The sequence below is a fragment of the Enterobacter cloacae complex sp. 2022EL-00788 genome, assembly GCF_026627565.1.
GTDB classification, from domain to species: domain Bacteria; phylum Pseudomonadota; class Gammaproteobacteria; order Enterobacterales; family Enterobacteriaceae; genus Enterobacter; species Enterobacter pasteurii.
On record NZ_JAPNMC010000012.1, the window covers coordinates 56,622 to 142,698 of the forward strand.

General features: G+C 57.1%; 82 protein-coding genes and 1 pseudogene (1 of these 83 running past the window's edge). 46 read left to right on the plus strand and 37 right to left on the minus strand.

Features of this window, described 5'->3' with window-relative positions; genetic code table 11:
• Window positions 1–735, minus strand: the 5' portion of a protein-coding gene (gene ulaG, locus OWK27_RS18170) for an L-ascorbate 6-phosphate lactonase (RefSeq protein WP_267590922.1). Its footprint begins 330 nt before the window's first position; the window shows 735 of its 1,065 coding nt (coding positions 1–735); it begins with the start codon at window positions 733–735; the stop codon falls past the left edge of the window.
• A gap of 360 nt (window positions 736–1,095) precedes the next feature.
• Here ulaG and ulaA point away from each other — a divergent pair, with 360 nt between their 5' ends.
• The 6 genes from ulaA to OWK27_RS18200 are packed head-to-tail and all read left to right on the plus strand — an operon-like array spanning window position 1,096 to window position 5,504.
• Window positions 1,096–2,496 carry a PTS ascorbate transporter subunit IIC gene (gene ulaA / locus OWK27_RS18175; protein ID WP_148421881.1) on the plus strand — a complete coding sequence of 467 codons (1,401 nt, stop codon included), beginning with the start codon at window positions 1,096–1,098 and terminating at the stop codon, window positions 2,494–2,496.
• Window positions 2,497–2,508: 12 nt separating this feature from the next.
• Window positions 2,509–2,814 carry a PTS ascorbate transporter subunit IIB gene (gene ulaB, locus OWK27_RS18180; protein WP_003856022.1) on the plus strand — a complete coding sequence of 102 codons (306 nt, stop codon included), beginning with the start codon at window positions 2,509–2,511 and terminating at the stop codon, window positions 2,812–2,814.
• Between the two features lie 9 nt (window positions 2,815–2,823).
• A complete protein-coding gene (gene ulaC, locus OWK27_RS18185; RefSeq protein WP_003856024.1) occupies window positions 2,824–3,291 on the plus strand; it encodes a PTS ascorbate transporter subunit IIA in 468 nt (155 codons plus the stop codon).
• Window positions 3,292–3,304: 13 nt separating this feature from the next.
• Complete coding sequence (ulaD, locus tag OWK27_RS18190; protein ID WP_267590923.1) at window positions 3,305–3,955, plus strand: 3-keto-L-gulonate-6-phosphate decarboxylase UlaD; 651 nt, start codon at window positions 3,305–3,307, stop codon at window positions 3,953–3,955.
• Between the two features lie 9 nt (window positions 3,956–3,964).
• Window positions 3,965–4,825, plus strand: coding sequence for an L-ribulose-5-phosphate 3-epimerase (locus OWK27_RS18195; RefSeq protein ID WP_267590924.1), 861 nt, complete (start codon window positions 3,965–3,967; stop codon window positions 4,823–4,825).
• The gene (locus OWK27_RS18200; protein WP_267590925.1) at window positions 4,818–5,504 is read left to right on the plus strand and encodes an L-ribulose-5-phosphate 4-epimerase; all 687 of its coding nucleotides are present in this window, start codon (window positions 4,818–4,820) and stop codon (window positions 5,502–5,504) included. Before OWK27_RS18195 ends, OWK27_RS18200 begins: the two co-directional genes overlap by 8 nt.
• A 132-nt stretch (window positions 5,505–5,636) precedes the next feature.
• Here the strand turns inward: OWK27_RS18200 and yjfY are convergent, their stop codons facing one another.
• The gene (yjfY, locus tag OWK27_RS18205) at window positions 5,637–5,912 is read right to left on the minus strand and encodes a DUF1471 family protein YjfY (RefSeq protein ID WP_148421885.1); all 276 of its coding nucleotides are present in this window, start codon (window positions 5,910–5,912) and stop codon (window positions 5,637–5,639) included.
• Window positions 5,913–6,256: 344 nt separating this feature from the next.
• On the opposite strand from yjfY, the gene rpsF reads away from it, so the two are divergent.
• From rpsF to OWK27_RS18230, 5 genes are all read left to right on the plus strand, one after another.
• Window positions 6,257–6,652: a 30S ribosomal protein S6 gene (gene rpsF, locus OWK27_RS18210; RefSeq protein ID WP_003856034.1), complete on the plus strand. Its 396-nt coding sequence runs from the start codon at window positions 6,257–6,259 to the stop codon at window positions 6,650–6,652.
• A gap of 6 nt (window positions 6,653–6,658) precedes the next feature.
• The gene (priB, locus tag OWK27_RS18215) at window positions 6,659–6,973 is read left to right on the plus strand and encodes a primosomal replication protein N (RefSeq protein WP_003856035.1); all 315 of its coding nucleotides are present in this window, start codon (window positions 6,659–6,661) and stop codon (window positions 6,971–6,973) included.
• 4 nt (window positions 6,974–6,977) lie between these two features.
• Window positions 6,978–7,205 (plus strand): 30S ribosomal protein S18, encoded by a 228-nt coding sequence (gene rpsR, locus OWK27_RS18220; protein WP_000135199.1) that lies wholly within the window; start codon window positions 6,978–6,980, stop codon window positions 7,203–7,205.
• A gap of 41 nt (window positions 7,206–7,246) precedes the next feature.
• Window positions 7,247–7,696, plus strand: a complete 450-nt coding sequence (gene rplI / locus OWK27_RS18225; protein ID WP_006810372.1) for a 50S ribosomal protein L9 — start codon at window positions 7,247–7,249, stop codon at window positions 7,694–7,696.
• 152 nt (window positions 7,697–7,848) lie between these two features.
• On the plus strand, window positions 7,849–8,778 hold the full coding sequence (locus OWK27_RS18230) for a DMT family transporter (protein WP_267590926.1): 930 nt from the start codon (window positions 7,849–7,851) through the stop codon (window positions 8,776–8,778).
• A gap of 43 nt (window positions 8,779–8,821) precedes the next feature.
• Here the strand turns inward: OWK27_RS18230 and OWK27_RS18235 are convergent, their stop codons facing one another.
• Complete coding sequence (locus OWK27_RS18235) at window positions 8,822–9,460, minus strand: OapA family protein (protein ID WP_267590927.1); 639 nt, start codon at window positions 9,458–9,460, stop codon at window positions 8,822–8,824.
• 231 nt (window positions 9,461–9,691) lie between these two features.
• On the opposite strand from OWK27_RS18235, the gene fklB reads away from it, so the two are divergent.
• On the plus strand, window positions 9,692–10,312 hold the full coding sequence (gene fklB, locus OWK27_RS18240; RefSeq protein ID WP_008502892.1) for an FKBP-type peptidyl-prolyl cis-trans isomerase: 621 nt from the start codon (window positions 9,692–9,694) through the stop codon (window positions 10,310–10,312).
• A gap of 314 nt (window positions 10,313–10,626) precedes the next feature.
• Entirely contained in the window at window positions 10,627–12,036 is a 1,410-nt protein-coding gene (gene cycA, locus OWK27_RS18245; protein ID WP_148421891.1) for a D-serine/D-alanine/glycine transporter, read from the plus strand.
• A gap of 84 nt (window positions 12,037–12,120) precedes the next feature.
• On the opposite strand, the gene ytfE is transcribed toward cycA, so the two are convergent.
• The gene (gene ytfE / locus OWK27_RS18250) at window positions 12,121–12,783 is read right to left on the minus strand and encodes an iron-sulfur cluster repair protein YtfE (RefSeq protein WP_176608889.1); all 663 of its coding nucleotides are present in this window, start codon (window positions 12,781–12,783) and stop codon (window positions 12,121–12,123) included.
• Between the two features lie 243 nt (window positions 12,784–13,026).
• Between ytfE and OWK27_RS18255 the strand changes: the two genes are divergently transcribed.
• Window positions 13,027–14,676 (plus strand): methyl-accepting chemotaxis protein, encoded by a 1,650-nt coding sequence (locus OWK27_RS18255; protein WP_267590928.1) that lies wholly within the window; start codon window positions 13,027–13,029, stop codon window positions 14,674–14,676.
• Between the two features lie 38 nt (window positions 14,677–14,714).
• Here OWK27_RS18255 and OWK27_RS18260 read toward each other — a convergent pair whose 3' ends face one another.
• The 3 genes from OWK27_RS18260 to OWK27_RS18270 form a co-directional block, all read right to left on the minus strand.
• Complete coding sequence (locus tag OWK27_RS18260) at window positions 14,715–15,680, minus strand: DMT family transporter (RefSeq protein ID WP_193354897.1); 966 nt, start codon at window positions 15,678–15,680, stop codon at window positions 14,715–14,717.
• Between the two features lie 75 nt (window positions 15,681–15,755).
• Entirely contained in the window at window positions 15,756–16,580 is an 825-nt protein-coding gene (locus OWK27_RS18265; protein WP_267590929.1) for an AraC family transcriptional regulator, read from the minus strand.
• 81 nt (window positions 16,581–16,661) lie between these two features.
• Window positions 16,662–17,510 (minus strand): SDR family oxidoreductase, encoded by an 849-nt coding sequence (locus OWK27_RS18270; protein WP_267590930.1) that lies wholly within the window; start codon window positions 17,508–17,510, stop codon window positions 16,662–16,664.
• 90 nt (window positions 17,511–17,600) lie between these two features.
• On the opposite strand from OWK27_RS18270, the gene OWK27_RS18275 reads away from it, so the two are divergent.
• Window positions 17,601–17,981, plus strand: coding sequence for a winged helix-turn-helix transcriptional regulator (locus OWK27_RS18275; protein WP_242173866.1), 381 nt, complete (start codon window positions 17,601–17,603; stop codon window positions 17,979–17,981).
• A 75-nt stretch (window positions 17,982–18,056) separates the two neighbouring features.
• On the opposite strand, the gene OWK27_RS18280 is transcribed toward OWK27_RS18275, so the two are convergent.
• A complete protein-coding gene (locus tag OWK27_RS18280) occupies window positions 18,057–20,000 on the minus strand; it encodes a bifunctional 2',3'-cyclic-nucleotide 2'-phosphodiesterase/3'-nucleotidase (RefSeq protein WP_267590931.1) in 1,944 nt (647 codons plus the stop codon).
• 190 nt (window positions 20,001–20,190) lie between these two features.
• Here OWK27_RS18280 and cysQ point away from each other — a divergent pair, with 190 nt between their 5' ends.
• Window positions 20,191–20,931, plus strand: a complete 741-nt coding sequence (cysQ, locus tag OWK27_RS18285; protein ID WP_242173863.1) for a 3'(2'),5'-bisphosphate nucleotidase CysQ — start codon at window positions 20,191–20,193, stop codon at window positions 20,929–20,931.
• Here the strand turns inward: cysQ and OWK27_RS18290 are convergent.
• A complete protein-coding gene (locus tag OWK27_RS18290; RefSeq protein ID WP_176608883.1) occupies window positions 20,925–21,482 on the minus strand; it encodes a YtfJ family protein in 558 nt (185 codons plus the stop codon). The two genes, cysQ and OWK27_RS18290, sit on opposite strands and share 7 nt — an antisense overlap.
• Before the next feature lie 323 nt (window positions 21,483–21,805).
• On the opposite strand from OWK27_RS18290, the gene OWK27_RS18295 reads away from it, so the two are divergent.
• From OWK27_RS18295 to OWK27_RS18310, 4 genes are all read left to right on the plus strand, one after another.
• The gene (locus OWK27_RS18295) at window positions 21,806–22,012 is read left to right on the plus strand and encodes a DUF1107 domain-containing protein (protein ID WP_003856054.1); all 207 of its coding nucleotides are present in this window, start codon (window positions 21,806–21,808) and stop codon (window positions 22,010–22,012) included.
• A 262-nt stretch (window positions 22,013–22,274) separates the two neighbouring features.
• Window positions 22,275–22,760, plus strand: coding sequence for an Hcp family type VI secretion system effector (locus tag OWK27_RS18300; RefSeq protein WP_038418543.1), 486 nt, complete (start codon window positions 22,275–22,277; stop codon window positions 22,758–22,760).
• Between the two features lies 1 nt (window position 22,761).
• Entirely contained in the window at window positions 22,762–23,178 is a 417-nt protein-coding gene (locus tag OWK27_RS18305; RefSeq protein WP_148421908.1) for a polymorphic toxin type 44 domain-containing protein, read from the plus strand.
• Window positions 23,156–23,563, plus strand: a complete 408-nt coding sequence (locus OWK27_RS18310) for a hypothetical protein (protein WP_148421910.1) — start codon at window positions 23,156–23,158, stop codon at window positions 23,561–23,563. The genes OWK27_RS18305 and OWK27_RS18310 overlap by 23 nt, the downstream gene beginning before the upstream one ends.
• Window positions 23,564–23,639: 76 nt before the next feature.
• On the opposite strand, the gene OWK27_RS18315 is transcribed toward OWK27_RS18310, so the two are convergent.
• The 6 genes from OWK27_RS18315 to OWK27_RS18340 all read right to left on the minus strand — a co-directional run bounded on the left by OWK27_RS18315 (window position 23,640) and on the right by OWK27_RS18340 (window position 31,236).
• Window positions 23,640–24,977 (minus strand): hemolysin family protein, encoded by a 1,338-nt coding sequence (locus OWK27_RS18315; protein WP_148421912.1) that lies wholly within the window; start codon window positions 24,975–24,977, stop codon window positions 23,640–23,642.
• 194 nt (window positions 24,978–25,171) lie between these two features.
• Entirely contained in the window at window positions 25,172–26,719 is a 1,548-nt protein-coding gene (locus OWK27_RS18320) for an MFS transporter (protein ID WP_242173858.1), read from the minus strand.
• Window positions 26,720–26,758: 39 nt separating this feature from the next.
• On the minus strand, window positions 26,759–27,811 hold the full coding sequence (locus OWK27_RS18325) for a Gfo/Idh/MocA family protein (RefSeq protein WP_267590932.1): 1,053 nt from the start codon (window positions 27,809–27,811) through the stop codon (window positions 26,759–26,761).
• Window positions 27,812–27,820: 9 nt separating this feature from the next.
• On the minus strand, window positions 27,821–28,888 hold the full coding sequence (locus tag OWK27_RS18330; protein WP_267590933.1) for a Gfo/Idh/MocA family protein: 1,068 nt from the start codon (window positions 28,886–28,888) through the stop codon (window positions 27,821–27,823).
• Window positions 28,889–28,890: 2 nt separating this feature from the next.
• Window positions 28,891–30,069 carry a Gfo/Idh/MocA family protein gene (locus OWK27_RS18335; protein ID WP_148421919.1) on the minus strand — a complete coding sequence of 393 codons (1,179 nt, stop codon included), beginning with the start codon at window positions 30,067–30,069 and terminating at the stop codon, window positions 28,891–28,893.
• Window positions 30,070–30,084: 15 nt separating this feature from the next.
• Window positions 30,085–31,236 (minus strand): Gfo/Idh/MocA family protein, encoded by a 1,152-nt coding sequence (locus tag OWK27_RS18340; protein WP_267590934.1) that lies wholly within the window; start codon window positions 31,234–31,236, stop codon window positions 30,085–30,087.
• 192 nt (window positions 31,237–31,428) lie between these two features.
• On the opposite strand from OWK27_RS18340, the gene OWK27_RS18345 reads away from it, so the two are divergent.
• Window positions 31,429–32,487, plus strand: a complete 1,059-nt coding sequence (locus tag OWK27_RS18345; RefSeq protein ID WP_148421923.1) for a LacI family DNA-binding transcriptional regulator — start codon at window positions 31,429–31,431, stop codon at window positions 32,485–32,487.
• Here OWK27_RS18345 and msrA read toward each other — a convergent pair whose 3' ends face one another.
• On the minus strand, window positions 32,488–33,129 hold the full coding sequence (msrA, locus tag OWK27_RS18350; RefSeq protein WP_148421924.1) for a peptide-methionine (S)-S-oxide reductase MsrA: 642 nt from the start codon (window positions 33,127–33,129) through the stop codon (window positions 32,488–32,490).
• A gap of 224 nt (window positions 33,130–33,353) precedes the next feature.
• On the opposite strand from msrA, the gene tamA reads away from it, so the two are divergent.
• The 3 genes from tamA to OWK27_RS18365 are packed head-to-tail and all read left to right on the plus strand — an operon-like array spanning window position 33,354 to window position 39,207.
• Window positions 33,354–35,087, plus strand: a complete 1,734-nt coding sequence (tamA, locus tag OWK27_RS18355) for an autotransporter assembly complex protein TamA (RefSeq protein WP_267590935.1) — start codon at window positions 33,354–33,356, stop codon at window positions 35,085–35,087.
• On the plus strand, window positions 35,084–38,860 hold the full coding sequence (gene tamB, locus OWK27_RS18360; RefSeq protein ID WP_267590936.1) for an autotransporter assembly complex protein TamB: 3,777 nt from the start codon (window positions 35,084–35,086) through the stop codon (window positions 38,858–38,860). Before tamA ends, tamB begins: the two co-directional genes overlap by 4 nt.
• A 2-nt stretch (window positions 38,861–38,862) precedes the next feature.
• Window positions 38,863–39,207 carry a gamma-glutamylcyclotransferase family protein gene (locus OWK27_RS18365; RefSeq protein WP_148421929.1) on the plus strand — a complete coding sequence of 115 codons (345 nt, stop codon included), beginning with the start codon at window positions 38,863–38,865 and terminating at the stop codon, window positions 39,205–39,207.
• A 319-nt stretch (window positions 39,208–39,526) separates the two neighbouring features.
• On the opposite strand, the gene OWK27_RS18370 is transcribed toward OWK27_RS18365, so the two are convergent.
• The 3 genes from OWK27_RS18370 to ppa all read right to left on the minus strand — a co-directional run bounded on the left by OWK27_RS18370 (window position 39,527) and on the right by ppa (window position 41,610).
• Window positions 39,527–39,997, minus strand: a complete 471-nt coding sequence (locus OWK27_RS18370; protein WP_267590937.1) for a hypothetical protein — start codon at window positions 39,995–39,997, stop codon at window positions 39,527–39,529.
• On the minus strand, window positions 39,994–40,578 hold the full coding sequence (locus OWK27_RS18375; protein ID WP_176608876.1) for a hypothetical protein: 585 nt from the start codon (window positions 40,576–40,578) through the stop codon (window positions 39,994–39,996). Before OWK27_RS18375 ends, OWK27_RS18370 begins: the two co-directional genes overlap by 4 nt.
• A 501-nt stretch (window positions 40,579–41,079) precedes the next feature.
• Entirely contained in the window at window positions 41,080–41,610 is a 531-nt protein-coding gene (ppa, locus tag OWK27_RS18380) for an inorganic diphosphatase (protein WP_006810347.1), read from the minus strand.
• A 309-nt stretch (window positions 41,611–41,919) separates the two neighbouring features.
• On the opposite strand from ppa, the gene ytfQ reads away from it, so the two are divergent.
• From ytfQ to OWK27_RS18405, 5 genes are all read left to right on the plus strand, one after another.
• Window positions 41,920–42,876 carry a galactofuranose ABC transporter substrate-binding protein YtfQ gene (gene ytfQ / locus OWK27_RS18385; protein WP_148421931.1) on the plus strand — a complete coding sequence of 319 codons (957 nt, stop codon included), beginning with the start codon at window positions 41,920–41,922 and terminating at the stop codon, window positions 42,874–42,876.
• A 134-nt stretch (window positions 42,877–43,010) separates the two neighbouring features.
• A complete protein-coding gene (ytfR, locus tag OWK27_RS18390; RefSeq protein ID WP_148421933.1) occupies window positions 43,011–44,513 on the plus strand; it encodes a galactofuranose ABC transporter, ATP-binding protein YtfR in 1,503 nt (500 codons plus the stop codon).
• Between the two features lie 10 nt (window positions 44,514–44,523).
• Window positions 44,524–45,549: a galactofuranose ABC transporter, ATP-binding protein YtfT gene (ytfT, locus tag OWK27_RS18395; protein WP_176678660.1), complete on the plus strand. Its 1,026-nt coding sequence runs from the start codon at window positions 44,524–44,526 to the stop codon at window positions 45,547–45,549.
• Window positions 45,536–46,537 (plus strand): galactofuranose ABC transporter, permease protein YjfF, encoded by a 1,002-nt coding sequence (gene yjfF / locus OWK27_RS18400; protein ID WP_176608872.1) that lies wholly within the window; start codon window positions 45,536–45,538, stop codon window positions 46,535–46,537. Before ytfT ends, yjfF begins: the two co-directional genes overlap by 14 nt.
• 84 nt (window positions 46,538–46,621) lie before the next feature.
• Complete coding sequence (locus OWK27_RS18405; protein ID WP_267590938.1) at window positions 46,622–48,190, plus strand: methyl-accepting chemotaxis protein; 1,569 nt, start codon at window positions 46,622–46,624, stop codon at window positions 48,188–48,190.
• Window positions 48,191–48,228: 38 nt separating this feature from the next.
• Here OWK27_RS18405 and fbp read toward each other — a convergent pair whose 3' ends face one another.
• Window positions 48,229–49,227 (minus strand): class 1 fructose-bisphosphatase, encoded by a 999-nt coding sequence (gene fbp, locus OWK27_RS18410; protein ID WP_148421940.1) that lies wholly within the window; start codon window positions 49,225–49,227, stop codon window positions 48,229–48,231.
• Between the two features lie 179 nt (window positions 49,228–49,406).
• On the opposite strand from fbp, the gene mpl reads away from it, so the two are divergent.
• Window positions 49,407–50,783 carry a UDP-N-acetylmuramate:L-alanyl-gamma-D-glutamyl-meso-diaminopimelate ligase gene (mpl, locus tag OWK27_RS18415; RefSeq protein ID WP_267590939.1) on the plus strand — a complete coding sequence of 459 codons (1,377 nt, stop codon included), beginning with the start codon at window positions 49,407–49,409 and terminating at the stop codon, window positions 50,781–50,783.
• 89 nt (window positions 50,784–50,872) lie between these two features.
• Here mpl and yjgA read toward each other — a convergent pair whose 3' ends face one another.
• Window positions 50,873–51,424, minus strand: a complete 552-nt coding sequence (yjgA, locus tag OWK27_RS18420; protein WP_148421944.1) for a ribosome biogenesis factor YjgA — start codon at window positions 51,422–51,424, stop codon at window positions 50,873–50,875.
• Window positions 51,425–51,519: 95 nt separating this feature from the next.
• Between yjgA and pmbA the strand changes: the two genes are divergently transcribed.
• The gene (gene pmbA, locus OWK27_RS18425; RefSeq protein WP_193354862.1) at window positions 51,520–52,872 is read left to right on the plus strand and encodes a metalloprotease PmbA; all 1,353 of its coding nucleotides are present in this window, start codon (window positions 51,520–51,522) and stop codon (window positions 52,870–52,872) included.
• A 38-nt stretch (window positions 52,873–52,910) separates the two neighbouring features.
• A complete protein-coding gene (gene cybC / locus OWK27_RS18430) occupies window positions 52,911–53,297 on the plus strand; it encodes a cytochrome b562 (RefSeq protein WP_148421948.1) in 387 nt (128 codons plus the stop codon).
• Between the two features lie 69 nt (window positions 53,298–53,366).
• On the opposite strand, the gene OWK27_RS18435 is transcribed toward cybC, so the two are convergent.
• Window positions 53,367–53,522 carry a Hok/Gef family protein gene (locus OWK27_RS18435; RefSeq protein ID WP_010427375.1) on the minus strand — a complete coding sequence of 52 codons (156 nt, stop codon included), beginning with the start codon at window positions 53,520–53,522 and terminating at the stop codon, window positions 53,367–53,369.
• A gap of 417 nt (window positions 53,523–53,939) precedes the next feature.
• On the opposite strand from OWK27_RS18435, the gene OWK27_RS18440 reads away from it, so the two are divergent.
• The 10 genes from OWK27_RS18440 (at window position 53,940) to OWK27_RS18485 (ending at window position 62,613) form a co-directional block, all read left to right on the plus strand.
• On the plus strand, window positions 53,940–54,278 hold the full coding sequence (locus OWK27_RS18440) for a glycine dehydrogenase (RefSeq protein ID WP_086527803.1): 339 nt from the start codon (window positions 53,940–53,942) through the stop codon (window positions 54,276–54,278).
• A 10-nt stretch (window positions 54,279–54,288) separates the two neighbouring features.
• Window positions 54,289–54,651, plus strand: a complete 363-nt coding sequence (locus tag OWK27_RS18445; RefSeq protein ID WP_006810339.1) for an SFCGS family glycine-rich protein — start codon at window positions 54,289–54,291, stop codon at window positions 54,649–54,651.
• A 2-nt stretch (window positions 54,652–54,653) separates the two neighbouring features.
• On the plus strand, window positions 54,654–54,953 hold the full coding sequence (locus OWK27_RS18450; RefSeq protein WP_267590940.1) for a DUF4312 family protein: 300 nt from the start codon (window positions 54,654–54,656) through the stop codon (window positions 54,951–54,953).
• A 22-nt stretch (window positions 54,954–54,975) separates the two neighbouring features.
• Window positions 54,976–55,752, plus strand: coding sequence for a DUF4311 domain-containing protein (locus OWK27_RS18455; protein WP_006810337.1), 777 nt, complete (start codon window positions 54,976–54,978; stop codon window positions 55,750–55,752).
• A gap of 12 nt (window positions 55,753–55,764) precedes the next feature.
• Window positions 55,765–56,406 carry a DUF4310 family protein gene (locus OWK27_RS18460; RefSeq protein ID WP_003856081.1) on the plus strand — a complete coding sequence of 214 codons (642 nt, stop codon included), beginning with the start codon at window positions 55,765–55,767 and terminating at the stop codon, window positions 56,404–56,406.
• Between the two features lie 42 nt (window positions 56,407–56,448).
• Window positions 56,449–57,582 (plus strand): amidohydrolase/deacetylase family metallohydrolase, encoded by a 1,134-nt coding sequence (locus OWK27_RS18465; protein WP_267590941.1) that lies wholly within the window; start codon window positions 56,449–56,451, stop codon window positions 57,580–57,582.
• The gene (locus tag OWK27_RS18470; RefSeq protein WP_267590942.1) at window positions 57,566–58,684 is read left to right on the plus strand and encodes a DgaE family pyridoxal phosphate-dependent ammonia lyase; all 1,119 of its coding nucleotides are present in this window, start codon (window positions 57,566–57,568) and stop codon (window positions 58,682–58,684) included. Before OWK27_RS18465 ends, OWK27_RS18470 begins: the two co-directional genes overlap by 17 nt.
• A complete protein-coding gene (dagF, locus tag OWK27_RS18475; protein ID WP_267590943.1) occupies window positions 58,681–59,421 on the plus strand; it encodes a 2-dehydro-3-deoxy-phosphogluconate aldolase in 741 nt (246 codons plus the stop codon). The genes OWK27_RS18470 and dagF overlap by 4 nt, the downstream gene beginning before the upstream one ends.
• A 125-nt stretch (window positions 59,422–59,546) precedes the next feature.
• Entirely contained in the window at window positions 59,547–60,683 is a 1,137-nt protein-coding gene (locus OWK27_RS18480) for a lactonase family protein (protein WP_176608864.1), read from the plus strand.
• Between the two features lie 19 nt (window positions 60,684–60,702).
• The gene (locus tag OWK27_RS18485; protein WP_267590944.1) at window positions 60,703–62,613 is read left to right on the plus strand and encodes a BglG family transcription antiterminator; all 1,911 of its coding nucleotides are present in this window, start codon (window positions 60,703–60,705) and stop codon (window positions 62,611–62,613) included.
• Window positions 62,614–62,645: 32 nt separating this feature from the next.
• On the opposite strand, the gene nrdG is transcribed toward OWK27_RS18485, so the two are convergent.
• The 5 genes from nrdG to treR all read right to left on the minus strand — a co-directional run bounded on the left by nrdG (window position 62,646) and on the right by treR (window position 69,935).
• Window positions 62,646–63,110, minus strand: a complete 465-nt coding sequence (gene nrdG / locus OWK27_RS18490; protein WP_176608862.1) for an anaerobic ribonucleoside-triphosphate reductase-activating protein — start codon at window positions 63,108–63,110, stop codon at window positions 62,646–62,648.
• 126 nt (window positions 63,111–63,236) lie between these two features.
• Window positions 63,237–65,375 (minus strand): anaerobic ribonucleoside-triphosphate reductase, encoded by a 2,139-nt coding sequence (gene nrdD / locus OWK27_RS18495; protein ID WP_267590945.1) that lies wholly within the window; start codon window positions 65,373–65,375, stop codon window positions 63,237–63,239.
• Window positions 65,376–65,748: 373 nt separating this feature from the next.
• Complete coding sequence (gene treC / locus OWK27_RS18500) at window positions 65,749–67,392, minus strand: alpha,alpha-phosphotrehalase (protein WP_267590946.1); 1,644 nt, start codon at window positions 67,390–67,392, stop codon at window positions 65,749–65,751.
• Between the two features lie 49 nt (window positions 67,393–67,441).
• Window positions 67,442–68,860 (minus strand): PTS trehalose transporter subunit IIBC, encoded by a 1,419-nt coding sequence (gene treB / locus OWK27_RS18505; protein ID WP_176611142.1) that lies wholly within the window; start codon window positions 68,858–68,860, stop codon window positions 67,442–67,444.
• A gap of 127 nt (window positions 68,861–68,987) precedes the next feature.
• Window positions 68,988–69,935 (minus strand): trehalose operon repressor TreR, encoded by a 948-nt coding sequence (treR, locus tag OWK27_RS18510; protein WP_267590947.1) that lies wholly within the window; start codon window positions 69,933–69,935, stop codon window positions 68,988–68,990.
• 387 nt (window positions 69,936–70,322) lie between these two features.
• Here treR and mgtA point away from each other — a divergent pair, with 387 nt between their 5' ends.
• Window positions 70,323–73,031: a magnesium-translocating P-type ATPase gene (gene mgtA / locus OWK27_RS18515; protein WP_242173827.1), complete on the plus strand. Its 2,709-nt coding sequence runs from the start codon at window positions 70,323–70,325 to the stop codon at window positions 73,029–73,031.
• Between the two features lie 210 nt (window positions 73,032–73,241).
• A complete protein-coding gene (locus OWK27_RS18520; RefSeq protein WP_267590948.1) occupies window positions 73,242–75,626 on the plus strand; it encodes a beta-N-acetylhexosaminidase in 2,385 nt (794 codons plus the stop codon).
• Between the two features lie 136 nt (window positions 75,627–75,762).
• On the opposite strand, the gene gbpA is transcribed toward OWK27_RS18520, so the two are convergent.
• The 5 genes from gbpA to OWK27_RS18545 all read right to left on the minus strand — a co-directional run bounded on the left by gbpA (window position 75,763) and on the right by OWK27_RS18545 (window position 79,358).
• Complete coding sequence (gene gbpA, locus OWK27_RS18525) at window positions 75,763–77,214, minus strand: N-acetylglucosamine-binding protein GbpA (protein WP_267590949.1); 1,452 nt, start codon at window positions 77,212–77,214, stop codon at window positions 75,763–75,765.
• 138 nt (window positions 77,215–77,352) lie between these two features.
• Complete coding sequence (gene ridA / locus OWK27_RS18530) at window positions 77,353–77,739, minus strand: 2-iminobutanoate/2-iminopropanoate deaminase (protein WP_003863373.1); 387 nt, start codon at window positions 77,737–77,739, stop codon at window positions 77,353–77,355.
• 73 nt (window positions 77,740–77,812) lie between these two features.
• Window positions 77,813–78,274 (minus strand): aspartate carbamoyltransferase regulatory subunit, encoded by a 462-nt coding sequence (gene pyrI / locus OWK27_RS18535; RefSeq protein ID WP_014830457.1) that lies wholly within the window; start codon window positions 78,272–78,274, stop codon window positions 77,813–77,815.
• A 12-nt stretch (window positions 78,275–78,286) separates the two neighbouring features.
• Window positions 78,287–79,219 (minus strand): aspartate carbamoyltransferase, encoded by a 933-nt coding sequence (gene pyrB, locus OWK27_RS18540; RefSeq protein WP_148422660.1) that lies wholly within the window; start codon window positions 79,217–79,219, stop codon window positions 78,287–78,289.
• Between the two features lie 34 nt (window positions 79,220–79,253).
• Window positions 79,254–79,358, minus strand: a complete 105-nt coding sequence (locus tag OWK27_RS18545) for a pyrBI operon leader peptide (RefSeq protein WP_176608854.1) — start codon at window positions 79,356–79,358, stop codon at window positions 79,254–79,256.
• Here OWK27_RS18545 and OWK27_RS18550 point away from each other — a divergent pair.
• Window positions 79,338–79,455, plus strand: a pseudogene (locus tag OWK27_RS18550) (hypothetical protein). The gene OWK27_RS18545 and the pseudogene OWK27_RS18550 overlap by 21 nt on opposite strands.
• A 3-nt stretch (window positions 79,456–79,458) precedes the next feature.
• On the opposite strand, the gene OWK27_RS18555 reads toward OWK27_RS18550, so the two are convergent.
• The 5 genes from OWK27_RS18555 to arcA form a co-directional block, all read right to left on the minus strand.
• The gene (locus OWK27_RS18555; protein WP_042322591.1) at window positions 79,459–79,938 is read right to left on the minus strand and encodes an arginine repressor; all 480 of its coding nucleotides are present in this window, start codon (window positions 79,936–79,938) and stop codon (window positions 79,459–79,461) included.
• Window positions 79,939–80,018: 80 nt separating this feature from the next.
• On the minus strand, window positions 80,019–81,422 hold the full coding sequence (locus OWK27_RS18560) for a YfcC family protein (RefSeq protein WP_176608853.1): 1,404 nt from the start codon (window positions 81,420–81,422) through the stop codon (window positions 80,019–80,021).
• Window positions 81,423–81,469: 47 nt separating this feature from the next.
• Window positions 81,470–82,474 (minus strand): ornithine carbamoyltransferase, encoded by a 1,005-nt coding sequence (argF, locus tag OWK27_RS18565; protein WP_176608852.1) that lies wholly within the window; start codon window positions 82,472–82,474, stop codon window positions 81,470–81,472.
• A 146-nt stretch (window positions 82,475–82,620) separates the two neighbouring features.
• The gene (gene arcC, locus OWK27_RS18570; protein ID WP_267590950.1) at window positions 82,621–83,532 is read right to left on the minus strand and encodes a carbamate kinase; all 912 of its coding nucleotides are present in this window, start codon (window positions 83,530–83,532) and stop codon (window positions 82,621–82,623) included.
• Between the two features lie 10 nt (window positions 83,533–83,542).
• On the minus strand, window positions 83,543–84,763 hold the full coding sequence (arcA, locus tag OWK27_RS18575) for an arginine deiminase (RefSeq protein WP_176608850.1): 1,221 nt from the start codon (window positions 84,761–84,763) through the stop codon (window positions 83,543–83,545).
• Window positions 84,764–85,438: 675 nt separating this feature from the next.
• Here arcA and OWK27_RS18580 point away from each other — a divergent pair.
• The gene (locus tag OWK27_RS18580) at window positions 85,439–85,891 is read left to right on the plus strand and encodes a YhcH/YjgK/YiaL family protein (RefSeq protein ID WP_176608849.1); all 453 of its coding nucleotides are present in this window, start codon (window positions 85,439–85,441) and stop codon (window positions 85,889–85,891) included.
• The last annotated feature ends 186 nt before the right edge of the window (window positions 85,892–86,077 follow it).

Here is an 86,077-nt window from a genome sequence, read left to right on the forward strand (position 1 = left end):
CGCCACGTCAATCTGATGCTCGTTACCGTGCTTCGCGTAATAGTTGGAGTAATGAGAGTCGCCGCTGTGATACAGGGAACCGCCGGGGGTTTTGAACAGGTAGTTCACCGCACGCTCGTCCATGCCGTCTGGCAGTACGCCTGCGGCTTTCTGGTCGGCGGGCAGGGTAATCAGCGCAGTGCGGTCGAAGGCATCCAGCGCATGAATTTCAACGTCTTTGATTTTGACCACGTCGCCAGGTTTCATCGCGATGCAGCGCTCTTTTGGCACTCCCCAGCCAATCCATAAATCCACGCACGTCTGCGGCCCGATAAACGGCACGTCGTCAGCGCAGTTTTGCATTACCGCTGCCGCCACGTTCACATCAATGTGATCGTTATGATCGTGGGTAGAAAGAACGGCATCGATCTGGCGAATGGCAAAAGGATCAAGAACAAACGGCGTGGTACGCAGGTTCGGCTGAAGTTTTTCCACGCCGGCCATGCGCTGCATCTGGTGGCCTTTTTTCATCAGCGGATTGCCGTGGCTCTGTTTACCGGTGCCGCACCAGAAATCGACGCAAATATTGGCGCCGCCTTCAGATTTCAGCCAGATACCGGTGCAGCCCAGCCACCACATTGCAAACGTGCCGGGAGCAACCTGTTCCTGCTCAATCTCTTCGTTCAGCCAGCTACCCCACTCCGGAAAGGTGCTCAGAATCCATGACTCACGGGTGATGGTTTTCACTTTACTCATCGGTTTAGCTCCTGCTTTTAATCAAAAGTAATCATATGGTGACGCGTTATGATTAATGCTGGCACTGTTTGAATCGGTTTGCAATGACTATCTTGCGGAATACTCCCCTCGCTGCATCACAGAAAAAACGTCTTAGCATTGTTAAGATAACCTCTAAGTGTCATTAATGTGCTGAATTTTAAGAATTAATTAATATTTTTCAATCGGTAGTGAAAATCATTACTGATACCAGGGAAATAAATTGCGTGATACGTCACAAATAATCAAATGCAATCTTGTGGTGATTATTTGTGATTAATAGAGTGAAGGCACCAACCACGCAGGGATTGCCCCGCGTGTTCTCATTTTCTGGAGAGAGTTATGGAGATCCTCTACAACGTCTTTACCGTTTTCTTTAATCAGGTAATGACCAACGCCCCGCTGTTGCTGGGTATCGTGACGTGCCTGGGGTACATCCTGCTGCGCAAAAGCGTCAGCGTGATTATCAAAGGCACCATCAAAACCATCATTGGTTTTATGCTGCTGCAGGCGGGGTCTGGCATTCTGACCAGCACCTTTAAGCCGGTGGTTGCCAAAATGTCGGAGGTGTACGGCATTAACGGCGCCATCTCTGATACCTACGCGTCCATGATGGCCACTATCGATCGCATGGGGGATGCGTACAGCTGGGTTGGATATGCGGTACTGCTGGCGCTGGCGCTGAACATCATTTATGTGCTCCTGCGGCGCATCACCGGTATTCGCACCATCATGCTCACCGGGCACATCATGTTCCAGCAGGCGGGGCTGATTGCGGTTTCGCTCTATATCTTTGGTTACCCAATGTGGACCACGGTTATCTGCACCGCTGTGCTGGTCTCACTTTACTGGGGCATTACCTCCAACATGATGTACAAGCCAACGCAGGAGGTCACTGACGGCTGCGGCTTCTCCATCGGTCACCAGCAGCAGTTCGCTTCATGGATAGCTTACAAAGTTGCGCCGTATCTGGGCAAAAAAGAGGAGAGCGTTGAAGACCTCAAGCTGCCGGGCTGGCTGAACATCTTCCACGACAACATCGTCTCAACGGCGATTGTAATGACTATCTTCTTCGGGGCCATTCTCCTCTCCTTCGGCATTGACGTGGTGCAGGCGATGGCGGGTAAAACCCACTGGACGGTCTATATCCTGCAAACCGGTTTCTCTTTTGCCGTGGCCATTTTCATCATCACTCAGGGCGTGCGTATGTTCGTCGCCGAGCTGTCTGAAGCGTTCAACGGTATCTCTCAGCGCCTGATCCCTGGCGCGGTGCTGGCGATTGACTGTGCGGCTATCTATAGCTTTGCGCCAAACGCCGTCGTGTGGGGGTTCATGTGGGGCACCATTGGCCAGCTGATTGCAGTTGGCATCCTGGTGGGCTGCGGCTCCTCCATCCTGATTATTCCAGGCTTTATCCCGATGTTCTTCTCCAACGCCACTATCGGCGTGTTTGCTAACCACTTCGGCGGCTGGCGCGCTGCGCTCAAGATCTGCCTGGTCATGGGCATGGTTGAAATCTTTGGTTGCGTGTGGGCGGTCAAGCTCACCGGTATGAGCGCCTGGATGGGCATGGCGGACTGGTCAATTCTGGCACCGCCAATGATGCAGGGCTTTGCCTCCGTCGGGCTGGCCTTTATGACCGTCATCATCCTGATTGCACTGACTTATATGTTCTTCGCTGGCCGTTCGCTGCGGGCTGAAGAAGATGCGGAAAAACAAACAGCAGAAGTTTCTGCTCACTAAGGAGTTTCGATTATGACCGTACGTATCCTGGCTGTGTGTGGCAATGGGCAAGGAAGCTCCATGATCATGAAAATGAAAGTGGACCAGTTTTTAACCCAGTCAAACATTGACCACACGGTGAACAGCTGCGCAGTGGGTGAATACAAAAGTGAACTGAACGGCGCGGACATCATTATCGCTTCAACTCACATCGCCGGTGAGATCAGCGTGTCGGGCAACAAATATGTGGTAGGCGTGCGCAACATGCTGTCGCCTGCGGATTTCGGGCCAAAACTGCTGGAAGTGATCAAAGAACACTTCCCACAAGACGTGAAGTGAGGGCGACACATGAAGCTACGTGATTCGCTGGCAGAGAATAACTCCATTCTTCTACAGGCCGAAGCCAGCACCTGGCAGGAAGCGGTGAAGCTGAGCGTGGATCTGCTGGTCAAGGCGGACGTTGTCGAGCCGCGTTATTACCAGGCCATTCTGGATGGCGTGGCGCAGCACGGCCCGTACTTTGTGATTGCCCCGGGCCTCGCAATGCCGCATGGCCGTCCGGAAGAGGGCGTCAAGAAAACAGGCTTTGCGCTGGTGACGCTGAAAACCCCGCTGGTGTTCAACCACGAAGATAACGACCCGGTCGACATCCTGATCACCATGGCGGCCGTTGATGCCAATACCCACCAGGAGGTGGGCATCATGCAGATCGTTAACCTGTTTGATGATGAAGCTAATTTTGACCGTTTACGCGCCTGCCGTACCGCGCAGGATGTGCTGGATTTAATTGATAACGCCACTGCGGCGGCAGTTTAAGAGGGAATTGAAAATGTCATTACCAATGTTGCAGGTCGCGCTGGATAACCAGACTCTGTCTCACGCCTACGAAACCACCCGCCTGATTGCGGAAGAGGTGGATATTATCGAAGTGGGTACCATTCTGTGCGTGGGCGAGGGCGTTCGCGCGGTTCGCGACCTGAAAGCGCTCTATCCGCACAAAATCGTGCTGGCGGATGCCAAAATCGCCGATGCGGGCAAAATTCTCTCACGCATGTGTTTTGAAGCCAACGCCGACTGGGTCACCGTCATCTGCTGCGCGGATATCAACACGGCCAAAGGCGCGCTGGACGTGGCAAAAGAGTTCAACGGCGACGTGCAGATTGAACTGACCGGTTTCTGGACCTGGGAGCAGGCGCAGGAGTGGCGCGAGGCGGGCATCCAGCAGGTGGTTTATCACCGCAGCCGTGATGCGCAGGCCGCCGGCGTGGCGTGGGGCGAAGCCGATATCAGCGCGATCAAACGCCTGGCCGATATGGGCTTCAAGGTGACCGTAACCGGTGGCCTGGCGCTGGAAGAGCTGCCGCTGTTCAAGGGTATTCCAATTCACGTCTTTATTGCCGGTCGTAGCATTCGCGACGCGGCGTCTCCGGTGGAAGCGGCGCGCCAGTTCAAACGCTCGATCGCTCAGCTTTGGGGCTAAGGAGCGGGTATGTTGTCAAAACAGGTCCCGCTTGGCATCTATGAAAAGGCACTCCCGGCGGGGGAGTGCTGGCTGGAGCGGCTACAGCTGGCGAAGCGGCTGGGCTTTGATTTTGTCGAAATGTCCGTGGATGAGACGGACGAGCGCCTTTCGCGCCTGGACTGGAGCCGCGAACAGCGTCTGGCGCTGGTGAGCGCCATTGCCGAGACCGGCGTGCGCGTGCCGTCCATGTGCCTGAGCGCTCATCGCCGCTTTCCTCTCGGTAGCGAAGATGATGCCGCGCGCGCGCAGGGGCTGGAGATCATGCGGAAAGCTATCCGCTTTGCGCAGGATGTCGGCATCCGCGTGATCCAGCTGGCGGGTTACGATGTTTACTATCAGGAGGCCAACGACGAAACGCGGCGTCGTTTTCGTGACGGCCTGAAAGAGAGCGTCGACATGGCAAGCCGCGCGCAGGTGACGCTGGCAATGGAGATCATGGACTACCCGTTGATGAACTCCATCAGCAAGGCGCTGGGCTACGCGCATTATCTGAATAACCCGTGGTTCCAGCTCTATCCGGATATCGGCAACCTGTCGGCATGGGATAACGACGTGCAGATGGAGCTACAGGCGGGCGTCGGGCATATCGTGGCGGTGCACGTCAAGGACACCCGTCCTGGCGTGTTTAAAAATGTGCCGTTCGGCACCGGGGTAGTGGATTTCGAACGTTGCTTTGAGACGCTCAAACATACAGGTTATTGCGGGCCTTACCTGATTGAGATGTGGAGCGAAACCTCGGACGATCCGGCGGCGGAAGTGGCGAAAGCCCGGGACTGGGTGCGCGAGCGCATGGCGCGGGCAGGCTTACTGGAGGCGGAACATGCATAAGCTGAAGCAGCAGGTCTTTGAGGCTAATCTGGATCTTCCGCGCTATGGCCTGGTGACGTTTACCTGGGGCAACGTGAGCGCCATCGATCGCGAGCAGGGGCTGGTGGTGATTAAGCCGAGCGGCGTGGCATATGACGCCATGAAAGCAGACGATATGGTGGTGGTCGACCTAGAAGGAAACGTGGTTGAGGGCAAATGGCGTCCTTCTTCGGATACGGCTACCCATCTGGCGCTCTACCAGCGTTATCCGTCGCTGGGCGGTGTCGTGCACACGCATTCTACGCACGCCACTGCCTGGGCGCAGGCTGGCCTGGCCATCCCGGCGCTGGGCACGACGCACGCGGACTACTTCTTCGGAGACATTCCGTGTACGAGAGCACTAACGCAGGCTGAGGTAGAAGGCGAGTACGAGCTCAACACCGGCAGGGTGATTATCGAAACGCTGGGTGAGACGGAACCGCTGCATACGCCGGGTATTGTGGTGTACCAGCACGGTCCGTTCTCCTGGGGTAAGGATGCGCACGACGCCGTGCATAACGCGGTGGTAATGGAAGAGGTGGCAAGAATGGCGTGGATTGCCCGCGGCATTAACCCACAGCTTCAGGGCATTGATGATTATCTGATGAACAAGCATTTCATGCGTAAGCACGGCCCGAATGCCTATTACGGGCAGAAGTAAATATGCGCTCTGGGATACCGAAACAGCTGTAACCGGTGGTATTCCGGAGCCATTCATAAAAAAGCCCCCGTGCAGGGGGCTGGTTGGTTGTTGCTCTGTCTCGTTGGCTTTCCTGGTGCTGGCGATAAAGCGTTATTGGTAAATATCTGCACTGGCGTGCATATTACCGTTGCTGCCGGGCTCACGCGTCAGCATGACGTGATAGTATTTTGCGCCCCGGGCGTCGGTTTCTTCATTAAGCGCCCGATCTGCTTCACTTTCGGTGGCGAAGTTATGATTGATGTAAATTACGCCTAAGCTCTGCACATCATCCATGTTTCTGGCCTGCTGGCTGTCTATCCTGATGGCTGCCATCGCGTTTGCACTGAGCAAAAGCGCAGCCATAATGGCGATTGCGATGTTTTTCATGATTTGCGCTCCACGACTGCATGCTGCGGTAATACGGTTGCTGCTCTCCTTCCCGGTTTATATGGTCTTTGCTTAAAGTGTAATCGCTTCTCTGTCAGCGATGGGTGACCATTTCTGATGGTGTTGTTCAAAAAAGCAGCGCTTCAGATATGAGCGATTTTAAATCACCCACTTAGACCCGCTTCGCGCTTTGTGCGAATTATTTGTGCAATCAGCTTGAGTTTCCCGGGGGGCGCAAGTATTATGACGCGTCAATTTTTCAGCCGACCTTTAACACGTTCCTTGCCTCCCCGGGCCTCGGCTGACCCAGACAGGAGGCTGAATAATCCGTAAGGAGCAATTCGATGCGTCATTACGAAATCGTTTTTATGGTCCACCCTGACCAGAGCGAACAGGTTCCGGGCATGATCGAGCGTTACTCTGCTGCCATCACTGGTGCAGAAGGCACGATCCACCGTCTGGAAGACTGGGGCCGCCGTCAGCTGGCTTACCCGATCAACAAACTGCACAAAGCTCACTACGTTCTGATGAACGTTGAAGCTCCGCAGGAAGTGATCGATGAGCTGGAAACTACCTTCCGCTTCAACGATGCCGTTATCCGCAGCATGGTTATGCGTACTAAGCACGCAGTTACCGAAGCATCTCCGATGGTTAAAGCGAAAGACGAGCGTCGTGAACGTCGCGATGATTTCGCAAACGAAACCGCAGATGATTCTGATGCTGGGGATTCTGAAGAGTAATTTCTGATGACCAACCGTCTGGTGTTGTCCGGTACCGTGTGCAGGACCCCCCTTCGAAAGGTCAGTCCATCAGGAATTCCGCATTGCCAGTTCGTGCTTGAGCATCGTTCTGTGCAAGAGGAAGCCGGGTTTCACCGGCAGGCGTGGTGCCAAATGCCCGTAATTATTAGCGGACACGAAAACCAGGCCATTACTCACAGTTTAACGGTCGGTAGCGCAGTAATCGTTCAGGGGTTCATTTCTTGCCACAAGGCAAAGAACGGTCTGAGCAAAATGGTTCTGCATGCCGAGCAGATTGATTTGATAGATTCTGGAGACTAGCCATATGGCACGTTATTTCCGTCGTCGCAAGTTCTGCCGTTTCACCGCGGAAGGCGTTCAAGAGATCGACTATAAAGATATCGCAACGCTGAAAAACTACATCACCGAAAGCGGTAAGATTGTCCCAAGCCGTATCACCGGTACTCGTGCAAAATATCAGCGTCAGCTGGCTCGCGCTATCAAACGCGCTCGCTACCTGTCTCTGCTGCCGTACACTGATCGTCATCAGTAATCGGGCACGGTCCATTAATACGACTTTAAGAGGATAAGGTAATGCAAGTTATTCTGCTTGATAAAGTAGCAAACCTGGGCAGCCTGGGTGATCAGGTAAACGTTAAAGCGGGTTACGCTCGTAACTTCCTGGTACCACAGGGTAAAGCTGTTCCAGCTACTAAGAAAAACGTAGAGTTTTTCGAAGCACGTCGTGCTGAACTGGAAGCCAAACTGGCTGACGTTCTGGCGGCTGCTAACGCTCGCGCTGAAGCAATCAACGCACTGGGCACCGTTACTATCGCGTCTAAAGCTGGCGACGAAGGTAAACTGTTCGGTTCCATCGGTACCCGCGATATCGCTGATGCAGTAACTGCAGCAGGCGTTAAAGTGGCTAAGAGCGAAGTTCGCATGCCGAACGGCGTTCTGCGTACCACTGGTGAGCACGAAGTTGACTTCCAGGTTCACAGCGAAGTGTTCGCTAAACTGGTTGTTAACGTTGTAGCTGAGTAATTTTTTACTCTGCTCACGTCGAAGCGCCGGCCCTGTGCCGGCGTTTTGCTTTTTAGCGTGACCCTGCATCATCTTTTGCTCTTGTAAGGTCGCTATTCCTGACGCATTCTCTGATAATAAATTGAAACGCAATTTTATTTATGAGATTAGTCATGGACACCGCTCTACCCACGCCCGTCTTTGCCCGTCGAAATGTGGCCTATGCCTGCGCCACGCTCTGCTGTCTGCTTTGGGGTAGCTCGTACCCGGCCATAAAAAGTGGCTACGAACTCTTTCAGATCGCGACCGATGATATCCCGTCCAAGGTGGTGTTTGCCGGATACCGTTTTCTGTTTGCCGGTGCGCTACTGCTGCTGTTTGCCCTGGCCCAGCGAAAACCGATTGGCAGGCTCACCCCCACGCAGTTTGGCCAGCTAACGATCCTCGGGCTGACCCAGACCACCGTTCAGTACACCTTCTTTTATATTGGCCTGGCCTACACGACGGGCGTGAATGGCTCCATCATGAACGCCACCGGCACCTTCTTCAGCGTGCTGCTGGCGCACTTTATCTATCACAACGACAAGCTCAGCTATAACAAAACGCTGGGCTGCATTCTCGGGTTTGCCGGGGTGATGCTGGTGAACTTCCGCAGCGGGTTAAGTGATTTCCAGTTTGTCTGGCAAGGTGACGGTTTCGTGGTGCTGGCGGCCTTTATTCTCTCTGCCGCCACGCTTTACGGAAAGCGGATCTCCCAGACCGTTGACCCGACGGTAATGACCGGGTGGCAGCTGGGGATAGGCGGGGCGGCACTGGTTGCGGGTGGCTATGCTACGGGCGGGACGCTGGAGGTGCACAGCATGAAGGCCGCCGCCGTGCTGGGCTATCTGACGCTGCTTTCATCGGTGGCGTTCGCCCTGTGGAGCGCGCTGCTTAAGGTGAACCGCGTAAGCATGATTGCCCCGTTCAACTTTGTCATCCCCGTGGCAGGGACGGTGCTCTCCGCCATTTTTCTCGGCGAAAACATTCTGGACATCAAATACGCGATTGCGCTGGTGCTGGTCTGTTCGGGGATATGGTGGGTAAATAAGCGGAACGCCTGAGAATTATCGCCGGGTAACGGCTTTGCCTTACCCGGCATGCAAACTACCGTGCTCTGATAAAGCTGCCGTCCGGCTGGCGGGTAAACAGCACCTGCTGACCGTTCCCGGTATCAATCGTCAGCCCGGTCACCACGCCGCTGGCATTCTGGCGGATCTGCACCATCTGACCATTTTGCAGGTTGCTGAGCGGCTTGCCTGCCCCTTCGACTTGCGCCATGGCATACACGTCCGTCGCGGGCAGATTGTGGTCGCGGAACAGTTGGGCAAGGGTTTTCCCCGACTCGACGCGATACGAGCGCCACTGCTGCTCGATGCCGGTAGGCTGTTGAGCCTGCGGTTCAGAAGGGGCGGCGGCCTGCTCCTGATCGTCCTGAACGGGCTCAGGCGCAACTGGCGCAACCTGGCCCGGATCGTTAGATGGCGTAACCAGCTGCGTCTGCATCGGCTGTGAATCGGGCTGCGGCCGGCTTTGCGACTGAATATCCAGCTCGGCATTCCGGCTAACCGGCGCGGTATCACCGCTGTCACCGCCGGAAGGAAGCAGGAAGCCGATGACGATCAGCAGCGCGCCAATGATAATGCCCCTGCGGTGCAAAGGCGGCAGCGGGTCCATGATGCGAAAGTTATCCGGCGCATGCCAGATTTTCGCCAGGGTAGGTTTCAGTTCAAATCGCCCGGGCATGGCTCTCCTCCTGCTCCGCGTCTTTTTATCCTGTCCTGAGAAGTGTAGTTTGCTAACTGCCTGATGGGCGTAACAAAGCCAGCTTTCGTGACATATATTCGGGAAAATCCTGACGGCTACTATTGTTTCCGTTTCGCCGCAGTTTGTCACCTTTACTTAAGACAAAGTTTTACCCATAAGGGCATGGCTGATATGCTGCCCGCTACTTTAAATGTGATGGAAGGAAAACCCATGACCACCCCGACTTTTGACACTATCGAAGCGCAGGCAAGCTACGGCATCGGCTTGCAGGTAGGACAGCAGCTGAGCGAATCCGGCCTGGAAGGTCTGTTACCGGAAGCGCTGGTGGCGGGTATCGCTGATGCGCTGGAAGGCAAGCAGCCTGCCGTGCCGGTAGACGTTGTGCACCGTGCGCTGCGTGAAATCCACGAACGTGCTGACGCCGTACGTCGCGCGCGTTTCGAAGAGATGGCGGCAGAAGGCGTGAAATATCTGGAAGAGAACCGCGAGCGTGAAGGCGTGAACAGCACCGAGTCTGGCCTGCAGTTCCGCGTGATCAACCAGGGTGACGGCGCAATCCCGGCTCGTACCGACCACGTTCGCGTCCACTACACCGGTAAGCTGATTGACGGTACCGTATTCGACAGCTCCGTAGCGCGCGGCGAACCGGCTGAGTTCCCGGTTAACGGCGTTATCGCTGGCTGGATCGAAGCATTAACCCTGATGCCAGTAGGCTCCAAATGGGAACTGACTATCCCTCATAACCTGGCTTACGGCGAGCGCGGCGCTGGCGCGTCCATTCCGCCGTTCAGCACCCTGGTGTTTGAAGTCGAGCTGCTGGAAATCCTGTAATCGGCTTTTCTTATTTTCCTCTCTCAGCACGGGGAGAGGAAAATAGCGATAAAACCTATAGTTACGACGGAATCAACATTTTATGTTGCAAACGAAACTGTTGCGTGTATTTTTGTGAGCTGTTTCGCGCTGTATGAGTGATATGACACTCACTTTCAACATATTATTAACATAATATTCAATTCATAGTATTCATCCCGCCGATTCTTACCTACTATCGATAAGCCCTTACAAAGGGACCGTCATTTATTTGGCGTATTTAAAGGCCAACAGAGCCTTAACAACACAGACAGGCATAAACAGGAAAATATAACATGGTAGATCAGGTCAAAGTCGCCGCCGCAGAAGAGGCGACATCTGAACAGTCGCTACGGCGTAATCTCACAAACCGTCACATTCAGCTTATTGCCATTGGGGGCGCCATTGGCACCGGGCTGTTTATGGGCTCGGGCAAAACCATCAGTCTTGCCGGGCCGTCGATCATCTTCGTTTATATGATCATCGGCTTTATGCTCTTTTTCGTGATGCGCGCAATGGGCGAACTGCTGCTCTCGAATCTCGAATACAAATCCTTCAGCGACTTCGCGTCGGATCTGCTCGGCCCGTGGGCGGGCTATTTTACCGGCTGGACCTACTGGTTCTGCTGGGTCGTTACCGGTATGGCGGACGTCGTTGCCATTACGGCTTACGCACAGTTCTGGTTCCCCGGCCTGTCGGACTGGGTGGCCTCGCTGGCGGTGATTGTCCTGCTGCTGAGCCTCAACCTCGCCACCGTTAAAATGTTCGGTGAGATGGAGTTCTGGTTCGCGATGATCAAAATCGTCGCCATCATCGCGCTGATTGTCGTCGGGCTGGTGATGGTGCTGACGCACTTCCAGTCGCCAACCGGCGTTCAGGCGTCGTTTGCCCATCTGTGGAATGACGGCGGCTGGTTCCCGAAAGGCATTAGCGGCTTCTTTGCCGGGTTCCAGATTGCGGTATTCGCGTTTGTCGGCATTGAGCTGGTCGGTACCACGGCGGCGGAAACCAAAGATCCGGAGAAATCCCTGCCGCGCGCGATCAACTCCATTCCGCTGCGTATCATCATGTTCTACGTGTTCGCGCTGATTATCATCATGTCCGTGACGCCGTGGAGTTCGGTAGTGCCAACGAAGAGCCCGTTCGTCGAGCTGTTCGTACTGGTCGGCCTGCCGGCGGCGGCGAGCCTGATTAACTTTGTGGTGCTGACCTCCGCGGCTTCATCGGCGAACAGCGGCGTGTTCTCCACCAGCCGCATGCTGTTCGGCCTGGCGCAGGAAGGCGTTGCCCCGAGCGCGTTCGCCAAACTCTCTAAACGCGCGGTACCGGCGAAAGGACTGACCTTCTCCTGCATTTGCCTGCTGGGCGGCGTGGTGATGCTCTACGTCAACCCGAGCGTGATTGGCGCATTCACCATGATTACCACGGTCTCTGCGATCCTGTTCATGTTCGTCTGGACCATCATCCTGTGCTCGTACCTGGTGTACCGCAAACAGCGTCCACACCTGCATGAGAAGTCGATCTACAAGATGCCGCTGGGCAAGCTGATGTGCTGGGTATGCATGGCGTTCTTCGTCTTCGTGCTGGTGCTGCTGACGCTGGAAGAAGATACCCGTCAGGCGCTGATCGTCACCCCGCTGTGGTTTATCGCGCTGGGGCTGGGCTGGCTGTTTATCGGTAAGAAACGTATGGCGGGCGTAAGGTAAAAGCAAAACGGCAACGTCGGTTGCCGTTTTTAGTTTTTGCTCCCTCTCTCCGTGGGAGGGGGCATCAGGCCGCAGCGGCCTTTTTTATTCCCCGGCCAGTGCGCGCGGGAACAGAACGTTATTCTCAAGACTGATGTGTTCCATCAGATCGTCGATCGTCTCGTTAATGCCGTTGTACAGGGCTTTCCAGGTGGTGCACGCTTCTGGCGGCGGGGTGACGTTATTGGTGGTGTGTTTGATCACTTCCAGCAGCTCGCCGGCGTCATCATGCTCGCTTTCCATCACGCTTATAGGCCCCATCGCCTGGCTACCCATTCCCTGTTTAATCATCGGGAAGAGGATCTGCTCTTCTTTCATCATGTGGCTGGAAAGTTCTTCGTGCAGCATGGTCAGGTATTTTGCCAGACCGCGCGGTACGGAGGGTTTGTCGGCGTGAACGCGCTCGACTTTGGTCGCCTGCAAAATTAGCTCCGGCAGCTGTTCGCGGTGACGATCGTGGTAACGCACGATGATATGGTCGATGATTTCAGCAAGCGGCGCGGTGCGCCAGTCTTTATCGACAGGCTGTTCGGCCAGCAGCGCCAGCTCCGCTTCGATAGCCTCCACGTCCAGCTCTTTACGCGACGCTGCACGCGCCAGCGTTTGCTTACCGCCGCAGCAGTAATCCATGTCGTATTTGCGGAACAGCGCAGAAGCGCGAGGGATGGAGAGCGCCAGCTCGCCCAGGGGTTGATCGCGGAAGGCCATAGTCGTTACCTCATCATCAATAATATAAGATGCATTTTAAATACATCTTTAAGCCGATACTATAACCCTTTAGTGGCAAGGGTAAAAATGAGAGGGCGCTCACAAAAAAAGAGCGCTTTTAAGCTGCTGATTGAATGCAGAAAAGGGCTTTAGAAAGTTTTTAAAGGTGGAGAAACAGTAAACAACCCGCCGCGCGTGCCGATAGATACACGTCAGACAAACCTGCATATAAAAAGGCAACGCATGTTTAAACGTATAAAAGTGATTACTCTTCTGATTTCGGTGCTGCTTGTGCTCGGCATTATGCAACTGATCTCCGCCGGCATTTTCATTAACGCGCTCAATAACGATAAAGAGAACTTCACCGTTTCTCAGATTTCCAGCCAGAACGTGGCGGAGTTTACCGATGCATGGATTAGCCTGAACCAGGCGCGCGTCACCCTGAACCGCGGCATGCTGCGCCTGCAAAGCAGCATGGCTTCCCAAATTAACGGCGGCCAGCTGAACGAGCTGGTGAATACCACGAAAAACCTGCTGGCCGACGCGCAGGCCCACTACGATACGTACTACGCGCTGCCGGAAACCCCGGGGCTGGATGAGCGCCTGGCCGACAGGCTGGAAGAACAGTACCGCATTTACTCCGCCACGCTGACGCAAATGAACGTCCTGCTGGGCCAGGGTAATCTGGAAGATATGTTCAAGCAAAATGCGGAGCAGAAACAGACCGCGATGCAGAAGGTCTATCACGAGTGGCGTGAGGCGCAGGCCGCGCTTACCGCGAAAGGCATCAAGGACAATGAAAGCGACTACAGGCGCATTCTGTGGATCCTTTCTGCGGTGATGCTGCTGGTGATCGCGGTGATTATTTCCAGCTGGGTTGCGATGCGCCGCGTGCTGCTGCTGCCGCTGGAAGAGGTGATTAACCACATCCGCGCCATTGCAGCAGGGGATTTAACCCAGCCGGTTCAGGCTGAGGGGAAAAACGAAATGGCGATCCTGGCGCGTAACGTCCAGGAGATGCAAACCGCGCTGGCCAACACGGTGGGCGTGGTGCGTGAAGGCGCAGACACCATCTACACCGGCGCGGGTGAAATTTCTGCCGGCAGTAACGATCTCTCTTCCCGTACCGAGCAGCAGGCCGCGTCGCTGGAAGAAACCGCCGCCAGCATGGAGCAGCTGACCGCTACCGTGAAGCAAAACGCCGATAACGCGCGTCAGGCTTCCCGCCTGGCGCTGGATGCCTCTTCCACCGCGAAGAAGGGTGGAAACGTGGTGGAAGGCGTGGTGCGCACAATGGATGAAATCGCCACCAGCTCCAGCAAAATAGCGCAGATCACCAACGTGATCGACGGCATTGCCTTCCAGACCAATATTCTGGCGCTGAACGCGGCGGTAGAAGCTGCGCGCGCGGGCGAGCAGGGCCGCGGCTTTGCGGTGGTTGCGGGCGAAGTGCGTACTCTGGCCCAGCGCAGCGCTCAGGCGGCGAAAGAGATCAAAGCGCTGATCGACGATTCTGGCGAGCGCGTGAACGCAGGCTCTCAGCTGGTGAATGAGGCGGGCGCGACGATGGCGGAAATCGTCAGTGCGGTTACGCGCGTAACGGACATTATGGGCGAGATTGCCTCTGCGTCCGACGAGCAGAGCCGCGGTATCGACCAGGTAGGTCAGGCCGTGGCGGAGATGGATCGCGTCACCCAGCAGAATGCCTCGCTGGTGGAGGAGTCTGCGGCAGCGGCGGCAGCGCTGGAAGACCAGGCGGCGCGCCTGAACGAAGCGGTGGCGGTATTTAAAATTACCCGCAGCCAGGCGGTGAAGGCAGCCCCGGTGAAAAGCGTTGCAGCCAGGGCGCAGCCCGTAGCGTCGGCGTCTGAAGCGAACTGGGAAACGTTTTAACCCGGTGCCGGGTAGGCGTTCGCGCCACCCGGCAAAAATCACGTCTCCGAAGCCGGAACGACCCTCGGTTTTTCCGGCTTCGCTCTCACCGCAATCACCACCCCAAGAACCAGCAGCGCGATCCCGCAGGCCGTTAACAGCGGCGGCACGCTCTGGCGCATCAGGAAGGTATAGAGCAGCCCGGCCAGGGTTTCGAAGACAATCAGCGGCCCCAAGATCACCGTCGGCAGCTTCTGGCTGGCCACGTTCCAGCACAGCGCGCCCACCCATGAACACAGCACGGCAATGGCGACCATCAGCCCGACGAACACCCACGGGCGCGGCCCAAAGGGCAGGGTAAACGCCGGCTGCTGGCTGCCCAGCCAGATACACGCGCCGACATAGCCCACTAACGAGACGGGGAGCGTCACCAGCGCCTGCGCCGTGGCCCACATCATCGGGTGTTTGTCCGGGTTCTCCCGCAGCCAGCGCGCGTTGCGCAGGGCATACCAGGCCCAGCACGCCACCGAGATGAACGCTAACAGGATACCCGAACCGTAGCGCCACAAGCTGAAATCCTCCAGACCGTGGCGCAGCTCGGCGATATTAACGCACACCAGCCCCACAGCGGTGCAGGCCAGCGCCGGCGCCATTTTTGACCACGCCAGCCTGCCGTCACGCTGGCTGTAAAGCAGGTTCGCGAAAACCGGGATCACGACCGGCAGCGTACCGATAATCATGGTGGAAACCGGCGCGCCGGTGCGCTGAATGGCGCTCGCCAGACAGACGTAGTAGATAAGATTACCCGTCATGGTCAGCGCCAGCGCGGTGATCCAGTCCTGACGACCAAGCTGACGCAAACGCGCGCGTCCCAGCCACGCCAGCGGCACGGCAATCAGCCCCAGCGCCAGATAGCGTCCGGTAGACTGCAATATCGCCGGATACTCCGGCACAATCAGCGGGCCTACGAAAATCAGCCCCCACATTAAACCCGCAAGCAGGGCATACAACACGCCGCTAATCATCTTCTCATCCACAGTGATTCATTTTGTAACCAGTGTAGGAGGCGGACGCGCGCGCGTATTGTATGAGATTGCGCATCAGCGCCTGGCAACCTGCTTCTGGTAGCGCACGGGCGTAATGCCGTAGCGGCGTGAAAAGGCGCGGGTCAGGTGCGACTGATCGGTCAGCCCCGTTGCGGCGGCCACTTCGGCGGCAGGCATGCCGTGCGTAAGGAACGCTTTGGCGCGCCACAGGCGAATGGCCATCAGCATCTGATGCGGGGTGACGTGAAAATGGGCTTTGAACTGACGCTGAAAATGGTACGGGCTGAGCGAGACGACGTTGGCCAGCTCGTCCAGGGTGAGCGAGCGCATATAGTTATCGTGCAGATAGTCGCGAACGCGTTCGAAGCGGTGCGCGCCTTCGTTAACGACCGGCGCATGGTGGGCCAGCGGCTGAAATGTCTGAATTAAATCCAGCAATAATCCCTTCTGTGCCAGCGGATCGTCCGTATGCCACAGGCCGTAAATCAGCTGGCCGATTTGCTGCGAGCGCAGCGGGTCATGGCGGGTTACGTCGCTAAACCACCAGTGGCACAGGCCGGTGACCTCCTCCAGCAGATCGGGTTCGAGATAAACCATCCGATAGCGCCAGCCGCCCTCGGTTGCTGACTCTCCGGTGTGGATCTCGTCCGGGTTCATGGTGACAACGGATTTTTCAGCGGCGAGATGCTGGGTCCCGCGATAGCGAAAGCGCTCGGCACCGGTTTCGATGGTGCCGATGCCGAAGGCTTCATGGGTATGAGGCTCGAAGGCGTAGTCAGAGATATGGGCATGATAAAGCTCAAGACCGGGCAGCTGCGCCAGATGGCGAAAGCGCGCGCTGTCTCTCTCATCAGTAAACTGTTCCGGTACGCCTTGCACGGTGAGCCTCCTTGTGGGTCATCGCTTTATTATCAGAAATGACCCAGGGGGATGCCACAAAAAATAACCGATTCTTAACAATTACAGAATGGCTTTGATGCTTTCCGCCAGCGGCGTCGTCGGACGGCCAATCAGCCTGCTCAGGGTACGGCTGTCGTCAAACAGGCCGCCTCTGGACGCGCCCGTGTCGGAGTCCGCCAGCATATCCGCCAGCCCGGCAGGCAGCCCTGCGCCCTTCAGCGCGGCGGCGAAATCCGCTTCGCTCAGGTTCTGATAAGCCACCGGCTTGCCGCTCTGCTTGCTCAGTTCCGCCGCCAGCTCGCTCAGCGTCCAGCCGTGGTCGCCCGCCAGCTCGTAGACCTTGCCTGCATGGCCCTCTTCAGAAATGACTTTCGCCGCTGCCGCCGCGTAATCCGCACGGGTCGCGGAGGCTATTTTGCCGTCACCCGCCGCGCCAATAAACACGCCGTGCTCGAGGGCTGGCGGCGCGCTCGCCAGATAGTTTTCGGTATACCAGCCGTTGCGCAGCAGGGCATAAGGCACGCCGGAGGCCGCCAGCGCATTTTCGGTTTCAACGTGCTCTGCGTGCAGGCCCAGCGGGGAGTTATCCGCGTGCAGCAGGCTGGTGTAGGCGATGAACTTCACGCCTGCCGCTTTGGCAGCGTTAATCACGTTCTGATGCTGTACGGCGCGCTGGCCCACTTCGCTGGAGGAGATGAGCAGCAGTTTATCCACGCCGTTCAGCGCGGTGGTGAAGGCGGCTTCATCGGTGTAGTCCGCCTGACGCACGTCGAGCCCCTGCTGACTCAACGCGTCGGCTTTCGCCGGGTTACGCACGATAGCCACAATCTGGCTGGCCGGAACGGTTTTCAGAAGCTGTTCAATAACGAGTTTGCCAAGCTGGCCGGTAGCGCCGGTAATTGCGATCATGATGAATCTCCTTCGTGTTTGTCTGGTGTTGTGGCACACTAGCACCATAACTAACTTTTAGTAAGTACGCACAAAAAGGTAAGTATTAAAATGACGATACCAACGCTCACCGAGCAAATGCGTGACGGGAATCTTTTTGCCGAACAGTGCCCCTCCCGGGAGGTGCTCAAACACGTAACCAGCCGCTGGGGCGTGCTGATCCTGGTGGCATTACGCGAGGGCACGCACCGCTTCAGCGACTTGCGCCGCAAGATGGGCGGCGTCAGCGAGAAGATGCTGGCCCAGTCGCTTCAGGCGCTGGAGCAGGACGGATTTGTCGATCGCGTCTCGTATCCGGTCGTGCCGCCGCATGTGGAGTATAGCCTGACGCCGCTGGGCGTTGAGGTAAGCGAGAAAGTGGCCGCGCTGGCGGACTGGATTGAGGTGAATACGCCGCAGGTGCTGGCGAACCGGGACGAGCGCGCGGCCTGATGCCCTCAGCCTGACCCTCTCCCGCGGGAGAGGGAACAAACGTTAAAAACGGCAACGTGCGTTGCCGTTTTGCTTTTACCTGCTCAAATCGACCTGATAAATCGCAAAGCCAACGTCATCCGTCGCGACCTTTTTCATCGGATACTGGGCTTTATCCTGAATAAACGCGGCTGCCTTATCGGACGGTGAGGTCTCAAAGCGAATATCCAGCGTTGTGTCGCTGTGGATGGGCGCCAGACGCCAGTTGTTATCCACCGCCGGATGAATTTCACCCGCTTTTTTAGACTCTGCGCCGATCCACGCCGCCAGCACCGAGCGGTTCTCATCCGGGGACGCAAAGGCGATATGGCTGTCGCCCGTTCCGGCGAACTTACCGCCATAGGCGCGATAGTTATTGGTCACCACCAGGAAGGTCGCATTCGGGTCAATGGCCTTACCGTTGAAGGTCAGGTTTTTGATGCGCTCCGCCTGCGGGTTTATCGTCTGGCACTCGCCGTCATATCTGGCGGGCTGGGTTACATCAATCTGATACTCCACGCCGTCGATCACGTCGAAGTTGTAGGTGCGGAAGCCGTCCCAGTTAATCAGCGACTGCGGCTTGCTGCTGTGCGGGTCGATCTGGTTAAACTGCCCGGCGGAGCACTCCAGCCACTCCTTCACCTCTTTCCCCGTGGCCTTCACCACGACGAGGGTGTTGGGATAAAGATAGAGGTCGGCGGCGTTGCGGAAGGTCAGCTGGCCTTTTTCCACCTCAACGTAGCTGGCCGGATCGTTCTTGCGGCCGCCCACCTTGAACGGCGCGGCGGCAGACAGCACCGGCAGTTTTGCCAGGTCCGGGTCGCCCTGAATAAAGTGTTCGGCGTAGGCTTTCTGCGCCATGTTTACCACCTGCACGGTCGGGTCATCCTGCACCAGCGCCAGGAAGCTGTACATGTTGTCGGCTGATTTACCGATAGGCTTGCTGACAAATTCACGCGTGGCGTCGTGATCGTGCTTCAGCACGTCAACCAGCGGTTTATCTTCTGCGGCCAGGGATTTTTTCGCGGCGACGTCATAAATCGGACGCGCTTGCGCTTTCGACTGCGTGACTTTCCAGCTTCCGCCGTCGTTATTCAGCACCAGATCCACCACGCCAAGATGATCGCCCCACATGCCCGGCATCACGGACGGTACGCCGTTGAGCGTGCCTTTTTCGATGTCTGCGCCTTTGATTCCGGAGAAATCTTTGCCCGGGAAGACCGCGTGGGCGTGGCCGAACAGGATCGCATCGACGCCCGGCACCTGGCTGAGGTAGTAAACGGAGTTTTCGGCCATCGCCTGATACGGATCGGCGGAGAGGCCCGAGTGGGCGACAACCACCACCAGGTCTGCGCCTTTCGCGCGCATCTCCGGCACGTACTTACGCGCGGTTTCGGTAATATCGTTTACGGTCACTTTACCGTCGAGGTTGGCTTTATCCCACGTCATGATCTGCGGTGGTACAAAGCCGATATAGCCGATTTTCAGCGTCTGTTTTTTACCGTCCCGATCGACGGCGTCGGTCTCTTTAATCAGATAAGGGGTAAACAGCGGCTTCTGGGTTTTAACGTCGATGATATTGGCGTTAACGTACGGGAATTTAGCCCCTGCCAGCGCGTCGTGCAGGTATTTTAGCCCGTAATTAAATTCGTGATTGCCCAGGTTGCCGACGGCATAGTCCAGCGTATTCATCGCCTTATAGACCGGGTGGATCTCACCTTTCTTCAGCCCCTTCGCCGCCATGTAATCGCCGAGCGGGCTGCCCTGAATCAAATCGCCGTTGTCCACCAGCACGCTGTTTTTTACCTCACCGCGAGCGGCGTTAATCAGGCTTGCCGTGCGCACCAGGCCGAATTTTTCGGTTGGCGTATCTTTGTAGTAATCGAAGTCCATCATGTTGCCGTGCAGATCGGTGGTTTCCAGAATGCGGAGATCCACCGTCGCTGCCTGAACGCCTGCCGCAATCAGCGTTGCCAGGAGCGTTGCGCTAAACTTAATCATCTGAGGAGTCCTTTTTTCGATCCAAGCCACAAAAGAATATGTATGTATATTTTATTGCTTACAGAAGTGTGAATGCTGCCAGAAAAAAGGCCCCTGAAACCAGAATTGCTTCACAGATAGCGGAATTGTTCACATTACGATATAACTAAAACAATAAGTTATGCCCACTGCGTTAACGAAGAGGTGGAGAATGTTAGATAAGATTTGTCAGCTCGCACGGGATGCGGGTGATGCCATCATGCAGGTGTACGACGGTGCGCAGCCGATGGACGTTGTCAGCAAGGCGGACGACTCTCCGGTTACGGCGGCGGATATCGCAGCGCATGCGGTGATCCTGAAAGGCTTACAGGCGCTGACGCCGGACATCCCGGTCCTTTCCGAAGAAGCGCCCCAGAGCTGGGACGAACGTCAGCACTGGCAGCGTTACTGGCTGGTGGATCCGCTCGACGGCACCAAAGAGTTCATCAAGCGTAACGGTGAATTTACCGTGAATATCGCCCTGATTGAAAACGGGAAAGCGGTGCTCGGCGTGGTTTACGCACCGGTGATGAAGGTGATGTACAGCGCGGCGGAAGGCAGGGCCTGGAAGGAAGAGTGCGGGGTACGTAAGCAGATTCAGGTGCGCGACGCGCGTCCACCGCTGGTGGTGATCAGCCGCTCGCACAGCGACAGCGAGCTGGAGGAGTACCTGCAGCAGCTGGGTGAACATCAGACCACGTCGATTGGCTCGTCGCTGAAGTTCTGCCTGGTGGCGGAAGGGCAGGCGCAGCTGTACCCCCGTTTTGGGCCAACGAACGTCTGGGATACCGCAGCGGGCCATGCCGTTGCCGCTGCGGCCGGTGCGCATGTGCATGACTGGCAGGGCAAGCCGCTGGATTACACCCCGCGCGAGTCATTCCTGAACCCGGGCTTCCGGGTATCACTTTACTGAGCCAGCAGCTTGTGCAGCAGGGCAACCACCTGCTGCACCTCATCCTGGGTCAGCGCGCCGTCTTTGACCCACGCTACGCGGCCCTCTTTATCCAGCACGATAACCGCTGAACTCTCTTCTTCCAGCTGCCAGGCCTTACGCGTCACGCCGTTGCTGTCGACAATAAACTGCGACCACGGATAGAGCTTCTTATTGCTCTCCAGGCTTGAACGCACAAACATCCCGGAGCCGGGAATGGCATCGTCGGTGTTCACGATGGTGGTGGTCTGATAGCGGTCGTGAGGGAATTTTGCTGACTTGATCGCCTCCACGAGTGTCGCGTTTTTCTCTTTTGCGGATGTACGACCGGCAATATGTTGTACAACTCTCACTTTGCCCGCGAGCTGCGCGCTATTCCAGGCTTTATAGCTAAACTTATCATTGTCGAGAATCAATTCTCCCCGGTCAGCAATGCCGACGGGCGGAACGCGTTGTCCTTTTTCAATGTTATGTGCGGATGCCATCAGAGGCAGCAACAGGCAAGCTGCTGCCAGGATGTTACGTAGGGTCATGGTGTTTCCTTATTGTGAGCAGGTGATCCGACCACTTGGTCATGCGCTTTAATCATAAGTGCGATCAATGGGCTTTTCCCGCAATCCCGATGCCAGTTTGCGGGCGAACGCACATATCCATGCAAAAACGACGGCATATACTGCTCTGCATCACGGTTTGCAAAGATTATTCTGAATAATTGTAATCAAACGGTAAATAAACTTATGCACACTGGGTAAGTACGAGGTTCTGGTCTATAGTCATTGGGCATCAAAATTTGCGCTCAGGACAGTCGGGCCGATTGTGGCACCGCAAGAGCGTATGATTCGCAGGAGATACAAGAATGAAAATTTTCCAACGCTACAACCCGCTTCAGGTGGCGAAGTACGTGAAGATCCTGTTCCGTGGACGGTTGTACATCAAGGATGTTGGCGCTTTTGAGTTCGATAAGGGGAAAATCCTTATCCCGAAAGTGAAGGACAAACAGCACCTGTCTGTGATGTCCGAAGTCAACCGCCAGGTTATGCGTCTGCAGACTGAGATGGCTTAACCAGCGTGCTATGCAGTAGTTAAAAAGACGGCTCCCGATGGGAGCCGTTGATGTTTGTGGGGGAAGTATAACTCTGACTCTGTTGTATCGGTAAATTTCTGGTTGCCACTTTCCAGAGGAAGTATGAGTTTGTGTAGTTATTCTTAAACTCTCTTTCAGTGCTCTCTTTTTGATATAAAACAATAAAAAATTGATTCTCTATTGGCCTTATTGAATTACGCATAAAGAATGCTCATCTCATTAACGAAAAGGAGTTTTAAGGATGGCTATTCCTGCTTATTTATGGCTGAAGGATGATGGTGGTGCGTTAATAAAAGGTGCTGTTGACGTACAAGATAGAGAGTCAAGTATAGAGATAAATGGGTTTTCACATAATGTATCTATTCCAACAGATCCATTGACAGGAAAAATTACCGGAACAAGGAAGCACTCAAGTATCCTCTTTATGAAAGAATTTGATTGTTCATCTCCCTATCTGTTCAAGGCGGTTTGTACCGGTCAAACGTTAATAAGCGCAGAGTTTAAATGGTATCGTATTAACGATGCGGGCCAGGAAGTTGAGTATAACAACATGTTTCTTGAAAACGTAAAAATTGTCGGAGTTTCTCCTGTCATGCATGATACGAAAGATGCTTCGAAAGAGAAACATAATCACCTTGAATGTGTTGAGATGCGATATGAAAAAATAACATGGAAACACTGTGATGGGAATTTGCTCTTTTCCGATAGCTGGAACGAAAGGGCATAACATGAGACGTCCAGCGATCGCTGTTAAGCCTCAACCTCCTTATGATATTTCTTCATTTTCTCCACCTGGCGTTTCATTATCAAACAACATGATGATTGCGCGGTTCCATCATGGCCCGTCAGCGCTGACCTACTTATGGTTTTATAAGCAAGTAAAAGGGCATGGCCCTTGGGATTATAAAAACATATTAGGCAGGCAATACGAAAATTTTGGAAATTTTCATTTCGGAGCGGTAGGCATTGCCGCCGGAATTGAACCCGAGATATTATTGCGGGCAGCAGGACTTGCTCAAATTCTTGCAGGGACCAACGACCCTGGTTTTAAAAATTATCATGGGCCGGATTCACATGGGGATGATCCAACCGATCAGACATGGATTAGAGCAGGAATAGACTATGCTCAACGCTCTGGTTTTTAAAAAGAAGTGGCTATATATAATCGTCATGATTATTTTGTTAGGGTGTGGCATATGGCGTGTAGTTGATGAATTTCTTTACCTTGAACAAGATATTATACGCCGAGAGAAAGTTGGTGAGTTGTCAACTTTAATTATTACTGAAAGTAGTGCTGGAGCAACCACTCCATATGTATACCAATATTATCTATACTCTGCGAAAAAATCGGATGCGGATTTTTTAAATGATCTAAGAAATGGCTATGAACCTTTCCTGGTGACTACCGCCTCAGATGTGTATGTAAAAATTGTAGATAATTCTATCCATCTTAAGGTTAGTGGTGATATCTTTAAATTTAATAACGTTGCAGGCTATAGTTTTATATATATGGATTCATCACCGTTCTGAAATTTTTTATCAATGTCAGATACGTACTGCATATGAGTGAAAAAAGAAAGGGCAGTTAATCACTGCCCTTTTATTATTATGCCGACACCTTCTCTTCCGCGTCCGGCAGTTTCGGCACCAGCACGGTCGGTTTGCTGTCAATACGCGTCACCAGCAACTGGTCGATGCGGTAGTTATCGATATCCACCACTTCAAACTTGTAGCCTGAGAACTTCACCGAGTCGGTACGTTTCGGGATTTTACGCAGCATAAACATCATAAAGCCGCCGATGGTCTCGTAGTTTCCGGACTGCGGGAACTCGTCGATATCCAGCACGCGCATCACGTCTTCAATCGGCGTACCGCCGTCGATCAGCCATGAGTTCTCGTCACGCTGCACAATTTGCTCTTCCAGCCCCTGGCCGACCAGGTCGCCCATCAGCGTCGTCATGACGTCGTTGAGGGTAATAATACCTACCACCAGCGCGTACTCATTCATGATCACCGCAAAGTCTTCCCCGGCGGTTTTGAAACTTTCCAGCGCTTCGGAGAGCGTCAGGGTATCCGGCACAATCAGGGTGTTGCGGATCTGCACGCCGCTGTTCAGCGCCAGGCTCTGGTTCGCCAGCACGCGGTTCAGCAGATCTTTGGAGTCAACATAGCCGATGATATGGTCAATATCTTCGTTACAGACCAGGAACTTGGAGTGCGGATGCTGCGCCACCTTGGTCTTCAGGCTCTGCTCATCTTCATGAAGATCGAACCAGATGATGTTTTCACGGCCGGTCATGGAAGAGGGAACGGTACGGGATTCCAGTTCGAACACGTTCTCAATGAGTTCGTGTTCCTGCTTGCGCAGCACGCCGGCCAGCGCGCCGGCTTCCACCACCGCATAAATATCGTCGGAGGTGATGTCGTCCTTACGCACCATCGGCAGCTTGAAGATGCGGAAAATGACGTTCGCCAGGCCGTTAAAGAACCACACCAGCGGGCGGAAGACGTACAGACAGAAGCGCATCGGGTTGATGATACGCAAAGCCACGGCTTCTGGCGCAATCATACCGATGCGTTTCGGGGTCAGGTCCGCGAACAAAATGAACAAACCGGTGACCAGCGAGAAGGAGAGGATGAAGCTCAGCTGCTCGGCCAGCTCTGCTGACATGTAGTTAACGAAGAGGCTATAAAACGCCGGGGAGAATGCTGCATCGCCCACGATACCGCCAAGAATGGCGACCGCGTTCAGGCCAATCTGCACCACGGTAAAGAACATGCCGGGATTTTCCTGCATTTTCAGAATGCGTGATGCGTTGATGTTGCCCTCGTCGGCAAGCAGCTTCAGTTTGATTTTACGGGAGGCTGCCAGCGAGATCTCAGATATCGAGAAAAATGCGCTGACGGCAATGAGACAAAGTATTACTAAAATACTGTTTAACATAGTTTATCCGGCGTAACGCCAGATCCTCAGAAGGGGAGTTGATACCATTCGTGTGAAGACACATTGAACTCAGCTCGTAGCGTTGAGCCGATTATTTCAGCGGTAGTATAGCGTAAAGAGATGTAAATCTGCCAGAGGTCACGTTTTCGACAAAAAAAGCCGGACCGGCACAGGGCCGATCCGGCGCAAGGGCGTTATTTTACGGGGGTTAAGCTAACATCTCCCACCGCCTGGCGGGTAGCTTCGCCGCCCCAGACCTGATCGTACTCGTAGCCCGTAAGCTGCTTTATGACCACGCGGGTGTTGGCGTCACAGTCGCGGTAATCGCCGCCAAGCTTCCGACGGGCGATCTCCTTGAGCAGCACCTTGTGCGTTTCACGGGTCAGCTTGAATTTATAGGTAGTGAAAAAGCTCACGGCCAGCAGCGCTGCGGTGGCAAAAATCATCAGGCCGATTATCGCCCCGAGGGCGCTTTCAGGCTGCGCGCCGCTGCCTTTCACAAAGCCGGACTCCTGCAACACCAGGCCGATAATCATGATGGCAATCGCGACGGTGCTTTTGCGCGTCAGCACCATCACGCCGGCAAAAATGCCTTCCCGGCGCTGCTGCGTGACGATTTCGTCGATATCCGGAATAAAGCTGTAAATATTCCACGGGATATAATAAAGGCCGGATCGGGCGGCACCCAGCAGGATAAAGACGGCGGAGAACAGCAGCGTCGGTACCTGTGTTTCAGTGAGATAGACCGTAAACAGGAACGCCAGCACCAGAAAGATGCAGCCATACGAGAGGCGCAGCGCGGCGGAAGGGGTTATGTTGAGCCTGTTCAATAGCAGCATAAATCCGTACGTGCCTGGCACGGAGGCAAACGCCGCAATACTCAGCCAGCCGGACACCGCTGCCGCGTCCTGACTCAGGCAATAGACTACGTAATAGGTAAATACTGAACCAAATACGTCCATCGCGGTAAAGGAAAAAATATATATCAGAATATGCAGGCGGAACGCGCGAATACGGAATGACGAAAAGAGATCCAGAACCAGATATTTCAGGTGATTACCTATCCCGCTGCTGCGCCGGGTATCCACCTTAAAGTCCGACTCCTGATGCACGTCTTTTGCTTCCCAGGTGGTGTACCAGGTAATAAATACCGCAATACAAAAGACGCAGGAAAATATCAGGCCGGTCAGCGTATAGGTAAATGAATTATCCTTGCCGGTAAAATGCATAATTACGCCGGGGACCGACACCGCAAGAAAACCGCCCAGCTGGGAGCAGATCATACGTACGCCGGACAGGCGGCTGCGCTCTTCATAGCGGTTGGTCATTTCAGCGGCGAGGGTCTCCCATGGCACCAGCACCATCGCCGACAGCAGCTCGATAGAAAGGTAGGTGCCCAGGTAATACCAGTATCCCATATCCGTCAGCCACAGCAGGGCATACAGAAACATGAGCGGGGAGCTGAGTAATAAGAAGAAGCGGCGACGGCCAAATTTACGCCCAAGCCAGGTATCGCCGAAATTATCGGTGATATAACCCATTATCGGGCTTAATAACGCATCAATGACGCGGGCTATGGCAAATATAGAGCCCGCTTCTACGACGGATAATCCGCAGTAGGTGGTATAAAAAAATAGCAGCCAGGTGCCGATAATGGCGAAAGCGCCTCCGCCAAAGAGGTCGGTTATGCCGTAGCCAAGCGCCACGCCATAACCCACTCTGCGTTCAGTTGGTTTAACCATAATAATATCCAGTGTAGGGTAGATGTAGAGGTTGTTTTTTTATTTCACTGCTGGACTACACGTGACGTTCTGATTATTAATATCAATCCATTGCCTTAGCTGAGACGATCGATAAAAAGCCTCCACGAGCCTGAGTGATATTCCGGCGGTACGGATATCGATAAAATCCGTATTCTCCGGGTGACGAATGGCGTGATAAAAACGGCGAATGGCCTGCTGGTGTCCTAATCCCCAGTAACTTTTCGCCGTGCCGTCGGGAGAAGCATCGCTTTCAAGACGAAACCGCTCGTCGGGCGTTATGCGCCAGAGGGTGTTGTCGTTAAGCAACAGCGAGCCGCGTTCGCAGCGGATCTCCAGCCAGAGGGGGGAGTCCGCGGTGTGACAGTTGCTGGCATAAAACAGGCCGCGGGCCCCGTTGGCGAAGTGCAGCGTGGCCATCGCGCTGTCTTCCCCTTCCGTGACGTCGGCCAGTTCACCGCTATCGACCACCCCCTTCAGCCGCGTCACGCCACCGCCGAACCACTGCATCAGGTCGAGAGTATGGATAGCCTGGTTGATCAGCAGGCTTCCGCCTTCCGTTGCCAGCTTTCCACGCCACGGGCTTTCCGTGTAGTACGCGCCAGAGCGGGACCAGGTGAGTACGGCCTTGATACTTAACATCCTGCCCAGCCCGCCCTCCGCCAGCTCCTTGCGAATGCGCAGGCTGGTAGGGTTGAGCCGGTTCTGGTAGCAAACGCCGAGCCTGCCGGGCGCCTGCGCGGCGGAGGCGGCAATGTCCGCAAGCTCGCTGCTGTTCATGCCCACCGGTTTTTCACAAAAAACATGCTTCCCGGCGGCCAGCGCCGCCAGAATCATATTTTTATGTTCGAAGTGGGGCGTGCAGATATGCACCACATCGATGCCGTCATCCAGCAGCATTTCCCGGTAATCCTGATAAAAGCGGCACCGATAGTTCATCGCCAGCGTCAGTCCTTTGACGCTGTCAGTGTCTGCCAGCGCGCGCAGGGCCACGTTGGGGAGTTGCCTCAGGGCATTCACGTGGCAGCCGTGAATGGCCCCGGCGCCGATAATCGCCGCGTTGAGGTTTGTCATCTCGCCCCCTTACCCGGCCGCATTGGCGAGCATTTGCGCCTTCACGCACAGCTCGGCCGCCTTGAACGCGTGTGCCTGAGTCATGGCATTTTCGGTGCGGTGCAGGCAGTCGAGGATCAGGGCGCCAAAGTACGGGAACCCGACCTGCCCGGCGACCGGATAGCGGAACTCGCCCTCTTTATTGACGAGGTAGACCACATCCTGCTCGCCGCGGGTAAGATCGACATACTTGCGGATCTCGATATAGCCGTCGGTACCGAGCAGCGTCAGGCGACCATCGCCCCAGGTAGAGAGCCCATCAGGGGTGAACCAGTCGCAGCGGAAATAGCCGCTGGTGCCGTTTGCCCCTTTAATCATGGCGTCGCCAAAATCTTCGAAGGCCGGATGCTGCGGGTGGTTAACGTTGCGCACCTGGCTGGCCACCACGCGGGCATCGCTGTTGCCGGTAAAAAACAGGAACTGCTCGATCTGGTGGCTGCCGATATCGCACAGGATGCCGCCAAAGTAGCGACGATCGTAAAACCACGCCGGTCGGCCCGTGCCTTCCCGGTGCGGCCCCGTGCCAAGGGTTTGCACCACGCGACCAATCGCCCCCTGCTGCACCAGCTGCCCGGCAAAGACCGCGCTTTCCACGTGCAGGCGCTCGCTGTAGTAGACCGCGTATTTTCTCCCGGTTTTCTCCACCATCGCTTTGGCATCGGCCAGCTGTTCCAGCGTGGTGAGCGGCGCTTTGTCCGTGAAGTAGTCTTTGCCCGCCGCCATTGCCTTCAGCCCCAGCGCGCAGCGTTCGGAGGGGATGGCGGCACCCGCGACCAGACGCACCTCGTCGTCGTTGAGTATCACCTCCAGCGACTCCGCGACTTTCGCCTGCGGGTACTGCTGGATAAATTTATCCACGTTGGCCGGGTCGGGATCGTACACCCACTTCAGCGTGGCGCCTGCTTCAATCAGGCCGTTACACATGCCGTAGATATGCCCGTGGTCGAGCGCGGCGGCGGCAAACACAAATTCACCCGCCTGCACCACCGGCTGCGGTTTACCGACCGGCGCGTAGTTCATTCCGTCATTCTTGTTCATGGTTACAGTCCTCGATCCAGATCTTTACCCAGAGGGATAGCGCCCACTTCGCTGAAGCTGGTGACGCTTGCGGATTTTTCATAAAAACGGGGGGCGAGAGCATTAATGCCGCCGGTCAGGTAGAACGGGTCATCGCTGCGGATGGGTAAGGCGACGATACTGCGGGTGATGGCCGACTTGTAAATCGCGGTTATCAGCTCCAGCGAGCGCTTACCCTGCACGCCGTCCACCAGCGGGGCCGTGCCGCGCTCAATGCTCTGGAGCAGGTCGTTAATCTGCCCGGCGTGGAGCGTCCATGCGAGCCTGGGTGTCTCCTGAAACACGGCGTTTAGCCGCGCTTCGCGTTCAGCGTCGCTGGTCTCCTGCGGGAACCCGTTGTCGGCGCTTACGCTGGCAAAAGCCTGCCACGGCGCGGAGATGCGCGCCTTATCGCCCTGAATAATGATTTTCTGATCTTCGCCGTGGTGCACCACCGAAGCCGTAAGCTGCGTGAGCGCGCCGCTGGGGTATTTAAATATCGCGGCGCTAAGATCTTCCACCTCGGCGTTATCGTGGGCCACGTTGCTCATCATCGCCACCACCTCAGACGGAAAACCGAGCATCCACTGAATGGCGTCAATGTGGTGCACCGCGTGGTTAAGCGTGCAGCCGCCCCCCTCTTTTTCCCACGTGCCGCGCCACCACAGGTCGTAGTAGCAGTGCCCGCGCCACCAGAACGAATCTACCTGCGCATGGCAGATCTTCCCGGCGAGGCCGGAATCCACCGCCGCTTTTAAGCGCCAGAAGGCATCGGTGAAGCGGTTCTGGGCAATAACCGAGAGCATTTTTCCGCTGGCCTGCTGTGCGGCGATCATCGCGTCGCACTCCTCCAGCGAGGCGGCCATCGGTTTTTCACACAGCACATGGCAGCCCGCACGCAGCGCATCAATGCTGATTTCCGCATGAACATAGGGCGGGGTGCAGACGTCAACGATGTCCAGCGCGACCGTTTCTTCCAGCATCTGCTGATGGCTGGCGTACACGCGGGCCTCCGTCAGGCCGTAGCGCGCTTTTTTCTCCTCCGCTTTCTCCGGGTAGATATCAACCAGCGCGACAATCCGGCAGCGCTGTCCAAACTGCAAATAACCCTGAATATGGTTATGGGCAATGTTGCCCGTTCCCACAATGGCGACATTTAGCATCGATTTTCTCCGGCGTTACCAGGTGCCCGAGGCGTCCAGCGTGATGCTGGTGGCCCCTTTATCTACAGAGGTGCTGATGCGCTGCTGAAGCAGGCGCAGATACTGTTTTTCATTCAGCGGCAGCTCAACCCAGTCGTCGGTCCAGGTCGAGAGGTGCATGGCGTTTGAGAGCGTTAAGCCGCGAATGCCGTCCAGACCCGGCGCAATTAGCGGTTCGCCGCGCAGCACGGCGGCGCAGAAGTTGGCGGTGATAACGTGATGCTCGCTGTATTCAGGGGCTACGGGGAGGGTGACTTCCCAGCATTCCGGCTCGCCAAAGCCATTCTGCCAGCGGGCGTTAAACGCGGTTTCCGATTCGCGCAGCCGCCAGTAGCGCAGTTTCCCTTCCTCAACGACGACTTTGCCGCGATCGCCCACGATCTCCAGGCGGTTGGTACCCGGCGTTTCCGCGACGGTGGTGATGAACACGCCGGTCGCGCCGTTGGCGTACTCCGCATAGGCGGTGACCTCGTCTTCCACTTCGATATCGCGATGCTTGCCGAACTGGCAAAACGCGCGCAGACGAACCGGCATGCCCACCAGCCACTGCCACAGATCGAGCTGATGCGGATCCTGATTGAGCAGCACGCCGCCGCCTTCGCCTTTCCAGGTGGCGCGCCAGCCGCCGGAGTTGTAATAACTTTGCGAGCGATACCAGTTGGTGATGATCCAGTTGGAGCGGCGGATCTCACCCAGCTCGCCGTTGTCGATCAGATCTTTCACTTTCTGATACAGCGGGTTGGGCCGCTGGTTATACATGATGCCGAACACCACGTCGCACTCGCGGGCGCAGGCGTTCATCTCCTGCACCTGCGCGGTATAAACGCCTGCCGGCTTCTCGCACAGGGTATGAACGCCGTGACGCATCGCCAGCATCGACAGGCGCGGATGGTCGTAATGCGGCGTAGCGACAATGACCGCATCGATAAGCCCGCTCTGGAGCATCTCCTGCGCGTCACTGAACAGCGGAAGGGTGCCAACCAGCTGACGAATGGCGGGATGCTTATCCACCGCGTTATCGCACACCGCGGTCAGGCAGGCGTCGTTGACGGTACCGGCCAGTAAATAGCGCGCGTGAACCGTACCGATATTACCTATACCAATAATGCCAAAACGTACCTTCTCCATGTCTCACCTTAATTTCAGCCAAAAAGCGTGATGACCGAAAAATAGGAAAGGCGAGCCGCAGCGACAATGTGTTTTTGTGAGAATACTCGCAAGGTCAATAAGTAAACTCTAACCGTTTTGAAATTTAGTTTTAAAATCAATGCGCTGTTTCTGCAAATATTTGCAAAAACTGATTGAGAGCGAGGTCACACTATGCCGGGCAGGTTAAAAATGGAGGAGATCGCCTCCCTGACGGGGTATTCCGTGAGCACGGTTTCCAGAGTGTTAAGCGGCAAGTCTTACACCAGCGACAGGGCCCGGGAGGCGATTGTCCGCACCGCACGGGAGCTTGGCGTGCTGGAATCGATGGCGAGCGGGCGGCTCTTAATTAACGGCATCGCGGTATTTGCTCCCGAAAGAACCTTTCAGGGGCGCGGGGATATTTTTTATCTGGAAGTGACCAAAGGTATTGCCGAAGCCAGCGCGCCGCACAATGTCTGGATCAGCTATTGCGGATTAGAGGAACAGCATGCGGATGTGAAATTATTTATGGAAAAAGCCAGCCATAAAAATATTAACGCGATCATTATCATTGGTACGGATGATTCCACCATATTTAAGCTGGCCAGTACGCTGAATAAACCCTGCGTATTAATTAATTCCGTCGACCGGGATCGGGTGCTGGATTCCGTTTCCCCCGATCACCGCGCGATTGGCTTTACTACCATGCAGTATCTCTTCGAGCAGGGGCACCGGCGGGTGCTGACCATCACCTGCTTGCGGCGGGACACGCTCTATGCGCGGCTGGACGGCATAAAAGAGGCGTACCGGCATTTTCACGTGGCCTTTGAGCCGCAGCGGGACCTGCTGGTCACGGAGTGGTTTACGGCGGAGGAGGCTGAACGCGAGCTTGACGCATGGCTGTCAGGCCACGACAGAGCGCAGTGGCCCGAGGTGATTTTTCCCAACAGCACCAGCATGACGGAGGGCGTGCTCAGGGCACTCCGGCGCCACGGGCTGCGCGTGCCGGAAGATATCTCCATCATCACCACCGATTTTGCATGGAACTTAGCCAACCGGCTGGAAAAGCCGATTACGGGGATTGCGGTGCCCTGCCGGGAGCTGGGGATAGAGGCGGTGCATTTGGTGCAGACGCGGCTCAACCGGCCGCAGGCGCCGGTCTTTAACCTGCTGTTGCAGGGGAAAGTGCTGGATTACGGTTCGGTGAGCAACGCCACGCGCCACGCGGCTCGCGTGGCGCTGGATCGGTAGTCAGGCCTGCTGCGGCGGCAGGCAAACGCCGATGCCGCCAATGCCGCAGTAGCCGTACGGATTTTTATGCAGATACTGCTGGTGGTCGTCCTCGGCATAGTAGAACGGTTTTGCGGTGGCGATTTCGGTCGTCACCTGGCGTTTATCACCCGCTGCCTGCATCGCTTCCTGGAAGCGCGTCAGGCTGGCACGGGCGGCGGCCTCCTGCTCGGGGGTGAGCGGATAGATGGCCGAGCGGTACTGGGTGCCGTGATCGTTACCCTGACGCATGCCCTGCGCCGGGTCATGGTTTTCCCAGAACACCTGGAGCAGCTGTTCATAGCTGATGACGCCCGGGTCATACACCACGCGGACCGCTTCGGCATGGCCGGTCTCACCGGAACAGACTTCGCGATAGGTTGGGTTAGGCGTATACCCTCCGGTATAGCCCGCCGCGGTGCTGTACACGCCCGGCAGCTGCCAGAAGAGGCGTTCCACGCCCCAGAAGCAGCCCATGGCGAACAGGGCGATCTCCATTCCATCAGGAACGTTTGTCATTGAATGGTTGTTTACGGCGTGTAATGTTGCCACGGGCATAGGGGTGTTGCGTCCCGGTAACGCATCGGCCTGTGATACCAGATGCTTTTTATCGAATAAACTCACGGTGGGGCCTCCCGGGTGGCGTTGTTTCGGTTAAGGTTGTCACGACGCGTTTAATTGAACACAATAAATGCGATGAATGAGTCTAGATTTAATCATAAGAAATATTTGGGTGTTACACCCTTTTTCAACCCGTTATTTGGGTTTTTGGCCACCAGGCCGTATTTTGCCGCGGAGCGGCACTGCATTTGCTTCCAGGGTGGAAACAGGGATATTCAGGAGAAAACGTGACAAAGATCCGCCAGTTATGTTTGGTCAGTTTAATGCTGACAAGCGGGATTGCCAGCGCGGCGAATGTCCGTTTGCAGGTTGAGGGGCTATCCGGGGCGCTGGAAAAAAACGTGCGTGCGCAGCTTTCCACCATCCAGAGCGACGAAGTGACGCCGGACCGGCGTTTTCGCGCGCGCGTGGATGACGCCATCCGTGAGGGCCTAAAGGCGCTGGGGTATTACGAGCCCACCATCGATTTCGATTTACGCCCGCCGCCGGCCAAAGGGCGGCAGGTGCTGATTGCCCGCGTTTCGCCGGGCGAACCCGTTTTAATTGGCGGCACAAACGTGGTGCTGCGCGGCGGTGCGCGTACGGATCGGGATTATCTCGACCTGCTCAGCACCCGCCCGAAGGTGGGCACCGTCCTGAATCACGGTGATTACGACCGCTTTAAAAAGTCGCTCACCAGCGTCTCGCTGCGCAAAGGCTACTTCGACAGCCAGTTCAATAAAAGCCAGCTGGGCGTCGCGCTGGAGCGGCGTCAGGCGTTCTGGGATATCGATTACGACAGCGGCGAGCGCTATCGGTTTGGCGACGTAACCTTCGAAGGCTCGCAGATCCGCGAAGAGTACCTGCAAAACCTGGTGCCGTTCAAAAAGGGCGACTACTACCAGTCCAGCGATCTGGGCGAGCTTAACCGCCGTTTGTCCGCCACCGGCTGGTTTAACTCGGTGGTGGTGGCGCCGGAGTTTGAGAAGTCCCGTAAAACGAAGGTTTTACCGCTGCATGGCGTGGTCTCTCCGCGCACCGAGAACACCATTGAGACCGGTGTCGGCTACTCCACGGATGTCGGCCCACGGGTGAAAGCCCAGTGGCGAAAGCCGTGGATGAACTCCTACGGCCACAGCCTGACCACCAGCGTCAGCCTCTCGGCACCCGAGCAGCAGCTGGACTTCAGCTATAAAATGCCGCTGCTGAAAAACCCGCTTGAGCAGTATTACCTGGTTCAGGGCGGCTTTAAGCGCACCGATTTGAACGATACCGAGCAGGACTCGACGACGCTTGCGGTATCCCGCTTCTGGGATCTCTCCAGCGGCTGGCAGCGCGCCATCAACCTGCGCTGGAGCCTCGACCACTTTACCCAGGCAAACGTCACCAACACCACCATGCTGCTTTATCCGGGGGTGATGATCAGCCGTACCCGCTCGCGCGGCGGCCTGATGCCAACCTGGGGCGATTCGCAGCGCTACTCCATCGATTATTCCAATACGGCCTGGGGATCGGACGTGGACTTCTCGGTGGTACAGGCGCAGAACGTCTGGATCCGCACCCTGTACGACAAACACCGCTTCGTGGTTCGCGGCAACCTCGGCTGGATTGAAACCGGCGACTTTGAGCGCGTTCCGCCGGATCTGCGCTTCTTCGCCGGGGGCGACCGCAGCATTCGCGGGTATAAGTACAAATCGATCTCGCCTGAAAACGAAAAAGGGCAGCTGACCGGGGCATCTAAGCTGGCGACCGGCTCGCTGGAGTACCAGTACAACGTCAGCGGCAAATGGTGGGGCGCCATGTTTGTCGACGGTGGTGAAGCGGTGAACGACATCCGCCGCAGCGATTTCAAAACCGGCGCGGGCGTGGGCGTGCGCTGGCAGTCACCGGTCGGGCCGATCAAGCTCGATTTCGCCGTTCCGGTGGGTGACAAAGACGAACACGGTTTACAGTTTTACATCGGTCTGGGGCCTGAATTATGAGTTTATGGAAGAAAATAAGCCTCGGAGTGCTGATTTTTATCGTATTGCTGCTTGGTGCGGTGGCGTTTCTGGTGGGCACCACCACCGGCCTGCACCTGCTGTTTAACGCCGCGAACCGCTGGGTGCCGGGGCTTGAAATCGGTCAGGTGACGGGCGGCTGGCGCGATCTGCGGCTGAAAAATATCCGTTACGAACAGCCCGGCGTGGCGGTAAACGCCGGTGAGTTTCATCTGGCGGTGAAGCTGGGCTGCCTGCGGGATAGTCAATTGTGCGTAAACGATCTGTCGTTAAAAGACGTTAACGTGGCGATAGATTCCGAGAAAATGCCAAAGTCTGCGCCGGTCGAGGAAGAGGATAGCGGCCCGCTTAATCTCTCCACGCCGTACCCGATCGCGCTCAGTCGGGTGGCGCTGGACAACGTGAATATCAAAATCGACGATACGACGGTGTCCGTGATGGACTTCACCTCCGGCCTGCGCTGGCAGGAGAAAAACCTCACCCTGACGCCAACCTCCCTTCAGGGGCTGCTGATTGCCCTGCCGAAGGTCGCTGACGTGGCGCAGGAAGAGATCGTTGAGCCGAAGATCCAGAACCCGCAGCCGGAAGAAAAACCGCTGGGTGAAACCCTGAAAGCGCTCTTCTCGAAACCGGTTCTGCCGGAGATGACCGACGTGCATCTGCCGCTGAATCTCAATATCGAATCGTTCAGGGGCGAGCAGCTGCGTCTTACCGGGGATACCGATCTGACGGTCTATAACATGCTGCTTAAGGTCAGCAGCATCGACGGCAACATGAAGCTCGACGCGCTGGATATCGACACTAACCAGGGCTCGGTGAACGCCTCAGGCAACGCGCTGCTGCGCGACAGCTGGCCGGTGGATATCACGCTTAACAGCGCCCTGAACATCGATCCGCTGAAGGGCGAGAAGGTGAAGGTGAAGGTTGGCGGTGCGCTGCGCGACAAGCTGGAGTTCGGCGTAAATCTCTCCGGCCCGGTGGATATGGTGCTGCGTGGGCAAACCCGGCTGGCGGAGGCCGGTTTACCGCTCAATCTTGAGCTCGTCAGCAAGCAGCTTTACTGGCCGTTCACCGGCGAAAAACAGTTCCAGGCCGACGATCTGAAGCTGAAGCTAAGCGGCAAAATGACCGACTACACGCTGTCGTTCCGTACGGCAGTGAAAGGGCAGGGGGTACCTCCCGCCGATATCACCCTTGATGCGAAGGGCAACGAGCTGCAGGTTAACCTCGACAAGCTGACCGTAGCGGCGCTGGAAGGGAAAACCGAGCTGACCGCGCTGCTCGACTGGCAGCAGGCGATCAGCTGGCGCGGCGAGCTGAAGCTGACCGGCATCAACACCGCCAAAGAGGTGCCGGACTGGCCGTCAAAACTGGATGGTCTGATCAAAACCCGCGGCAGCCTGTACGGCGGCACCTGGCAGATGGACGTGCCGGAGATCAGGCTCACCGGCAACGTGAAGCAGAACAAGGTCAAGGTCGAAGGTTCGGTTAAGGGCAACAGCTATCTCCAGTGGGTGATCCCGGGCCTGCACGTGGCGCTCGGCCGCAACACGGCGGACATTAAGGGCGAGCTGGGGGTGAAAGACCTGAATCTGGATGCCACCATCGACGCGCCGAATCTTGATAACGCCCTGCCTGGGCTGGGCGGCACGGCGAAGGGGTTAGTGAAGGTTCGCGGTACGGTGGAAGCGCCGCAGCTGCTGGCAGACATCACCGCCAATAACCTGCGCTGGCAGGAGCTCTCCATCGCCCGCGTGCGGGTCGACGGCGACGTGAAGTCCACCGATCAGATTGGCGGAAACCTGGACCTGCGCGTGGAGCGTATCTCCCAGCCTGACGTGAACATCAGCCTGGTGACGCTGGCGGCCAAAGGTAACGAAAAGCAGCACGATCTCCAGCTGCGCGTGCAGGGCGAGCCGGTCTCCGGCCAGCTCCACCTGGCAGGCAGTTTTGACCGTAAAGCGACGCGCTGGAAAGGCGTGCTGGATAACACCCGCTTCAGCACGCCGGTAGGGCCGCTGGTGCTGTCACGCTCTGTCGCGCTGGACTATCGCAATGCGGAGCAAAAGATCAGCATTGGGCCACACTGCTGGACCAACCCGAATGCCGAGCTGTGCGTGCCGCAGACCATTGATGCGGGGGCGGAAGGGCGCGCGCAGATCAACCTCAACCGTTTCGACCTGGCAATGCTGAAACCGTTTATGCCGGAAACCACTCAGGCCAGCGGCGTCTTTAGCGGTAAAGCGGACGTGGCGTGGGACACCACCAAAGAGGGGCTGCCGCAGGGTAGCGTTACGCTCTCCGGGCGTAACGTGAAGGTGACGCAGGAGGTCAATGACGCGCCGCTGCCCGTGGCGTTCGACACCCTGAACCTGAATGCCGACCTGCGTAACAACCGTGCAGAGCTGGGATGGCTAATCCGCCTGACCAACAACGGCCAGCTTGACGGACAGGTGCAAATCACCGATCCGCAGGGCCGACGCAATCTTGGCGGCAGCGTCAATATTCGCAACTTCAACCTGGCGATGGTGAACCCGATTTTCTCGCGCGGGGAAAAGGCGGCGGGGATGCTCAGCGCCAACCTGCGCCTGACGGGGGATGCGCAAAGCCCGCAACTGTTCGGCCAGATGCGGTTAAACGGTGTGGATATCGACGGTAACTTTATGCCGTTCGATATGCAGCCAAGCCAGCTTGCGATGAACTTTAACGGCCAGAGCTCAACCCTCAGCGGTTCAGTGCTGACGCAGCAGGGGCAAATTAACCTGAGCGGTGATGCAGACTGGAGCCAGCTCGACAACTGGCGCGCCCGTATTGCGGCCAAGGGCAGCAGGGTTCGCATCACGGTACCGCCGATGGTGCGGCTGGACGTGTCGCCAGACGTGGTCTTTGAGGCGACGCCAAGTCTCTTCACGCTGGATGGCCGCGTTGACGTGCCGTGGGCGCGCATCGTCGTGCACGAGGTGCCGGAAAGCGCGGTCGGCGTCTCCAGTGATGAAGTGATGCTCGATGAAAATCTGAAACCTCTTGAACAGAAGAGCGCCGGCATACCGATCAATAGTAATCTTATCGTGCACGTGGGGAATAACGTGCGTCTGGACGCGTTTGGGCTGAAGGCGAGGCTCACGGGCGATCTGAAAGTGGCGCAGGATCAGCAGGGGCTTGGCCTGAACGGGCAAATCAATATTCCTGAAGGGCGCTTCCATGCCTACGGCCAGGATTTGATAGTGCGTAAAGGCGAGCTGCTGTTCTCCGGTCCGCCGGATCAGCCGGTCCTTAACATTGAGGCGATTCGTAACCCGGACGCCACCGAAGATGACGTGATTGCGGGCGTGCGCGTTACCGGCTCCGCCGACGAACCTAAGGCTGAAATCTTCTCAGACCCGGCCATGTCGCAACAGGAAGCGCTCTCGTACCTGCTGCGCGGTCAGGGTCTGGATAGCCAGCAGGGCGATGGCGCGGCAATGACGTCAATGTTAGTCGGTCTGGGGGTTGCACAAAGTGGTCAGGTTGTGGGTAAAATCGGCGAGACGTTTGGCGTAAGCAATCTGGCGCTGGACACTCAGGGCGTGGGTGACTCTTCGCAGGTAGTGGTCAGCGGCTATGTACTGCCGGGTCTGCAGGTAAAATATGGCGTGGGGATCTTTGACTCGCTGGCTACACTCACGTTACGTTATCGCCTGATGCCTAAGCTATATCTGGAAGCAGTGTCCGGCGTAGACCAGGCACTTGATCTGCTCTATCAGTTTGAGTTTTAGCAATGCGAATATTTGTTTACGGCAGTTTACGAACCAAGCAAGGCAACAGCCACTGGATGACCAACGCCCAGTTGCTGGGAAATTACACAATCGAAAACTACCAGTTGTACAGTCTGGGCCACTATCCAGGCGCGGTTCCGGGGAACGGAACGGTACAGGGTGAAGTTTATCGTATTGATAATGCTACGCTGGCCGAACTTGATGCCTTGCGCACCAGGGGCGGTGAATACGCTCGCCAGCTGATCCAGACGCCTTACGGCAGTGCATGGATGTACGTGTACCAACGTTCGGTTGACGGGTTAAGGCTGATTGAAAGCGGTAACTGGTTAGACAGAGACCAGTACTGAAAAACGACAACGCCACCGTAAGGTGGCGTTGTTTTTTATTCATTCAGCTCTGTTCTGTATCCCTGCCCTGCGCCGGGTTAAAAACAGAGGAACGAACAGCATGATGTACGGGGCAATAAGCCATAACAAACACAGCGAGCGTGAACGGCCATAGTAGTTTATGCACCGCGTATTGCTTGAAATGACGGGCAGAAAGAACAGTAAAAACAGCAGAATCGCATAATCGCTTCGATAAGGGATCCATAAGTAACACATAAACCAGGCAAGCTGGAACGCCATGATGCAGAGATACTGCCCTTTGCTGTCTTTGCCGTAGCAGTCAAACGCCTTTATGTAGCCCATCTTTATGCTTCGAAGAAAGAAACTTAGCATGTATTACGCTCACGATCGCGACGGTCAGGAGAGTGCTCGTCAGCAACGCCCCTAAAAAATAGCCGTAGGTAATGTCAGTAGCACCCGGGCCTAATGTATGCAATTTACTATATCCTCTATCTACTGCAACGAAAAGGGTATATAGCCCAATGTTAATACAGAACTGAAGCAGACAAGAAACTACGATATTTTTAGGGATTCTTTTTAAAAGAGTGAGTAACCCGTAAATGATACATGCTGACAAAGCGAAATACAGGCCGTTAAATAAACTGGATACTAATGAGGGGGTGATTTCTTTAAATAGTAAATCATTGCTCCCATAATACCATGCCAGATAATCAATATACGTGCTTCTGCCGAAGATAAAAGCGGTAATAATAAGGATGATTAAACTTACAATATGACTTTTATTACTCATAGTCTTGCTCCTTTTGAGAGCAGTTCTTTCATTGTTTTACTGGCTTCTAGCTGATCTTTGATTATGGCAAGATCACGCGTATTATGATTATATTTTGCAATAGCGGTTGGCGTACCTTTTCCACCATTATCCATAAAAAAGACAATATCCTTACGACCATAAAGTAGAACGTGTGGTATGGGATCACGGCCATAACTCACCGCCTGTGGCAGGGAGTGGATAGACTCTGTTGTGAGGAAACGAGGAATATTTTCAAGCTCAATATTGCCTAACGGTGTTGTGGCAACAAGGGAGCCGATAAAATCGGTGGTATACACTAGCGTTTCTGTATCTTTAGTCGTGACTTTTGAACCCGTAAGGTATTTTATCTGTTGCCAAAGGGTTATATCTTTAGGTGTAACCTTAACGCCATCCATGAACATGTCTTGCTTACGTTTTAGCTGAATGACAGTACGGTGTACCTGTGTTAAAGAGGGGCTGATTTCCCCAAAAGAAGGCATAAGGCCATCACGGGAATACAGCCGTTCAATGATAAAATAAATCCCAGTAGGGCGGGCAACATCAATGTTAATGGATGACATAGTGAACCTGTGGAAGAGAAAGCTTTATGTATTATTAAAACAGTATGTTACTCATGACACATTCATTCAACTATTTCCCACCATTTATGATAGGGCTCTCTACAGTTTTACTATTTACACTCCCAAAATTAAGAATATTCTTAGCGAGCCTGTCCTGCCTCTGATACCACAGTCGATACTTACGCTGTGCTCTTTGGAGAAGTTACGTGGGAAGTATCACAAAAAATGTGAAATGCATTTTTGTAATATTTTTAACGACGAGCATGCTTCGTAATTTTTTCTCGTATATCTTTCTGCTGGTATGTGGCTGTTTTAAGAGCGTAACTTCATTCGCATCGTATGAATTATATTTTCTATGACTCTGGAGGTGTCGATGCGTATTACCAGGCAAAGCAGTGCCGGTATGGCTTTCCTGATGTTGTGATGAACGCGCTTCACCTTAAGCCAGGCGCCAGCCATAAAAAAGCCCCGACGCGCGGGGCTTAGCATCAGCGGTAAGAATTACTTCTTAGCAGCGCGTTCGAAAGACGCGATGATTTCTGCTTTCGCAGCTTCTGCGTTATCCCAACCTTCAACTTTAACCCATTTGCCTTTTTCGAGGTCTTTGTAGTGCTCGAAGAAGTGGGCGATCTGCGCTTTCAGCAGCTCTGGCAGGTCGTTCACATCTTTAATGTGATCGTACTCTTTGCTCAGCTTGGTGTGCGGTACGGCAACCAGCTTCGCATCTTCACCCGCTTCGTCGGTCATTTTCAGCACGCCAACCGGGCGGCAGCGAATGACGGAGCCTGGCTGCAGTGGGTACGGCGTTGGGACCAGCACGTCAACCGGGTCACCGTCCAGAGACAGGGTGTGGTTGATGTAGCCGTAGTTGCATGGATAGAACATGGCGGTAGACATGAAACGGTCAACGAACAGCGCACCGGTGTCTTTGTCGATTTCGTATTTGATTGGATCTGCGTTGGCCGGAATTTCGATAACCACGTAGATGTCTTCTGGCAGTTCTTTACCCGCTGGGACGTTGAGTAAGCTCATGTCGGTGTCCTTTAAAATGGATGGTAAACAAGTGGCAAGTATTATAGCCAACTGGCGCTGAAAGTCTCCGCCTGTTTTCGTCTTCTCTCCCTCCTCCCGTCACTTTTCGGACCGTTTCCATGACAGGATAATCCATAAACTCAGCCGCATTTTAAATGTTGAAATGAAAGCGATTACAAACTTGTGATTAACGTTTTATTCACTTTTCTGAAGTGTGATGTAACGCAATCCGTAACATATTCGATTGGCTATAGTTCAACCGCGGAACATCTTTTAACCAACAATAACCTACCCTACGAGGACGTTCATATGTGGAAGCGCTTACTTCTTGTTACAGCAGTTTCGGCAGCCATGTCGTCTATGGCGATGGCCGCACCGTTAACCGTTGGATTTTCGCAGGTCGGATCTGAATCCGGCTGGCGCGCCGCTGAAACTAACGTGGCGAAAAGTGAAGCTGAAAAACGCGGTATTACGCTCAAAATCGCCGATGGTCAGCAAAAGCAAGAGAACCAGATTAAAGCGGTACGCTCCTTTATCGCCCAGGGCGTGGATGCGATCTTTATCGCCCCGGTTGTCGCCACGGGCTGGGAGCCGGTTCTGAAGGAAGCCAAAGATGCTGAAATTCCAGTCTTCCTGCTTGACCGTTCCATCGACGTAAAAGACAAATCTCTCTATATGACCACCGTCACCGCCGATAACGTTCTCGAAGGCAAGCTGATTGGTGAATGGCTGGTGAAGCAGGTGGATGGCAAGCCGTGTAACGTGGTTGAGCTGCAGGGCACCGTCGGCGCGAGCGTGGCTATCGACCGTAAGAAAGGCTTTGCGGAGGCTATTGCCAGTGCGCCAAATATTAAGATCGTCCGCTCTCAGTCCGGCGACTTTACCCGCAGCAAGGGCAAAGAGGTTATGGAGAGCTTCATCAAAGCTGAAAATAACGGCAAAAACATCTGCATGGTTTACGCCCACAACGACGACATGGCCATCGGCGCTATCCAGGCCATCAAAGAAGCGGGCCTGAAGCCGGGCAAAGATATTCTCACCGGCTCTATCGACGGCGTGCCGGACATCTATAAAGCGATGATTGACGGTGAAGCGAACGCCAGCGTCGAGCTGACGCCAAACATGGCGGGCCCGGCATTCGATGCGCTGGAGAAATTCAAGAAAGACGGCACGATGCCTGAAAAAGTGACGGTCACCAAATCCACGCTCTACCTGCCGGATACGGCGAAAGAAGAGTTAGAGAAGAAGAAAAATATGGGCTACTAAGCTCTGACCCCCCCTCACCCCAGCCCTCTCCCCGGAGGGGAGAGGGGGAAAGGCAGGGCGGAGCTGAATATTAACAGTTGGCACGATCAATCCCCTCTCCCCTCCGGGGAGAGGGTCAGGGTGAGGGGGAAACCATGACCACTGAACAACACCAGGAAATCCTCCGCACAGAGGGCCTGAGTAAATTCTTCCCGGGCGTTAAGGCGCTGGATAACGTTGATTTTAGCCTGCGGCGCGGGGAGATCATGGCGTTGCTCGGCGAAAACGGCGCGGGGAAATCGACGCTGATCAAAGCCCTGACCGGGGTGTATCACGCCGATCGCGGCACCATCTGGCTGGAAGGCAACGCCATTTCGCCAAAAAATACTGCCCACGCGCAGCAGCTGGGGATCGGAACGGTCTACCAGGAAGTGAACCTGCTGCCGAACATGTCGGTGGCGGATAACCTGTTTATTGGCCGCGAGCCCAGGCGCTTTGGGCTGCTGCGCCGCAAGGAGATGGAAGCCCGCGCGGCGAAGCTGATGGAATCTTACGGCTTCTCCCTCGACGTGCGCGAGCCGCTGAACCGCTTTTCCGTGGCGATGCAGCAGATCGTCGCGATCTGCCGCGCCATCGATCTCTCGGCGAAAGTGCTGATCCTTGATGAACCCACCGCCAGCCTCGATACCCAGGAAGTGGAGATGCTTTTTACCCTGATGCGCCAGCTGCGCAATCAGGGCGTGAGCCTGATTTTCGTTACCCATTTTCTCGATCAGGTCTACGAGGTAAGCGATCGCATTACGGTGCTGCGCAACGGCAGCTTTGTTGGCTGCCGCGAAACCCGCGAGCTGCCGCAGATTGAGCTGGTTAAAATGATGCTGGGCCGGGAGCTGGAGGCCAACGCGCTCCAGCGTGCGGGCCGGACGCTGCTGAGCGAAAAACCGGTCGCCGCGTTTCACGACTACGGCAAAAAAGGCACTATCGCACCGTTTAACCTGGAGGTGCGCCCCGGTGAAATTGTGGGGCTGGCGGGGCTGTTAGGCTCTGGCCGCACCGAAACTGCCGAGGTGATCTTCGGGATCAAACCCGCCGACAGCGGAACGGCGCTGATCAAAGGCAAACCGCAAACGCTGCGTTCGCCGCATAAGGCGTCGTGTCTGGGAGTGGGCTTCTGCCCGGAAGACAGGAAAACGGACGGCATTATTGCGGCGGCCTCGGTGCGTGAAAATATTATTCTGGCCCTGCAGGCCCAGCGCGGCTGGCTGCGGCCGATCCCGCGTAAAGAGCAGAACGCCATTGCCGAGCGCTTTATCCGACAGCTCGGCATTCGTACCCCGAGCGCTGAGCAGCCCATCGAGTTTTTGTCGGGCGGCAACCAGCAGAAGGTGCTGCTTTCTCGCTGGCTGCTGACCAAACCGCAGTTCCTGATCCTCGACGAGCCAACGCGCGGCATCGACGTGGGCGCGCACGCCGAAATCATCCGGCTTATCGAAACGCTGTGCGCCGACGGCCTGGCGCTGCTGGTCATCTCGTCGGAGCTGGAGGAGCTGGTTGGCTATGCCGATCGCGTCATCATCATGCGCGATCGCAGGCAGGTGGCGGAGATCCCGCTGGATGAACTGTCCGTTCCGGCGATCATGAATGCCATCGCGGCGTAAGGAGTCACATGTGATGTCCCGTTCTCTTTCGCAAACCGGCGAAGCGAAGCGCCGCTTCAGCTGGCCGACCGGCACGCCGCAAATCGCGGCGCTGCTGCTGGTGCTGCTGGTGGATAGCCTGGTGGCTCCGCACTTCTTTCAGATCGTCGTGCAGGATGGCCGCCTGTTTGGCAGCCCTGTCGACATCTTAAACCGTGCCGCGCCCGTGGCGCTGCTGGCGATTGGGATGACGCTGGTGATTGCCACCGGCGGCATTGACCTCTCCGTTGGCGCCGTAATGGCGATAGCGGGCGCTACCGCCGCCTCGATGACCGTCGCCGGGCACAGCCTGCCGGTAGTCCTGCTCGCCGCGCTGGGCTCTGGAGTACTGGCCGGGCTGTGGAACGGCATTCTGGTCGCGGTTCTCAAGATCCAGCCGTTTGTCGCGACGTTGATTTTGATGGTGGCCGGACGCGGCGTGGCGCAGCTTATCACCTCCGGGCAGATCGTCACCTTTAACTCTCCGGGCCTGGCGTGGATCGGCAGCGGTAATTTTCTGTTCTTCCCGACGCCGGTGATTGTCGCCCTGGTAACGCTGGTGGTGTTCTGGCTTTTCACACGCAAAACGGCGCTTGGCATGTTCATCGAAGCGGTCGGGATTAACATCCGGGCCGCGAAAAACGCCGGGGTAAATACACGGCTGATGGTGATGCTGACCTACGTGCTGAGCGGCGTCTGTGCCGCAATTGCCGGGGTGATTGTGGCGGCAGATATTCGCGGGGCGGATGCCAACAACGCCGGACTCTGGCTGGAGCTGGACGCGATCCTCGCGGTGGTTATCGGCGGCGGGTCGCTGATGGGCGGGCGTTTCAACCTCCTGCTCTCGGTGGTGGGGGCGCTGATTATTCAGGGCATGAACACCGGGATTTTGCTCTCCGGGTTCCAGCCGGAGCTTAATCAGGTCGTCAAGGCGGTCGTGGTGCTTATTGTACTTATCGTGCAGTCGCCGCGCTTTATCACTCTCATTAAGGGGATCCGCGGTCATGATAAAACGTAATTTACCGTTAACGATCACGCTGGGCGTGTTCGTGCTGGGCTACCTTTACTGCCTGACCCAGTTTCCGGGCTTTGCCTCAACGCGGGTGATTTGCAACATTCTGACCGATAACGCGTTTCTTGGGATTATTGCCGTCGGCATGACGTTTGTGATCCTCTCCGGTGGGATCGATCTCTCCGTCGGGTCAGTGATCGCCTTTACCGGCGTGTTTCTTGCCAAAGCGATTGGTTACTGGGGGATCTCGCCGCTGCTGGCCTTCCCGCTGGTGCTGGCTATGGGCTGCGCGTTCGGCGCCTTTATGGGGCTTTTAATCGACGCGCTGAAAATCCCGGCGTTTATCATCACCCTCGCCGGGATGTTCTTCCTGCGCGGCGTAAGCTATCTGGTGTCGGAGGAGTCGATTCCGATTAACCATCCTATCTACGACACGCTCTCCAGCCTGGCGTGGAAAATCCCCGGCGGCGGTCGACTGAGCGCCATGGGGCTGCTGATGCTGGGTGTCGTGGCAATCGGCATCTTGCTTGCCCGCCGTACCCGGTTTGGTAATCAGGTTTACGCCATCGGCGGCAGCGCTACGTCAGCGAACCTGATGGGGGTGTCGACGCGCAGCACCACCATCCGCATCTACATGCTCTCGACCGGGCTGGCGACGCTGGCGGGTATCGTGTTCTCGATCTATACCCAGGCGGGCTATGCGCTGGCGGGGGTGGGCGTCGAGCTGGACGCGATTGCCTCGGTGGTGATTGGCGGTACGCTGCTCAGCGGCGGGGTGGGAACGGTGCTCGGCACGCTGTTTGGCGTCGCGATCCAGGGGCTGATCCAGACCTACATTAACTTCGACGGCACGCTCAGCTCCTGGTGGACTAAAATCGCCATCGGCATCCTGCTGTTTATTTTTATCGCGCTCCAGCGCGGCCTGACGGTGCTCTGGGAGAACCGCCAGAGCTCGCCTGTTACCCGTGTGAACACATCAGTAACAGAGCGATAACATGCTGAAAGTCTAAACAAATTCCGGTAGCGGCCGATACTCTTTCTTTATGCCCAGAAATATCTCGCTACCGGAAATAACATCATGCTTAAAACGCTATCGATTCGTACCGGCTTGCTCTCTTTACTGGCCGTTATGACCTTTCTGCTGCTGGCTGTCAGCGGCATCGGCATTTATGCCCTCACGCAAAGCTCTTCATCGCTCCAGCGCATCAACCACCTTCAGGGGGAACAGATGGTGCAGCTGAACGCTGGCTACACCCTGATCCTGCGCGCGCGCAACGAAGCGGGGCAGGCCGTCCGCATGATGGAGATCGGCATGCTGGACGATGCTGCAAAAGCGGTCAAAACCATTAATCAGGAAGTGGCGCAGGCGCGGAAAACGCTGAAGGGCACGATCGACGGTGGCGTAGCGGATGAACGGGGGCAAACGCTGCTGGATAACGTGGCCGCGAGCCTGGCGGCCTATAACCAGCAGGGTATTGACCCGATGCTGAAAGCCCTGAACGAGCAAAGCGCGGACAGCTATTACGATCTGCTGGAAAATAAGCTGATCCCGGTGGCGAAGCGGTTTGATAACGACATGCAGGCGTTCCAGGCGTGGAGCGAGGCGCGTGGCAAAGCGGAAGTGAGCGCCGTGCAGGCGAGCAAAACGCGGGTGCTTATCCTGATCGTTGTCGCGGCGCTGCTGACGGCAGGCATTATCGTGCTGGCCTGGCTGGCGCTGCGCCACATGCTGCTCAGGCCGCTTTCTGCCTCGATTGCCCAGCTGGAGCACGTGGCGGCCGGAGATTTAACCCACGCGCTGAACGCCCCGGCGAGCCAGGAGTTTAATCGCCTTAACGCGGCGATCGAAGCGATGCGCCGGTCGCTGATGGACTCCGTGCTGCGGGTGCGCGACGCCAGCTCGCAGATTGATACCGGCAGCCGCGAGCTGACGGCGGGAAACCGGGATCTTGCCGTACGCACGGAATCCACCGCCACCTCGCTGGAGCAGACCGCCGCCAGCATGGAAGAGATCACCGCCACGGTGAAACTCAACGCCGACAACGCCGGGCAGGCGCACCAGCTGGCGAAGTCGGTGTCCGATACCGCCGATCGCGGCAGTGAAATGGTGTGCTACGTGATTGAGAAGATGCGCGATATCTCCGGCAGCTCGGCGCGCATCGCCGACATCCTGAGCGTGATTGACGGCATCGCGTTCCAGACCAACATTCTGGCGCTGAACGCCTCCGTTGAAGCGGCGCGCGCGGGCGAGCAGGGGCGCGGTTTCGCGGTCGTGGCGGGCGAAGTGCGTAACCTCGCCAGCCGCAGTGCCGACGCCGCAAAAGAGATCCGCTCGCTTATCAGCGATTCGCAGATCCACGTGAACGAAGGCAGCGAGCTGGCGCAGCAGGCCGGCGAGACGATGGACGAGATCGCCACCGAAGTGCTGCGAATGACAAAGCTGATGCGTGAAATTGCGACCGCGTCTCAGGAGCAGAGCCGGGGTATTGAGCAGGTGAATATTGCCGTCAATCAGATGGATGAAACCGCCCAGCAGAACGCGGCGCTGGTGCAGCAATCTACCGCCGCCACGCGCTCGCTGGAAGCGCAGTCGCGCGAGCTGATGGAAGCCATGGCCTCTTTCAGGCTCACGGCGCAAACGGCATAACGAAAAAGGGGAGCCTTCCCGGCTCCCCTTTTGGCGTATTACGCGTCCGGGTATTCGCGGATCATGCGTTCTACGTCATCAACCATATGGTCATTGCCGACGAAGAACGAACGGCGCTGGTGCAGGCTTTCCGGCACGATATCCAGAATACGCTCTTTACCGTCGCTCGCCTTGCCGCCTGCCTGTTCGGCCAGGAACGCCATCGGGTTGCATTCATACAGCAGACGCAGCTTCCCGTCCGGGTGGCTTGCGGTGCTTGGGTAAAGGTAAATGCCGCCCTTCAGCAGGTTACGGTGAAAATCCGCCACCAGCGAGCCGATATAGCGGGAGGTGTACGGGCGCTGGGTAGCCTTATCTTCTTCCTGGCAGAATTTGATGTACTTCTTCACGCCGTTCGGGAATCTGATGTAGTTGCCTTCGTTGATGGAGTAGGTGTTGCCCTTCTCCGGGAAGCGCATACGCTCCTGGCTCAGACAGAAGACGCCCAGCGACGGATCGTAGGTAAAGGCGTGAACGCCGCATCCGGTGGTGTACACCAGCATGGTGGACGAGCCATATACCACGTAACCGGCCGCGACCTGATTGCTGCCCGGTTGCAGGAAGTCTTCTTCCGTCACCGGCGTGCCAACAGGCGTGACGCGGCGGTAGATAGAGAAAATGGTACCGACAGAAACGTTAACGTCGATGTTGGAGGAGCCGTCCAGGGGATCCATCAGAACAACGTATTTCGCGTGTTCACACCCTTCGAAAACGACGATCTCATCTTCTTCTTCAGAGGCGATACCCGCAACGATGTCGCGCGCGCGCAGTGCTGCTTTTAGTTTTTCATTGGCGAACAGGTCGAGTTTCTGCTGAACCTCACCCTGAACGTTCTCGGCACCGCTGGCACCCAGGATATCGACCAGACCGGCCTTGTTGATATCACGGTGGATGATCTTAGCGCCCAGCTTTATTGCCGACAGCAAAGCAGTGAGCTCACCCGTAGCATGAGAGAACTCGTGCTGCTTTTCGACAATAAATTCACCTAACGTTTTCATAACACTTTCCCTGCATCTTATGTTGAGTAAAGCGGTTGATGTCCAACAATCTTAACAAACATTCAAATATTAGCGCAGAGGTGAATCGCGCCAGCAAAATACGGATTTACCTGAAATGCGTTTCACAGCCGCTGACATGCGGGTAAAATGTGCGCCACATTGAAGAAGGATAGTGACGTATGCGCATTCATATATTGGGGATTTGTGGCACTTTCATGGGCGGACTGGCAATGCTGGCGCGCTCGCTGGGCCATGAAGTGACGGGTTCGGACGCCAATGTGTATCCGCCGATGAGCACGCTGCTGGAGAAGCAGGGTATCTCTCTGATTCAGGGATATGACGCCAGCCAGCTGGAGCCGCAGCCGGATCTGGTGATCGTGGGTAACGCCATGACCCGTGGAAATCCATGCGTTGAGGCGGTGCTGGAACGCAATATTCCGTACATGTCTGGCCCGCAGTGGCTGCATGATTTCGTCCTGCGCGACCGCTGGGTTATCGCCGTTGCCGGTACGCACGGCAAAACCACTACCGCCGGAATGGCGACCTGGATCCTCGAAGCCTGCGGCTACAAGCCGGGCTTTGTGATCGGCGGCGTGCCGGGGAATTTCGACGTCTCCGCGCGTCTGGGTGGCAGCCCGTTCTTTGTAATTGAAGCGGACGAATACGACTGCGCATTCTTCGACAAGCGTTCCAAATTTGTGCATTACTGCCCGCGCACGCTGATCCTCAACAACCTTGAGTTCGATCACGCTGACATCTTTGACGACCTGAAGGCGATCCAGAAACAGTTCCACCATCTGGTGCGCATTGTTCCGGGCCAGGGGCGCATCATCCTGCCGGAGAACGACATCAACCTGAAGCAGACCATGGCGATGGGATGCTGGAGCGAGCAGGAGCTGGTGGGCGAGCAGGGCCACTGGCAGGCGAAAAAGCTCAACGCGGATGCATCCGAGTGGGAAGTGCTGCTCGACGGTGAGAAAGTGGGTGAGGTGAAGTGGAGCCTGGTGGGCGAGCACAACATGCACAACGGCCTGATGGCGATCGCTGCGGCGCGTCATGTGGGCGTACTGCCTGCGGATGCCGCCAATGCGCTGGGGACGTTTATCAACGCCCGCCGCCGTCTGGAGCTGCGCGGCGAAGCGAATGGCGTCACGGTGTATGACGATTTTGCGCACCACCCAACCGCTATTCTGGCGACGCTTGCGGCGTTACGCGGCAAGGTTGGCGGCACCGCGCGCATTCTGGCGGTGCTGGAACCGCGTTCAAACACCATGAAAATGGGTATCTGCAAGGACGATCTCGCGCCGTCCCTGGGGCGTGCCGACGAAGTCTTCCTGCTGCAGCCGCAGCATATTCCGTGGCAGGTGGCTGAAGTGGCCGACGCCTGCATTCAGCCTGCACACTGGAGTGCGGACGTGGATGTATTAGCGGATATGGTGGTGAAAGCGGCACAGCCTGGCGATCACATTCTGGTGATGAGCAACGGCGGGTTTGGTGGTATTCATCAGAAACTGCTGGACGGTCTGGCGAAGAAAGCGGAAGCGGTAGCAGAGTAAGCCCCTCACCCCAGCCCTCTCCCCAAAGGGGAGAGGCTGTTCAATTCCCTTCTCCCCTTTGGGGAGAGGGTCAGGGTGAGGGAAACAGATTATTCGCCGTTCTCGGACAGCTCGCGCAGATACTGGAAAATCAGACGCGCAGACTTCGGCGGCTTATTCCCTTCTTTCTCTTTCTTCGCGTTACGGATAAGCGAACGCAGCTGCTGGCGGTCGGCATCCGGCCACAGGTTCAGCACTTCAGGTACGGCGTCATCGCCCTGTTCAATCAGACGATCGCGGATCTGCTCCAGCTTATGGAACAGCGCAACCTGCTGGTTGTGGCGGTTTTTCAGCTTGTCCAGCGCCTGACGGATCGGCTCTACGTCGCGCTGACGCAGCAGTTTACCGATAAGCTGAAGCTGGCGGCGACGCCCTTCTTTCTTGATTTTCTGTGCCAGTTCAATGGCATCGCGCAGATCCTGGTCGAGCGGGATCTTATCCAGCGCGTTTTTACCCAGATCGACCATCTCTGCGCCAAGCTGTTTTAACTCTTCGGCGTCACGTTTAATTTCACTTTTACTGACCCAGATGATCTCATCATCTTCGTCTTCGATGTCATCACCGGGAACGTCGTCGAGCCAGTCTTCGGGCTGCTTAGTCATGTCAGGCTCCTTAAAAAAAGAGGCTAATGTTACCAGTTAAGACGCGCACTGAAAAACGGTTCTCTGTTAGACTTCACTTAACTCTCTCTTACAGTATGGCATTTGCGATGAAAGTAACCTCACAAGTTGAAGCGCAGCGTAAGATCCTGGAAGAAGCCGTCTCCACCGCGCTGACGCTCGCTTCAGGTAAATCAGATGGCGCCGAAGTGGCGGTCAGCAAAACCACCGGCATTAGCGTGAGCACCCGCTATGGCGAAGTGGAGAATGTAGAATTCAACAGCGATGGCGCGCTGGGGATCACCGTTTATCACCAGAATCGCAAAGGCAGCGCCTCGTCTACCGATCTCAGCCCGGATGCCATCGCCCGTACGGTGCAGGCGGCGCTGGATATCGCCCGTTACACCTCCCCGGATCCTTACGCTGGCGTGGCCGATAAAGAGCTGCTGGCGTTTGATGCGCCGGATCTCGATCTGTTCCACCCGGCGGAAGTGACCCCGGATGAAGCCATCGAGCTGGCCGCGCGCGCCGAACAGGCGTCTTTGCAGGCGGATAAACGCATCACCAATACCGAAGGCGGCAGCTTCAACAGCCACTACGGCATCAAAGTCTTCGGCAACTCACATGGCATGCTGCAGGGCTACTGCTCTACCCGTCACTCGCTTTCCAGCTGCGTGATCGCCGAAGAGAACGGCGACATGGAGCGTGATTACGCCTATACCATCGGCCGCGCGCTGGGGGATTTGCAGTCTCCGGAGTGGGTGGGTAAAGAGTGTGCCGAACGCACGCTGTCACGCCTGTCGCCGCGTAAGCTTTCCACCATGAAGGCCCCGGTGATCTTTGCCAACGAAGTGGCGACCGGCCTGTTTGGCCATCTGGTGGGCGCTATCGCGGGCGGCTCGGTGTACCGTAAATCGACCTTCCTGCTCGACTCGCTGGGCAAGCAGATCCTGCCGGAATGGCTGACCATCGAAGAGCATCCGCACCTGCTGAAAGGGCTGGCCTCCACGCCGTTCGACAGCGAAGGCGTTCGCACCGAACGTCGCGACATTGTTAAGGACGGTATTCTGACCCAGTGGCTGCTGACCAACTACTCCGCGCGCAAGCTGGGGCTGAAAAGCACCGGTCACGCGGGCGGCATCCACAACTGGCGCATTGCCGGCCAGGGCCTGAGCTTTGAGCAGATGCTGAAAGAGATGGGCACCGGCCTGGTGGTGACCGAGCTGATGGGGCAGGGCGTAAGCGGCATCACCGGCGACTACTCGCGCGGCGCGGCGGGCTTCTGGGTGGAAAACGGCGAAATTCAGTATCCGGTGAGCGAAATCACCATCGCGGGTAACCTGAAGGACATGTGGCGCAACATCGTTACGGTCGGTAACGATATTGAAACACGCAGCAATATACAGTGTGGTTCAGTTCTTCTGCCCGAAATGAAAATTGCGGGTCAATAAAGATAGCGTTTTGTTAATAATAAAAAAGGAAGTGAGCAATGCGTAAACACCTGTTAGCGATCGTCGCGGCTTCAACGCTGGTTCTTGGCTCGTCCGCGTTTGCTGCCGATCTCGAAGACAATATGGATATTCTCAGCGAAAACCTGAAGGTTGTGCAGAAAACGGACAATGCGGCGGACATGAAAGACGCCCTGACCAAAATGCGCGAAGCGGCGCTGGACGCGCAAAAGGCGACGCCGCCGAAGCTGGAAAGCAAAGCGGCGGACAGCGCCGAGATGAAAGACTACCGTCACGGTTTTGACGTGCTGGTCGGCCAGATCGACGGTGCGCTGAAGCTGGCTAACGAAGGCAAGGTGAAGGAAGCCCAGGCGGCAGCGGAGCAGTTTGCCACCACGCGCAATACCTATCACAAAAAATATCGTTAATTGGGTGCCTGAGCTGTACGTCCTTTCCCGTATGCGGGGGCGCAGTTAGCGCCCCCGCATCTTTGCTCCCTACTTGCCGGAGCGACACTCCATCCGCGCTGTCACTTCAAGCGAGCCGTTTCGAAAACGGATCTCGCACAGTGTTTTCCTCGTCACCAGCGTTAAGATGATTATTGTCAAAGAAATAATCATCAAAACCCCGATACTTGGGTTTCTGCGTTTCATGGATGCCTCCTTGCTTCAAAGCGGGCGAGGTAGCGAACTCCACGGTCGTGACGTGTCGTTTCGAGCCCCCGCCCTGATTTTTTATCAGGCGGGGCTTTCCACTTTCCGTCCCATGCCTGAGACGGTCAGTCTCAAGCACCCGCCGCCACTCTAGCGGATCCCCATAAGAAAACCTTATCCACGTCACATTTCTACGAGTCGGCTCGTAATCTTTTCCACTTCGCTGACCTGTCCATTGCCGCGTAATAGCGTGATATTCATCACGCAAATACAGCGTTTTATCCAGATTCACCGCATTTATGTGGCACAGATCACTGCCGCTGCTCGCCTTTCCACTTTGAAGTGGAAAACAACTCGCTACAAACCCTTCCCTCCCAACGTTAGTTTTATTCCAGAGCCATTAACGGGGTAAGACGAGTGATTAACGGAGCGGTAATGAACGACGTTGGGGAACAGGCGGTGCAGACTGAACAGCTCGCGAACACCATGCTACAGCAGGTTTATGCCCTGCTGGCCCGGCACAACATCATCCCCAATGCAGTACAGGAGCAGATGCTGACCTCCCACGTTCGCGCAATGGCGCACCGGTCCGTGACCGGCGAGCCGTTGCCGGAGGTTGAAGCAGAGCTGTTCGACGAAATTTCACCCGATTCAATGCGGCTCGCCCGTGAAGTGGTGGCGCAGTTTGGCAACCTTCCTGATGAAGAGGCCTGGCTGCTCTCCGTTCACTTCGAAGTCGCGAAAGACAACCTTTAAGGAGCAACACATGGAACAGATTACAGTCGTGATTGGCGATCGCCTGGGCAAAGGTCAGAAAGTGGCTGCCGGCGTGGAGAAAGCCGGTGGGCGCGCGGTTGTCGTACCGGGCATGGCCGCGGACATGAAGCTGGGTGACGTAATGAAGGCGGAAAACGCCACCTTCGGTATTTCGTTCTGCGGCAGCGGCGGCGCGGGCGCCATCACCGCCCAGACCAAATACGGCTACAAGGCCAAGTACGGCATGCGTTCCGTGGATGAGGGCGTGACCGCCATCAACGAAGGCTGCAACGTGCTGGGCTTTGGCTTTATGGATAAAGAAGAGCTGGGCGAGCGTCTGGTGCAGGCGTGGCAGAAGAAATACGGCGCATAAGCATGAAAGAACAGTTCACAACCACGGTGAGGGTGAAGGGGAAGGGCGACGCCAAAGCGCGCGCCTTTGCCGACGCGCTCAACCACGTTCAGGCCGCGGTGATGAAAGCCTCACCGCATATCTTACTGCGTATTGAGCCACAGGATGTGCAGGTCGTTCAGGCGCAAGAAGCGGTGCGAAAAGAAGCCTTTCTGTTCTTCTTTTTGCGCCGGGAAAGACGCACCTACAGCGTGGAGCTGGATGTGACCGTCAACGTGACCGCCATCAATCTAGACCAGTTGGACTTCGTCACGCAACGCTGATTATTCATAAAAGGGCAGACTGATGTTCTTAATTATATTAATAAAATCGCTCATCATTGGCGGCCTGGTTGGCGTCGGTGTTGGAGCCGGGGCTGCACGCATGTTTCATGCGCCTACCACTCAGGGTATGGGCGCGTTTCGTACGTTGGGGGAGCTGAACTCCTGCGAAGGGGATCCGGCGTCCCACTTCTCCTTTGGGTTAGGCTTCTTCTTTAACGCCTGGGCCTCTTCCGTGGCCGCTGGCGCCTTCACACAGGACGTTGACCACCGCATCATCCCAAACTGGGGTGCTGCCGCACTGATGATCAAAAACCGTAACGTCGGCGAAACGCTGCACGATCCCCGCAAAATGGCGATTGCCTGCGGCATCATCGGCATGATTGTCGTGACCTTCCTTAACCTTACCGCCTCCTCCGTTCCGGCCGCGCTTCAGGTCACCGCCGTGAAGGTGCTGGTGCCGGCGGCGAACCTGCTGGTGAACACTGTAATGCCGGTGATCTTCTGGCTGGCGGCCATCGACGCGGGTAAAAAATCGGGCTTCTGGGCCACCATCTTCGGCGGCGCGGCGCAGCTGATTATGGGTAACGCCGTACCGGGCCTGGTGCTGGGGATCCTGATCGGTAAAGGCGTGGAAGAGAGCGGCTGGAACCACGTCACTAAGGTGATGATGGCGGCCATCGTTCTGCTGTTCGTGCTGAGCGGCTTCTTCCGCGGCTTCGACATGAAGATGATCGAATCCTTCCATCTGACGGTGCCGAACTGGCTCGACATGATCCACAACTCGCTCAGCGGTAAATAACAGGAGCCTCCAATGGAACAGAATAAAGGTTTTTGGTATGCCGACTGGTCGTTCCCGATCTTCGTTGGCCTGCTCTCCTCCGGCGTGTTTGCCGGGACGCACATGTACTACCTCTACGGCATCGGCGCGTTTAACGAAGTGGCCTTCGTGGCGATGCTGAAGGCGGGGATTGATACCGGCGTGTACGGCGCGGTGGCCGCGTTCGGCGCGAGCTTCCTGTTCGCCCGTATTATCGAAGGCTCGCTGGTGGGGATCCTCGACATCGGCGGGGCGATCCAGACCGGCGTGGGGCTCGGCGTGCCGGCGCTGCTGCTGGGCGCGGGGATCATGTTCCCGGTGACCAACTTCATTGCCTCGCTGATTACCGGCCTGGTGATTGGCCTGGCGATTGGCTACGTCATCATCCTGGCGCGTAAGTTCACCATCAACCAGAGTAACTCTACCTACGGTGCAGACGTGATGATGGGCGCGGGCAACGCTTCCGGCCGCTTCCTCGGTCCGCTGATTATCCTCAGCGCCATGACGGCCTCCATTCCTATCGGCGTCGGCTCCCTGGTGGGTGCGCTGCTGTTCTACATCTGGCAGAAGCCGATCACCGGTGGCGCCATCCTCGGCGCAATGATTTTGGGCTGGCTGTTCCCGGTCGCCCTTTAATACCCGCGGGCGCTCCGGCGCCCGATTTATCAGGAGAACCTTATGTTTGATTTACTCCTGCGCCGTGCGCGCCTTGCCGACGATACCCTGACCGATATCGCCATTCAGGACGGGAAGATCGCCGCGACAGGCGAAATTGACGCTCCCGCCCGCAAAACGGTTGAGCTTAACGGTAACGTGTTCGTCAGCGCGGGCTGGATTGACTCCCACGTTCACTGCTACCCGAACTCCCCCATTTACCACGACGAGCCGGACAGCGTCGGCATTGCCACCGGCGTCACCACCGTGGTGGACGCGGGCAGTACCGGTGCCGACGACGTGGACGATTTCTATGACATCACCCGCAAAGCCTCAACCGAGGTGTTTGCCCTGCTGAATATCTCCCGCGTGGGGCTGATTGCCCAGAACGAGCTGGCCAATATGGCGAATATTGATGCCGATGCCGTGAAGCAGGCGGTGAAGCGCCACCCTGATTTTATCGTCGGCCTGAAGGCGCGCATGAGTAGCAGCGTGGTGGGGGAAAACGGTATTACCCCGCTGGAGCGCGCAAAGGCCATTCAGAAAGAGAACGGCGACCTGCCGCTAATGGTGCACATCGGCAACAATCCGCCGAACCTCGACGAAATTGCCGAGCTGTTAAGCTCCGGCGACATCATTACCCACTGCTACAACGGCAAGCCAAACCGCATTCTGACGCCCTCCGGCGAGCTGCGCGCCTCCATTACCTCCGCCCTGAAACGCGGTGTGCGGCTGGACGTAGGCCACGGTACGGCGAGCTTCAGCTTTGAAGTGGCGAAACGCGCCATCGCGATGGGCATTCTGCCGCACACCATCAGCTCGGATATCTACTGCCGCAACCGCATCAACGGCCCGGTCGGCTCGCTTTCGAGCGTGATGTCAAAATTCCTCGCCGTCGGCATGTCGTTGCCGCAGGTGATTGACTGCGTCACCGCGAACGCCGCCGACGGCCTGCGCCTGACGCGCAAAGGGCGTATCGAGCCCGGCCTCGACGCCGACCTGACGCTGTTCACCGTTAAGCGCCAGCCGACGGTGCTGACGGATGCTGAAAACGACAGCCTGCAGGCTGAACACATTCTGGTGCCGCTTGCCGCGATCCGCGCGGGCAAGGGCTACATGACCGAACAAGGGAGCACGGAACATGCCTTCGATTTATGAGAAGTACCACTTAAAGCAGGTTATTAACACCTCTGGCCGCATGACGGTGCTGGGCGTCTCCACGCCGCGCCCGGAGGTGGTGCAGGCGGCGATGGACGGCATGAATCACTACTTCGAGATGAAGGATCTGGTTAACAAAACCGGGGAATACATCGCGAAGCTGCTGGACGTGGAGGGCGCGACGGTGGTCTCCTGCGCGTCGGCGGGCATTGCCCAGTCCGTGGCGGCAGTGCTGGTGAAGGACAGCGACTGGCTGCTGGAAAACCTGCACGTCACCCCGATTGAAAACAACGAGATCGTGCTGCCGAAAGGCCACAACGTGAACTTCGGCGCGCCGGTGGGCACCATGGTGGCGCTGGGCGGCGGCAGGCTGGTGGAGGCGGGCTACGCCAACGAATGCTCTGCCGATCAGCTGGCGGCGGCGATCACCCCGCGCACCGCGGCGATCCTCTACATCAAATCGCACCACTGCGTGCAGAAAAGCATGCTCAGCGTTGAGCAGGCGGCGGTCGTGGCGCGTAAGCACGACCTGCCCCTGATCGTCGATGCCGCAGCGGAAGAAGATCTGCACGCGTACTACCGCTCCGGCGCTTCTCTTGTTATCTACAGCGGCGCGAAGGCGATTGAAGGGCCAACCAGCGGGCTGGTGATCGGCAAAACTCAATATGTTGAATGGGTGAAGCGTCAGACGGCGGGCATTGGCCGCGCCATGAAGGTGGGTAAAGAGGGCATCCTTGGCCTGACCTGCGCCATCGAACACTACCTGACGGCAACCAAAGAGAGCGGGGCGGAGATGGTGGCAAAAATGACGCCGTTTATCGACGCGCTCAACACCCTGAACGGCGTCACGGCGCGCGTGGTCTGGGACAGCGCCGGTCGCGACATTGCGCGCACCGAGATTAAGTTTGATGAAACGACCACCGGCGTCGGCACCGGCGAGCTTGTCGCGCAGCTGAAGCAGGGTGAATACGCCATTTACTTCCGTGGCTACAAGGCCAACGAAGGGATCATCGAAGCGGACGTGCGCAGCGTGAGCGCTGACCAGCTGAACATCGTGTACCGCCGCATTAGCGAAGTATTAGGACAGGAGAAAAAAGCATGAAACTGACCCCCAATTTTTACCGTGACCGCGTCTGCCTGAACGTGCTGGCAGGCTCGAAAGCCAACGCCAGCGCCATTTACGAGGCGGCGGAAGGCCATGTGCTGGTGGGCGTGCTCTCCAAAAACTATCCTGACGTGGCGAGCGCGGTCGCTGATATGCGTGAGTACGCGGCGCTGATTGATAATGCGCTCTCCGTAGGGCTGGGCGCGGGCGATCCGAACCAGTCGGCGATGGTGAGCGAAATCTCCCGCCAGGTTCAGCCGCAGCACGTCAACCAGGTTTTCACCGGCGTGGCCACCAGCCGCGCGCTGCTGGGGCAGAATGAGTCCGTGGTCAACGGACTGGTCTCACCGACCGGCACCGTCGGGATGGTAAAAATCTCTACCGGCCCGCTGAGCAGCGCGGCACCGGACGGCATTGTGCCGGTTGAAACGGCGATTGCCCTGCTGAAGGATTTCGGCGGCAGCTCGATCAAATACTTCCCGATGGGCGGCCTCAAGTGTCGCGACGAGTATAAAGCGGTGGCGGAAGCCTGCGCCCGGCACGACTTCTGGCTGGAGCCGACCGGGGGAATCGATCTGGATAACTTCGAGGAGATCCTGCAGATCGCGCTGGACGCGGGCGTGAGCAAAATCATTCCGCATATCTACAGCTCGATTATCGACAAAGACAGCGGCGATACGCGTCCGGAAGACGTGCGTACGCTGCTTGCGATGACGAAGAAGCTGGTAAAGTAAAACAAAACCTTACCCCTCACCCCAGCCCTCTCCCCAAAGGGGAGAGGGTGTAATCGTCCCCTCTCCCCTTTGGGGAGAGGGTTAGGGTGAGGGGAAACACGCCGCACAACCCCAAAGGAGCCACCATGCACACCCAAAACCTGCTTGTCGCTTCACTCTCGTTACTTGCCACTGCCGCTATCGCCCAGCCGCAGTACGCCTGGGTCGGCACCTATAACCCCAACGGCGAGGGGCTGTACCGCTTTACCGTCGACCCGAACACCGGCGCGCTCGGCGATAAAACGCTGGTGAGCAGGCTCCCGAACGCGGCGCAGCTGACCGTCTCTCACGACGGCAAAACGCTGTATCTGGCAAGCGAGGTGGAGCAGGGCGTGGTGCAGGCGCTGCGCGTGGGCGATAACGGCGAGCTGAGCGAGCTGAATCAGGTCTCCTCCGGCGGTGCGGGGCCGGTGTACCTGTCGCTAACGCCGAACGGCCAGCACCTGCTGGTGGCGAATTACGTCAGCGGATCGATCGCGGTGCTGCCCGTCAACGCAGACGGCAGCCTGGGTGAGGCCACGGACACGCATCAGGATCGGGGCGAACCGGGGGCTGCGAAGCCGGAAGCTGCCGTTGAGGGCAGCTTTGCCATCAGCGATCATAACGGCCCACATGCGCACATGATCGCCGCCGATCCGAGCGGGAAGTATGTGTTTTCTACCGATCTGGGGCTGGATCGCATCTACCAGTACCGCTTTGACGATCGAAGCGGCAAGCTGACGCCGAACGATCCGCCGTTTATCAGCGCCTCATCAAAAGGTGCCGGGCCGCGCCACTTTGTCTTTACGCCGAAGGGAGACGCCCTGTGGCTGATTAACGAAGAAGCCTCTACGCTCACCCATTATGCGCTGGACAGCAGCGGCAGGCTCAAAGAAGGTAAAACGGTTTCAGCCCTGCCGGACGGTTACAGGGGCACCAGCTTTGCCGCCGGGCTGGCGTTAAGCGCCGATGGTAAACAGCTGTATGTCGCTAACCGTTTGCATAACAGCATCGGGCACTTTACCGTAACGGCGGAGGGGACGCTGACGCACCAGGACGATGTCTGGACGCGCGGTGACTATCCACGAACCCTGACGCTCGATAAGCAGGGGCGCTGGCTGTACGTCATGAACCAGCGCAGCGACAACATTACCCGCTTCCGCGTGGCGCAGGACGGCAGGCTGAGCGTTGAGCCAGACTACACCCCGGTCGGCAGCCCATCCCAGATGGTTATTTCACCCTGAGCAGTAAGAGGACGACGACGTGCGATTTCCGAACCAACGTTTAGCGCAACTTTTCGATCTGTTGCAAAACGAGACGCTGCCGCAGGACGAGCTGGCGCAGCGGCTGTCGGTCTCCACGCGAACCGTCCGGGCGGATATCACCGCCCTGAACGCGCTGCTGGCGAGCCACGGCGCGCAGTTCATTCTGAGCCGCGGTAACGGCTATCAGCTTAAAATTGATGATGCTGAACGTTACCAGCAGCTACAGGCATCGCACCCGCGCGAGCTGCGCATTCCGCGAACCGGGCCGGAGCGCGTGCACTATCTGGTGGTGCGTTTTCTGACCTCGGCGTTTTCCCTTAAGCTGGAGGACCTGGCGGACGAGTGGTTTGTCAGCCGCGCCACGTTGCAGAGCGACATGGTGGAGGTACGCGAGTGGTTCCACCGTTACAACCTGACGCTGGAAACCCGCCCGCGCCACGGCATGAAGCTGTTTGGCCGCGAGATGGCGATCCGCGCCTGCCTGACCGACCTCCTGTGGGAGCTGGCGCAGCAGGACAGCCTGAACCCGCTGGTTACCGAGGTAGCGCTCAACGCGGGCGTGGCGGAAAAGATGGTGCCCGTACTTCACGACGCGCTGACCCGCCATCACATTCGCCTGACCGACGAGGGCGAGCTGTTCCTGCGCCTGTACTGCGCGGTGTCGGTGCGGCGCATCAGCGAAGGTTACCCGCTGCCGGAATTTCAGGCGGAAGACGTGGAGGACAACGTGCGCGAGGCGGCGAAAGCTATCGCGGCGTCCATCCAGCAGCTGGCGGACAAAGCGCTTTCACCTTCGGAAGAGAGCTGGCTGTGCGTGCACATTGCGGCGCGGCAGATCCAGGAGATCGCCCCAAGCGCGATTAACGCCGACGACGATGAGGCACTGGTCAACTACATCCTGCGCTACATCAATACCCACTATAACTACAACCTGCTCAGCGACGAACAGCTGCACGCGGATCTGCTCACGCACATCAAAACCATGATCACCCGCGTGCGGTATCAAATCATGATCCCCAATCCGCTGCTGGATAACATCAAGCAGCACTATCCGATGGCGTGGGACATGACCCTCGCGGCCGTGTCGAGCTGGGGGAAATATACCCCGTACGCGATCAGCGAAAACGAGATTGGCTTCCTGGTGCTGCACATCGGCGTCGGGCTGGAGCGTCACTACAACATCGGCTACCAGCGCCAGCCGCGGGTGCTGCTGGTGTGCGACGCCGGAAACGCGATGGTGCGGATGATCGAGGCGGTGCTCCAGCGTAAATACCCGCAGATTGAGATCGCGCGTACGCTCACCCTGCGCGAGTACGAGCAGGCGGATACCGTCGTCGAGGACTTTGTTATTTCCACCGCCCGCGTGAGCGAGAAATCCAAACCGGTGGTGACGATCGCGCCGTTCCCGACCGACTATCAGCTGGAGCAGATCGGCAAGCTGGTGCTGGTGGACAGAACCCGCCCGTGGATGCTGGAGAAATACTTCGACGCGGCCCATTTCCGCATTATCGACAAGCCCGTCGACCAACAAACCCTGTTCCGCGAACTGTGCGAGCAGCTCGAACGCGAGGGCTTTGTCGGGGCGGAGTTTCTGGATTCGGTCATCGAGCGTGAGGCCATCGTCAGCACCATGCTTGGCGACGGCATCGCGCTGCCGCACTCCCTCGGCCTGCTGGCGCAAAAAACGGTGGTCTACACGGTGCTGGCGCCGCAGGGCATTCAGTGGGGAGATGAAACAGCCCATGTGATTTTCCTGCTTGCGATTAGCAGGAGTGAATACGAAGAGGCGATGGCCATTTACGACATCTTCGTCACCTTCCTGCGTGAACGCGCGATGGCGCGCCTGTGCCAGTGCCAGGATTTTGCGACGTTTAAGGCTGAGGCCGTGGAGAGTTTGAGCCGGTTTTGAGAAAAAAGCGGATAGAGGCTATCCGCTATTAATTAACGCAGATGATGCACAACCTGATTACTGCTGCCTCGCCAGATAAGCATGGGATCTTTTAAATCCTGCACGAACTTGCCGTCGACCAGCACGTTAATCAGATCCACCACTTCCCTCTGAGCAGCATTCAGTTCATCCAGCTTATAGCCCGTCCAGACCCAGATATCTTTTCCCGCGCATTCGCGGCGAATGCGTTTCACCAGCTTCAGAATATCCGGCACGTTTTGCGGATGCAGCGGGTCGCCGCCGGAGAGCGAAATCCCCTGACGTTTGATGCGCGTGTCGTTCAGGTCGCTGATGATGCGGTCTTCCATTTCAGCGGTGAACGGCATGCCGGAATTTAAGCGCCAGGTGCTTTTGTTGTAGCAGCCGGGGCACTCGTGAATGCAGCCCGATACAAAGAGCGTGCAGCGGGTGCCGGGGCCGTTGACGATGTCGACGGGGTAGTACTGGTGATAGTTCATAGCGTTAGCCTGATGTGATGCCTTTAACCCTCACCCTAACCCTCTCCCCAAAGGGGAGAGGGGACGATTACACCCTCTCCCCTTTGGGGAGAGGGCTGGGGTGAGGGGGAGAACCCGGCAAAAAACTTACCCGATCTGCCCATTCCCTAAATGCTTCACGCGGCGCTTCACCTCTTCCTGCTTGCCGGCGTTAAAAGGACGCGCGTCCGGGCTGCCGAGATAGCCGCACACGCGGCGGGTGACGGAGACGCGGGCCGCATCGTGGTTACCGCATTTCGGGCAGGTGAAGCCTTTGCTGGTGCACTCAAACTCGCCGGTAAAGCCGCACTCGTAGCACTCGTCGATTGGCGTGTTGGTCCCGTAGTACGGCACGTGCTGGTAGCTGTAATCCCACACGTCTTCCAGCGCCTTCAGGTTGTGCTGAATGTTCGGGTACTCGCCGTAGCAGATGAAGCCGCCGCTGGCGATCGGCGGGTAGGCCGCTTCGAAGTCGATCTTGTCGTACGGGTTCACCTTCTTCTCAACGTCGAGGTGGAAGCTGTTGGTGTAGTACCCTTTGTCGGTCACCCCTTCCACAATCCCGAACTCGGCGGTATCCAGACGGCAGAAGCGATCGCACAGGTTTTCGCTCGGCGTACTGTACAGGCTAAAACCGTAGCCGGTTTCGTCTTTCCACTGGTCCACCGCATCGCGCAGGCGCTGCACAATGGCGATGCCTTTCTCGCGCAGGGTATCGCTGTCGTAAATGTGCCTGTCGCCAAACAGCGCGTTAATGGTTTCGTGAATACCGATATAGCCCAGCGAGATCGACGCGCGGCCGTTTTTGAAGATCTCAGCAACGTCATCGTCCGCCTTCAGGCGCACGCCGCAGGCCCCTTCCATATAAAGGATTGGCGCGACGCGGGCTTTCACCCCTTCGAGACGCGCAATGCGGGTCATCAGCGCCTTACGCGCCAGCTGTAAACGCTCGTCCAGCAGCGTCCAGAAGGCCTCTTCATTACCTTTCGCCTCCAGCGCGATGCGCGGCAGGTTAAGGCTGATTACGCCCAGGTTGTTGCGCCCGTCGTGGATCTGCTCGCCGTTCTCATCTTCGTACACGCCGAGGAAGCTGCGGCAGCCCATTGGCGTTTTGAACGAGCCGGTGACCTTCACCACCTGGTCGTAGTTCAGAATGTCCGGGTACATGCGCTTGCTCGCGCACTCCAGCGCCAGCTGTTTAATGTCGTAGTTCGGATCGCCAAACTTGTGGTTCAGCCCGTCGCGGATGGCGAAGACCAGTTTCGGGAACACCGCCGTTTTGCGGTTTTTACCCAGGCCTGAAATACGGTTGCGCAGGATGGACTGCTGAATGAGGCGCGACTCCCAACTGGTGCCGAGACCAAAGCCAAAGGTCACAAACGGCGTCTGGCCGTTGGCGGTGTGCAGCGTGTTCACTTCGTATTCCAGCGACTGGAAGGCGTCGTAGCACTCTTTCTCCGTACGGGAGCGGGCGTAACCGTCGGCGTCCGGGATCTGCCACTCTTCCGCCGTTTTACGGTGCTTGTTAAAGCTTTCGGTCACGAACGGGGCCAGCACTTCATCGATGCGGTTGATGGTGGTGCCGCCGTAAATGTGGCTCGCGACCTGGGCGATGATCTGCGCCGTGACCGCCGTCGCGGTGGAGATGGATTTTGGCGGTTCAATCTCGGCGTTACCCATTTTAAAGCCGTGGGTCAGCATGCCCTTCAGGTCGATCAGCATGCAGTTGAACATCGGGAAGAACGGCGAGTAGTCGAGATCGTGGTAGTGGATTTCACCGCGCTCGTGCGCCGATACCACGTCGCGCGGCAGCAGATGCTGGCGCGCATAGTGCTTGGCGACGATACCGGCCAGCAGGTCGCGCTGGGTCGGGATTACTTTACTGTCTTTATTCGCGTTTTCATTGAGCAGCGAGGAGTTGGTCTGCTCCACCAGGCCGCGGATCTCCTGGTTCAGGCGACCGCGCTTCTCGCGCTGGACGTCACGGTCGTGACGGTACTCAATGTAGGCGCGCGCCAGCTGCTTGTAGGGGCCAGACATCAGCTGGTTTTCTACCGCAGTCTGGATCTCGTTGATATCCACCTGGCTGCGTTCATGCATCTGGCTGCTAACGACTTCTGCGACGGTGGCGCAGTAATCTGCGTCATCGACTCCCGCTGCTTTAGCTGCACGCAGAATGGCTTCTTTGATGCGCTCTGATTTAAACGGCACTTTACAGCCATCACGTTTCATCACATGCGGTGTCATGATCACTCCATTTTAAAAACAGGTTATCCACAGAGGTGGGGAAGTATTCACCGGGCTTATTGCTCGGCAGGCCAAAGACTTCCCGCGTTCCCGGTTCGTGTTATCCACAATTCCGGCCAGCGTAAGCGCCGTCTTGTTGTTGGAATTGTAGACGATAGATACAATATGTTGGGTCGGGATGCATTTTAAGTGCTACATATAGTGATTTGCATCAAACATGTTTGCGATTTTTTTGATTCAGAACAAAGTAAAAAGACGAGAGTACAAACGGCGGGCGCTGGAGCGATTGTAAATGCGCAGAGGCAAAATCTTGCTTAATTATTCAACAAAAACAGCAGAATAAGCCGGGCGCGACGGGCGCCCGGCGGGGAAGTTAATCCTGTAACCACCACACGGCTTCAAACGGACGGAGCGAAGACGTATGGGGGGCAGGGTAGTTACTCATCACGATCCGCGCCTCGCCGCCCGGAGCGTCTGCGTGCCATTCCTGAGATGCGCCGCTCAGGTTTGCCACCACTATCAGCGTTTGTCCCTGCCACCGGCGGCGGTAGCACCACAGGGAAGGGTGTGTCGGGAGCAAATCTTCATAGTCTCCCCACGTCAGCACCGGCAGGGTTTTGCGCAGCCTGATGAGCGACTGATAGGTGTAAAACACCGAGTCCGGGTCGTCCAGCGCGGCCCGGGCGTTCACCGTCTCGTAATTATCGCAAACGCCAATCCACGGCTCGCCCCCGGTAAAGCCCGCGTTGTGCGAGGCGTCCCACTGCATCGGCGTGCGGCCGTTGTCGCGGGATTTGCACGCCAGAATCGCCAGCAATTCCTCCGCATCGCGGCCGTTTGCGCGCAGTTCGGCAAACATGTTCAGGCTTTCCACGTCGCGGTAGTCGGTGATGCGGCTAAAGTGCGGGTTGGTCATGCCCAGCTCTTCGCCCTGATAGATATAGGGCGTGCCCTGCATGCCGTGCAGCACCATGCCGAGCATTTTCGCCGCCGCCACGCGGTGTTCCCCTTCGTCGCCAAAGCGCGACACGATGCGCGGCTGATCGTGGTTACACCAGAACAGCGCGTTCCACGCCTTGTTGTGCATCCCCTGCTGCCAGTGGTTAAAGAGGGTCTTCAGCGCCACGAAGTCCGGCTTCGCCTTCGTCCATTTTTCGCCGCCGGGGTAATCCACCTTCAGGTGGTGGAAGTTGAAGGTCATCGACAGCTCGCGCCCGTCCAGAGATGCATACTGCTGGCAGTTTTCCAGCGAGGTGGAGGACATCTCGCCTACCGTCATCAGGTTACGCGGGGTAAAGACGTCGCGGCTCATCTCCTGAAGAAATTCATGGATGCGCGGCCCGTCGGTGTAGAAGCGACGACCATCGCCGAAGGGATCGTCCGGGAAGGACCAATCTTTCGAAATCAGGTTAATCACGTCGAGACGTAAACCGTCCACGCCGCGATCGGCCCAGAACTCGCACACCTTTTTCAGCTCGGCGCGCACCTCCGGGTTTTCCCAGTTGAGGTCCGCCTGCTCCGGCGCGAACAGGTGCAGGTAATACTGCTCGCTTTCGGCGTGCCAGCGCCAGGCGTTGCCGCCAAACTTGGAGCGCCAGTTATTGGGAAGCTCGTCCGGCGTGCCGTCGCGCCAGATATAGAACTGGCGGTACGGGCTCGCTTTGTTCAGCGATTCGCGGAACCAGGCGTGCTGCGTCGACGTATGGTTAAACACCATATCCAGCACGATGCGGATGCCGCGCGCGTGCGCCTGGGCGACCAGCTCGTCAAAGTCGTCCAGCGTGCCGTAGGTCGGGTCGATGGCGATGTAGTTCGCCACGTCGTAGCCGTTATCCACCTGCGGCGAGATATAAAACGGCGTCAGCCAGATGGCGTCAATGCCGAGGGTTTTCAGGTAGTCCAGGCGCTGCGTCACGCCGCGCAGATCGCCCGTGCCGCTGCCGGTGGTGTCCTGGAAGCTCTTTGGGTAAATCTGATAGATGACGCCGTTTTGCCACCAGTGAGGAAGGGTATTCATAGTACGTTCCTGCAAATGCGAAGGGGCGCAACTGCGCCCCGAAGAGTAATTATACAATCTGCAACGTGCCCTGACGGAACTTACGCTGGTAGACCACGGTAGTCAGCGCCATTGGGACGATAATCGCCACCGCCATTGCCAGCGCAAACACCTGCCAGAACGCGGGCTGAATGGAGAGGATTCCCGGCAGGCCGCCCACGCCAATCCCGTTCGCCATCACGCTGTTCAGGCCGCACAGCAAACCCGCCAGGCCAGAGCCGATCATCGCGCAGAGCATCGGGAAGCGATATTTCAGGTTGATACCGTACATCGCCGGTTCGGTAACGCCGAGGTAAGCGGAGATAGCTGCCGGAACGGAGATCTCACGCTCGTTGTGCTTACGGCTGACGATGATGATGCCGGTAACCGCGGAGGCCTGCGCAATGTTAGACAGGGCGATAATCGGCCAGACCGGCGTGCCGCCCAGGCTCTGGATCATCTGCATATCGATCGCCAGCGTCGTCTGGTGCACGCCGGTGATCACCAGCGGGGCATACAGGAAGCCAAACAGCGCGGCCCCAACCGGCGCGAAGCTGCCGGTCATCAGGTGACGCACCGCGAAGGCCACGCCGTCGCCAATCATGCGGCCAAACGGACCGATAAAGGCGTGCGCCAGAAATACCGCCAGGATCAGCGAGCAGACCGGCACTACCACCAGATAAAGGTAATCCGGCACGATGCGCTTCAGGCGCGTCTCAATAAAGCCCAGCGCCAGCCCGGCCAGCAGCGCCGGGATCACCTGCGCCTGATAGCCCACTTTGGCGATGGTAAACAGGCCGAAGTTCCATACCTCAGGCACCTGCTGACCAAGTAAGTAAGCGTTCATTAACTGCGGAGAGACCAGCGTGACGCCGAGCACGATGCCAAGAATCGGCGTTCCGCCCATCTTGCGCACCGCTGACCAGCAGATCCCGACGGGCAGGTAGAAGAAGATCGCTTCGCCAATCAGCCACAGGAAGTCATAGATGCTTTGCAGCGCCGGGTACATCTGCGCCAGGGTTTTGCCGTCGCTCATCGGCACATCGCCGATGACGTTGCGGAAGCCTAAAATTAAGCCCCCGCTGATCAGCGCCGGCAGCAGCGGGAAGAAGATCTCCGCGAAGTGGGAGATAAGCTGCTCGTGCCACTTCATATTCTGGCGCGCGGCCTTCTTCGCCTGCTCTTTGTCGGCGGAAGCGTGCCCGGTCGTCGCCAGCAGAGCCTGATAGTAATCGCCCACTTCGGTACCAATCACCACCTGGAACTGCCCGGCGTTGGTGAAGCAGCCTTTGACCATTGAAAGCTCTTCAATGGCTTTTGGGTTAGCTTTAGCCGGATCGTTCAGTACGAAGCGCAGGCGGGTAATGCAGTGGCTGACGGTGGCAATGTTTTCACGGCCGCCTACCAGGACGATCAACCGATCGATATCGGCTTGTTTGACTTTACTCATCATGAAACCTCATGACAGATGGTGAAGGGATGAATGACCTGAACGCAAGCCTACTCCCTGAGCGCGACGGCGAAAATGGGAACGTTCCCGAAATCGGGCGAAGATCACAATAATCTATTCAAGAAGGTTATGAGAGACGGGCAGGAATAACGATCTGGCGCGGCTCAGCGCGCCCGTTGATCTGCTCTATCAGCTGCGCGGCCGCCTGCTTGCCTGACTCGGCGTAGCCCGGGTCGACGCTGATAATCTCCGGGTGTAAGAACTTCATCAGCGGCGTGTTTCCCACGCTCGCTAACTGCAGTTCCCCGATGCGCTGCTCCTGCAAATATTTGCTCGCACCCAGCGCCAGTGTATCCGTGGCGCACACCAGGGCCGTGGTCTGCGGGGTCAGCACGCTGGCGACCTGCTCATATCCCTGCTTCATGCCCAGCCCGGGCAGCGCGGCCACGGCGGGCAGGTTGTGTTTTTTACAGAACGCCAGGTACGCCTCATGACGACGCTTGCCGGTCGTGACGTCGGCATGCGGCACGCCGAGATAGCTGATATAGCGATGGCCCTGCTCATACAGGCGCTGCATCAAAATCACAATCGCCCCTTCGTCATCGTAACAGACAGAAGCAAACCCGCTGGCGTCGCGCGCCAGCAGCACCAGTGAAGGCTGCCAGGGCTTGAGGACATCCTCTTTAAGGCCGGTAAAGCCGAACAGCACCACGCCATCAATGTTGCGTCGCTGAAGCATACCGAGATGCTCCTCCACCATCTGCGGCGAGAATTTACTCTCCATCATGATCGGATCATAACCCTGCTCGTAAAAGGCGGGCAGCATGGTCTGCACGGCAAGGTTTTCGGAGAGAGAATCCAGACGCGAGACAATAATGGCGACCACTTTATCGCTCTGCCCGCGCATGGCGCGCGCGGAGCGGGAAGGGGAGAAACCGTGCTGATTCATTACCGCCTCGACGCGCTCGCGCGTACGCTCGCTGACGCCGCTTTCGTTGTTCAGCACGCGTGAGACGGTCGATTTCCCCACGCCGCTTAAACGCGCGATGTCTTTAATCGTAAGGCGGTTCTGCATGCTGTATTCCCTGTAACAACGATAAAATAGTCAGTTGAGCCTAATGCTATCCTGCGAATTCGCCATGGGCAAAGTCTGGTTTACGTTTGGTTTATTTGCAGGGCGTTATAATACCGCCCGATTAAACACGAACGGTATGGTTAAATCGCTATACTGCGTGCCGACACCCTACTTTTTACTTACCGGAGGCGACATGGATCCCGATCCCACACCTCTCCTGACCAGGAGAAAACCTTCTTTCCGGTAAGCCAGCCTTGTGCTGTCTCACCGGCGTGAGGCAGCAACGTTCATACGTTCCTGCTTGAAAATTTAAGTGCCTGACAGGTACGGCTTTGCCACGCCTGCGGGAAAGACTGCGTCCGCCATTGCGGATGCGGGGGAATGACTATGCTGAAAAATATCACCCGGCAGCTGTTTGCACAGCTGAGCCGCCATCTGCCACATCGCCTGATTGCGCGCGATCCGCTGCCAAACGGCAAAAATATCGCGGGGGCGACAATTCCCGCCTCCCTGACCGAGCGCTGCCTTAACGTGGCGGCGATGGATGAAAACGAAGTCTGGCGCGCCTTTGGCGGTCACCCGGAAGGGCTGAACGCGTCCGAAGTTGAAAAAATTCGCGCCGTGCACGGCGACAACCAGATCCCGGCGCAAAAACCCTCTCCGTGGTGGGTGCACCTGTGGCTCTGCTACCGCAACCCGTTCAACCTGCTGCTGACGGTGCTGGGCATCATCTCTTACGCTACCGAAGATCTGTTCGCCGCCGGCGTAATTGCCCTGATGGTGGGTATCTCCACGCTGCTGAACTTTATACAGGAAGCGCGCTCCACCAAAGCCGCGGACGCCCTGAAGGCGATGGTCAGCAACACCGCGACGGTCTCGCGCGTGATTAACGAACTCGGCGAAAACGCTTGGGTTGAACTGCCCATTGACCAGCTGGTGCCGGGCGATCTGGTGAAGCTGGCGGCCGGGGACATGATCCCGGCGGATTTGCGCATCATCCAGGCGCGCGATCTGTTCGTGGCGCAGGCTTCGCTCACCGGGGAATCTCTGCCCGTTGAGAAGGTGGCGCGCTCCCGCGATCCGCAGCAGATGAACCCGCTCGAGTGCGACACCCTGTGCTTTATGGGCACCACGGTGGTCAGCGGCACCGCGCAGGCGATTGTCACCGCCACCGGCGGCAATACCTGGTTTGGACAGCTTGCCGGACGCGTCAGCGAGCAGGAGAGCGAGCCGAACGCGTTTCAGAAGGGCATTGGCCGCGTCAGCATGCTGCTGATCCGCTTTATGATGGTCATGACGCCGATCGTGCTGCTGATCAACGGCTACACCAAAGGCGACTGGTGGGAAGCGGCGCTGTTTGCGCTCTCCGTGGCCGTCGGCCTGACGCCGGAAATGCTGCCAATGATTGTTACCTCCACGCTGGCGCGCGGGGCGGTAAAACTCTCTAAACAGAAGGTGATCGTCAAACACCTCGACGCCATTCAGAACTTTGGCGCGATGGACATTCTCTGTACCGATAAAACCGGCACGCTGACCCAGGACAAAATCGTGCTGGAGAACCATACCGACATCGCCGGAAAGACCAGCGAGCGCGTGCTGTACAGCGCGTGGCTGAACAGCCACTACCAGACCGGGCTGAAAAACCTGCTCGACGTGGCGGTGCTGGAAGGCGTGGATGAAGAGTCGGCCCGCATGCTCTCCGGCCGCTGGCAGAAAGTCGACGAGATCCCGTTCGACTTTGAGCGCCGCCGCATGTCGGTGGTGGTAAGCGAACAGCCGGACGTGCATCAGCTGATCTGCAAAGGGGCGTTGCAGGAGATCCTGAACGTTTCAACGCAGGTGCGCCATAACGGGGAGATCGTGCCGCTGGACGAGACCATGCTGCGCCGCATCAAACGCGTCACCGATAACCTGAACCGTCAGGGGCTGCGCGTGGTGGCGGTGGCGAGCAAGTTTCTGCCCGCGCGGGAAGGTGACTATCAGCGTATCGACGAATCCGATTTAATTCTCGAAGGTTACATCGCATTCCTCGATCCGCCGAAAGAGACCACCGCCCCCGCGCTGAAGGCGCTGAAGGCGAGCGGTATCACCGTGAAAATCCTCACCGGCGACAGCGAGCTGGTGGCCGCCAAAGTGTGTCACGAGGTGGGGCTGGACGCGGGCGACGTGGTGGTGGGAAGCGATATTGAATCGCTCTCAGACGACCAGCTGGCGCAGCTTGCCCTGCGCACCACGCTGTTTGCCCGCCTGACGCCGATGCACAAAGAGCGCATCGTCACCCTGCTGCGTCGGGAAGGGCACGTGGTGGGCTTTATGGGCGACGGCATCAACGACGCGCCCGCCCTGCGTGCGGCGGATATCGGCATCTCCGTGGACGGCGCGGTGGACATCGCCCGTGAAGCGGCAGACATCATCCTGCTGGAAAAGAGCCTGATGGTGCTGGAGGAAGGCGTGATCGAAGGGCGTCGGACCTTCGCCAACATGCTCAAGTACATCAAGATGACCGCCAGCTCCAACTTCGGTAACGTCTTCAGCGTGCTGGTGGCGAGCGCGTTTCTGCCGTTCCTGCCGATGCTGCCGCTGCACCTGCTGATCCAGAACCTGATGTACGACGTGTCCCAGGTGGCGATCCCGTTTGATAACGTCGATGACGAGCAGATCCAGAAGCCGCAGCGCTGGAATCCCGCCGATCTGGGGCGCTTTATGCTGTTCTTTGGCCCGATCAGCTCGATCTTTGACATCCTGACCTTCTGCCTGATGTGGTTTGTGTTCCACGCCAACACCCCGGAACACCAGACCCTGTTCCAGTCCGGCTGGTTCGTAGTGGGGCTGCTGTCGCAGACGCTGATTGTGCATATGATCCGCACCCGCCGCATTCCGTTCATCCAGAGCCGTGCCGCCTGGCCGCTGATTATCATGACCGGGGTTGTGATGGCGCTTGGGATCGCGCTGCCGTTCTCACCGCTTGCGAGCTATCTGCAGCTCCAGGCGCTGCCGCTGAGCTACTTCCCGTGGCTGGTGGCGATCCTCGCGGGCTATATGGTGCTGACGCAGCTGGTGAAAGGATTCTATGCGCGCCGGTACGGGTGGCAGTAAAAACTTACCCTCACCCTGACCCTCTCCCTGGAAGGGAGAGGGGATGATTACACCCTCGCCCCTTTGGGGAGAGGGCCGGGGTGAGGGGACTGGCTTTTCTCCCAAATTCAACAACCTGTGATCTCCGTCGGCGCATTCGCTTGACGACAAATTGAGCGCATGTTAACAGAATGTTTTGCCTGTATTTGGCCCGTCAGATAAGGAACATTCATGTTACGGTACGCTCTCTTAACCGCCGGGCTAATGCTCGGCGCCTCCGCGTTTGCCGCCCCGGCAGGCGATCTTCCCCTGATGCCCTGGCCTGCGAAGGTCGAACGCCCGACAACCCAGGGCGCGCTGGTGCTGAGCAACAACGTTTCCGTCAGCGTCAGCGGCGACGATCTGGGTGAGGCGGTGGACCGCCTGCGCCAGCGCATCGCCCTGCAAACCGGCTGGACCCTGCAGCCGCAGGCCGACAAGCCGGAAAAGCCAACCATCCGCATCGCTATCGTCAAAAAGGTCAAGCCGCAGCCGCTGCCGGACAGCGATGAAAGCTATACGCTCACGGTGGATGCCAGTGGCGTAACTATCTCCGCCAACACCCGCTTCGGCGCGCTGCGCGCCATGGAAACGCTGCTCCAGCTCATTCAGAACGGGGCGGAAAACACCTCGCTGCCGTGGGTGACCATTGAAGATTCCCCGCGCTTCCCGTGGCGCGGGCTGCTGCTTGATTCGGCGCGCCACTTCATCCCGCTCCCGGATATCAAACGGCAGATTGACGGCATGGCGGCGGCCAAGCTTAACGTTCTGCACTGGCATCTGACCGACGATCAGGGCTGGCGCTTCAGCTCAGCGCGCTATCCAAAGCTGACCCAGCTTGCCAGCGACGGGCTGTTCTACACGCCGGAACAGATGCGCGAGGTGGTGCGTTACGCTACCGTGCGCGGCATCCGCGTGGTGCCGGAGATCGACATGCCGGGCCACGCCTCGGCCATTGCCGTGGCCTACCCTGAGCTGATGAGCGCGCCGGTACCGTACGAAATGGAGCGCCACTGGGGCGTGCTGAAGCCGGTGCTGGATCCCACCAAAGCGGCAACCTACGCCTTTGCCGACGCGATGGTCAGCGAGCTGGCGGCGATCTTCCCGGATCCGTATCTGCACATCGGCGGCGATGAGGTCGACGACAGCCAGTGGAAAGCGAATCCGGCCATTCAGCAGTTCATGCGCGATAACAGCCTGGCGGACAGCCACGCGCTGCAGGCTTACTTCAACCGCAGGCTGGAGACGATCCTCGAGAAGCATCACCGGCAGATGGTCGGCTGGGATGAGATCTACCATCCCGATCTGCCGAAAAGCATTCTGATCCAGTCCTGGCAGGGGCAGGACGCGCTGGGGCAGGTGGCGCAGAACGGCTACAGGGGCATTCTCTCAACGGGCTTCTACCTCGACCAGCCTCAGTCCACCGCCTATCACTATCGCAATGAGATTGTCCCGCAGGGGCTGAACGGCGTGGATGTGATAGCCGATACCGACAGCGTTCAGAGCTGGGCCTTCTCCATGCCGCGGCTGAAGGGCAAGCCGGTAGAGGGCAGCTTCACGCTGGTGAAAGGGGAGTCGGGGTGGCGCGGGTTTATCGATTTTGCCGGGAAGTCGCGTCGCGCGGTGCAGGATATCGAATGGCGCGATGACAACCAGGTGACGTTTACCGTCGACACCTGGATGGGCGAAACGCGCCCGGTCGTCTCCGTTGAGAACGATAAGCTGAGCGGCTATTTCCTGGTGGGCAATGCCCGCTACCCGATTAGCGGCACGCGTCTGAACGAGGTGCCAAAAGGCATCCCGCCGGTGGTGCCGGACGTGGCGAATGAGGCCAACCTGCTCGGCGGTGAAGCCGCGCTGTGGGCGGAAAACGTGATCGCACCGGTGCTGGATATCCGCCTGTGGCCGCGCGCCTTTGCGGTGGCGGAGCGGCTATGGTCGGCGAAGGACGTAAACGACGTCGACAACATGTATACCCGCCTGCAGGCGATGGACAGCTGGTCGACGGTATCGGTCGGGCTGCAACAGCATACCCAGCAGCAGGTGCAGTTCACGCGCCTGGCCAATAACGCCGATACGCTGCCGCTGCAAATCCTCGCCCAGGCGCTTGAGCCGGCCCAGTATTACACCCGCCAGCACCTCAAGTTCCAGGCCGGAAACTACCATCAGTTTGAACCGCTAAACAGGCTCGCCGATGCGCTGAACGCCGAAAGCGCCACCGTGCGTCAGATGAGCAAATGGGCGGACCGTCTGGTGAGCGACGCCGAAGACACGGAAAGCGCCGACGCCCTGCGCCACGTGTTTAACCGCTGGCAGAACAACACCAGCGACGCGCTGGCGTTAAGCGAAAACAGCTATCAGCTGAAGGCGATCAAGCCGGTGATTCAGGAGGTGGACAAGCTGGCGTCGATTGGCCTGAGGCTCACCGATCTGGTGGCGCGTCAGGGGACGCTGGACGATAAGGAGATCGCGTCGATTCAGAGCGAGCTGGATAACGCGGCGAAGATTCAGGATGAGGTAGTGATTGCGGCGGTGTATCCGCTGGAGACGCTGCTCAGAGCGACGCGGAATCAGTAGGAAAGAACCCCCTCACCCCAACCCCTCTCCCCAAAGGGGCGAGGGGCTCTATCGTTCCCCTCTCACCGTGAAGAGAAGGCTCGATCGGTTCCCTCTCCCCTTTGGGGAGAGGGTTAGGGTGAGGGGATCAGACGACTCAGTGCTTAAGAACCCACGCCTCTTTCCAGTGTGAACCTGTGCCCGGCTCAAACTGGGTCGCATACTTGCTCCACTGCACGCAGTAGCCGCTGTACGGGAATGGCTTACATTCGTAGGTCTTACCGTCTTTAGGCTGCAGCACCACGGTACCCGCTTTGTAGGACGCGATATTATCCGGGAAGATAAAGTCGTGCTGGCCGCCGGTGTCCGCCGCGGCATCGCTTTCCAGCATCAGGTTCAGTACGTCCTGCGCAAACAGGGTGCCGTCTTTATTGGTGGCGTAGTACTTCAGCATGTGGTGACCCGCTTCAACGCCGGTCAGCGTCATGGTGACGTCCTGATTCGCGTTGTTCATCTCCTGCTTCAGATACCCTTTTTCCGCGCCGTGATGGTTCATGACGTGGGCTTCGAAATCGACGTTGCCGTGGGTATTCACGTGGAAGGTCACGGTCGCGCTGCCGTTCTCGATTTTGCTGTACTGCAAGTCGGTAACGGCGATGGTTTCATTGACGTCCGCCTTCTGCTCTTCGTATGAAATCGCAACGGATTGCAGGGTGCTGCCATCTTTGACGAATACGCTGTTCGCGCCGTGAACCGGGCTAATTTCGCCCGCTTCATCCTTCACCCCGACGCGGATATCGTCGTGCGCGGTGTTAATTTTCTGCGCCAGATCGTAAGACCACTGGTTGGCATCACCCTGAGCGGCAGTGGCAATCGTCAGTTCGGTGCGCAGGGAAGTCACTTCACCGTGCGCGTCGAAGAAGCGGGCAATGACCTTATCGCCGACGTTCAGGTTATTACCCGCAATCTGGCCGCTGAGCGTTTTGCTCCACTCAGATTCGATACCTGTATTTTCATCCGGCGTTACGTTGCCTCCGTTACCGAAATCAACGTCAATGGCCTGGTAAAAACTATTAGACGTATCCGCAATTTCCCAGACGCCATAAATAACCTGATAGCCGGTACGTGACGGCACATTACATTTCATCGCCTGACGCATTGCGGGCGCCTGGCCATTTCCATTAATGGTACAGAACGGCGTTAATTCAAACTGAGCGCGGGTCAGGGGCTTATTTGGATCCCAGTTTTGTTTGGTAATGTAATAACGCCAGTTGGTGGTTTTGTGCGGCGCGGTGTGATACCAGACAAACTCATGCGGGCCCGCGGTTATAGGGTTTTTCGTCCATGCGTTCAGGCTCTGCTTATCCAGCTGGGAGTAATTGGCAATCCCCGCGCTGGCAAGCTGGCCGTCAGGCGGCATCGCCCCTGTCGGGAAACCGGAGGTTTTCTCCACGCTCTGCGGTTCGTACTGTACGGAACCGCAGTCAATATTTTGACCGAGCTTACACATATAAGCGCGGCTGGCGGGTGATTCAATATATCCATGCGCGAGTGCGGAAGAGGCGACGGTTAATGTTGCGATCGCCAACGCAATTTTTGAAATTTTCATTCTTAGTCCATTTAAAAGAAGATAACAAAGCAACTGCAGTTTATTAATGGACCGCGTATGGCGTCATTGAAAGTCGAGAGTAAAAATAGTCAAAATAATAAAGGGCAGCCTGAGCTACCCTTTATTTATTGAAATGAATTAACGACGTACGGCAATCGCTTCAATTTCAATTTTCACGTCTTTTGGCAGACGGGCGACTTCCACGCAGGAGCGCGCCGGGAAGGTGGCGTTATGTTCGGTGAAGAACGCTTCGTAGGTAGCGTTAACGGTGGCGAAATCGTTCAGATCTTTTACGAAAACGGTGGTTTTGACGATATCGCCCACCTTCAGGCCGGCGGATTCAACGATCGCCTGCACGTTTTCCAGCGACTGACGCGCCTGCGCCGCCACGTCTGCCGGCACTTCACCGGTTTTTGGATTCACCGGGATCTGGCCAGAAGTGATGATCATGCTGCCCAGATCAACGCCCTGAACGTAAGGGCCGATGGCCGCTGGTGCATTTTCCGTCGCGAGTACTTTGCTCATTTTTTCTCCAGAATTACAGCGTTAAGAATGTTCCCGGCCATTATAACAGCCGGGATTTCATTACCAACCTCAATTAGTTGGCCAGCACCACATAATGAGAAAACTCTTTTTCGCAGTATTTGCATTTGAGCGCAATGTCATCGGCGCGTTTTTTCACTGCAAAACTGGAGGAAACCGGCTCGGCGTGGCTAATGCAGTTGCTGTTCGGGCAGACCAGCACGCTCTCAATGCGTTCCGGCAGGCTCGGACGGGATTTACCCACCACGTCGTAATCGTCGATGCGGTTAACCGTCGCGTCCGGCGCGTACAGCGACAGCTGGTTAACCTGCTCGTCGGTCAGGAAGGTATTCTCGATTTTGATCAGGTCCTTACGGCCCATTTCACCGGACGGCAGGTTCAGGCCGATGGTGATGCGCTGGTCGGTTTCGGTCAGCTTGAACAGCGTCAGCAGCTTAAAGCCCACCTGCGCAGGGATGTGGTCAATCACGGTGCCGCGCTTGATGGCTTCAACCTGGAGTTTGTTATCGTGTGTCATGGTCGTTTCCCCTTACAGAGCTAATTCGCGATTCAGAACCAGTGCCAGTAACGCCTGGCGGGCGAAGATGCCGTTCCCGGCCTGCTGGAAGTACCAGGCGTGCGGCGTTTTATCCACGTCGGTGGCGATCTCATCGATGCGCGGCAGCGGGTGCAGCACCTTCATGTTGTCGCGCGCGCCGTCGAGGTCGCTGGCGCGCAGCACGAACTGCGCCTTCACGTTGGCGTATTCGGACGGATCCAGACGCTCTTTCTGCACGCGGGTCATGTAGAGAATATCCACGTTACCCACCACCTCTTCGATGCTGGCGTGCAGGCTCCACTGAATGCCTTTCTCGTCCAGCATGTCGAGAATGTACTGCGGCATCGCCAGCGCGTCCGGGGCGATGAAGAAGAAGCGGTTGCCGTTAAATTTTGCCAGCGCCTGGGTCAGGGAGTGGACGGTGCGGCCATACTTCAGGTCGCCGACCATGGCGATGTTCAGGTTCTCCAGCGTGCCCTGGGTCTCCTGAATGGTGAACAGATCCAGCAGGGTCTGGGTCGGGTGCTGGTTGGCACCGTCACCGGCGTTCAGCACCGGAATGCCGCCGGAAAATTCGGTTGCCAGGCGCGCCGCGCCCTCCTGCGGGTGGCGCATCACAATCGCGTCAACGTAGGTGCCGATCACTGAAATGGTATCCGCCAGGGTCTCGCCTTTTTTGCCCAGCGACGTGTTGCTGCTGTCCGAGAAGCCCACCACGCTCGCGCCCAGGCGGTGCATGGAGGTTTCAAAGGAGAGGCGGGTGCGGGTCGAGGCTTCGAAGAAGCAGCTCGCAATCACCTTGTGCTTCAGCAGCTCCGGTTGCGGATTGGCCTTCAGTTTTGCCGCGGTTTCCAGAACCAGTTCCAGCTCTTCGCGGCTGAGGTCGTTTATGGAAATGATGTGTTTTTGATAAAGCGGATTCATGTTTATCTCCTGACGCCGGGCAAAAAAAAGCCCCTCAAATGAGGGGCTCTGGGAATAGATTACGCAACGGGAAGAAAAACGGCAGGCCAGCGTCTGATTTCAGACGCGGTAAGACGTTATGTCGTACACGCTTGACCATGCTTCCTCCCGGCAAATTGTCGGGCATTATACGCAGCTCGCTTTTCGGATCAAGCGATTTAATGCACGCTTTACTCAAAGCAAACGGTTCTTTGTGAATATTAATGCGTTCTGAGTAAATAATTAATTTGCTTATGCACCAGCGCGGTGCGCTTCACTACCCGGGGGGCGACCCAGACAATACTGCTTCCTGCCACCACGCCTAATATTTCCGGTAACTGGTGATAATCCAGAATACGCGCCACCGCGCGGCCATATCCCGCCACGGTATGGATAAGGATAAATTCGCTATTGTGCTCCACGCTTACCACCATTTCCGAGACGGTGCGCGCCGCGTCGGGGGCAGGGCGCAGCTGTGGATTCAGCGAATAAATCTTTAGCCCTTTAGCATTGCGAATTTTTATGACGCCAAGCAGCTTGAGCAGACGTGAAACGGTGGACTGGCTGATGGTCTCAAAACCATGCTCCTGCAGGTCGCGGCGGATCTCCTCCTGAGAGAGATAGCTCTTTTCCGCGATCAGACGCTGGCAGACCGTTAGCTGTAGTTGCTCTTTGGGAGAGTACTCTTCGTAATCCATCATAGTTCCCATATCAGTTCCCGAAATAACCGGTGGCACCGCACCGATCCGCAGGCCGGATACGCGCAGCGCCATCCGGCAAATCACAACAAGGCACCCAGGCTCAACGCCACCATAATCACCACCGTTAATATCCCCAGCAGCGGCGCGACCCACTTCAGATAACGCACGTAGGGCACGCGGGCGATAGCCAGCCCGCCCATCACAACGGCAGAGGTAGGAGTGACAAGGTTAACGATGCCGGACGCCGACTGGTAAGCCGTAACCACCAGGTCGCGGTTGACGTTAGCGAAATCGGCAAGGGGCGCCATGATCGGCATCGTCAGAACGGCCAGGCCGGACGAAGAAGGCACAAGAAACGACAGCACCACCTCCAGCCAGTACATCACGTTGATGAACGCGACCGTCGACAATCCGGTCACCAGCCCCTCGGCGCTGTGCAAAATGGTGTGGGTAATCATGCCCTTATCCATGATCACTACGATACCGCGCGCGATGCCGATAATCAGCGCGACGCCCAGCAAATCTCGCGCGCCGTTGATAAAGGTTGAGGTCAGCTCCTCTTCGCTCATGCGGGCGATAAGCCCCACGATGATGGCGCTGGCGAGAAACACCGCGGAGATCTCCGCCATCCACCAGCCCAGCACCGCCACGCCGTAAATCATCACCGCGAAGGCGAGGGCAAAAATCACCAGAATCATTTTGCGCACCGGGGTAAATTCCAGCGTCTGCTCGCCCCTGTTGCCGAGGAAGTGGGCGCGGTTCTCCTCCTGCTTATCCGCCACGATCGACAGCGACGGATCCTGGCGGACCTTGCGGGCGTAACGCATTACCCACGCCACGCAGATGACCCAGCCGATGACCAGCAGCGCCACGCGCAGGGCGATCCCGTTGGTGAAGGGGATCCCGGCGGCGTTGGCGGCGATCACCGTGGCGAACGGGTTGATGGTGGAGCCGAGCGTGCCGATCCCCGCGCCGAGCAGCACGGTGGAGGCGGCGACAACCGGATCAAAACGGGCGGCCAGCATCACCGGCACCAGCAGGGTGTAGAACGGCAGCGACTCCTCGGCCATGCCGTAGATGGTGCCGCCTGCGGCAAACAGCGCCATCAGGATCGGGATCATCCACTCCTCGCGCCCGCGCAGCCGGGTGGTGACGCGCTCGATCCCGGCGTCAATCGCCCCGGTTCTGGTGACGATCCCGAGAAATCCCCCGATGATCAGGATAAACAGCGCCACGTCGATGGCCCCGGCCTGGCCGGACTCCGGATCGTACAGCCCGGCAATCGGGGCCATCAGCACCGAAACCAGACCCTGCGGGTGCGCCGCAACGTGCGCGTAGGTGCCGGCAACCGGCACCTCCTTGCCGAGCGCCTCGTTCATTGCCATATGGTACTGCCCCGCCGGAACAATCCACGTCAGCGCGGCAACCACGGCAATCAGCACAAAGAGGATGGTGTAAGCGGAGGGAAACTTGAACTTGCCCATGATGTTCTCCTGAAACCCGGCGCACCCCGCGGCGCGCCGGGCGGTGATTAGTCGCCGAGTGTCGCCACCATGACCGCCTTAATGGTGTGCATGCGGTTCTCCGCTTCGTCGAAGACGATGGAGTTCGGTGATTCGAAGACCTCTTCCGTCACCTCCAGCCCCTTCAGGCCATACGCCATCTCGATCTCGCGGCCCACTTTGGTGTGCTCGTTGTGGAACGCCGGCAGGCAGTGCATGAACTTGACGTTCGGGTTGCCGGTGGCCTTCATGACGTGCGCGTTGATTTGATACGGCTTCATCAGGCTGACGCGTTCGGCCCAGGCCTCCTTCGGCTCGCCCATGGAGACCCACACGTCGGTGTAGAGGAAATCGGCCCCCTTAACGCCTTCCTCCACGTCGTCGGTAAGGGTGATGCGCGCGCCGGTTTCTTTGGCGATGGCGCGGCACTGCTCAACCAGCCCGGCTTCCGGCCAGAAGGATTTCGGCGCCACCAGGCGGATATCCATGCCCATCTTGGCCGCGCCGACCATCAGCGAGTTGCCCATGTTGTTCCGCGCGTCGCCGAGATAGGCAAAGCTCAGCTCCGGCAGGGCTTTGCCCGGCGCGTGCTCCAGCATGGTCATCAGGTCGGCGAGTATTTGGGTGGGGTGGAACTCGTCGGTCAGGCCGTTCCACACCGGCACGCCCGCGTACTCGCCCAGCTCCTCGACGATGGCCTGCCCGTAGCCGCGGTATTCGATGCCGTCGTACATCCTGCCCAGCACGCGGGCGGTGTCTTTCATCGACTCTTTATGGCCAATCTGCGATCCGCTTGGGCCGAGGTAGGTGACCTGCGCGCCCTGGTCAAACGCGCCCACTTCAAAGGCGCAGCGGGTGCGGGTAGAGGTTTTTTCAAAGATCAGGGCGATGTTTTTCCCGACCAGGGTTTGCTTCTCGCGCCCGGCTTTTTTGGCCGCCTTCAGCTCGATGGCAAGGTCGATCAGGTACTGGATCTCTGCCGGGGTGTAGTCAAGCAGCTTGAGGAAATTGCGGTTTTTCAGGTTAATGGTCATGGGGGAATCCTTTTTAAATTGTCAGCTGTCTGGTGCCCGCACCCCTCACCCCGGCCCTCTCCCCAAAGGGGAGAGGGTGTAATCGTCCCCTCTCCCCTTTGGGGAGAGGGTTAGGGTGAGGGGTGAGGGGCGAGGTGTGAAGTTATTCAGTTACGAATCAACGTGCCTTTCTCGCCCGCGAGGATCTCCGCGCCGTCGGCCAGCGCGCCGATCCCGGCTATCCCATTGCAGGCTTCAACAAACTCGCGGCAGGCGGCGACCTTCGGCCCCATCGAGCCGGCGTCGAACTGCATGCCCCTGAGCAGTTCCGGCGTGACCTGCGCCAGCGGGCGCTGGGTTGGTTTGCCCCAGTCGAGATACACCGCGTCGGCATCGGTCAAAATCAGCAGGGCATCCGCCTCAATCTGGCGCGCCAGCAGGGCGGCGGAGAGGTCTTTGTCTATTACCGCCTCAATGCCGCGGTAGCCGTTGGTGTTTTCCACCACCGGCACGCCGCCGCCGCCGTTGCAGATCACCAGGTGGTCGCGCTGGATCAGCGCCGCGATGGCGTCGCGCTCAACGATGCGCTTCGGCTGCGGAGAGGGCACCACGCGGCGGAAGTAGCCGCCGTCGGCCTTAAACACCCAGCCTTTCTCGGCGGCCAGCGCTTTCGCCTGCGCTTCGCTGTACACCGGGCCGATGTATTTGGTCGGGTTGCTGAAGGCCGGGTCGGCGGCGTCCACCTCCACCTGGGTGAGCAGCACGCTCACCTCGCGCTGGGGCAGGTTGTTTTTCAGCGCCTGCTGGAGCATGTAGCCGATCATTCCCTGGCTTTCCGCGCCGAGAACGTCCAGCGGGTAGGGGGCGACCCTGTCGTAGGCGCTGTTCTGCAGCGCCAGCAGCCCGACCTGCGGCCCGTTGCCGTGCACCAGCACCACGCGCCACTGCTCAGTCAGCCCGGCGATGGTGCGGGCGGCCAGCTCGATGTTCTGACGCTGGATGTCGGCTTCCAGCGGTTCGCCGCGCCTGAGCAGCGCGTTGCCGCCCAGGGCCACAACCAGAGTGGGTTTTCGTTCCATGATGGCTCCTTTAAATTCCGTCTCGTTCCAGCGGGCAGCTCATGCAGCGCGCGCCGCCGCGCCCGCGTCCCAGCTCGTCGCCCGGGATGGGCAGCACGGTGATACCCGCCTTGTCATACTTCTCGTTGGTCCAGACGTTGCGCTCGTAGCCAATCACCACGCCCGGGCGGATAGTGAGCACGTTGTTGGCGTCGTTCCACTGCTCGCGCTCGGCCTCAAAGGCGTCGCCGCCGGTGGTGATCAGGCGTACCTGATTAATGCCGAGCGCCTTCTCGATGGCGTGCAGCAGGTCGGTTTCCTGGGTGCGGAGCAGGCCGCCGCGTCCGTCCGGGGTGAGCGTCCAGCACTGGGCGTCCTTGCGCACCACTTCCGGGTAGACGGAGAAGGTATCCACGTCGATGTGGGTCATGACGGTGTCGAGGTGCATGCAGGAACGGTGCTTCGGTAGCTCAACGGCAATCACGCGCTCGGCCTGGCGATGTTTAAACAGGCTGTTGGCGAGAAACTCCACGCCCTGCGGGGTGGTGCGTTCAGACATGCCAATTAATACCGCGCCGCGGCCAATCACTAATACGTCGCCGCCCTCTAAGGTTGCGTGGTCGTAATTAATATTCTCGTCGCCGAAATACTTAATAAAATCGCCGTCGGCAAACGCCGGGTGCCAGCGATATATTGCCCGCAGGTTATTCGTTTCGCGCTGGCGGGCCGGTTTGGCCATCGGGTTAATGGAGACGCCGTTATAAATCCAGCAAGAAGTGTCGCGGGTAAATAAATGGTTCGGCAGCGGCTTCATAATAAAATCATTCGCCGTGTGGGTATCCACCACCATATTTTTAATGGCTGCCGGAATTTCGCCGTAGGTTAATCCGCCGCTTAATCTGCGCGCCAGTTCCCGGTGCGGCATATCCGCCAGCCAGCCGCGGACGTCGCCGGCAAAGGTTGGCCCGAGACGGTAGTCGGAGATTTGCGTCTCCAGCAGCCAGGCCTTAGCCTCTTCAATATCAAGGGTTTGTGTCAGAAGGTCGGTCAACAGCAGGACTTCCACACCCTGCTCGCGCAGCGTGTTTGCGAAAATGTCATGCTCCTCACCCGCCCGCTCAACCGAGAGCACGTCGTCAAATAGCAGCTCCTGACAGTTTGACGGCGTTAAACGTTTAAGACTTAAATTTGGGCGGTGCAGCATAACGCTACGCAATTGACCAATTTCAGAACCGACGTAATGCTTTTCCATAATTATTCCTTTAACTGTTTTTCAGAATAAAAAGGGCATGCGCCATGTAATGTATTTAATTGCATGGCGGCTAAGCTCAATTGATTTCGTGATTTATACTAGGCAGTTAAATAATCCGTAATGTGATATTGCTCACGCGAAATCGGATATTAAGAGGTTTGTTTTCATTTGCATGATTCGCATCAGATAATGATTAATTTCATATTACGGGCAGATGAATAGCTAAGCAGGATCTGCTGGCATTATTTGAGGTTGTTATTATTTTGTAGAATTAAATACTTTGAAATGGTTGGTCATGTGTTTGATTTTAAAAGATAAAATCATGTCGAAAGAATGGCTATGCAGAAATGCCGGTTAACTATTTTTGACTTAAGAAAAATCAATAAATAAATATGGAGTTATAAAGGAAATAATCGAAGTGATAAAGTGTGATGCGGCAGCAGGTTTTGTGAATTAACCTTGTATTTCAGCCGATTATGCCGGGCACGTAAAACGCGCCGAATGAGGTTATGCATAACCGCTGCATAATTGCCGGCGTGTAATTAACATAGGATTAACACATTTACCGATAAACATGCGCTCGCGCAAAACTTGCCTAAAAAGGGCTGGTGTGAACGAGACAATCCTCGTATAAAAGATAAAAATGAAACGATGTTTTACTTTGAGGATTCAACCATGATTATTGGCAACATTCATCATCTTCAGTCCTGGCTGCCGGTCGAGCTGCGTCAGGCCATTGAGCACGTTAAGGCACACGTCACCGACGCCACGCCGATCGGCAAGCACGACATCAGCGGCAACAGCCTGTTTTATCTGGTCTCCGAAGACATGACCCAGCCGTTTGCCGAGCGCCGCGCGGAGTACCATGCGCGCTATCTGGACATTCAGATTGTGCTCAAAGGGCAGGAAGGGATGACGTTCAGTACGTTGCCACACGGCACGCCGGACACCGACTGGCTGGCGGATAAAGACATCGCGTTCCTGCCGGAAGGCGAGCAGGAGAAAACCGTGGTGCTGAGCGAAGGGGATTTCGTGGTGTTCTGGCCGGGTGAAGTACATAAGCCGCTGTGCGCGGTGGGGGCGCCTGCTAAGGTCAGGAAAGTGGTTGTTAAGATGTTGGTGGAGTAATTTCCCCTCACCCCGGCCCTCTCCCAAGGGGAGAGGGTGTAAAAGTTCCCTCTCCCTGTGGGCTGAGGGATCCCCAGTAATATGGTCATACCACCATGACCATATTACTGTACTCTTTTCCCAGCTTTTTCATCTCGTTAACTATATTCAGGCGTCTTACTTTCCCGGGCTCATGCCGGATGACTT

Bases quoted from the DNA above. Each gene is read 5' to 3' on its own strand.
- ulaA (WP_148421881.1), top strand. From the start codon at position 1,096: ATGGAGATCCTCTACAACGTCTTTACCGTTTTCTTTAATCAGGTAATG.
- ulaB (WP_003856022.1), top strand. From the start codon at position 2,509: ATGACCGTACGTATCCTGGCTGTGTGTGGCAATGGGCAAGGAAGCTCC.
- ulaC (WP_003856024.1), top strand. From the start codon at position 2,824: ATGAAGCTACGTGATTCGCTGGCAGAGAATAACTCCATTCTTCTACAG.
- ulaD (WP_267590923.1), top strand. From the start codon at position 3,305: ATGTCATTACCAATGTTGCAGGTCGCGCTGGATAACCAGACTCTGTCT.
- OWK27_RS18195 (WP_267590924.1), top strand. From the start codon at position 3,965: ATGTTGTCAAAACAGGTCCCGCTTGGCATCTATGAAAAGGCACTCCCG.
- OWK27_RS18200 (WP_267590925.1), top strand. From the start codon at position 4,818: ATGCATAAGCTGAAGCAGCAGGTCTTTGAGGCTAATCTGGATCTTCCG.
- yjfY (WP_148421885.1), bottom strand. From the start codon at position 5,912: ATGAAAAACATCGCAATCGCCATTATGGCTGCGCTTTTGCTCAGTGCA.
- rpsF (WP_003856034.1), top strand. From the start codon at position 6,257: ATGCGTCATTACGAAATCGTTTTTATGGTCCACCCTGACCAGAGCGAA.
- priB (WP_003856035.1), top strand. From the start codon at position 6,659: ATGACCAACCGTCTGGTGTTGTCCGGTACCGTGTGCAGGACCCCCCTT.
- rpsR (WP_000135199.1), top strand. From the start codon at position 6,978: ATGGCACGTTATTTCCGTCGTCGCAAGTTCTGCCGTTTCACCGCGGAA.
- rplI (WP_006810372.1), top strand. From the start codon at position 7,247: ATGCAAGTTATTCTGCTTGATAAAGTAGCAAACCTGGGCAGCCTGGGT.
- OWK27_RS18230 (WP_267590926.1), top strand. From the start codon at position 7,849: ATGGACACCGCTCTACCCACGCCCGTCTTTGCCCGTCGAAATGTGGCC.
- OWK27_RS18235 (WP_267590927.1), bottom strand. From the start codon at position 9,460: ATGCCCGGGCGATTTGAACTGAAACCTACCCTGGCGAAAATCTGGCAT.
- fklB (WP_008502892.1), top strand. From the start codon at position 9,692: ATGACCACCCCGACTTTTGACACTATCGAAGCGCAGGCAAGCTACGGC.
- cycA (WP_148421891.1), top strand. From the start codon at position 10,627: ATGGTAGATCAGGTCAAAGTCGCCGCCGCAGAAGAGGCGACATCTGAA.
- ytfE (WP_176608889.1), bottom strand. From the start codon at position 12,783: ATGGCCTTCCGCGATCAACCCCTGGGCGAGCTGGCGCTCTCCATCCCT.
- OWK27_RS18255 (WP_267590928.1), top strand. From the start codon at position 13,027: ATGTTTAAACGTATAAAAGTGATTACTCTTCTGATTTCGGTGCTGCTT.
- OWK27_RS18260 (WP_193354897.1), bottom strand. From the start codon at position 15,680: ATGATTAGCGGCGTGTTGTATGCCCTGCTTGCGGGTTTAATGTGGGGG.
- OWK27_RS18270 (WP_267590930.1), bottom strand. From the start codon at position 17,510: ATGATCGCAATTACCGGCGCTACCGGCCAGCTTGGCAAACTCGTTATT.
- OWK27_RS18275 (WP_242173866.1), top strand. From the start codon at position 17,601: ATGACGATACCAACGCTCACCGAGCAAATGCGTGACGGGAATCTTTTT.
- OWK27_RS18280 (WP_267590931.1), bottom strand. From the start codon at position 20,000: ATGATTAAGTTTAGCGCAACGCTCCTGGCAACGCTGATTGCGGCAGGC.
- cysQ (WP_242173863.1), top strand. From the start codon at position 20,191: ATGTTAGATAAGATTTGTCAGCTCGCACGGGATGCGGGTGATGCCATC.
- OWK27_RS18290 (WP_176608883.1), bottom strand. From the start codon at position 21,482: ATGACCCTACGTAACATCCTGGCAGCAGCTTGCCTGTTGCTGCCTCTG.
- OWK27_RS18295 (WP_003856054.1), top strand. From the start codon at position 21,806: ATGAAAATTTTCCAACGCTACAACCCGCTTCAGGTGGCGAAGTACGTG.
- OWK27_RS18300 (WP_038418543.1), top strand. From the start codon at position 22,275: ATGGCTATTCCTGCTTATTTATGGCTGAAGGATGATGGTGGTGCGTTA.
- OWK27_RS18305 (WP_148421908.1), top strand. From the start codon at position 22,762: ATGAGACGTCCAGCGATCGCTGTTAAGCCTCAACCTCCTTATGATATT.
- OWK27_RS18310 (WP_148421910.1), top strand. From the start codon at position 23,156: ATGCTCAACGCTCTGGTTTTTAAAAAGAAGTGGCTATATATAATCGTC.
- OWK27_RS18315 (WP_148421912.1), bottom strand. From the start codon at position 24,977: ATGTTAAACAGTATTTTAGTAATACTTTGTCTCATTGCCGTCAGCGCA.
- OWK27_RS18320 (WP_242173858.1), bottom strand. From the start codon at position 26,719: ATGGTTAAACCAACTGAACGCAGAGTGGGTTATGGCGTGGCGCTTGGC.
- OWK27_RS18325 (WP_267590932.1), bottom strand. From the start codon at position 27,811: ATGACAAACCTCAACGCGGCGATTATCGGCGCCGGGGCCATTCACGGC.
- OWK27_RS18330 (WP_267590933.1), bottom strand. From the start codon at position 28,888: ATGAACAAGAATGACGGAATGAACTACGCGCCGGTCGGTAAACCGCAG.
- OWK27_RS18335 (WP_148421919.1), bottom strand. From the start codon at position 30,069: ATGCTAAATGTCGCCATTGTGGGAACGGGCAACATTGCCCATAACCAT.
- OWK27_RS18340 (WP_267590934.1), bottom strand. From the start codon at position 31,236: ATGGAGAAGGTACGTTTTGGCATTATTGGTATAGGTAATATCGGTACG.
- OWK27_RS18345 (WP_148421923.1), top strand. From the start codon at position 31,429: ATGCCGGGCAGGTTAAAAATGGAGGAGATCGCCTCCCTGACGGGGTAT.
- tamB (WP_267590936.1), top strand. From the start codon at position 35,084: ATGAGTTTATGGAAGAAAATAAGCCTCGGAGTGCTGATTTTTATCGTA.
- OWK27_RS18365 (WP_148421929.1), top strand. From the start codon at position 38,863: ATGCGAATATTTGTTTACGGCAGTTTACGAACCAAGCAAGGCAACAGC.
- OWK27_RS18370 (WP_267590937.1), bottom strand. From the start codon at position 39,997: ATGAGTAATAAAAGTCATATTGTAAGTTTAATCATCCTTATTATTACC.
- OWK27_RS18375 (WP_176608876.1), bottom strand. From the start codon at position 40,578: ATGTCATCCATTAACATTGATGTTGCCCGCCCTACTGGGATTTATTTT.
- ppa (WP_006810347.1), bottom strand. From the start codon at position 41,610: ATGAGCTTACTCAACGTCCCAGCGGGTAAAGAACTGCCAGAAGACATC.
- ytfQ (WP_148421931.1), top strand. From the start codon at position 41,920: ATGTGGAAGCGCTTACTTCTTGTTACAGCAGTTTCGGCAGCCATGTCG.
- ytfR (WP_148421933.1), top strand. From the start codon at position 43,011: ATGACCACTGAACAACACCAGGAAATCCTCCGCACAGAGGGCCTGAGT.
- yjfF (WP_176608872.1), top strand. From the start codon at position 45,536: ATGATAAAACGTAATTTACCGTTAACGATCACGCTGGGCGTGTTCGTG.
- OWK27_RS18405 (WP_267590938.1), top strand. From the start codon at position 46,622: ATGCTTAAAACGCTATCGATTCGTACCGGCTTGCTCTCTTTACTGGCC.
- fbp (WP_148421940.1), bottom strand. From the start codon at position 49,227: ATGAAAACGTTAGGTGAATTTATTGTCGAAAAGCAGCACGAGTTCTCT.
- mpl (WP_267590939.1), top strand. From the start codon at position 49,407: ATGCGCATTCATATATTGGGGATTTGTGGCACTTTCATGGGCGGACTG.
- yjgA (WP_148421944.1), bottom strand. From the start codon at position 51,424: ATGACTAAGCAGCCCGAAGACTGGCTCGACGACGTTCCCGGTGATGAC.
- pmbA (WP_193354862.1), top strand. From the start codon at position 51,520: ATGGCATTTGCGATGAAAGTAACCTCACAAGTTGAAGCGCAGCGTAAG.
- cybC (WP_148421948.1), top strand. From the start codon at position 52,911: ATGCGTAAACACCTGTTAGCGATCGTCGCGGCTTCAACGCTGGTTCTT.
- OWK27_RS18435 (WP_010427375.1), bottom strand. From the start codon at position 53,522: ATGAAACGCAGAAACCCAAGTATCGGGGTTTTGATGATTATTTCTTTG.
- OWK27_RS18445 (WP_006810339.1), top strand. From the start codon at position 54,289: ATGGAACAGATTACAGTCGTGATTGGCGATCGCCTGGGCAAAGGTCAG.
- OWK27_RS18450 (WP_267590940.1), top strand. From the start codon at position 54,654: ATGAAAGAACAGTTCACAACCACGGTGAGGGTGAAGGGGAAGGGCGAC.
- OWK27_RS18455 (WP_006810337.1), top strand. From the start codon at position 54,976: ATGTTCTTAATTATATTAATAAAATCGCTCATCATTGGCGGCCTGGTT.
- OWK27_RS18460 (WP_003856081.1), top strand. From the start codon at position 55,765: ATGGAACAGAATAAAGGTTTTTGGTATGCCGACTGGTCGTTCCCGATC.
- OWK27_RS18465 (WP_267590941.1), top strand. From the start codon at position 56,449: ATGTTTGATTTACTCCTGCGCCGTGCGCGCCTTGCCGACGATACCCTG.
- OWK27_RS18470 (WP_267590942.1), top strand. From the start codon at position 57,566: ATGCCTTCGATTTATGAGAAGTACCACTTAAAGCAGGTTATTAACACC.
- dagF (WP_267590943.1), top strand. From the start codon at position 58,681: ATGAAACTGACCCCCAATTTTTACCGTGACCGCGTCTGCCTGAACGTG.
- OWK27_RS18480 (WP_176608864.1), top strand. From the start codon at position 59,547: ATGCACACCCAAAACCTGCTTGTCGCTTCACTCTCGTTACTTGCCACT.
- nrdG (WP_176608862.1), bottom strand. From the start codon at position 63,110: ATGAACTATCACCAGTACTACCCCGTCGACATCGTCAACGGCCCCGGC.
- nrdD (WP_267590945.1), bottom strand. From the start codon at position 65,375: ATGACACCGCATGTGATGAAACGTGATGGCTGTAAAGTGCCGTTTAAA.
- treC (WP_267590946.1), bottom strand. From the start codon at position 67,392: ATGAATACCCTTCCTCACTGGTGGCAAAACGGCGTCATCTATCAGATT.
- treB (WP_176611142.1), bottom strand. From the start codon at position 68,860: ATGAGTAAAGTCAAACAAGCCGATATCGATCGGTTGATCGTCCTGGTA.
- treR (WP_267590947.1), bottom strand. From the start codon at position 69,935: ATGCAGAACCGCCTTACGATTAAAGACATCGCGCGTTTAAGCGGCGTG.
- mgtA (WP_242173827.1), top strand. From the start codon at position 70,323: ATGCTGAAAAATATCACCCGGCAGCTGTTTGCACAGCTGAGCCGCCAT.
- OWK27_RS18520 (WP_267590948.1), top strand. From the start codon at position 73,242: ATGTTACGGTACGCTCTCTTAACCGCCGGGCTAATGCTCGGCGCCTCC.
- gbpA (WP_267590949.1), bottom strand. From the start codon at position 77,214: ATGAAAATTTCAAAAATTGCGTTGGCGATCGCAACATTAACCGTCGCC.
- ridA (WP_003863373.1), bottom strand. From the start codon at position 77,739: ATGAGCAAAGTACTCGCGACGGAAAATGCACCAGCGGCCATCGGCCCT.
- pyrI (WP_014830457.1), bottom strand. From the start codon at position 78,274: ATGACACACGATAACAAACTCCAGGTTGAAGCCATCAAGCGCGGCACC.
- pyrB (WP_148422660.1), bottom strand. From the start codon at position 79,219: ATGAATCCGCTTTATCAAAAACACATCATTTCCATAAACGACCTCAGC.
- OWK27_RS18545 (WP_176608854.1), bottom strand. From the start codon at position 79,358: ATGGTCAAGCGTGTACGACATAACGTCTTACCGCGTCTGAAATCAGAC.
- OWK27_RS18555 (WP_042322591.1), bottom strand. From the start codon at position 79,938: ATGATGGATTACGAAGAGTACTCTCCCAAAGAGCAACTACAGCTAACG.
- OWK27_RS18560 (WP_176608853.1), bottom strand. From the start codon at position 81,422: ATGGGCAAGTTCAAGTTTCCCTCCGCTTACACCATCCTCTTTGTGCTG.
- argF (WP_176608852.1), bottom strand. From the start codon at position 82,474: ATGACCATTAACCTGAAAAACCGCAATTTCCTCAAGCTGCTTGACTAC.
- arcC (WP_267590950.1), bottom strand. From the start codon at position 83,532: ATGGAACGAAAACCCACTCTGGTTGTGGCCCTGGGCGGCAACGCGCTG.
- arcA (WP_176608850.1), bottom strand. From the start codon at position 84,763: ATGGAAAAGCATTACGTCGGTTCTGAAATTGGTCAATTGCGTAGCGTT.
- OWK27_RS18580 (WP_176608849.1), top strand. From the start codon at position 85,439: ATGATTATTGGCAACATTCATCATCTTCAGTCCTGGCTGCCGGTCGAG.